Here is a 115,343-nt window from a genome sequence, read left to right on the forward strand (position 1 = left end):
TTGAATTTTTAGTTGATGATGATGGTTCTATTTATTTTATTGAAGTAAATCCGAGAATTCAAGTAGAACACACCGTTACGGAAGTAGTTACCAATATCGATTTGGTAAAAACGCAATTGTTTATTGCCGGAGGATATAAATTAGCCGATCAGCAAATAAAAATTCCAAATCAAGAAGCTATTAAAGTTACTGGTTATGCGTTGCAATGTAGAATTACTACCGAAGATCCACAGAACGATTTTAAACCAGATTATGGCGAAATTACAACCTATAGAAGTGCTTCAGGATTCGGAATTCGATTAGATGCAGGATCTGTTTATCAAGGTGCAATTGTGTCTCCATTTTTCGATTCTATGTTGGTAAAAGTAACTGCAAATAGTAGAACTTTAGACGGAGCGTGTAGAAAAGTACGCCGTGCTTTAGCAGAATTTAGAATTAGAGGAGTAAAAACAAACATGCCTTTTTTAGATAATATTTTAAAACACGAAACTTTTAGAAAAGGAGAAGTAACTGTTAATTTTATCAAAAAAAATCCAGATTTATTTATTTTTAAAGCCCCTAGAAACAGAGCTACCAAATTAGTAACCTATTTAGGCGATGTCATTGTGAACGGAAATGCGGATGTCAAAAAAATTCATCCTACAAAAACATTTGTAAAACCTGTTGTCCCAAGATTTGATACACATTCAGTACATCCAAAAGGCACAAAAGATTTACTAACAACATTAGGTCCAGATAAATTTTCTCAATGGTTAAAAGCTGAAAAGAAAATACATTATACAGACACCACCATGCGTGATGCGCATCAAAGTTTGTTAGCTACCAGAATGCGAACTTTTGATATGCTAAAAGTTGCTGAGGGATATTCTAAAAACAATCCTGATATTTTTAGCATGGAAGTTTGGGGAGGCGCAACCTTTGATGTTTGTTTGCGTTTTTTACAAGAAAATCCATGGGAACGCTTACAATTATTACGTAAAGCAATGCCAAACACGCTTTTACAAATGCTTCTTAGAGGCTCAAACGGTGTTGGTTACACAGCGTATCCTGATAATTTAATCGAACAATTTGTAGAACAATCTTGGGAAAATGGTGTCGATATTTTTAGAATTTTTGATTCTTTAAACTGGATGAAATCCATTGCTCCTTGTATTGAGCATGTCAGAAACAGAACGAATGGTTTAGCCGAAGGATCTATCTGTTATACTGGCGATATTTTAAATCCGAAGAACACCAAATACAACTTAAAATACTATACAAGTTTAGCAAAAGATATTGAAAATGCTGGAGCACATATTTTAGCCATTAAAGACATGGCTGGTTTGTTAAAACCCTATGCTGCTTTTGAGTTGGTTTCGGCATTAAAACAAGAAATTAACATTCCAATTCATTTACATACGCATGATACTTCGTCAATTCAGTCTGCCACCTATTTAAAAGCGATTGAAGCTGGCATTGATGTTGTTGATGTGGCTCTTGGTGGTTTATCTGGATTGACATCGCAACCCAATTTTAATTCGGTTGTAGAAATGATGAAATTTAATGAACGTGAAAACCCTTTGAATATTGATTCATTGAACGAATATTCAAACTATTGGGAAACGGTTCGAGAATTTTATTATCCGTTTGAATCGGGTTTAAAATCGGGTTCTGGAGAAGTCTTTAAACACGAAATTCCTGGCGGACAATATTCCAATTTAAAACCACAAGCACAAGCCTTAGGATTGGAAGACCGATTTCATGAAATTACCGCAATGTACGCTGATGTTAACATGCTTTTTGGCGATATTGTAAAAGTTACACCAAGCTCTAAGGTTGTTGGGGATATGGCGCAATATTTAGTGAGCAACAACTTAACGGTTCAAGATGTATTAGAAAAAGGAGATTCAATTTCCTTTCCACAATCTGTGGTAAGTTTCTTTAAAGGAGATTTAGGTCAGCCTGTTGGCGGCTTTCCAAAAGAACTTCAAAAGTTAATTTTAAAAAACGAAAAACCATATACGGATAGACCAAATGCGCACATGGCTCCTTTAGATATTGAAGCTGAATACAAAGAATTTAAAAAAATATTTGAGCAAGATTTAAGCAGACCAATTAATTTAACCGATTTTCTGTCGTACAAATTGTATCCAAAAGTTTTTACAGATTCGTATAACAAACATTTGAAGTATGACAACCTAATGAATTTACCAACCAAAAATTTCTTTTACGGAATGGAAATTGGTGAAGAAATTATTGTTGAATTAGACAAAGGAAAAACATTACTTATTACTTTAGATTCTGTTGGCGAACCAAATGAAGATGGTTTTGTTACGGTTTATTTTAAAGTAAACGGGCAAGGTAGGTCTGTACAAATAAAAGACGCATCTATTAAGGTTGATAAAGTAGAACATGTAAAAGCAGACAAATCAAATCCAAAAGAAATAGGCGCTCCATTACAAGGAATGTTGTCTACAATTTTAGTAAAAGAAGGAGAAGAAATTACTAAAAATCAACCTTTATTTATTATTGAAGCCATGAAAATGGAAACGACCATTACAGCAAATGAAGACACCACCATTCAACAAGTGATTTTAAAACCAGGAGTTATGGTGAATTCTGAAGATTTAATTATTCGATTATCATAAAAAGTAATTATTCGTCAATTAAAAATCCCGCAAAAGCGGGATTTTTTGTTTTATATTAGCTGAACAATTTTTAAATACTGAAACTGTTTAACTTTTTTAATATGTTAGGATTATTCGTAATAATACTAGTTTCGTGGTTGCTGTTGCATTTCATCGAAAAAAAGAATATTGCTGTTTTAGGAATCATTCCAAACCGCAAAAGAACCACTCAGTTTTTTATAGGTTTTGTATTTACAATTCTTCTTTGTTTATTAACTATTTATATTGAAACACTAATTTTATCTGTAAAATGGCAACTAAATTCGGGAATACATTATCAAACTATTTTAAACGCATTGGTGTATCATTTAAGATCTGCTTTAACAGAAGATTTGGTTTTTAGAGGCGCTATTCTTTATATTCTTATTCGAAAAATTGGCACACAAAAAGCGATTCTTATCTCAGCTTTATGCTTCGGGATTTATCATATTTTTTCGTACGGAATGTTAGGAAGCGGAATTATATCAATAGTATATGTTATCATTATAACAGGATTTACTGGTTATGTTTGGGCGTACACATTTGCAAAAACAAATTCTATATTAATGCCTTTAGGATTTCATTTGGGATGGAATCTTATGCTTACATTTTTCATGCAATCTCAACCTTATGGAGAACTTCTATTTACAGAAGTCTCAAGAATGGAATTATCTGAATGGAATGGATTGTACTTTTCGCTTTTCAAAGGCCTTTTTCCTTCTTTAGTCACATTTATTTTTGTAAAACAATATCTGCATTATAATGAAAGGCTTAAAATTAGAAAACTTTAATTAAATCGATTTAAAAAAGAATAATTAAGTCCTTTTCTACAACAAACAAAATACTAAAATCTCGCTTCTGTGGTGTTTTTTTGATTTTCAATATATCAAACAACCCCTAAAAGTCAAAAACTAAAAATAAAGTCGTTTTTAAGCAATTTAAGCCACTTTTTAGTAATTAACAAATGTTGATAATTTAGACACAATTTCTTCTATTCGCTTTTTATAAACTCAAAATTTGATTAAATTTGTTAGGTAAGGTTTCGTCTTTTCTGGGCGATTTTTTTATGACTTCTCGATACAATTTCGAAAAAAACCGAAATCACTCGAAGTGACAATAATGTTTAATTTAATTCAAAATAATGAGCGAAGAAAAAAAACACGATTATTCAGCCGATAGTATTCAGGCATTAGAAGGAATGGAACATGTTAGAATGCGTCCATCAATGTATATTGGAGATATTGGAGTTCGAGGATTGCATCATTTAGTATATGAAGTTGTAGACAACTCTATCGATGAAGCAATGGGCGGATATTGTGACACTATTGATGTAACCATCAACGAAGACAATTCTGTTACCACTAGAGATAATGGACGTGGAATTCCGGTTGGAATTCACAAAAAAGAAGGCGTTTCTGCACTACAAGTTGTAATGACAAAAATTGGTGCCGGTGGTAAATTTGACAAAGATTCTTATAAAGTTTCTGGAGGTTTACACGGAGTTGGTGTAAGTTGTGTAAATGCACTTTCTGAACATTTAAGAGCAACGGTTCATAAAGATGGAAAAGTTTGGGAACAAGAATATGAAAAAGGAAAAGCATTATATCCTGTTAAAACTATTGGAGAAACAGATTTTACAGGGACAATTGTTACTTTTTCACCAGACAAATCAATCTTTTTACAAACAACAGAATTCAATTACGAGACTTTATCAACTCGTATGCGAGAATTATCGTACTTAAATAAAGGAATTACAATTACACTTACTGATAAACGCAACACAGATGACGAAGGAAGCTTTATCTCAGAAGTTTTTCATAGTGAGATTGGTTTGCCTGAATTTATCAGATATTTAGACAGCACAAGAGAGCAATTAATTGGTGATGTTATTTCTATTGAAGGAGAAAAAAATGGCGTTCCTGTTGAAGTTGCCATGGTATATAACACTTCGTATTCAGAAAATTTACATTCGTATGTAAACAATATTAATACACACGAAGGAGGAACACATTTATCTGGTTTTAGACGTGGATTAACAGCTACGCTTAAAAAATACGCAGATGATTCTGGATTGTTAAAGAATTTAAAATTCGAAATTGCAGGTGATGATTTCCGTGAAGGATTAACGGCAATTATTTCAGTAAAAGTTCAAGAACCTCAATTTGAAGGTCAGACCAAAACAAAATTAGGAAACAGAGAAGTTACTGCTGCAGTATCTCAAGCTGTTTCTGAAATGCTTACTGATTATTTAGAAGAAAACCCGAATGATGCAAAAATCATTGTTCAAAAAGTAATTTTAGCAGCACAAGCACGTCACGCAGCGCGTAAAGCCAGAGAAATGGTGCAACGTAAAACGGTGATGAGTATTGGTGGTTTACCTGGTAAATTATCTGACTGCTCTGAAACAGATCCTGCTCAATGTGAAATTTTCTTAGTTGAGGGAGATTCGGCAGGTGGAACAGCAAAACAAGGAAGAGATAGAAATTTTCAAGCAATTTTACCTTTACGTGGAAAAATATTGAATGTTGAAAAAGCAATGCAACACAAAGTTTTTGAAAACGAAGAAATCAAAAACATGTTTACGGCTTTAGGCGTTTCTATCGGAACAGAAGAAGATCCAAGAGCATTGAATTTAACTAAAGTACGTTATCATAAAGTGGTTATTATGTGTGATGCCGATGTAGATGGTAGCCATATTGCAACATTAATTTTAACGTTTTTCTTTAGATATATGAGAGAAATGGTTGAGCAAGGATATATTTATATTGCAACGCCACCTTTATATTTAGTGAAGAAAGGACAAAAAAGAGAATATGCTTGGGATGACAATCAACGTGATTTAATCGCTCAACAAATGGGTGGTTCTGTTACTATTCAACGTTATAAAGGTTTGGGAGAAATGAATGCTGAACAATTATGGGACACCACTATGAATCCAGAGTTCAGAACCTTAAGACAAGTTGTAATAGATAATGCAACAGAAGCTGATAGAGTATTTTCTATGTTAATGGGAGATGAAGTTCCGCCACGTAGAGAGTTTATAGAAAAGAATGCAAAATATGCAAATATTGATGCCTAAAAGACTACGATATTTGTTGTATTTTTATCAAAAAATACACCTTCTTAGGTGTGTTTTTTATTTTCTTACTATATTAGCATTAATAAAATGAAACAACAAATTTTAACTAAACTTTTATATTATGAAAAAGTACATTTTAATTTTTATCAGCGTATTTGCACTAAGCAATACTGCTAAAGCACAAGATGGTTTTGAAGGATATCTTCTTGCGGGCGACAGTGATAGAGGTAAATTGATTGATGCATATATCAATCCAGCAATGAAAGGATTAATTCACTCTATGAATAATGGTTGGTACCATACAGCAAAAGTTCATAAAAAATTTGGTTTTGATATTTCAATTAGTTTAAATGCATCAATAGTTCCTACAAAAGACGAAATGTTTACCTTATCTGGTTTAACATCAATAAATACAGGTTCTATAACTGCTGCAACAGTTTCTGGATCCGAAAAAACAACCCCTATTACTACTGTCAACTATGTTTATAATGGCACAACATATTCAACAACATTTAATGCACCAGGCGGTGTCAAAGAAAAATTACCATCAAATGCTATACCAGCACCAGCTGTTCAATTAAGCATAGGATTGCCTTTTAAAATGGATGCAATGTTGCGTTATGTCCCAAAAGTTGGTTCTGATAATGTAAAAGGAGATTTACTTGGTTTAGGTATAAAAAAAGAAATAACAAGTTGGTTTGGCCCTTTAGATAAATTACCTTTACATGTTTCTTTATTAGCTGCATATACCACAATGAATGTGGACTATAATATTACCAATACTGGAAGTGTTAATGTAACAAATGGTGTTGCAGAATTTGAACTGAAATCTTATACTGTTCAAGCAATTGCCTCATTAAATTTCCCTTTTATCAATTTTTATGGAGGTTTAGGATACGGATCAGGAAGTTCAACTCTTAAAATGCTAGGGAATTATACATTATCTTATGGCCCTCTAACTAGAACGATTAAGGACCCTATTAATTCAAAATTTGATGCAAATGGTTTTAGATCAACAATAGGAACTAGACTAAGCTTAGGTTTTTTAAAGATTTTTGGAAGTTTTACTTTCCAAGAATACAATACAGCAAATCTTGGTTTTGCCATAAGTATTAGATAATATACTAAATAAACAAAAGTACAAAAGGCTGCGAAATTCGCAGCCTTTTTTGATTTACATCAAAGCTTATTTACAATTATTTATAGTACTTTTGTACAACAAAATTTATTCAACACAAAACAAAAATAAAATGAAAGTAACAGTTGTAGGCGCAGGTGCAGTTGGCGCAAGTTGTGCAGAGTACATCGCTATTAAAAATTTCGCATCAGAAGTTGTAATCTTAGACATTAAAGAAGGTTTTGCAGAAGGTAAGGCAATGGATTTAATGCAAACAGCTTCCTTAAACGGATTTGACACTAAAATTACAGGATCAACAAACGATTATTCTAAAACAGCAGATTCAAATATTTGTGTAATTACTTCTGGAATTCCTAGGAAACCAGGAATGACACGTGAAGAATTAATTGGAATTAATGCAGGAATTGTAAAAATGGTTTCTGCTAGCTTGATAGCACATTCTCCAAACACTATCATCATTGTGGTTTCTAATCCTATGGATACCATGACGTATTTAGTACATAAAACGACTGGTTTACCTAAAAATAGAATTATTGGAATGGGTGGCGCTTTAGATTCTGCTCGTTTTAAATATAGATTGGCAGAGGCATTAGAAGCACCAATTTCTGATGTTGACGGAATGGTAATTGGTGGTCATTCTGACAAAGGAATGGTTCCATTAACTCGTTTAGCAACTAGAAATTCTGTTCCTGTTTCAGAATTTATTTCTACAGAAAGATTACAACAAGTTTTAGAAGATACCAAAGTTGGTGGAGCAACATTAACTGGATTATTAGGAACTTCTGCTTGGTACGCTCCAGGTGCCGCAGTTTCTGGTTTGGTACAAGCAATTGCTTGTGATCAACAAAAAATATTTCCTTGTTCTACGTTGTTAGAAGGAGAATATGGATTGAACGATTTATGTATTGGGGTTCCTGTTGTTTTAGGTAAAAACGGAATCGAAAAAATCGTTGAAATTCATTTAAGTGATGCTGAAAAAGCACATTTAAAAGCATCTGCAGAAGGTGTTAAAAAAACAAACGGATTGTTAGAATTATAACTGATTAGCTTTTGGCAATTTGCCTTTAGCTATTAGTTTTGAAAAAAATCTAGCCATTTGGCTGGATTTTTTTATTCTATAAAATTCTCAGAATAAAACTTAATTTTTCCCTTTGGGGAAATGCCAGAAAGGCAAAGGGGATTTAAGACAACCCAGAAATAACACCATTATTATCAATCGTCATTCCTTCTGATGCTGGTTTTGCTGGTAAACCTGGCATACGCATCATTTTCCCTAAAATAGGAATGATAAATTGTGCTCCAGCAGCAATTTCAATTTCACGAACCGTAACAGAAAACCCTGTTGGTCTTCCTATTAACTTATCATCATCTGAAAAAGATTTTTGAGTTTTTGCCATACAAATCGCAAAATCATTAAATCCTAAACGATCTATTCTTCGTAAATTTAATTCTGCTTTTTTATCATAAATAACACCATCTGCTCCGTAAATTTCTTTTGCGATAATTGCTATTTTTTCTTTTACAGGACTTTTCCAATCATATAAAGGTTTAAACTGCGTTGCTTTATTTTCTACCACATCTACAACCGCAGTTGCTAACTCTTTGGTTCCTTCTCCTCCTTTTGCCCAACCTTCAGACAATACAGCCTGAACTCCTAAACTAACACACGTATCTTTTACAAACTGTACTTCTTCATCAGAATCTGAAACAAATGAATTGATTGCCACAACGGGTTCAATATTAAACTTGCGGATGTTTTCGATGTGCTTTTCTAGATTCTTAAACCCCTCTGTAACTCTTTCTATACTTGGCGTGTTATATTCGTCTGGTTTTGCACCTCCATGATGACGCAATGCTCTAATTGTTGCAACTAAAACCACACATTTCGGATTTAATCCTCCAAAAGCTGATTTGATATTTAAAAATTTTTCTGCGCCTAAATCTGCTCCAAAACCAGCTTCTGTTACTACGTAATTAGATAAACTTAATCCCATTTTTGTAGCTAAAAGCGTATTTGTTCCTTGTGCAATATTTGCAAATGGTCCACCATGAATAATTGCAGGGTTTTCTTCTAAGGTTTGTACTAAATTTGGTTTGATGGCATCTTTTAATAAAATTGCCATCGCATTTTCTGCTTTTAAATCGCGTGCAAAAACAGGTTTTTTATCAAAAGTAAAACCGATAAAAATATCTCCTAAACGTTTTTTAAGGTTTTCAAAGTCTGTTGCCATACACAAGATTGCCATCACTTCTGACGCTGGTGTAATGTTAAATCCGTCTTGTCTTGGAATTCCGTTTCCCGTTCCACCCAAACCAATTGTAATATCTCGTAAAGCTCTATCATTCATATCAATTACACGTTTCCATAAAATAGTACGCGGATCAATATTTAAGTTATTTACAGCACTTTGTAAATTGTTATCTATTAAAGCTGATAAAAGGTTGTTGGCTTTTTCAATGGCGTTAAAATCACCTGTAAAGTGCAAATTAATATCTTCCATTGGCACAACTTGCGAATATCCTCCACCGGCTGCTCCTCCTTTTATTCCAAAAACAGGTCCTAAAGAAGGCTCTCTTAAAACTACCGTTGCTTGTTTGCCTATTTTATTCAATCCCTCTGTCAATCCAATAGAAACAGTTGTTTTTCCTTCTCCTGCTGGCGTTGGAGTTAAGGCTGTAACAAGGACAAGATTATTTTGTTTTATTTTATCTTCATCTATTAAACTTAAAGGTAATTTGGCTTTGTACTTGCCGTACATTTCCATAGTATCTTCATCAATATTTAATTTTGCAGCAATTTCTTTAATATGCACTAAGGTTTTAGCCTGTGCTATTTCAATATCAGATTGATAAGCCATTTGAAATAATTTTATTTTTATTGATTAATTCTCTTATTTTTGGTGAGTAAATATATAAAAAATTAAAGGTTCTTATTTGTCATTTTTTTTAAAGCTTTGAAAAACAAGAATCTTATACTACAAATATGACAAAACAATTGGCTACTCTTTTTTGAAATACTATATTTGCACGTTTTTACAAAGAAAAGAAGTCGATTAAAATTAAATAGAAGATGCAAAACAAAGGACTTATCAGATTATTCGCTATCCTTTTTGGATTAGTAAGTTTATATCAATTATCATTTACCTATTTCGCAGGGAATGTTGAAGATGCCGCAAAGGTGTATGCGAAAGAAAAAGCTACCAATAATGATGGTAAAGCTATAGCTAAGTTTGAAAAAAAATACTTAGATAGTGTTGGTAACATTAAAATCATCAATCTAGGAGTTGCTGAATATAGCTATAACGATATTAGAGACAAAGAAATGAATCTTGGTCTTGATTTAAAAGGTGGAATTAATGCAGTTTTACAAGTATCTGTAAAAGATATTTTAATTGGATTGTCTAACGAATCTAAAAGTGTCGTTTTTAATCAAGCACTAACTGCTGCAGATGCTGCACAAAAAAGTAGTACAGATACGTATTTAAATTTATTCTTTTCAGAATTTGAAAAATTAAGTAATGGAACTGTTAAGTTAAGTGATCCTTCTATTTTCGGAACTAAAACATTAGCTGAAAAAGGAATTAACTTTAAAAAAACAAATGCGCAGGTTAAGCCAATCATCCAAACTGAAATAGACAATTCTATTGATACTGCTTTTGAAGTATTACGTAGTAGAATTGATAAATTTGGTGTAACACAACCAAGTATTCAACGTGTTGGAAACTCTGGTAGAATTCAAATTGAATTGCCTGGCGCAAAAGATATTGACCGTGTAAAGAGATTATTAGAAAGTACTGCCAAATTACAATTTTGGGAAGTGTTTACTAATAGAGAATTACAAAGTTTTTTCTTTACCGCTGACGCTAAAGTCGCTCAACTTTTAAAAGATGAAAATCCTACAGCAAACGATACCATCAAAAAAGATGATATCGATAACTTATTAGGGAAAAAAGATTCTACAGAAGTAAACAGTCAAAAAACATTATTTACTTATTTACAATTTCCTAATTATCAAATTAACGATCAACTTAGAAGTTCCATTGTAGCAGATGCTAAAGTAAAAGACACAGCCATGGTTAATAAACTACTAGCAATGAAAGGTGTTAGATCTTTACTACCTAGCAACTTAAGGTACGTTAAGTTTTTATGGGACTATAAAGCTTTCACTCCTACTCAACAAGCTGGACAACCTCAATTAGCTGCTGAGCAAAAATCAGAAAGAATAAACCTTTACGCAATCAAATCAAACAGAAAAGATAAAGCAACTATAGAAGGTGATGTAATTATAGATGCTGCTCAGGTTTTTGACCAATTAGGAAACAAACCAGAAGTTAGCATGGCTATGAATAGTAGTGGTTCTAAACAATGGGAAAAAATGACCACAGACAATGCTGGTAAATTTGTTGCAGTTGTTTTAGATGATTATGTATATACAGCTCCTTCTGTAAATCAACCAATTGTTGGTGGTAGAACTTCTATTTCTGGTGGGTCAATGACCATTACAGAAGCACAAGATATTGCAACGGTTTTAAAAGCGGGTAAATTACCTGCTGCAGCTAGAATAATTCAAGCGCAAGTTGTTGGTCCTTCTTTAGGGCAAGAATCAATTGATCGTAGTATCAATTCATTTGGATTGGCTATTGGATTGGTATTAATTTGGATGTTATTTTACTACGGTAAAGCTGGTGGATTTGCAAACATTGCATTGGCGGTAAACATTTTATTTATCTTCGGAATTTTAGCATCGTTTAGTGCAGTATTAACTTTACCAGGAATTGCAGGTATTATCTTAACAATTGGGATGTCTGTTGATGCAAATGTTATCATTTTTGAAAGGATTAAAGAAGGATTAAGAGGAGGAAAAGGATTAAAATTAGCGGTAGAAGATGGCTTTAGTGTAAAAGGAGCATTATCTGCAATTATTGATGCAAATATTACCACTTTATTAACAGGTATTATCTTATACGTTTTTGGTACTGGACCAATTAAAGGTTTTGCATTAACATTAATGATTGGTATTGCAACATCATTATTTACTGCAGTATTTATTACACGTATGTTAATTGATGGAGCTGTAAATAAAAATAGTAATTTAACATTTAACACTTCTATTTCTAAAGGTTGGTTCCAAAATATCAATATAGAATTCTTAAGAAAACGTAAAATTGCTTACGTTATTTCTGGAGCTATTATTATTGGAGGAATTGTTTCTATGGCAACTTTAGGATTAAAACAAGGAGTTGATTTTAAAGGTGGTCGTTCTTATGTTGTACATTTTGACAAACCAATGAACTCAACGAAGGTTGCTGAAGAATTAAAAGCTGTGTTTGGTTCTGCTCCAGAAGTAAAAACGTACGGTTCTTCAAATCAATTAAAAATAACAACTGCATACAAAATAGATGACGAAGGTTTAACAGCTGATGAAGAAGTTCAAGCTGCTTTATACAACGGATTAAAACCTTATTTAACAACAACTACTTACGAAAGCTTTAAACCAGGTTTCGAAAAAGCTGAAAATGCAAGTGGAATTATGAGCTACATGAAAGTAGATCCAACCATAGCAGATGATATTAAAGTAGATGCACTTTGGGCTGTATTTGGTTCTCTTTTAGTGGTGTTCTTATATATCTTATTGCGTTTCAGAAAAGTATCATTTAGTATTGGAGCTGTAGTTGCAGTTTTCCACGATGTATTAATTGTATTAGGTGTTTTCTCTATCTTGTACAAGTTTATGCCTTTTGATATGGAAATGGATCAATCATTTATAGCGGCCATATTAACCGTTGTTGGATATTCTTTAAATGATACTGTAATTATTTTTGATAGAGTTAGAGAATTTACAGGAATTCATACAAAATGGAAATATACTGAGATTGTAGACAAAGCATTAAGTTCTACCTTAGGAAGAACCATCAATACGTCATTAACAACATTACTAGTAATGTTAGCAATTTTCTTATTTGGAGGAGATTCTATTAAAGGATTTATGTTTGCATTAATTATTGGTGTTGTAGTTGGAACATACTCTTCATTATTTATTGCAACTCCTATAATGTTTGATACTTCTAAAAAAGTAGAAGAAAAAGAATAACACAAAAAGACTAAAATAAAAAAACCGTTTTGAACTTAATTCAAAACGGTTTTTTCATTCAATAACAAGAACGTATCTTTGCAAAATGAACACCATTAAATTGCACGATTTAAGTTTTAAATCATTTATTGATGAAGATGAAATCAAAAACATCGTTGACTCTTTAGCGGTACAAGTTGCGAAAGACTGCGAAGGAGAAACTCCGTTGTTTATTGGAATTTTAAATGGTTCATTCATGTTTGTTTCAGATTTTGCGAAAGCTTACAAAAAAGATTGCGAAATTTCTTTTGTAAAATTAGCTTCTTATGAAGGCACCTCATCAACAGAAAAAGTAAAACAACTCGTTGGACTTAATGAAAATATTGAAGGTAGAACTGTCGTTATTTTAGAAGATATTATTGACACAGGAAATACACTAGAAGAGATTTACGAGATTTTTAAAGACAAAAAAGTAAAACAATTAAAAATTGCTACCCTTTTCTTTAAACCAGATGTATTTAAAAAAGATTTACCAATAGATTATATTGGAAAAAGCATTCCAGATAAATTTATTGTCGGCTACGGCTTAGATTACAATGGATTGGGAAGGAACTATCCTGCCATTTATCAACTAACAACAACACAACAAGAATAAAAATTATGAAAAACATTGTATTATTTGGCCCTCCAGGAGCAGGAAAAGGTACACAAGCAACGTTGCTAAAAGAAAGATACCATCTAATTCACATTTCTACCGGAGATGTTTTTAGATACAATATTAAAAACCAAACGAAACTAGGGTTACTTGCTAAAAAATACATGGATGAAGGAGATTTAGTTCCAGATGAAGTAACTATTGAAATGCTAAAAGCAGAAGTACATAAAAATGCAGACGCAAACGGTTTTATTTTTGATGGTTTTCCAAGAACAGAATCTCAAGCAAAAGCTTTGGATGTTTTTTTAGCTGAAAAAGGAGAAAAAATAAATGGAATGGTCGCTTTAGAAGTTTCTGAAGATTTACTAGTTGAACGCTTATTAGAAAGAGGAAAAACAAGCGGAAGAACGGACGATACTGACGAAAATAAAATCAGAAATCGTTTTAACGAATACAACACAAAAACGGCAGTTTTAAAAGACTATTACCAAGCACAAGGAAACTATTATGGTGTAAATGGCGTTGGTAGTATTAGCGAAATTACAAATCGTTTGGCAACAGTTTTTGACAAACTTTAAACAACTGTTTATGCGTTAAATCGTTTATGTGTTTATCAAAAACACAAATAAACTATGAAACAAATCAACATATAAACAATAGAAATAATGACTGAGGGAAATTTTGTTGACTACATAAAAGTGTACGCAACTTCTGGTAAAGGAGGAAGCGGATCGATGCACTTACACAGAGAAAAATTTATTACCAAAGGTGGTCCAGATGGTGGAGATGGTGGTCGTGGTGGACATGTTATTTTGCGTGGAAATAAAAATATGTGGACATTATTTCACTTAAAGTTTAAAAAACACTTTAGAGCAGATCATGGTGGTTCTGGAAGTAAAAGTAGAAGTACCGGACACGACGGTAGCGATGTGTATGTAGATGTGCCTTTAGGGACAATTGTTAGAGATGCAGACACCAACGAAATCCTTTTTGAAATTACAGATAATATGCAAGAAGTTGTCTTATTACGCGGTGGAAAAGGCGGCTTAGGAAACTGGCATTTTAAATCTTCTACAAATCAAACACCAAGATATTCGCAACCAGGAATGGATGGAATTGAAGGCTGGTATTTGTTAGAATTAAAATTATTGGCTGATGTTGGTTTGGTTGGATTTCCGAATGCAGGAAAATCTACTTTATTATCCGTAATTACATCAGCAAAACCAAAAATTGCTGATTACGCGTTTACAACTCTAAAACCCAATTTAGGAATTGTAGAACATAGAAATCATCAAACTTTTGTCATGGCAGATATTCCTGGAATTATAGAAGGAGCTGCAGAAGGAAAAGGTTTAGGATTTCGATTTTTACGTCATATAGAACGGAATTCTACGTTGTTGTTTTTAATACCTGCGGATAGTGAAGACATCAATAAAGAATATAAAATTTTATTGAACGAACTAAAAACACACAATCCAGAATTGTTAGATAAAAACAGGCTGTTGGCAATTTCTAAGGATGATATGTTAGATGATGAATTAAGAGCAGAAATTACCAAAGATTTACCTGATGGCGTTCCGCATATATTTTTCTCTTCGTTAGCAAACACAGGTTTGACAGAATTGAAAGATCAACTTTGGAAAATGTTGAATTAACAACACAATTGTCTGTTCGAGCCGAGTCGAGAACTCTGCTTTAAAATTAAAAAATAGATTTCTCGCTTCGCTTCGAAATGACAACAACTTTATAAAAAATAGATTTTCGGAAACGGAAATCTATTTTTAGTTTACGTTAATTTGAATCGGAATTTGATATTGAGTAGCAACCGGAATTCCTCTTTTGGTTGCCGGAGAAAGCCTTGGTAAATCGCGCAAGCTTATTGTAATTAAACTATCAATTGTAGGAATTTCTTTTTTTAGAATTTCAGAAGAAGTGATTTTCTGAATAGAAACAGCACCTTTATTGTTGATTAAAACCACAACATGGATTATTTCATTTACTGGATTTTTAACTTCTAGTTGGTGTTTTGCCAAACTTTCAGAAATGTGTTTATGAATGGTGTTTCTAAAGCAGTCCGTTTTTTTTGCTTTATCGATAAAATTTTTACACGCTTCAAATGTTGGAAAAACATCGACAGAAGAAAAATCGATAATGGTATCTACTTCTTGTAATTGCGATTTCTTTTTAAAATTAAAATACTCGCAAGAAGTACCAACCAAAATAATGAAGAAAAGAGAAAGTACTCGAAAACGCATGTGATAAATTTACAAGGTAAAAGTACAATTTATAAACTGTTTTAAAAAACGAATCATTATTCCACTTTTTCTCCTTTTAAAAACAATCCTTTTTTTATTTCTTTCATTCTCTTTTTTACGAAAGCGGTAAAATCTTTATCCGTCTTTTTAAACCTCGAAATGTACTCTTCGTAATATTTATACGCTATCTTTTTATCTTTATAATAAGAATCGGAAGTCAAAGCTAATTGATATAAAACCTTATGTTGTCTGTTATTTTCTTTAATAGACATTTTAAACATTTCAATAGCCGCCTTTGGTTTTTTTATTTCTAAATACAATAGTGCTAAACTATAATACTCTTCGGCTCTAGGTTTTTTACCAATTGTTGTTGCCATTTTATAAGTAAAAATTGCATTGGCATATTTTTTTTCGGCTTTATAAATATGACCCAAATAAGTCAAAATTTTAAAATCTTTTTTATCAATATTTCTTGCGGACTTAAAATAAGTTCTGGCTAAATCTAACGAATCGATATTAAAATAAGATCTTCCTAACATCTTTTTATTATAAAGATTATTAGGGGTTATGAAGTCTAATTTTTTTAAACGAAGTATCGCTTTTTTATATTTTTTATCCCGAAAAAGTTCATTGATTTTTAGCCTATTTAAATTGATATGTAAACTATCTAATCGCAAACCTATATCGGTAAATAACCTTGACGAATCTCTTTTTCTTATCAACGAAAATGTTCTTGCTAATTGATACACCGATTTTAGATGTGTGCTATCGCTTTTATAAGCTTTTAAAAAATTATCTAACATTCCGTTTCCATCAGCCTTGTTCGCAGAAATTAGTCCAAGTTGATAATAATAATTAGGATTATTTTTATCTTTTTCAGAAAGTAATGTAAAAATTTGTACCGCTTTATCTAAATCGTTTGTAGCAAAATATAATTTACCTAATTGATAGGTGATAATTAAGTTTTCCGAATCTTTTTCTAAAAGTTTTTCATAAATCTGAATGGCATTTTTATATTTTTTTTCTTTACGATACGCATTCGCTAATGATAGTTGCACTTTAAAGCTTTCTTTAAAAACCAACGCTTTTTTATAGTACGCAATGGCATTTTTAAAATCATCAACAGAGGCATAAATATTTCCAATTTTATAATTAGAAGTATCTTGCAAAGTATCAATCGTTTTTAATTGCGTTAATGCTAACTCATATCTTCCTTTTTCTAACAAACTATCTGCACGAGAAAAAGTAGAAGTTTGCGCTCCTACTTTTATACTCACACATACTAAGAGTAGTATATATACCTTTTCCATTTGTGCTTTTTTATCCTACATTTAAAGAAATTGGCAAGGTATATTTAACTCCAACTGCTTTTCCTCGTTGCAAACCAGGTTTCATTTTTGGTAATGTTTTAACAACTCGTATTGCTTCTGCTGAAAGTTTTTGATGTGGAGATTTTATGACATTTATATCTACAATATTTCCATTTTCATCAATTCTAAACTGAGTCCAAATCTTTGCTCTTCCTTTAGGCAACCCTAAATCTTTAATGAAATCTGCATTAAAATTTTTAATAATAGTATGTCTAATTTTTTCATTTAAGCAATCCATTTTATCTTTTCTTGTTCCTTCTTCACAACCAGGAAAAACGGGAACATTTTCTATTATTGCAAGAGGAATATCAAACTTGTTTTCTGGATTTTGTGTTCTTGACAATGAATCCGTTTTTCTCAATAAATAATTCATCAAACCACTTTGAATTTCATTCCGTAATTCTAAATCTTTAATTGTTTGTTTTAGATGTTCAACTTCCTGGTCTTGAGGATTTATTGAATCTTCAATATTACACGAAGTATAAACCAACATACTCGCCAATAAAGGCAATAACAATAAATACTTTGCCTTTTTAATTTGTTTTGATTTGTTTTTTGTCATCATAATAATTCTTTTTTTAATGAGTGAATGTTTGTAAAATTGATTGACAAACGAAATGTTTTCAACCTGAAAGGTTTGGCTTAGTAAAGTGTTAAAATATTGATGTTTTTTGGTGTCCTTTATAATTTCTGCATCAGATATATATTCGTGTAACAAAGTAATTCTATGTTGATAAAAATAAATCAATGGATTAAACCACATCACAATTTTTAGCAGTTCAAAAAACAATAAATCTAACGTATGCTTTTGTTTTGCGTGAATTAATTCGTGATCAATAATTGATGCTTGTTTTTCTATCGGAATATTTTTCCCTAAAAAAATATAATTAAAAAACGAAAAGGCATTGTCTTGTTTTGGCAGTAAAACCAATTTATAGAAATGTTTTTGTATGGTTTCATTCTTTGTAATTAACTGAATAATTTTAAATAGTTTTATCAGAAATACGATTGTAAATAATAAAGTTCCAATCCAAAATAAAAGATTTAGATAATTGATAGATCCATCCCTATAAAAGGTCGTTTTCTCTATTACTTTTTGTGGTGATAACATTACTTCTGGGAGTAAAATCATAATTTCTTGCGGTACGGCTCTTTGAAAAGTAGGAATCTTTATCAAAGGCAACACAAAAGACAAAATGGGTGTTCCTAACAAATACCATCTGTTATACTTGTAAAACGTTTCTTTGCTTAAAAAGAAATCGTACACCGCTAAAAATAGTATTTGAAATAAAACGACTTGAATACTATAAGTTATCATAGTTTTAGTTTTTTATGTCAGGTCGAGCGGAGTCGAGACCTAAATGACCTCTCGACTCCGCTCGAGGAGACAATTAATTTTCTTTCTTATTAATCTCTTTTAAAATTGTTTCTAGTTCAGCAATATCCATATCGTTCTTTTTCACAAAAAAGGAAACCATACTTTTAAACGAACCATCAAAATAACCATCCACAACTTTATGCAAAGTTTGGTTGCTATACACATCTTTATCTACAATTGGATAATACACATACCCTCTTCCTTTCGCTTTGTGATGTACAAATTCTTTGGTTTCTAAAATTCTAATAATTGTAGAAACAGTATTATATGCGGGTTTTGGTTTTGGAAGTTGTTCTATAATTTCTTTTACAGACGCTTCTCCTAAACCCCATAAAACCTGCATAAACTGCTCTTCTGCTTTTGTTAATTGCTTTATCATATTCAACTAAGTTTTTAGTTTAAAAAAACAAATATAACTAAAAGATTAGTTTAAACTAATCTTTTAGTTATAAATTTATTAAAAACAAAAAAATAAGAAAGATTTTCTAATTTAATCTTTAGACAAACTGCAATTACTCAACCATAAAAGAAAGAGGAATTAAATATCTTATAGCAATAGGCTTGCCTCTTTGAGTTGCGGGCTTCATCTTAGGAATTATTGATACAACTCTTTCAATTTCTTTTACAATGTCTGGATGTGGAGCTTTAATTTTAATAGTTTCAGAATATCCAGATGTTTTTATTCTGAATGATATCAAAAACTGAAATTTACCTGCTGGCAAATCTAACTTCTGTATTAAAGAGGAATCAAAGTTGTTTACAATAAATTTTCTGATACTAAGATCTAGGCATTTCTTTCGTTCTTTAAAAGTTCCAATACACCCAGGATAGGTTGGCCCATTTTCTATTATTGTAAAAGGAACATCTTTTTTAGAGTTTTGAGTTGTATTAGATTCTTCTCCTTCAGATTGTGAAAAAGCTTGAGTAGAAAAAAGGAATGCAAAAAAAAGCAGTTTTAAAGACCTCATACTAACAGTTTTAAAGACGAAAGGTAGTAATTTACTTTCAAAATGAAAAAACCACCAGTAACAAACTTTTTGTATTTTCGTCTTACAATAAAAAATTAATGGACATTTTTTTACTTTTCTTAGGATTTATCTTTATTTTTTTAGGAATCATCGGTGCTTTTTTACCCATTTTACCCGGACCGTTAACGGGTTGGGTTGGTTTATTACTACTTCATTTTACATCAACCGTTCCAAAAGATTGGACTTTTTTAAGTATTACACTTTTTGTTGCTGCCTTGGTTTGGGTGCTCGATTATTTTATTCCAGCCATGGGAACAAAACGTTTTGGTGGAAGTAAATCTGGAGTATACGGAACCACAATTGGGTTGATCATTGGCCTGTTCTCTCCTATTCCGTTTGGTATTTTAATTGGTGCTTTTGTGGGTGCATTTATTGGCGAAATGATGAACAACAGTAAAGATACAGACCGGGCATTAAAAGCATCTTTTGGTTCTTTACTCGGATTTTTTGTATCCGCAAGTTTAAAATTTGGTGTTGGCTTGGTGTATTTCTGGTTTTTTATCAGCACTTTTTGGGAATATAAATCGGCTTTCTTTAGTTAGTTTTAGCTAAAGGCTAAAGGCTAAAGGCTAAAATAAAAAGATATAACTGAAAGCGGGAAACCTGCCTGCGGCAGGCAGGCAGCTTCAAAAAAAAAAGCAAAAAAAAAGCGTCCCATCTCAGGGAAGCTTTCCATTGGTTAACAAAACCACGACACTTTTATGAAAGTGCCAAAACAACACAACTAAATGCTACTTTTATAAAAAGCAGCCTGCAAATGTACACGCTTTTTTAAATATAACAATATATTTTTATAAAAATTTACAAAACTACTTTAATGCTGATTGCTTAATTATGTAATTGATTGTATCTTTGCGGCTTTATTATAATTATCCTTTTAAAGAAGCTAAACAATATGCAATTATCAGAACAAGAAGTTGTACGAAGAGAAAAACTATCCAAATTACGTGAGTTAGGAATCAATCCTTATCCTGCAGATTTATTTCCAGTAAATCACACTTCAAAACAGATTAAGGAAAACTTTACTGAAGAAAAACAAGTAATTATTGCTGGTAGATTAGTATCTATAAACATACAAGGAAAAGCTTCTTTTGCACAATTGCAAGATTCGGAAGGCAGAATTCAGGTGTATTTTAATAGAGATGTGATTTGTGAAGGTGATGACAAAACAAAATACAACGATGTCTTTAAAAAATTATTAGACTTAGGAGATTTTGTGGGGATTGAAGGAGAATTATTTACAACGAAAGTTGGCGAAAAAACAGTACGAGTTAAAGACTTTACTCTATTAAGCAAAGCGTTAAAACCATTGCCTTTACCAAAAGAAAAGGACGGGGTTGTGTATGATGCTTTTACAGATCCAGAAATGCGTTACCGACAACGTTATGCAGATTTGGCTGTAAATCCACATGTAAAAGAAGTTTTTGTAAAAAGAACAAAACTGTTCAACGCCATGCGCGATTTCTTTAATACCGCTGGGTATTTTGAAGTTGAAACTCCAATTTTACAACCAATTCCGGGTGGCGCAGCAGCAAGACCCTTTATAACACATCACAATTCTTTAGACATTCCGTTGTACATGAGAATTGCCAACGAATTGTATTTAAAAAGATTGATTGTTGGTGGATTTGACGGTGTGTATGAGTTTTCTAAAAACTTTAGAAACGAAGGAATGGACAGAACGCACAATCCAGAATTTACAGCCATGGAAATCTATGTTGCCTACAAAGATTACAATTGGATGATGGATTTCTGTGAACAATTATTAGAACATTGTGCAATCGCCGTAAACGGAACTACGGAAGCAACTTTCGGAGCACACAAAATAGATTTTAAGGCGCCATACGCAAGAGTAACCATGGCTGACTCTATCAAACATTTTACAAGGTTTGACATTACTGATAAAACAGAAGATGAAATTAGAACAGCTGCAAAAAGTATGGGAATTGAAGTGGATGCAACCATGGGGAAAGGGAAATTAATTGATGAAATTTTTGGTGAAAAATGTGAAGGAAATTACATTCAGCCAACTTTTATTACTGATTACCCGAAAGAAATGTCTCCGTTGTGTAAAGAACACAGAGACAATCCAGAATTAACCGAACGTTTTGAATTGATGGTTTGTGGTAAAGAAATTGCCAATGCATATTCTGAATTAAACGATCCGATAGATCAACGTGAGCGTTTTGAACATCAATTAAAATTAGCTGAAAAAGGAGACGATGAAGCTACAGAATTTATTGACGAAGACTTTTTACGTGCCTTAGAATACGGAATGCCACCAACTTCTGGAATGGGAATTGGAATGGACCGTTTGATTATGTTTTTAACGAACAATCAATCCATTCAAGAAGTATTATTCTTCCCTCAAATGAGACCAGAGCAGCGAATCGCTGCAGATGTTGCACTTACTGATGACGAGAAAGCGCTACTAGCTATCATCACAAAAACAGAAAAAATAGCTTTGAATGAATTGAAAACGCAATCTGGTTTATCAAATAAAAAATGGGACAAAACCATTAAAGGATTAACCAAGAAAGAGGTTGCAAAAGTTTCTAAAACAGACGAAGGTTTGTTTGTGGAAGTTGTGTAAATCTATTTTAGATAAAAATATTAAAAAAGGAATTACAGCAATGTAGTTCCTTTTTTTTATCTTTAATTTTTAAAAAAAACAATGAGCAATAAAAAAATTGAATTAAAAGAAGCCATTTCTATCGGAATTGGCGGAATGGTTGGTGGCGGAATTTTTGCTGTTCTTGGTTTAGCCGTATCATTAGCAAAAGGAGGAACTCCAATTGCTTTTTTAATTGCGGGAATTATTGCATTGCTAACATCTTATAGTTACGTAAAACTTTCTCAAACTTTTCCTGATAGAGGCGGAACCGTTAAATTTATAAACAAAGGTTTTGGCATGGGGGTTTTTAGCGGAACTACCAACAACTTACTTTGGATTAGTTATATTATTATGTTAGCCCTTTATGCTTCTGCTTTTGGTTCTTATGCTCCAAATTTATTAAAATTAACAAGCAACAAAACGATAGATGCTCATCTCTATGCTACTTCCATAATTCTCTTTGCTACTACAATAAATTACTACAGTATTAAAGTTGTTGGCCAAATTGAATCTTATGCGGTAATCATTAAATTAATAATCTTATTAGGATTTGTTGTTATTGGTATTTATGGCCTTTTTGGCAATCCAAATTTAGAACAGCTAGCTATTTCTAATTGGAAATCTCCTAGTAGTTTATTGGCATCCGGAATGGTAATCTTTGTTGCTTACGAGGGCTTTGAATTAATTGCGAATGCAGCTCCAGACATTATCAATCCGATAAAAAACATTCCAAAAGCCTATTACTATTCTGTAATTTTTGTCATTTTTTTATACATAACTATTGCCGCAATTACAGTTGGATCGCTTCCTTTTGCTAAAATTGCTGAAGCACAAGAATATGTTTTGGCAGAAGCTGCAAAACCACTTTTAGGAAAAATTGGTTTTACAACAATTACAATAGCCGCATTAATTTCGACTTTTTCGGCAATAAATGCATCCCTTTATGGAGGCAGCAGAGTGAGTTATGAAATTGCAGAAGATGATGAGTTGCCTCACGAATTAACAAGTAAACTTTGGAATCAGCCAATAGGTTTATTAATTACTGCCATATCAACAATCATTTTAGTAAATGTATTAAACCTAGAAAGTATTTCTATAACCGGAAGTATTGGATTTTTACTCATTTTTGCAATAGTAAACTATATCGGTTTTAAACTTTCAAAAAAAATAAATGGAAATAAAATCATTCCTCTTATTGGGTTTATTTCTTGTATTATTGCACTCATAACTCTAATCACACAACAGTACAAAACAAATTCCGTTGGAATTTTAATTTCAGTATTAATTTTGATTAGTTGTTTTATTTTTGAGTTGATATACAAAAAACAACGCTGATTCGTTACTAAATTATGATTCGTAAAATTTTTCTTCTAAGCATTTCTTTAATGACTTTACTTTCTTGTACTGAAAGTGAAATAAATTATATCAATCAGGCAGAAAATCAACAACGATACGACAGTCAGATTTTTGAAACAATTACCATTTCAAAAGATGTCCGTTATGGAGCAAATGTTACCTTAGGCGGAGCAACAACTGGTTTGTCTATGGATATTTATCAACCGGCAAACGATACAGAAATCAACAAACCATTGGTGGTTTTAGCGCACGGTGGAAGTTATCTTTCTGGCGATAAAAGCGATTTTACAGAGCTTGCTACATTTTTAGCAAAAGCTGGTTATGTTGTAGCCTCCATCAATTATAGATTGTTAGATATTACACCAACTCAATTAGCTTTTAAACAGGTTGCTATAAATTCTGTTGCAGATATGAAAGCTGCAGTTCGTTATTTCACAAAAGATGCAGCAACAAATAATGTCTATAGAATTGATGCGTCAAAAGTTTTTATTGGCGGCTATTCTGCCGGCGCAATTACCGCTTTGCATTATGCCTATGTGCATACAAATACAGAGTTAACGTCAATTGGCGGAAGCTCTTTTGTTGATTATGTAAACTCAAAAGGCGGATTAGAAGGAATGAGCGGAAACGAATCATTTCCTTCAGTAGTAAAAGCAGTTATCAATATTTCTGGAGCATTATTTAGCTCGAGTTTTATCAATTCGAACGAACCTAATTTGTACAGCACTCACGGAACAGATGACGCTGTTGTTCCTTATTTACAAGGCGATGTAAACCATACAGGAATTATCGCTGACGGTTCTGGGATTTTACATCCATATGCAACTTCAATTGGACTATCTAGTGAATTAAACACCATTCAGAATGGCAAACACGATGCTTTTTTAAGCTGCACTTCTTGTTTGGTAGAAATCAGGACTTTCTTGTATTCTCAACTTCAATAAATTACTTGATTTTATTTTATTTTTATTTATCTTTCGAATCGCTAACCAAATTACCGTTTTGAAAAAAAATCTATTCCTAATTTTTATAATTAGCTGCACAACCTTATTCGCTCAAAAAACAAAGCAAGTTTTTGTAAAATATATAAAAACTGATATTTCTAAAATATCAATAGATGGTTTATTAAATGAAGCTGCTTGGGCAAAAGCAAAGACAACATCCAATTACTGGCAGTATTTTCCAACAGATTCTTTACAGGCAGAAAATCAAACAGAAGTAAAAATGATGTTTGATGACAAAAATTTATATGTAGCAATTAAAGTACATGCAAAATCAAACGATTTTATCATTCCTTCTTTACGAAGAGATTTTAGAGCTTCTGGAAATGATAATGTAACTCTGATTTTTGATACATTTAATGATGGCTCTAATGCTTTTTTCTTTGGAACAAATCCGGCAGGAGTTAAAAGGGAAGCTTTACTTTCTGGCGGGGGAACAGATTTAAGAGGATTTAATTTAGCTTGGGATACCAAATGGGTTTGTAAAACACAAATTTTAAAAGATGCATATGTTGCAGAAATTGCAATTCCGCTAACAGCTTTTAAATTCAGAGAAGGAGAAACCAAATGGCGGTTCAATAGCTATCAATTTGATACACAGGATAATGAACAAAATACTTGGATGAATATTCCTCAAAATCAATATATATTTAGTTTGGCTTATATGGGGGAAATGATTTTTGAAAAGCCATTAGGAAAATCTAGAGCACCAATAGCAATTATTCCTTATATTAATACTTTTTCAGGAAAAGATTTTGAAAATAACAGCGCCTTTAATGATGTAAAAATTGGCGGAGATGCTAAATTTGCAATTGGGAATAGTATGAATTTAGACCTAACTATCAACCCAGATTTTTCTCAAGTAGAAGTTGATCAGCAAACAACAAATTTAACCCGTTTTGAAATTTCGTTACCAGAACGAAGACAATTTTTTATTGAAAACAGTGATTTATTTGGTGATTTTGGAGACTCAAGAGACGAAAATCCGTTTTTCTCTAGACGTATTGGAATCGCTAAAAATAAAAATAATGAATCTATTGAAAACGGAATTGTTGCTGGCGCAAGACTAAGCGGAAAATTAAATAGCAATTTGCGCTTAGGTATTTTAAGTGTTCAAACAGAAGAAGATATTGCTAATGAAATTCCTGCTACAAATAATTCGGTTGTTGCAATTCAACAAAAATTATTTAGTAGATCTAATCTAAGTTTTTTATTCATCAACAAACAAGCGACAAAGGATTATAGTTTTTTAGCACAAGAAGACAAATACAACAGAGTACTTGGTATTGATTACAATTTGGCGTCAGAAAATAATACGTGGAACGGAAGGTATTTTATTCATAAATCTTTTTCGCCAACAACAAGCGGCAAAGATATTTCTGCAGGAATTTCTACCCAATACAATTCAAGAAATTTTAAAATCAGATTAAGTGGTGTTTATATAGAAGATGATTTTAGATCAGATCTAGGTTTTATCAGAAGAACAGATATCTTTAAAATCAATCCTAAGTTTGAATATACTTTTTATCCTAAAAAAGGGAAAATTCAAAAACATACTTTATCTGTTACACCAATTTTTATTTGGAAACCAGAATTAGAATACGAAAATTCTGATTATACAATTATCAGCCAATGGAATATTATTTTTAACAATTCTACGAATCTTGAATTTTCAATGTTTAACCGATATACATTTTTATATAATAGTTTTGATCCTACAAGAACAAACTCAACAAAGTTACTTGCTAATGTTGGGTATTATTACACAAGTTTCGAAGCAAAATATAGATCAGATATAAGAAACCAATTCTCATTTGATATTTCTCCGTCCATTGGTCAGTTTTACAACGGAAATAAATATTCATTGGAAGGGAATTTAAATTGGCGAGCAGAGCCTTTTTTTCAAACAAAAATACAAGTAAACTACAATTACATTAGTTTACCAGACCCGTATGCAAATGCGTCTATTTGGTTAATTGGCCCTCGTTTTGATGTTACTTTTAATAAAAGTTTATTTTGGAATACACTAATCCAATACAGCAATCAAGAACAAAGTTTGGGCATTAACTCAAGACTACAATGGCGTTTTGCTCCGTTGTCAGATTTATTTATTGCCTATAATGATAATTACAATACAAATTCGCCTTTAAGTCCGCGTTTTAGATCTATTAATTTAAAATTATCTTTTTGGTTTAATTTATAATGCCTTTAACATTTCTTTAAGATTCTTATTTTTTATAAGTAGTAAATTCGAAAACTATTTTTTAATTACACTAACCTTAAAATATAAATTATGATACAAAAAGTAATTTCGAGATTATTAGTTGTTTTATTTGTTTTTGGTTTTTCTATAAATGCTGATGCTCAGCGCAAGAAGAAAAAAAACAAAAAAGATGCTAAAGAAACAGTAAAACCAGCTCCAAAACCTAAAAAAGGAGACATTCAACCTTATGCATCAGTTGTTACAAAAGATGTTATAACTGATGAAGGTTTGTTTAAAGTTCATAAAAAAGATGAAGCCTATTTATTTGAAATTCCAGATTCACTTTTAGGAAGAGAAATGTTAATGGTAACAAGAATTGCCAAAACAGCCAACGGACTTGGATTTGGCGGTGGAAAAACAAACACTCAAGTACTACGTTGGGAAAGAAAAGATAAGCAAATTTTATTACGAGTTGTTTCTTACGATGTTGTAGCAGATAAAGATTTACCTGTACATGAAGCAGTTGTAAACTCTAATTTTGAGCCAATATTATTCGCTTTCCCTATAAAAGCCCTTAACAAAGATGCTAAAACAACTGTAATTGATGCAACAACTTTATTTACTACAGATGTTGCAGCTATTGGATTACCTTCTTTTTACAGAAAAAGATTAAAAGTATCAAGATTAGATGCAAAACGTTCTTTTATTGATAAAATTAATAGTTACCCTCAAAACATAGAAATTAGAGATGTAAAAACATATGCTTCATCTGCTCCACCATCAAATCAAAGTGTTGGTTCTATTTCTTTAGAAATGAGTAATTCAATGATTTTACTACCTAAAGTACCAATGAAGCGCCGTTATTTTGATGAAAGAGTTGGATGGTTTGCACGTGGGCAAGTAGATTACGGTTTAGATGCTCAAAAAAGTAAAACAGTTAGGTATTTAGACAGATATCGTTTAGAAGTTAAAGATGAAGATATTGCTAAATTTAAAAGAGGTGAATTAGTAGAACCTAAAAAACAAATTGTGTATTATGTAGATAGAGCAACACCAGAAGAGTGGGTTCCTTACATTATTCAAGGTGTAAATGATTGGAATGTTGCTTTTGAAGCAGCAGGTTTTAAAAATGCAATTGTAGCAAAAAGAGCTCCAACAAAAGAAGAAGACCCAGAATATAGCCCAGAAGATATTCGTTATTCTGTAATTCGTTATTTAGCTTCTCCGATTCCAAATGCAAACGGACCTCACGTTAGTGATCCTCGTTCTGGAGAAATCTTAGAATCAGACATCAATTGGTACCACAATGTGATGTCGTTATTACACAACTGGTATTTTATTCAAACTGCAGCGATTAATCCTAATGCAAGAAAAAATAATTTTAAAACTGAAGTGATGGGAGAATTGATCAAGTTTGTATCTTCTCACGAATTAGGTCATACGCTTGGATTACCTCACAATATGGGAAGTAGTGTTGCGTATGCAGTAGATTCATTACGATCAGCTTCATTTACAAAAAAATACGGTACAGCTCCTTCAATTATGGATTATGCTCGTTTTAACTACGTAGCTCAACCAGGTGATGTTGGTGTTGCATTAATGCCAAATATTGGTGTATATGATAAATATGCAATCTCTTGGGGATATCGTCCAATTTTAGATAAATCAGAAAAAGGTGAAAAACCAGTTTTAGATAGTTGGATTTTAAAGCATGCTGGAGACCCAATGTATCGTTTTGGGCATCAACAAGCGGGGAACGTCATAGACCCAAGTTCTCAAACTGAAGATTTAGGAGATGACGCAATCAAAGCAAGTAACTACGGTATCAAAAACTTAAAAAGAATTTTACCAAGATTACAAGAATGGACAAATGAAAAGGGAGAAGATTATAGTGAGTTAAATACCATGTACGGTCAAGTATTAAGCCAATTTAATCGTTACATGGGACATGTAGCTTCTAATATCGGTGGGGTTTACGAACATTTTAAAACCTCTGACCAAAAAGGTGCTGTATATACTCCTGTAGATAAGGCGCATCAGAAAAATGCTTTAACGTTTATTAATGACCAATTATTTACTACTCCAAAATGGATGATTGATAAAGATATTTTCAGTAAAACTCAATTTTCTGGTCATGCAGACAGAATCATGGCTATGCAAACTAGTGCTTTAAGAAAAATTCTTAAACCAGGTAGATTGTCAAGAATGATTGAAAATCAGACTTTAAATGGAAACAAAGCCTATACAATTTTATCTATGATGGGTGATTTACGTAGAGGGGTTTGGTCTGAACTATATTCTAGAAAATCTATTGATGTTTACAGAAGAAACTTACAGAGAGCCTATATTGATCAACTTGGCAGTTTAATGAAAGCCAAAACACAACGTGGAGCAAATAGTGGATATTTTAAACAATCAAGTTTTAACGCAAATTTATCTGATGTGAAACCTATTGTAAGAGGAGAATTAAACAGAATTAAACGCGATGCTAAAAAAGCAATTGCTACTGCACCAAATACAATTACAAGATATCATTTACAAGATATCGTTAAGAGAATTGACGAAATATTAGATCCTAAATAATAGTTTACAATTTATAACTTAAAAGATCCTTGTCAGTTTGGCAAGGATTTTTTTGTTTCTTCGTTTTTTAATTTATTTTTTATGAAACTCTTCTAATTGATTTTTAATAACCTCATCAATTCTTTTTTGATCGATATTGTATTTTAAATCTAAACTTTGTTTCTCAGGAAATTGTTCAATCATAACCGTAGAAGATGGGAATGCAAAATCGATTCCTAAAGCTTTTGCTAATTTTACGATAGCAATATGTAGTTTATGCCTAGAAGATTGCTCTACGCCCCAAGCCAAGCTTTTAAAGTAAACATTGATTAAAATTAACAAAGACGAATCTCCAAAACCTGTAAATTCTACATTATAAGAATCTGGTTCTGAACGCGTTTCTGGATGTGCAATAATTATTTCTCTTACACCTTTTACAAAAGCTTCAATTAATTCTGGCGGCGTATCGTAACGGATACCAACATTGGTATTATATCTTCTATACAAACGCAGCCCTTTATTGTTGATGACAATTTCTGACAATTTACTATTCGGAATTTGAAAAATAGAAGTATCCGCAGCTCTAATTCTTGAGGATCTAAATCCAACTTCCTCAACCGAACCTTCTACTCCACCAGCTTCAATCCAATCTCCAATATAAAAAGGTTTGTCTAAGAAAATCATAAAAGTTCCTATCAAATTTTTCACCGTATCTTGAGAGGCCAAAGCAACAGCCAAACCACCAATTGATGCTCCAGCAATTACGGCAGTTGTATTAATTCCTAAGACAGTTAACATTTTTAAAATTCCAACAAAAATGACAATTCCTTTTAAAAGATTATTTAAAACTGGAATTAATTGATCATCCAATTTATTTTCTGTTTTTGCAGTAATCTCAGAGTAAACCTCCATTGTTACTGTTACTAATTTTAAGAATACATAAATCCAAAAAACAGTTTGTGTAATATTCAATCCAATAAACATCCATTTATTAATTGTCAATCCAAATTGTAAAGAGGGATATATTTTATCAACAAAACTCAATGCTATTAATAAACTTATTGGATGTGCTAACTTTTTTAACACTTTTGCAATTGCTAAGCTATCTTTACGCAGAAAATAATTGTGAATTTTATGAAGGGTAAAATAAATAATCCGCTTAAAAATTACATGCACCAAAAATGCAATTAGTAGCATTAATAGCAATCCTATAAATTTCCAAACTTCTATATCAAACACTTTTTTATGTCCAAAATTTGGCATTAAATTTTCAAGTTCTGAAACATACCAAGGAAAAATATCATTATAAATTTCGTCTAAATTTGACATTGTCTCTTGAGAATAATACCAATTATCGCCAATCTTTTCAACCGAAATTAAAGGCATCACATTAGGAAACAAAACATATTTATGTGAATTACCATATGCTAAAGAATCCTTATAATTAGCATCTGTGGGTATTTGTTTAAAATCTACAAACAATCCTTTTCCGTCTAAAATCTGCTTTAATCTAATGGCTGCAATTTTAGGCTTTTTGGTCGAATTTGGGAAAATAGTTTGAGCAGCTTTTTCTGGCTGATACGAATCTGATTGTAAAAAATACAGATGTGTGTATACGGTAGCATTCGGGTTCTTTAGATTTACTTTTATAGAGTCTTGTGCTGATACAATTGCTGTAAAGAGTAAAAAAACGAGTAGTAATTTTTTCATTTTTAAGGATAGCTTATTTGTTAATCGAATGTTAAAATAACACACAAAGTTAAACCTTTTGATTTTTTTAATGTCAAAGAAGCAACTAAATAACAATTAAAAAATTTAAATCATGAAAAAAATAGCATTCGCATTAGCATTTATATTAACTGCTTCAGCAGGATTTTCTCAACAAAGAAAAAGAATGGCAAAAGCTGATATGATGACGCCAGAACAACGTGCAACTTTGTCAGTAAAAAGAATGGCACTTCAGTTAGATTTAACAAAAGATCAAACTCAAAAAATTACTGCTTTGTACACAGAAATGGGAACACAAAGAAAAGTAAAAGGAGATCAAATGAGAAAAGAGGCTATGGCTTCTAGAGATAAGATAGCCAAAATAAAAAAGGAAAGTAAAGACAGAGCTGATTTTAAAGAAAAAGTGGGAAAAGCGATCAAATCTGGAGAATTAAAAAAAGAAGGTCTTAAAAGAAGAAGAGGAAAAAGAGTTGATTTTGACACAGCAAATAAAGCCTTAGATAACAGAATTGAGTTTCAGGCTAAAATGAAGAAAATCTTATCTCCAGAGCAATACGAAAAATTCACGAAATTACAAAAGCGTAAAGTTGGAAAACTTAAAAAGAAAATGGCTTCGAAAATGAAAAATAAAAAAACTAAAATGAGCAAACGCGGAAAAGGAAAGCGTTAGAAAATAAATGTATTTGTTTGATTGATTAATACAAAAAGCCCGATGTTATGTGATAGTTCATCGGGTTTTTTATCTCCTATTCTTTAAACCAACTCGCATATTCTACATAATTGTTCGCAATCCGATCTATTTCTCCAGAAATTAATTCCTTAGAAATGTCTTTTATTTTTTTAGCCGGAATTCCCGCATAAATAGTTCCGCTTTCTACTCTAGTGTTTTTAGAAACAACCGCACCAGCCGCAATAATTGAGTTACTTTCTATTACACAATCATCCATAATAATACTTCCCATTCCGATTAGCACATTATCATGAATTGTACATCCGTGCACAATTGCATTATGACCAATGGAAACATTATTACCAATTGTTGTGGGCGATTTTTGATAGGTTGCATGAATTATTGCGCCATCTTGCACGTTTACTTTATCTCCCATTTTTATAAAATGAACATCGCCACGAATAACAGCATTGTACCAAACACTGCAATTTCTCCCCATAGAAACTTCGCCAACAATGGTTGCATTTTCAGCCACAAAACAATCTTCAGGAATTTGTGGAAACTTGCCTTTTACGGCTTTAATAATTTTCATTAAATAAATTTAGTTAATTCTTAATTTCTGACCAACACTAATTGTATTGCCTGATAAATTATTGTTTTTCTTTAACTGTTGAACAGAAATATTATACCTTCTAGAAATAGAATATAACGTTTCTCCTTTTTGAACAGTATGTGTTATTCCCGAAGCTATTTTTACCGTTTTTGTAGTTCTTTTTACAGAAACACTTTTGGGTTTTCTTTTTTTTACTTCTTTTTTATACTTCTTTAAATCGCTTTTTTTAATCTTATCAAATTCATACAACTCATAAGTTTCAATAATTCTAATTAATTTTGAAGGATATTTTCTATCGGTTGCATAACCTGCTTTTTTTAATCCTCTAGCCCATTTTTTATAATCTGAAGTTCTATATTTAAATAGAAAAGCATAGCGTTTTCTTCCTGTTAAAAACTTCGAATGATCGTTGTACGAGTTTTCTACGTATTTGTATTTACGAAAGCAATCATCTTTCTTGTCATCATCATGATAGACTTTTTTTCCTTCCCAACCTTTATGACATTTTATTCCAAAATGATTGTTTGATTTTGATGCCAACGTACTTCTACCATTTCCTGATTCTAAAATTCCTTGCGCCAATGTAATACTTGCCGGAATTTTAAATTCGTGCATTTTTATAACTGCTAACGGCGCATATTTTTTAATATAGGTGAGTGTATATTTATTTAGATTTTTATGTTCTTTAAGAAGTTTTTTAACATGAGCATTCTGTTTTACAGAAGGCATTTTTTTTATCGAAGTAGTTTCTTTTGGTATATTTTTTTTTGATCTAACTACATTTTTTTTAGTACCACAGCCAACAATAAAGAAACTAAGAAATGCTATAATTATGTATGATTTAAGTTTCATTAAGTGGTAATTAATTCTAAATTTTTCTTGGCTAACTTATTGTTAACACCTTCAATTCCTTGTAAACCTCCAGTGTGAATGACCAAAATTTTACTATTTTCTGAAAAATAGCTCTTTTTCATTAAATCTACAATTCCAAAAAGCATTTTTCCTGTATAAATTGGATCTAATGGAATTTTTGTTTCTGAATAAAACCGATTGATAAAAGAAATTAGCGCCTCATTATATTTTGCATAACCGCCAAAATGATAGTCGTGTATTAAGTTCCAATTATTCGTTTTAGTAACAAAATTTTTAATTTCTTTTTGCAAAAAGTTGCCTTTCAATGCAGGAAATCCAAGTACTTTTTGATGACTTTTTACTGATTTTATCAATCCAGAAATAGTTCCTCCAGTTCCAACCGCCACACAAATATAATCGAAAATTTCATCTTCATTTGTTAAGATTTCTGTGCACCCTTTTATTGCCAATTCGTTTGTTCCTCCTTCAGGAATTACATAAAATTTACCAAATTTATTTTTTAAGGAATTGAGAAACGATTCTGATGTTTTTTCTCGATACAATTCTCTCGACACAAAATAAAATTGCATTCCGTGTTCGCGCGCTTGATGTAATGTTGAATTATTTGCTAACGTTTTTTGTAAATCGTTCGCCAATTCATCTCCGCGAATTACACCAATTGTTTTTAAACCAGCTAATTTACCGGCAACTGCAGTTGCTAAAATATGATTGGAAAAAGCGCCGCCAAAAGTTAACAGAGTATTTTGCTCTACCCTTTTAGCTTCTTGAATATTATATGTAAGTTTTCTGAATTTATTGCCCGAAACAAACGGATGAATTTTATCTTCTCGCTTGATAAAGAGCTGAAGATTCTTGTCTTTTAATTCAGGTAAAAGAATTTGTTGGTTAATTGATCCCGATATGTCAGGTCGAGCGGAGTCGAGACCTATATTTTTTGAATGCGTTTCATTTTTACATTCTGATAAAATTTGAAGTGTATCAAAATCTCTATTTGCTAAAGCTAATTTTTTACTTCTACTCCATTTTTTTATTTTTTTCTCAAAAAATATTGCCTGATTTACGTCATTAAATTCTTGATAAAAAATCAACTTTAATGGTCTTCTTTTGTAGGTAAAACAAGATTTATTTAGCCCTTGTTGATGTTCTGTATACCTTCTTGAAATAGCATTTGTAATTCCTGTGTACAAGAATTTATCAGCGCATTCCAAAATGTACACATAATATAACTTCATTATAATTTTGTTGTAGATGTCTGGTCGAGCGGAGTCGAGACCTAATCTTTTGTTTCACTTTACATTTTTAGACCTCTCGACTCCGCTCGAGGAGACAATCTCAAGATATGGTTTAATAAGATAACAAGTTACGAAATCGCTGTAACTTTCTCCTCAACTTGTTCCCAATCTTCTAATAAAACATCTAATTTGGCTTTTTTAGCTTCGTAATTTTTAAAGAAATTAGGACGCGCCGAAACCTCTTCATAATTTTGAGCTAAATCATAATCCGCTTGTTCTATTTGAGCTTCTATAGTTGCTATCTCAGATTCAATTTTAGACAATTTATTTTTTAATTTTTTTAGCTCTTTTTCTTCTTCTCTACTTAATTGTGAAGTTTCTTTTTTTGCCGTTTCTTTTATTTCTTTAACAATGGTTCTCTTTTCGGCTTCACGTAAATTTTCCATTTTGTGTTCCTCTAAGAAATAATCAATATCACCTAAATATTCTTTGATTACTTTGTCTTTAAAACCGTAAACTGTATCTGTTAATCCTTGTAAGAAATCTCTATCGTGCGAAACTAAAATTAATGTCCCACTAAAACTTTTTAATGCTTCTTTCAACACATTTTTTGAGGCAATATCTAAATGGTTTGTCGGCTCATCCATGATCAACACATTAAACGGAGACAACAATAACTTACACAAAGCCAAACGGTTACGTTCGCCTCCAGAAAGTACTTTTGCTTTTTTATCAACCGCATCGCCACCAAACAAAAACGAACCTAACATATCTCTAACTCGTGCTCTGTTAGAGTCTGTCGCGGCATCTTCCATAATTTGCAAAACTGTTTTCTCTGGTGGTAAATGTTCTGATTGATTTTGAGCAAAATATCCGATTTCTACATTGTGTCCCAATTTTAAATGTCCTTTAAACGGAATATCTCCAACCATCATTTTTGCCAAGGTCGATTTTCCTTGTCCATTTTGACCAACAAATGCGATTCTACTGTTGCGTTCAATCAATAAATCTACATTTTCTAACACATGCTTATCGCCGTAACTTTTGCTTAAATTTTCTGCTTCTATAATAATTTTTCCTGGTTCTTTTGATTTTGCAAAACGAATGTTCATCGTTGCATTATCATCTTGATCAACTTCAATACGTTCAACTTTATCAAGTTGCTTCATTAAGGATTGCGCCATAGAAGCCTTACTAGCTTTGGCTTTAAACTTATCTATTAGATGTTGCTTTTGTTTGATTTCTCTATCTTGATTTTTCTGAGCTTGTAATTGTTTCTCCTTGATTTCTCCTCTTAATAATAAGAATTGAGAATACGGTTTTTTGTAATCGTAAATCTGTCCCAAAGAAATTTCTATGGTCCGATTTGTAACATTATCTAAGAACATTTTATCATGCGAAACCAATACAATTGCGCCAGAATATCCTTTTAAGAAATTTTCTAACCAAATAATAGATTCGATATCTAAATGATTTGTTGGCTCATCTAACAATAAAATATCATTGTTTTGCAATAGTAGTTTTGCCAATTCAATTCGCATTCTCCATCCACCAGAAAAGGTATCAGTAAGTTTGTCAAAATCTTCTCTTTTAAAACCTAAACCTTGTAAAATCTTCTCCGTATCACCTTGATAATTATAACCACCAAGCAATTCGTAACGTTCTGTATTGTCTGTAAGATCATGAATTAACTGACTGTACTCTTCACTTTCATAATCGGTTCTTGTTGCCAATTGTTCATTAATTTCATCGAGCTTTAGCTCAATTCCTTTAATTTCTTCAAAGGCTTGATACGCTTCTTCTAAAATGGTTCTTCCTTCAACAAAATCGATATCTTGACGTAAAAAACCCATGTTTACATCTTTATCAAAAGCCATGGTTCCTCCACTGGTTTCAATATCTTTAGATAGCACTTTTAACAAAGTCGATTTTCCTGCTCCATTTTTTCCTATCAATCCAATTCTGTCTCCTTTATTTAATTTAAAAGTGATTCCAGAAAACAAATCTGTCCCCATAAAAGAGACTGTTAAATTATGTACGTTAAGCATCTATTTTTTTGTAATTTTGTGAGTGCAAATCTACTTAAAATATTTAGAGTAATCATGTTTAAGAAAGGCACAAAAATCTACAGTATTATCAACAATAAATGTCCAAGATGTCAAGAAGGAAACTTTTTTAAATATAAGTTAACTTATACACCAGGAAAAGTAACTGAACTGCACGAACATTGTTCAAATTGTAACTTAAAATACATGATTGAACCGTCGTTTTTTTACGGAGCGATGTATGTTGGCTATGGAATAACCGTTGCTATTTGCATTGCAGTATTTATTATTTCGTTTCTTATTTTTGGACTGGATTTATTAAAATCTTTTGCAGCAATACTTATTGCAATTGTTTTATTAATGCCCATAAATTTACGTTTATCTAGAATGCTTTGGATACAAATGTTTATTTCTTACGAAGAAAAAAAAGAGAGTGACATTTCTTAATAAAACCTTTTTATGTCAATTTCTTTGTCTAGCTTCTCGCCTTTTTCTAGGTGATTGAACAAGTTTCTAGCTACCGTTGGAGCAATCATTACTCCACGGGTTCCTAAACCGTTTAAAACAATTAATTGAGTGTGTTTTGGGTGAACACCAACCAAAGGTCTTCTCCCTGCAACTGTTGGTCTTATTCCTGCAGACTGTGAAACAATTGTATAATCAACATTGATTACTTTTTTTAGTTTCTCTACCAATTCTTCTTTTCCTTCTTCTGATGGATTTGATGTCTTATCTACCCAATTAAAAGTAGCACCAACTTTATAGTAGTTGTTTCCTAATGGTAACACAAAAAGTGTTGACTTTAATAAAAAGTTGATATTTAATTCTGGAGCATGAATGGTTAATAACTCTCCTTTCGCCTCATTTAAAGGCAAATGCTTAAAATATGGATTGTCTGTAATACCAAAGCCTTCACAAAAAACAACTCTTGATGCTTCAACATCTTTGTATTTTATAAATTCATTCTCAAAATTTATTTGTTGGTATTCAAAATTTTCGAACCGAATTAATTCTCTTTCTTTAAGGTTGTTTCTGTAAGATTCTACAAGCTTTTTTGTATCGATTCTACCTGTTTTATTTACATTTCCAAAACTAAAATCTGCAATAACACCTTTATAGGTTTGGCTATCTAATTTTGGATCTAAATAACCTATCAACTTTGGTTTATCTAAAGCATCAAACCAATTATTTTGATCTTCAATTGATTTAAAAGCTTTTTTAATTACTAATTTCTCATCAACAATTATGTTTAATCTTTTTTCAATTTTTTTGTAAAAAGGAAGCGCCACTTTTAATTGTTCTTGAGCATTCCAAACTGGAGTAAATCGTTTTAAAATCACAGGATTATAAACTCCGCCAGCCACTAAAGAAGACGTTTGAGAATCGTCCTCAAAAACGATAAATGTTTTTTTAGCGGCAATTAATTCTTCTATAAATGCCAAGCCAGCCAAGCCTAAACCAACAACAATATAATCTACTTTCATGCTGTAAAAATACGCTATTAAATGCAAAAAAGCGTTCTGAAAATTCAGAACGCTTTTTTTATTTCTATAAGAATAAATTTCTACCAATCATAACTTTTATTTGCATCTAGCTTAATAAAAATAAATAAAAGGAGTGTAAACCCCCAAAGAGAAGAACCTCCATAACTAAAAAAAGGCAACGGAATTCCGACTGTTGGTAATAATTGAGTAACCATTCCGATATTTATAACTACATGAAAAAATAGTATGGATGCTAAGCTGTAGCCATAAATTCTTCCAAATTTGTTTTTATGCGTTTCTGCTAAATAAAGAACCCGATAAAGGAGCAGCATAAATAAAATAATTACAGAAGCACTTCCTACAAATCCCCATTCTTCACCAACCGTGCTAAAAATATAATCGGTGTCTTGTTCTGGCACAAAATTCCCTTGAGTTCTATCTCCTTGTAAAAAACCTTTTCCGAATCCGCCGCCAGAGCTGATGGCTTGTATAGATTGATCGGTATTATATCCAATCTTTTTGGTGTCTTTAGATAAACCTAAAAGAATTTCGAATCGATCTCTTTGGTGTTGTTCAAAAACATTATTAAAAATAAATCCAGAGCTAAAAATATAGATTCCAAAAACGACATAGAGTCCTAGAATTTTATACCAATTAAATTTAAAATATCCTTTGTTTCTCTTTAGGAAGTAAAAAAGGATTATAGATAATACAATATAAACAGCAGAGATAATGGTTGATGGCCCAAAGAATAATGTTAGTAGAAATAAGATTATTGCAAGTGCGCCAATTGTTATATAATTTAATGTTAAGCCTTCTCTGTTTAGCACAAAAAAGAATGATAGATATACTAAAACTGACCCTAAATCTGGTTGTAAAGCAATTAGAAATGCAGGTAAAAAAATAATTATAAATGCTTTGATTTGATTTTTAATTAGTTTCAAATTGTATTGCCTATCACTTAATAATTTAGCAATAGCAAGTGCTGTAAATGCTTTGGCAAATTCTGATGGTTGAAAACTTGCACTACCAAAGCTATACCAAGACTGAGCGCCATTAATATTTTTACCAAAAATAAAAAGGCCAATTAAAGAAAGAATACCTATTAAATATAAAATACTCGCAAATTTTTCATAGAATTTTGAATTGAAAAAGAGAATGAGAATAATTAAAGGAATACATAATAGTATCCATAATAACTGTTTCCCATATCTGGTAGAAAGATCTAGAATTTCTGAATTGTTATCAGTTGTAGTAGCGGCGTAAATATTCATCCAGCCAAAACCAACTAATGCAATATAGAGAATTACTAAAATCCAATCTATACCATAAAAAATATTATTTTTTTCTGCTCTCAATCTTTAAATTCTGTTTCAGTTATTAAATCTTTTTGATGATAAACATCTTTTAAACTAAGGTGAATCATGCTTTTTTCTATCCACTTTCTATTCTTTCCGGTTATTTTTTTATGCAAGTATTTTTCTATCATTAAACTTGTAATTGGCGCGGCAATTGTAGATCCGTAGCCTCCATTTTCTACAAAAATTGCAATTGCAATTTTAGGATCATCTTTTGGCGCAAAAGCAATTAGAATAGAATGGTCTTTTAATTGTTTTCTTACTCCGTTTATAATTGCAAAATTTTCAGAAGTCCCAGTTTTTCCTACAATATCTATTCCGTTTACTTTACTTAATCTTCCTGTTCCTGTTTTAAAAACTTCGTGCATTCCTTCTATGATTGGGTCAAAATATTTAGAATCAATCGTTGTTCTTTTCTCGACTGTAAATTTGGGGTCTTTGACGTTTTCACCAACTGTTTTCTTTAATACATGTGGTGTAAAAAAATAGCCTTTATTGGCAATTGCAGCAGTAACATTTGCTAATTGAATAGGAGTCGTTAAAATTTCTCCTTGACCAATAGCGTTAGAGATATTTGTTGTTGGTCCCCAAGAATATTTATATCGAGAATCATAATATTTTCCGTCTGGGATCAAACCTCGATTACCAATCGGTAAATCATATCCTAAATAATTTCCTAATCCAAAACTTTTTACATGATTGCTCCAAGTATCCATTCCGATACTTGCAGATTCTGCATTGTCTATTATTTTTCTGTAGGCTGTAGAAAAATAACTGTTACAAGATTTTGCAATTGCTCTATGCAATTTGATTGGTCCTCCAAAAATATTACAATGACATTTTTGAAAATCACTTTTTTTATTTCCGTACTGATAGCCGCCATAGCAATAAACATAGGAGTTTTCATCTATAACGCCTTCTTGTAAACCAATTAAAGCATTGATTAGTTTAAAAGGTGATCCTGGAGCATACGTTGCTAGCAAAGCTCTGTCAAAAGTAGGTTTATCTGGATTTTCAGGGTCCATTAAAATAACTGAATTTTTAGATCTTTTTCTTCCAACCATCATGTTAGGATTGTACGTTGGAGCAGAGACTAAAGCTAAAATCTCTCCAGTTTTTGGTTCAATTGCAACAATTGCTCCACGCTTTCCAGACATTAACAATTCTCCATATTGTTGCAATTCACTATCAATAGTTAAAGTGATATCTTGTCCGTTTACGGCCAATGTATCAAATTCTCCATTTTTATATTTTCCTATAATTTTGTTTAATCTATTTCGGCGGAGAAATTTTTTCCCCTTAATTCCACGTAAAATGGAATCGTACGATTTTTCTACTCCGCTACTTCCAATTAATTCTCCTTGCTGAAAATTTGGATTGTTTTTTGCTTCTAGCTCATTTACCTCACTTATATAACCCAGCACATTTGCCGCTGAGTTAATTGGATAATTTCTAATGCTTCTTTTTTGAATATAAAACCCTTTAAATTTATGAAGTTTTTCTTGTAAAAAAGCAAAATCTTCTTTTGCCAATTGTTTTAAAAATACCGATGGAAGCCAAGGTGAGTAATTTTTAGCAGTCTTGTATTTTCGTTTAAAATAGTCAATATCAATCTTTAAAAGATTACAAAACTCTATGGTGTCTAACGGTTCAACTTCACTAGGAACGACCATTACATCATAAGAAAGTTGATTGGCTACTAAAAGTTTTTCGTTTCTATCAAAAATATAACCGCGTTCAGGATAATCATAAATTACTTTTACAGTAGCATTATGATTTGGATCTAAATCCGCTCCATTGATCACTTGTAATTGAAACAATCTTGCTATTAATATCAATCCTGCTAGAGTAATAAAAAAGTAAAGTAAAAAGCTACGCTTCATTTATTTTTTCTTTCTGATAATATAGGTTCCTAAAAAAAACAACACTGAAGTAAAAATACTTGAATACAATGTGTTGATTAGAACACCTGAAAAGTTTTGTGTGCTAAAGTTAGCTAAAGAAAATAAGATGAAGTGGTGAATTACTATTAAAATAATCACATAATTAAAAACTTTGCCAAAAGGTTCTTGGTATAAGTCAAACAATAAATAATCTTGCTCGGTTTTTTTTAAAATCACCCGAATAAAAAACAATCTTATATAGGCAATAAATAATAGTGAAAAAGCATTGATTCCGCCAGAATCTGAGAAAAAATCAATAGATAGTCCTAATAAAAAAGAAAGAAATAAAAATAAGTAACGCTCTTTTTTTAGCGGATAAAAAATAACAAAAGCAACATATAAATAGGGATTTATATATCCTAAAAATAATATATTATTTAGTAACAACACTTGTAATAACAAGAGCGAAAAAAACAAAAAAGTAATGTATACAACTTTATTCATCTGAAGAGTTGATTAGAGTATTAATTTCTTTTTTATCTAAAGCAGTAACAACATAAACGTATCCAATATTGCTCATGTCGTTAAACAATTTGATGTCTATTGAGTTGTTGTTACTTTGAGCATTTATTTTTTGAACAGTTCCAATTAAAATTCCTTCAGGAAAAATAGTTGATTTTCCGCCAGTAATTATTGTATCTCCAACTTTTACATTTGCTTGCCTTGGCAGATCTTCTAATTGTACAATATTATAATCTTGTCCGTTCCAAACAAGTGTTCCAAAATGAAAACTGTTTTTTAGCTTTGCATTAATTTTACTATTGCTGTTTAAAATGGATTGTACTCTTGCGTAATTTGCACTAACTTTATCTGTAATTCCAATAATTCCTTTACTATTTACAACAGCCATTTCTTTATAAACTCCTTGATCTTTTCCTTTATTAATAAGAAGAATATTATTTGGATTATGATAATTGTTTCTGTAGGTTTTTGCAGCAGTATATGTGTATTTTTGATGATATTTGGTAGAATCAATAACAGAAATAAAAACAGTAGAATCTGCTTTTGAAGTATATTTTTCTACTAAATTTTTTAAGTTGTTGTTTTCTAACATCAATTCATCATTCTGATTTTTTAAATTGAAATAGTTAGAAATCTGTGAAGTTTTTTCGTAAAAACCACCGGTAATTTCATTAGCAGAACTAATAAATTTACTCTTTTGAAAGTCGTTGTTGTTAATTGTAAAAAAAACAGCAATTAACTCTAGCAACAAAAAAAACAGAAAATATTTATACTTTCTAAAAAAATAAAATAATTGTTGCATAGAAAAGAGTCAAAGGTATTTTATTTCATTAATATACTTTTGTATTTTTCAATCTCTTTTAAAGCAATCCCTGTTCCTCTTACAACAGCTCTTAAAGGATCTTCGGCAACATACACTGGCAAATCTGTTTTTCTAGACAAACGCTTATCCAAACCACGTAGCATAGAACCACCACCGGCTAAATAAATTCCTGTATTGTAGATATCTGCAGCTAATTCTGGCGGAGTTTTAGACAAGGTTTCCATTACTGCATCTTCAATTCTTAAAATAGACTTGTCTAATGCTTTGGCAATTTCTCTGTAAGAAACTTGTACTTGCTTCGGTTTTCCGCTTAATAAGTCTCTCCCTTGAACCAACATGTCTTCTGGTGGAGAATCTAAATCTTCAGTTGCAGCTCCAATTGTTATTTTAACTTTTTCGGCAGTAGTTTCTCCAACGTATAAGTTGTGTTGGGTACGCATATAATACATGATATCATTTGTAAATAAATCACCAGCAACTTTTACAGATTGATCGCAAACAATACCAGCTAAAGCAATAACAGCAATTTCTGTTGTTCCGCCTCCTATATCAATAATCATGTTTCCTTTAGGCTCCATAATATCAATTCCAACACCAATTGCGGCTGCCATTGGTTCAAAAATTAAATAAATTTCTTTGGCGTTCATATGTCTTGCAGAATCTTGTACGGCGCGTCTTTCAACTTCTGTAATTCCAGAAGGAATACAAATTACCATACGTAATGCAGGTGGAAATAATCTCTTTTTGATGGATGGAATTTGCTTTACAAACTCTTTAATCATTTCTTCTGATGCTTGGAAATCTGCAATAACTCCGTCTTTTAACGGACGAATGGTTTTAATGTTTTCGTGCGTTTTTCCTTGCATTAAGTTTGCTTCTTTTCCAACAGCAATAATTTTACCGGTAATTCTGTTTCGGGCAACTATTGATGGACTATCTATTACCACTTTACCATTGTGAATGATAAGTGTATTCGCAGTACCTAAATCGATAGCGATATCTTCCGTCATAAAATCGAAAAAGCCCATAAAATTATCTTTTTTTATTTTTTAATGTATTCTTACAAATCTACTAAAATTCTGTGTTCAAATCGCAGAATATTTAATAGTTATTTATTAGTGCTTAAAATGTCTTGTTCCTGTTAAAACCATTGAAATATTATTGTTGTTGCAATAATCAATGCTTAATTGATCTTTTATTGATCCGCCAGGCTGTATGACACTTGTTATTCCTGCATTCCCAGCAATTTCTACACAATCTGGAAACGGAAAAAAAGCATCACTCGCCATTACAGAATCATTTAAATCAAAATTAAAATTCTTTGCTTTTTCAATGGCTTGATTTAATGCATCAACCCTGCTTGTTTGCCCTGTTCCGCCAGCTAATAATTGTTTATTTTTAACTAATATTATGGTGTTCGACTTTGTGTTCTTGCACAATTTTGAAGCAAATAATAAATCTTCTAACTGACTTTCGTTTGGTTTATTGTTGGTCGCATAAGATAAATCTTCTAAACGATCTGTAATAAAATCTTTATCTTGAACTAATGCGCCGTTTAAACAAGTTCTAATCGTTGTTTTTGGCAATTCAACTTCTTTCTGAATTAGAATAATTCTATTTTTCTTTCCTTTTAAGGTTGCTAAAGCGTCATCTGTGAAAGAAGGAGCGATGACAACTTCACAAAATAATTTATGAATTTCTTCAGCTGTATCTTTATCAATTTCTGTATTTGCGATTAAAATTCCGCCAAAAGCAGAAACAGGATCACCAGCCAACGCATCTACATACGCTTGTTTTATTGTTTCTCTTTGTGCAAAACCGCAAGCATTATTGTGTTTTAAAACAGCAAATGTGGGCGCTTCTCCTTTAAATTCTGCCATTAAATTTACAGCAGCATCCACATCTAATAAATTGTTATAGCTTAATTCTTTTCCGTGTAATTTATCAAACATTGCCTCTAAATCTCCAAAGAAAAAACCTTTTTGATGTGGATTTTCTCCATATCGTAAAACTTGACCATTCGTTTCGCTAATTTTTAAAACTGCTTCTTCGTGATTTGAATTGAAGTAATTAAAAATAGCAGTATCGTAATGCGATGAAATATTAAATGCTTTTGCCGCTAATTTTTTTCTGTCTGAAAGTTTTGTTGAACCATTATTCTCAGAAATTAATGATAAAAAACCTGTGTATTGCTCCATTGAAGAAACAATTACAGTGTCTTTAAAGTTTTTTGCAGCTGCTCTAATTAAAGAGATTCCACCGATATCAATTTTCTCAATAATAGCTTCTTCAGGTGCTCCCGAAGCAACAGTTTTTTCAAACGGATATAAATCTACAATTACCAAATCTAATTGTGGAATTTGATATGCTTCCATTTCTGCAACATCACCATCGTGGTTTTGTCTATTTAAAATTCCGCCAAAAACTTTTGGATGTAATGTTTTTACTCTGCCGCCTAAAATAGATGGATACGAAGTTACATCTTCTACAGGTATCACAGGAACCCCTAAGTCTTTAATAAATTTTTCGGTTCCACCAGTTGAGTAAATAGTTACGTTTTGCTCATTCAGTTTTTCAACCAAAGGTTGTAATCCGTCTTTGTGAAAAACAGAAATTAATGCAGATTTAATAGTTTTTTTGCTAGTCATGTTGTGTATTGTTAAGCTCACAAAGCTACTAAAACTCAGAGTTACTTACAATAAAATAAAATAAAATTTAGAGGAGACTAATCACTCGGCATTTTCTAAAAAATCTCGAAACCATGTTCTAAATTTTTCAAAAAATGTTTTGGGCTGTTCCTGAATAGCGCTAGAAGTATTTTCTTTAGAATAATGCGGCGTAAATGCTTGTTTTTTCATTAGTTGAGGGATTTAATGAGTTTACAAATAAAATTAAAATAGATTATCAAACTTACAAAAAATAAGCGATAAAGTCAAAAAAAATCTATTTTTTTAAAGAAATCACCTGTTTTCTAAATTAATTCAGCAACTTTTGTGCAAACAAATTCTAACAGCTCCTCATCTTTTTTTGTAAAAATATTTGCTGTGTGAGAATCAATATCTATTTGGCCAATGTTTTCTTCATTTACGAAAATCGGAATTACAATTTCAGATTTTACTTTCCATCCGCAAGAAATATAGTTGTCTTGTTCAGAAACATCTTGCACCACAAAATTTTCATTGCTAAGAGCAACCTGACCGCAAATACCTTTTCCGAAAGGAATGATAATATGGTCTGTTGGCTCTCCTGTAAATTGCCCTAATTTTAATTCTTCTTTGTCGCCATTTTTAAAATAAAAACCAACCCAATCATAATATGGTATTTCAGATTCTAAATAATCGCAGATTGCTTGTAGTTTATTTTCTTTAGTAGTTGAGCCATCAAGTATCAAAGAAATTTGTTGTTTTAAATGATCTAGTTGCATGTGGTTCTAATTGAAATTACTTAAATTTGTTAAGATTGATTATTAATACTGCAAAATAAATACATTTTAGTTTGAATAAGTATAAAAATAGTGTCCTTTTTTTAGTTAAATTTTTTATAACATACTTTTTACTTTTTACTATTTATGCTATGTATTTAAATTCTAGTCAAGTAAAAGGCAATGGTTTTCAATGTGCATCAATAACCACTAAAGTTGCAGATCAAACAGTTTCGTTTTTAAATTTTTTTGGTTACAACGTTACAAGCGAACAGCATAAAGAAGAAATGTCTGTAAAATTACTGGTAGATAATCGGTATACAGCCAGAGTTATTGAAGGCTGTAATTCTATTAGTATTATCATTTTATTTATTGCTTTTATTGTGGCTTTTTCGGGGCCATTAATTACAACGATACTTTATGCCATTGTTGGTAGTTTCCTTATTTATTTGATAAATATACTACGAATTGTTTTTTTAACAATGATGTTGTACAAGTATCCAAATCAACAAATGGTGTTGCATAATTTAGTTTTTCCAGCAATTATTTATGGAGCAACTTTTTTATTATGGGTAATCTGGGTTCAAAAATTTTCACATCATAAAAAATGAAAAAAGCATTGAAATACATATTGTTAATACTTCTAATCTCGTTGCTTTTTTTAATTAGAGCTTTTGATAGCAATCTGTTTTACGACCCGTTAATAAACTATTTTCAAAATGATTATTTATACTCAAGCATGCCAGAAGTAAATATTTGGATATTGGTTATAAATTTATTGTTTAGATATACTTTAAACTCTTTAATTACTTTAGGGATTATCTATGTAACCTTTCAAAAAAAAAGATATGTGAAGTTTGCAGGATTTTTTTTAATGTTAGCTTTTGTAATATTGTTAGTTACTTTTGTATTTTTATTAAAAGGAGAATTTAAACAGGGTTATTTATTGCCTTTTTACATTAGAAGGTTTTTAATTCATCCGTTATTTTTGCTCATCCTTTTTCCGGCATTTTATTATATGAAAATTAATAAAATAAACAGATTTTAGAAGTGTGAAAGTCAAATTGAGAAATTAATAATACTTGAATAAATATAAAAACCTCGAGAAATTCTCGAGGTTTTTTTAATTTGACTATGGCGTTTCACCATTACATCATTCCTGGCATTCCGCCACCCATTGGAGGCATTCCTCCACCAGGATTGTCTTCTTTAATGTCGATTAAAGCACATTCGGTTGTTAAAATCATTCCAGCTACAGAAGCAGCATTTTCTAAAGCAACACGCGTTACTTTTTTAGGATCGATAATTCCAGCTTTTAGCATATCAACATATGCATCAGATTTAGCATCATACCCAAAATCTTTTTTACCTTCTAATACTTTGTTGATTACTACAGAACCTTCTCCTCCAGCATTTTCTACAATGGTTCTTAAAGGTGCTTCAATAGCACGAGCAACAATTTGAATTCCGGTTACTTCATCTAAATTATCAGCAGTTAATTTTTCTAGTACTTTTTTAGCACGAACTAAAGCAACTCCACCACCAGCAACAATGCCTTCTTCAACCGCAGCTCTTGTTGCGTGTAAAGCATCATCAACTCTGTCTTTCTTTTCTTTCATTTCTACTTCAGAAGCAGCGCCAACATATAAAACTGCAACTCCGCCAGCTAATTTAGCCAAACGTTCTTGTAGTTTTTCTTTGTCGTAATCAGAAGTTGTCGTTTCTATTTGTGCTTTAATTTGATTCACTCTCGCTTTAATATCTAATGCATTTCCAGAGCCATTTACAATCGTTGTATTGTCTTTGTCAATTGTGATACCTTCCGCTGTTCCAAGTAAATCCAACGTTGCGTTTTCTAAAGAAAAACCTCTTTCTTCAGAAATTACTGTTCCGCCAGTTAAAATAGCGATGTCTTCTAACATTGCTTTTCTTCTGTCTCCAAAACCAGGAGCTTTTACAGCAGCAATTTTTAATCCACCTCTTAATTTATTTACTACTAAAGTTGCTAATGCTTGTCCGTCTACATCTTCAGCGATAATTAATAAAGGTCTTCCAGATTGAGAAACGGGTTCTAAAATTGGAAGAATTTCTTGTAAGTTAGAAATCTTTTTATCAAATAATAATACATACGGATTTTCTAAATCTGCAATCATTTTATCTGCATCTGTAACAAAGTATGGAGATAAATATCCACGGTCAAATTGCATTCCTTCAACAACATCCACATAGGTTTCCATTCCTTTTGCTTCTTCAACAGTAATTACACCCTCTTTACCAACTTTACCAAAAGCTGTGGCAATTAAATCCCCAATAACATCGTCGTTATTTGCAGAAATAGAAGCAACTTGCTTTATCTTTTCTGATGAATTTCCAACTTTCTGAGATTGTTTGTCAAGATCTTTAACAATAGCTGTTACCGCTTTGTCAATTCCGCGTTTCAAATCCATTGGATTTGCACCAGCAGCCACATTTTTCAAGCCTTCTTTTACTATTGCTTGTGCTAAAACTGTAGCAGTTGTTGTTCCATCACCAGCAATATCGTTAGTTCTAGAAGCAACTTCTTTTACCATTTGAGCACCCATGTTTTCTAATTCATTCTCAAGCTCAATTTCTTTTGCAACCGTAACTCCGTCTTTTGTAACTGTTGGAGCGCCAAATGCTTTAGAAATAATTACATTTCTTCCTTTTGGACCTAAGGTTACTTTTACTGCGTTTGCTAATGCATCAACTCCACGTTTTAAACCGTCACGTGCTTCAATATCAAATTTTATATCTTTTGCCATTTTTTTAAAATTGTTTATTAGTTTAATTGTTTATTCGTTTAAATGTTGTTACTGAATACTGCAACTGTAAACTGAACACTTATTATATAATTGCTAAAATATCGCTCTCTCTCATCATTAAATAATCAGAACCTTCTAACTTTAATTCGGTTCCTGCGTATTTTCCATATAAAACGGAATCTCCAACTTTTACAGTTAAAGGTTCGTCTTTAGTTCCGTTGCCAATTGCAACAACAGTTCCTTTTTGAGGTTTCTCTTTTGCGTTATCAGGAATAATAATACCTGAAGCTGTAGTTGTTTCTGCAGCAGCTGGTTCTACAAGAACTCTGTCTGCTAAAGGCTTAATGTTTAATCCCATTTTTATAAATTTTTGATTAATTAATAGTTTTTTTTATGTGATATAGAATAGTCAGAAATTATGCCAATCAATAAAAACTGCCAATTTTACTACTTCGTAGTTTTCTTAGTAAAATTGATAGATACAAAAAATGCCAACGTGTCATTTACGTTGGCATTTGTATAGTTTGTTTAAAAACTCTTATTTGTTAAGACTATCATTAGTTTTAACAGGAGTTGTATTTGTTTGTATTGGAGTTGTATTTACATTTTCTAATGTATTCTCTAACTGTGGATTGTTGTTGCTTGCTCTTGGAATTGCAAAATTTGCTAATAAAATTAAAGCAAACATAGAAATTGCCAATGTCCATGTAGATCTATCTAAAAAAGTGTTTGTGTTTTGTACACCACCCATAGATTGCGCTCCACCGCCACCAAATGAAGAAGATAATCCTCCACCTTTTGGGTTTTGTACCATAACGATTAATATTAATGTAATTGCAACAATTAATATCAAAATTAAAATGATTGTATACGTACTCATGATTTATTTTTTTGTAAAATTCTAATTCTTTTAATTTGGTCTGCAAAGAAACCACTTTTTTCTGGATATTTCAAACTTAATATTTCATAAGCTTTGATGGCATTTTCGTGCTTATTTTGCTCTAAATACACTTTTGCTAAGGTTTCAGTCATTAAGTAAGAGTCTTGTTTTTCTTCTAAAACAACTTCTTTTTTTTCTGCATCTTTAGAAACCTTTGAGATTTTTGGATTTTGTTTGATAAAATTATCAATAATCATATTTTTATCTATGGGTTCTTTTTGATCTAAATTTCGTTCAATCTTTTTTTGTGAAGCTAATTGCATCCATTCGTTAAAAGAGTGCGTTTCTGTTTTAGAAAAAGTCAGCGGTTTGCCAATTGATAATTCTTCTTTAGCTGCAATAACAGGTTTTTCTGAAACTATTTTCTCTGTAATTTGTTGATGTACTTCTTTAGATTCTAATTTTGGTGCTTCTGTAAATTTTGATGACGTGATAAAATCAAACAAAACAGCTCTGTCTGTTGTGTAAGCAGCTGTTGTTTTTAACTCAGCATTGTATTTAAAACTATCATTGTTTTTTAATCCTTTTAAATAAATGGCTCTTGCAGCTTGAAAAAATGGATATTCATCAACAATCGTTTTTACTACTTCTGTATTTTTAGTAGTAATTTTTTGTGGATTTTTTAAGATGTCGGTAAAGCTGTTTGTGTTCATAATACGTTTACCATTTTGCTACAGATGCGTTAAAAATATCTTGTGTTATTCTATCTATAATTTCTTTATAAGCCGTTTCTAAAGCGCTGCCAATTAATTGTGTATTTGCAGGATAATCATAATAAAAAGAAAAGGTTTTTTCGAAATTGTCCTTTTCTATAAACTTATTAAAATAACGAACATTTATTGTAATTGTTAGTCTGTTTTGCGCTGCTGTTTGTTGTGCAGTTGCACTCATTGGTGCAATTCTGTAGCCAGTAATTTCTCCTTCAAAACGGATGTCTCCATTTGAACTTACTAAACTTAAATTGGTTTGTCTTAAAAATAAATCCTGAAAATCTTGCGTAAATTTCTGACTTAAAGATGGTTCAACTAAAGGTGCATTATTTCTAAAAAAATCTATTTGCAATGTTTTTGCTTTACCAGTATCTCCTCCAGTAAAAGAATAAGCACCGCAAGCTGTTATTAGCGTTAAACTAACAAAAAAAGTGGCGATGTAAAATAGTTTTTTCATACGGATCTCAAATATAAACAAAAGTAAGTCTTACAAATCGTATTGTTTAATTTTTCTATATAATGTGCGTTCAGAAATGCCTAATTCTTTTGCGGCTAATTTCCGCTTGTTATTGTTTTTTTCTAATGATTTTTTAATCATTTCTACTTCTTTGTCTTGTAATGATAACGATTCGTCTTCTTCGATGGTTTCAATAAAATCGTATCGACCATCATTGTCAGTTGAAGTTGATTTTGAAATTTGAACCACTTCAACATTGCTAGTTCCATGTTGTTCTTTGTAAATTTTTTCTAACAATTTGTGATTTTCTTCTTGCAAATCATCAATGTCATCATTCTTTAAAATATCTAATGTCAATCTTTTTAAATCGTTGATGTCATTACGCATATCAAACAAAATTTTATACATAATATCTCGTTCGTTAGCAAAATCAGAATTTGAGCTACCAGAATTGCCAATCACTGCTGGTAAATTTCCTTGATTGTTTGGTAAATACTGAATCAATTTTTCGGCAGTAATCAATCTAGTTTCTTCAACAACAGAAACTTGTTCGGCAATGTTTCTTAATTGCCTAATATTTCCGGGATATCGATAATTTATGAGTAAATTTATTGCGTTTTCCTCTAGTCTAATTGTTGGCATTCCGTATTTCTGAGCAAAATCTGCAGCAAATTTCCGAAACAATAAATGTATGTCTTCTTTGCGCTCTCTTAAAGGAGGTAAGGAAATTTCTATGGTACTTAATCTGTAAAATAAGTCTTCTCTAAATTTCCCTTTCTGAATGGCATTTGCCATTTTTAAGTTTGTAGCAGCAACAATTCTAACATTTGTTTTTTGTACTTGTGATGAACCCACTTTTATAAACTCACCATTTTCTAAAACACGCAATAATCTAACTTGAGTTGTTAAAGGCAACTCTCCAACTTCATCTAAAAAAATAGTTCCGCCATCGGCAACTTCAAAGTACCCTTTTCTACTTGCGGATGCTCCTGTAAATGCACCTTTCTCATGTCCAAATAATTCACTATCAATGGTTCCTTCCGGAATTGCACCACAGTTTACAGCAATATATTTTGCGTGTTTTCTGTGTGATAATTGATGGATGATTTTTGGAATATTTTCTTTACCAACTCCGCTTTCTCCTGTTACAAGTACAGAAATATCTGTAGGTGCAACTCTAACCGCTTTTTCTAAAGCACGATTTAAATGCAAGTCGTTTCCAATAATTCCGAAACGTTGTTTTATTACTTGTAAGTTTTCCATTTTTTTTATAGTTTTTAAAGTTGTAGGTTTAAAAGTTTATAAAGTCGTTTTCTTTACTTTTAAACTTTTAAACCTTCTAACTTTTTTACTAATAATTTAATTATTATCAGAATAATCAACTGCTGTTCCAATTAAAGTTGCAGAAGTACAATCTTCTACTTTTACATCAACAAAATCGCCTACTTTATAATGTTGTTTCGGAAAAACAATAACCATGTTTTGAGTATTTCTTGCTTTCCAATGTAAATTAGATTTTTTAGATTCTCCTTCAATTAAAAACTCTTCCGTTTTTCCTAAATGCTGTTTGGTTCTGTATAAACTATGTGCTCTTTGTAATTCAATAACTTCGGCTAATCTTCTTTTTTTAATTGCAAACGGAACATCATCTTCCATCTTTTTTGCAGCCAAAGTTCCTGGTCTTTCAGAATACGCAAACATATAACCGTAATCATATTTTACATATTCCATCAAACTCAATGTGTCTTGATGATCTTCTTCTGTTTCTCCACAAAAACCAATAATCATATCTTGAGATAAAGACATTTCTGGAACAATTTTAAGAACATTGTCAACTAATTGCATGTATTCTTCTCTTGTATGTTGTCTGTTCATGGCTTTCAACATTTTTGAGCTTCCACTTTGCACAGGCAAGTGTAAATATTTACACACATTTTTGTGTTTCGCCATCACATGAATTACATCTAAGCTCATATCCTGCGGATTAGAAGTAGAAAAACGAAAACGTGTTTTTGGAAAACGAGTTGCCGCCATATCTAACAGTTGAGCAAAATCAACAGCAGTTGCTTGCGCCATTTCTGATGCTTTCTTAAAATCTTTTTTCAATCCACCGCCATACCATAAATAACTATCTACATTTTGTCCAAGCAAGGTAATTTCTTTGTAATTCTGATCTATCATAGATTGAATTTCTTCTAAAATACTTTGCGGATCACGACTCCTTTCTCTTCCTCTGGTAAACGGAACCACACAAAAAGTACACATATTGTCGCAACCACGAGTTATCGATACAAATGCAGAAACTCCGTTGTTATTTAAACGCACAGGAGACACATCTCCGTAGGTTTCATCTTTCGATAAAATGACGTTTACGGCATCTCTACCAGCGTCTATTTCTTCTAGTAAATTGGGTAAATCTCTGTATGCATCTGGACCAACAACTAAATCAACAATTTTTTCTTCTTCTAAAAATTTTTCTTTTAAGCGTTCTGCCATGCAACCTAAAACACCAACTTTCATCTTAGGATTTATCTTTTTTACAGCATTGTATTTCTCTAAGCGTTTTCTAACAGTCAATTCTGCTTTTTCACGAATTGAGCAAGTGTTTACTAAAACCAAATCTGCTTCTTCAAGATTTTGAGTGGTGTTAAAGCCTTGTTCTGCAAGTATTGAAGCGACAATTTCACTGTCGTTCATATTCATTTGACAACCATAACTTTCTATAAAAAGTTTTTTGGTGTTTTCAGATTTGTGTTCTTTTACAAGTGCTTTTCCTTGTAAATTTTCATCAATTATCTTTTCAACTTGTTCCATATCCATTTTCAAAAATATGAGGCAAATATACAACCAAATTCTAAAAATTGTGACACATTGGCAGAAAATTAACGTTCCTTTTTAGGGTAAAAAGAGTTAAAAAGCAACAGTAAAATTTGAAATAAAAAAAAACTACCTACTTTTGCAAACTGAATTCACCTTTATGTATAAGGTGTAATTATTTTAAGAGAGAAGATTTTATGGCAAAGAATTTAGTAATAGTTGAGTCACCTGCAAAAGCAAAAACAATCGAAAAATTTCTTGGAAAAGATTTTCAAGTAGAATCTAGTTTTGGACACATTGCAGATTTACCATCCAAAGAATTAGGAATTAATGTAGAAGGCGATTTTATGCCAGAATATATTGTTTCGGACGATAAAAAAGCGGTTGTAAAAAAGCTAAAAGCATTGGCTAAAAAAGCAGATACTGTTTGGTTAGCGAGTGATGAAGATAGAGAGGGAGAAGCAATTGCGTGGCATTTAAAAGAGCAATTAAAGTTAAAAGATGAAAACACAAAACGTATTGTTTTTCATGAAATTACAAAAAACGCCATCTTAAAAGCAGTTGAAAACCCGAGAGATATTAACTACGATATGGTAAATGCGCAACAAGCACGTAGAGTTTTAGATAGATTAGTTGGGTATGAATTATCTCCGATTCTGTGGAGAAAAGTAAAAGGCGGATTATCTGCTGGTAGAGTTCAGTCTGTTGCGGTTCGTTTAATTGTAGAAAGAGAACGTAGCATTCAAGAGTTTGAAACTACAGCGCATTATAAAGTTGTTGCACAGTTTTCTAATGAGGAAGGAAAAACTTTTAAAGCATCAATTCCTAAAAACTTTGAAACTAGAGAAAAAGCAGAGGCGTTTTTAAAATCGTCTGCAATGGCAGATTTTACAATTGCAGATTTACAAAAAAAACCAGCAAAAAAATCTCCAGCTGCTCCATTTACAACATCAACATTACAACAAGAAGCATCAAGAAAACTTGGGTATCCTGTTGCAAAAACAATGCAAGTTGCACAACGTTTGTACGAAGCGGGTTTAATTACGTATATGAGAACAGATAGTTTAAACTTATCTGAAGATGCAAGAAAAGCTGCAAAAGAAGAAATTACAAAAAGCTACGGAGTTGAGTATAGCAAACCGAGAGTTTTTAAGACAAAAGCAAAAGGCGCACAAGAAGCGCACGAGGCAATTAGACCGACAGAAATGGATCGAAGTTCTGTAAATGTTGAATATGATCAAGATCGTTTGTATGATTTAATTTGGAAAAGAACCATTGCTTCTCAAATGAGTGATGCTAAATTAGAACGCACAAATGTTAAAATAGAAAACTCTAAAAACAGTAAAATATTTACTGCAAACGGAGAAATGATTCGGTTTGATGGATTCTTAAAAGTGTATTTAGAGGGTAATGACAATGATGATGAAGAACAAGCAGGAATGTTGCCAAATTTAAAAGTTGGCGAAGCATTGTCTTACGAATTTATCACAGCAACACAACGTTTTACAAGTCCGCCATACCGATTTACAGAAGCTTCATTAGTAAAGCAATTAGAAGAATTAGGAATTGGAAGACCATCAACATATGCACCAACAATTTCTACAGTGCAGCGAAGAGGTTATGTAGAAAAAGGAGAAACAGAAGGAGTTGAAAGAGAATACGAACAGTTTGTTTTAAAAACAGGAACAGTTGTAAGCAATTCTTTATCTGAAAAAACAGGTTCTGATAAAGGAAAATTAATTCCGACTGATATTGGAAATATTGTAACGGATTTTTTAGTTGCCAATTTTGCTAATATTTTAGATTTTGGATTTACTGCTAAAGTAGAATCATCTTTTGATGATATTTCTGACGGAGCAGAAGATTGGATCGAAATGATTAAAGGATTTTACAATGAGTTTCATCCAACAGTAACTTTTGTTTCTGAAAATGCTGAAAGAGAAAGCGGAGAACGTATTTTAGGAAAACATCCAGAATCAGGAAAAACAGTTTTGGTTCGTTTAGGGAAATTTGGAGCGATGGCTCAGATTGGGGATAGAGATGATGATGAAAAGTTGTTTGCAAGTTTACAGAAAGATCAAAATTTAGGAACAATCACCTTAAAAGAAGCTTTAGATTTATTTTTATTGCCAAAGAATTTAGGGACGTATGAAGAGGAAGAAGTAATTGTTTCTAACGGTAGATTTGGTCCTTATATTAAATTCGGAGCGATGTATGTTTCGCTTGATAGAGGAGAAAATCCAATGGAAGTTGATTTAGATAGAGCCACTGAGTTAATTGTTGCAAAGCAAAAAGCGGATGCGCCAATTGCAGAATATGAAAATTTACCTGTTCAAAAAGGAGTGGGAAGATTTGGGCCATTTATCAAATGGAATTCAATGTTTATCAACGTAAATAAAAAATACGATTATGATAATTTAACACATGACAATATCGTTGAATTAATTGAAGATAAGAAGCGTAAGGAGATAGAAAAAGTAATTCATAATTGGGAAGAAGCTGGGATTAGAGTTGAGAAAGCACGTTGGGGAAGATTCAATATTATCAAAGGAAAAGTGAAAATTGAATTACCAAAAACCACCAAAGCAGACGAGTTAACTTTAGAAGAAGTAGAAAAGATTATTGAAGCTAAGGCACCAAAGAAAAAAACAACACGTAAAAAAACGACTAAAAAGAAATAGCAATTGGTTATATTGCATTCCCTTAAAGGATAATTAAGTAAATGAACTTCGATTTTTTAATCCCTATAAAAGATACGATCATTGCTCACTTAGTGCTTCAATCTGCACAGAGTTTGGGTAGGAACATGCAAGTGCATTCAATCCAAAATGGCATTCCAGAATTAGAAGGTGTTCAAATTGCAATTTTTGGTGTTCAAGAAGATAGAAATGCAGTTGACAATATAAATTGTGGAGAAAATCTTTATGAAATTCGCAAACATTTGTATCAATTATTTCCAGGGAATTGGCATACTAAGATTGCAGATTTAGGAAATATTATCAAAGGAAATTCTGTAGAAGACACTTATTTTGCTGTCAGTTCATTAACAACATATTTAATTAAAAATAAAATAATTCCGATTATTATTGGAGGAAGTCAAGACATTACATACGCTAATTATAGAGCGTACGATTCTCTTGAACAAACCGTAAATCTAGTTTCTGTAGATAATAAATTTGATATAGAATCTGTAGAAGAAGGGTTAAATTCTCGATCGTACTTGAGTAAAATTATATTAGACAAACCAAATAATTTATTCAATTTTAGTAACATTGGTTATCAAACTTATTACAATTCGCAAGAAGAATTAGATTTGTTAAATAGTTTATTTTTTGACACCTATCGTTTAGGAGAGGTTAAAGATGTAACCGTTGTAGAACCAATAATGAGAGATGCAGATATTGTAAGTATTGATATAGGTTCAGTTCGTCAAAGCGATGCACCAGCAAATAACAACGCTTCTCCAAATGGATTTTACGGAGAAGAAATTTGTGCTATTTCTAGGTATGCAGGAATTAGCGATAAAGTAACATCATTTGGGATTTATGAATACAATTCCAAGTTCGATAACAACAATCAAACAGCACATTTAATTGCGCAAATGATTTGGTATTTTATTGAAGGTGTGAATTTTAGAGCTAAAGATTATCCTTTTTGCACAAAAAAAACGTATCAGAAATTTATTGTTTTAATAGAAAATGACGATCCAATTAATTTTTATAAAAGTGATAAAAGCGGAAGATGGTGGATGGAGATAAATATTAGTACAAATAATAAATACAAAAGACATGCGTTAATACCATGTACATATCAAGATTACCTTGAGGCAATTGAACAAAAAATACCGGAAAGGTGGTACAAAGCTTTAAGAAAATTAATGTAAAAACAAATATCGATTACAATACTACATATAGAAATATAAAGTATTAAAACGATTGGTTTTTATAAAAAAAAATAATAGGTTTACGAACTTTTTGAGGAAAGATTATATACATATGAAGAGAGTAGCATTATTTGCACTGATAGTAACCACAATTTATAGTTGTGGATCTAATGATAGGGGAGAATTAACAGGTGTTAGTTCTAAAAAGAAATGGTTCTCGGAAAAACCTATGGGAATGACATTAATTCCTGGTGGCTCATTTACGATGGGAAAGCAAGATGAAGATGTTATGGGGGCATTAAGTGCTCCAAGTCGTACAGTAACTGTACGTCCATTTTATATGGATGAAACAGAAATAACCAATAATGAATATAAACAGTTTGTATATTGGGTTAGAGATTCTGTTGTAAGAACAAAATTAGCATATAAAGCTGCCGAAGTGACCTTGCTTTCTGACGGAAATGCAGATGGAACACCTTTGAGTGGCGGAATTCATGACTTCGCATTTGTGGCAATTGATACAACAAATGCAACTCCATATTACAAATATATGCTAGAAAATTATTATGATATTGGTGGAGGATTAGATTCGTTAAGACCTTTAAAAAAAGACATTGATATTATTTGGAATAAAAATGAATATCCTGACGTAAATTATGTAGAAGTAATGGACTCATTATATATTAAAAAAGGTGAAGCAATAGATGGTAACAGAAGTTTTAATCCAAAGTTTTTAAATTATAGATATTTTTGGTTTGACAAAGAAGCTGCTTTAAAAAGAGGTGGAAATAGGAAGAATTTTTTACGTACAGAAACGCTAAATATTTATCCAGATACTACTGTTTGGATAAAAGATTTTAATTACTCTTACAATGATCCAATGCATCAAGACTACTTTTATCATCAAGCGTATGGAGACTATCCTGTGGTTGGTGTTAATTGGTATCAAGCAAGTGCTTTTTGTAATTGGAGAACAAAATATAAAAATGATTACCTTAGAACTAGAAAAAATACAATAGCAGTTCCCAATTTTAGACTTCCAACAGAGGCAGAATGGGAGTATGCGGCGCGTGGAGGATTAAATTTCGCAAAATATCCTTGGGGAGGGCCAAGTATCACCAGTGATAGAGGCTGTTTTTTAGCAAATTTTAAACCCGTAAGAGGAGATTATGCTGTTGACGGAGCTCTATACACAATGGAAGGAAAATCGTTCAATGCCAATGATTATGGATTGTATAACATGGCAGGAAATGTGTCAGAATGGACAAATTCATCTTATAATATGTCATCGTATTATCTGGGTTCTACGATGAATCCTAATGTGGAAGATAGAAATAATAATAAAAAAATTATCCGTGGTGGTTCTTGGAAAGACGTAGCTTACTTTTTAGAAGTAAGTTCTAGAGATTACGAATATGCAGATACTGCAAGAAGTTATATCGGATTTAGAACCGTGCAAAACTACTTGGGTAAAATTTATGGAAGAAACAAATAAATTAATTATAACCCCCTGAAAATAAAATTATGGCACAATCAAGAAGAAGTAAGAAAATAATGAATATGGCTTATGGTCTAGGAGCGGCAATTGTTATTCTTGGAGCACTTTTTAAAATTTTACACTGGAAATTTGGAAATGAAATGCTAATGATTGGAATGATAACAGAAGCATTGGTATTTATAATATCTGCATTTGAACCTGTTGACGATGACTTAGATTGGAGTAAGGTGTATCCAGAATTAGGAGAGTTTGATGAAGAAGCTACAGGGGCGCATGGGTTGCTTTCTCAAAAATTAGACACTATATTAAGAGAAGCAGAGTTAGATAGTTCATTAATAAAAGGCTTAACGGATAGCTTTAAAAACTTTAAAGGAGCAACAGAAGGATTATCTGCTCTATCAGAATCTATAACAACAACAAATAGTTATAATGAGCAAATGTCTAAAGCTGCTGTTCAAATGGAATCTTTAACAAGTTTGTATCAAATACAAATGGAAAACACTACGAAGCAAACAGAATTAAACAATTCGTTAGCAGAAAATTCTGAGAAATTAAAAGAACAAATGGAATCGTTAGCCGACAATATGGCTTCTTTAAATGGAGTTTATGGTGGTATGTTATCTGCAATGTCAAGCAAATAATTAGTAATAATTTATAACTAAACTAATTAGATATGGCAGGAGGAAAAATGTCCCCAAGACAAAAAATGATAAACTTAATGTATCTTGTGTTTATTGCAATGATGGCATTAAGCATGGGAAAAGAAGTGCTAACAGCTTTTGGTTCAATCAACGAAAAACTAACCAAAAACAACCATTCTACAACCCAAAAGAATGAAATTGCATATCGTAGGTTAAATACAAAAGCAAAAGATCAACCAGAAAAATATCAGCCACTTAAGCAGAAGGCAGATAAAATTAAAGATGCTTCAAATAAACTTAATGTTTATATTGATAGTTTAAAAGCAAAAATGTTGTTTGATCAAGAAGATAAAAAGAATTATGAAGTTATGGATAGAGGAGATTTCTTAGATGAAAATTTCTTTAAAGGTGATAAATATTCTAAAACAGGAACTGAGTTTGTAAATGAAATAAATGAATATAGAACAAGTGTTGTTTCGGCATTAGGCACTGAGTATAAAAGCTTAGCAAATTCTATATCAAATTTATTTAGCACAGAAGACCAAACGGATAGAGAAGGGGTTACAAAAAAATGGTTGAACTATCATTTTGAAAGTTTTCCTTTAGTAGCTTCGTTAACTAAATTAACTCAAATGCAAGTTGATATTAAAAATAGCGAAAGTAATGTCTTAACCACCATGCTAAGTGGTCAACTTGAAAGCGAAGTTTCTTTAAGTAATTATAAAGGGATTGTTCAACTTGATAAAACAGCATATTATGTTGGAGAAAAAGTGACCGGGAAAGTTGTTTTAGGTCGTTATGATGCAAGTATGATTCCAGATAAAGTAACTTTAAACGGGCGTAATTATACAAATATTAATGCTGGTCAAGTAATTTTAGATTTAAGAGCCAATAAGTTAGGTGACAATGATATCAAAGGTAAAATTACTTTCAAAGAGAATAATAAAGAAGTAGATGTTGAGTTTAATAGTTCATATACTGTAATACCAGAACCTAATGAGGCAGTTATTTCTGCAGATGCAATGAATGTTGTATACAGAGGAGTTGATAACCCTGTTTCTGTTTCATTACCCGGTGTTAGTAATAATAATTTAAAAGTTACGGCAACAGGAGGAAATATTATACCAAATGGCTCAAGTTATATTATAAAAGCAGGGAAAGGAACTGAAATGACTATTAATGTTGGAGCAACACTTTCTAGTGGAAAAAAAATAAACTCATCTAAAAAGTTTAGAGTAAAAGATATTCCAGCTGCTCAAGCTTCGGTTAGAAATGAGTTTGGTTTGGTGAGAATGCCAAAAACTAGTGTAGCAAGAGCAGCAATTGGCGCTGGGTTACCTGATTTTGTTTTTGACTTACAACTAAAAGTAACTAGTTTTAAGGTGAAGGTTCCAGGGCAATTAACAGTATTAGTTAATGGTGCAGCCTTTAACGCAGCAGCAAAGAAAGTCTTAGCAAGAGCAAAAAGAGGAGATCAAATTACAATTTTTGATATAGAAGCTGTAATTAAAAACAACACTTCCTACAAATTAAAGAAAGTATTGCCTGTAATTATTGAAATTTCAAATTAAGATTAAATTAAGTAGTATGAATGGGAAACGTTTTTATATTGTTTTTTTAGCATTAATTACCTCAGGGATAATGAATGCACAAGCTAGTCTATTAAACTCAAAAACTGTTGATCAGATTGGGAGGAAAACAAAGGAACAATTGTTGACGGATAATGATACCCCCCTACCTTATGGCTATATAGATGATAGAGATATTTTATGGTCTAAGGTGGTTTGGGAGATAATTGATTTAAATCAAAAAATAAATCTCCCCTATTATTTTCCGATTGATACTGTTAATATTTCTAATGATCGTAGGTCGTTGTTTGACACCTTATATAAAGGAATTAGAACAGGGAAAATTAAGGAAGCTTATTCTGATTCTTTCTTTGGCTCTAAAATTACCCGACAAGAAATTGCAGGGAAGTTATTTAATGCTAGACAAAACGGAAATAACATAGATACATTTAAAATTAGCACACAAGATATCACTGCCTTTAAAATTAAAGGAATGTGGTATTTTGATAAAAGACAAGGAGAATTAAAATATAGATTATTAGCCATTGCTCCTTTAGGTCCAGATGTACAAACGTTGGGTGTTTCAGAAATTGAAGATGATAATTTATATGAATTGTTTTGGGTTTTTTATCCATCGGCAAGAGATCTTTTACATAAAGCTAAAGTATTTAATCCGAGGAATTCATCGCATCCAATCTCTTTTGATCATTTATTAAACGCTAGGCGTTTTGCATCGTTTATTGTAAGAACAGAAAATATTTATGACAATCGTAAAATATCTGACTACTTGAGAGGAAATTCTTTATTTCAATTATTAGAAGCAGACAAGATTAAAGAGGATATTAGAAATAGAGAAATGGATATGTGGAATTACTAATTCCAATTCACAGAGCCGTCCTAAAATAGGTTTACAGATTATACTAAAATTAAACCAGAACATTGCTTTCTTCTGGTTTTGTTAACCTGCATTGTTTTAACAGATCTGGATGTTTTTGAAGACAATGTTTTAAATATGTTAGTTGGTATAATTATTTTTAAGATTTATAAAAAATGTTCTCTTTTTCTACTTTTGAAACTATAGACAATTTAAAAACAAAGTTGTAATCACCTTGGGCGCACTTCTTTCTTGAGTTTTCTGAATACTTCATAAATAAGTCGTTTTTGTGTCAACTTATTTTAGAACGGGACATATAAAAATAAAAAAAGCGTTCTGAAAATTCAGAACGCTTTTTTACATTTTTTTTAATCTAAAAATTACAATCCAGCTACGTGCTTTGTTAATTTAGATTTTAAGTTACCCGCTTTGTTTTCATGGATAATATTACTCTTTGCTAACTTGTCTAACATCGCAATAACAGAAGGTAATAACGCTTCGGCTTCTTTCTTGTCTTCAACTGCACGCAAGTTTCTTACAGCATTTCTTGTCGTTTTATGCTGATACTTGTTTCTTAACCTCTTTGCTTCGTTACTTCTAATTCTTTTTAAAGCTGACTTATGATTTGCCATAATGTTTAATTTTAGTTTATTTTAAAACTTGTAGTCCGTACGGGAATCGAACCCGTGTTACCAGGATGAAAACCTGGCGTCCTAACCCCTAGACGAACGGACCATTACAATCTTATTGCTGATTGCGGGTGCAAATATACAACGTTTTTAAAACTCTGCAATAAAATTTTAATTTTTTTTATAGAATTTTAATATGCCTTTGCAAACAACACTTTTCTGCTTGATGTTTTCCCGGAAAACACGCAAATTCCTTCTTCAAATTTAGCATCATTTGGGATGCATCTAATTGTTGCTTTTGTAATTTCTTTAATTTTGTCTTCGGTTTCTTCTGTTCCGTCCCAATGCGCTAAAACAAAACCACCTTTTGTATCGATGACTTCTTTAAATTCATCAAAAGTTGTGACCTCTGTAGTATGCTTACTTCTATACTCAATAGCTCTATTAAAAAGGTTTTCTTGAATTTGATTTAGCAAATCTTCAATAAAATCGACAACTACATCTTGCGAAACAGTTTGTTTTTCTAATGTATCTCTACGAGCAACTTCTACGGTATTATTTTCTATATCTCTCGCGCCAAAAGCCATTCTTACAGGAACTCCTTTTAGCTCATATTCAGCAAATTTTGCTCCAGGTCTAAATGTATCTCTATCATCAAACTTAACAGAAATTCCTTTTTCTCTAAATGCTTTTACAAATTCTGATACTTTTTCTGAAATAGCCTCTAATTGTTCATCATTTTTATAAATTGGCACAATTATCACCTGAATTGGCGCTAATTTTGGAGGTAACACTAATCCAAAATCATCAGAATGCGTCATAATTAACCCCCCAATTAAACGGGTAGAAACTCCCCAAGAAGTTGCCCAAACATATTCTTGCTTTCCTTCTTTAGAAGTATATTTTACATCAAAAGCTTTGGCGAAATTTTGTCCTAAAAAATGACTTGTTCCTGCTTGCAATGCTTTTCCGTCTTGCATTAATGCTTCAATTGTAAACGTATCTTCTGCTCCCGCAAATCGTTCACTTTCTGATTTTAAACCCTTTACGACCGGCATCGCCATAAAATTTTCTGCAAATTCCGCATATACTTCTTGCATTTGTTTTGCTTCTGCAACTGCCTCTTTTTTAGTTGCATGAGCTGTATGACCTTCTTGCCACAAAAATTCTGCTGTTCTTAAAAACAAACGTGTTCTCATTTCCCAACGAACTACATTTGCCCATTGATTTATTAATAAAGGTAAATCTCTATAAGATTGAATCCAACCTTTATAGGTATTCCAAATAATTGCTTCAGAAGTTGGTCTTACCACCAATTCTTCTTCTAGTTTTGCTTCTGGATCTACACGAAGTTTACCAGGTCTATCTGGATCATTTTGCAATCGATAATGCGTAACCACAGCACATTCTTTGGCAAATCCTTCTGCATTTTTTTCTTCAGCTTCAAACAAACTTTTTGGCACAAACAAAGGGAAATACGCATTTTCATGTCCAGTTTCCTTAAACATTCTGTCTAACTCTGCTTGCATTTTTTCCCAAATAGCATATCCGTAAGGTTTTATCACCATACATCCTCTAACGGCAGAGTTTTCTGCTAAATCAGCTTTAACAACTAATTCGTTGTACCATTTAGAATAATCTTCTTTTCTTGTTGTTAACTTCTTACCCATATTTTAAAAGTTTGGCATAAAACTTGTTATCTTTAGTGTGGATTAAAATCCTGCACAAAACTAATGCAAAAAGATTAGTGTCCCAATCAAAGTTTAATTTTTTTGCAAAACAATATTAATCTGATAACTCATATTATGAAATCTCAATCATATCCTAAAAAAATAGCTTACTATCTTAGCTTTGCATTTATTGCAAATTTAATTTTAGTATCGTGTGGAACCTACCAAAGTGTTTATACTAATGATGGAATTTATGATGACGATACCGTAAGAGAAAATGTTGTTATTGTAAATCACACAAATAAACAACCAAAAACAGAGGGCAGTTATTTTAAAGAAGAAATTAATGCTTTTAATGACATCACAGAAGATACTGTTTTTACGGATGCAGATGATTATACTTCTTACGATAATTTAAATGATGATTACGACAATGATCCTTGGGGATACTCTACCAGCAATGATGATAATGTTACCATCAATATTAATGTAAGAAATAGGTTTAGAAATTATTGGGATTTTTATGATTATGACCCTTATTGGGGATATCAATGGGGATTTAGACATGGTTTCTATGGCGATTACACCTATTATCCTTTTCAATATGGATACTATAATAATTACAGATTTTATAATTTTTATTATTCTCCTTATTATTATAATCCGTATTACAGAAATACAAGATATGATAACAATAATAGAAATTATACTTACACAAAACGAAATTCTGTAAACACCTCAAGCAGAAGAAATACTTCTTTTTACAATAACACAAATTCAAGCAGAAGAGCTTCGTCAATAAATAAAAGAGTTAAATCTGTTTATAACAATACAAATTATAACACCAGAAGACGAAACAACTCTGTACAGAACAACAATAGTAGCTCAAGAAGAAATTCTACAAATACAACAAGAAGATCAAATACAAAACGAAATTCTTCTGTAAATAATAGATCCAATTCTTCTAATAAAAAAACATACAACTCAACTCGAAGAGGTTCTTCAAGCTCAAATAAATCATACAGATCAAATACCTCTTCTAATAGAGGTTCAACTGTAAGAAGTTCTAGCTCTAAAGGAAACAATACTTCTTCTAGAAGGAGAGGGAATTAACAATCAAGATTTAAATTTAAAAAAATGAAAAAAGTTACATTATTTGTACTCTTTTGTGCAATTTCTTTGCCTAATTTTTCGCAAAGTTTAGGTTACGAAGATTTGGCAATCTTATTTTCAAAAGACAACAATACAGGTTCTGCAAGATACAATGCAATGAGTGGCGCATTTGGTGCTTTAGGTGGAGATGTAAGTGCGGTAAAAATAAATCCTGCCAGTAGTGCTGTCTTTAAAAACAGTGTATTTACAGCATCATTAAATTCTAGATCTGCAGAAATAAACACTAAGTACTACGGAAATTCTACAACCATGCAAAAAGGTTATTTTAAGTTTTCTCAAGCTGGAGCCGTTTTTGTTTACAATAGCTATACAAATAGTGATTGGTCTAAGTTTGCATTTAGTTTTAATTATTCTATCAGAAATAATTACGATACAAATTTTATTGCAAACGGAAATAGCGGTTTTGCTACATTTACAGAATTCCCTTTAGATACTGGAAATCCTAAAAACCAATATGTAAACTCAGAATCCCAACAATTTAACACTGCTTATAAAGGTAAAATTACTGAATATAATTTTGCTCTTTCTGGTGTCTATCAAAACGATTTATATCTTGGAGCCTCTATAAACACCTATGATTTAAAGTTTTCTCAACAATCATTTTTAAAGGAACAAAACAACGATGGTTCGGGAAATGTGTTAAATGCAAAATTTTATCAAGAAAACAACACGGTAGGAACTGGGTTTTCTTTAAGCGCTGGAGCAATTTACAAAGCAACAAAAAGCTTACGTTTAGGGTTCTCTTATCAAACACCTATTTGGTTTACAGAAATAAATGAAGAAACGAATATTTTAAATAATGATGGTTTTTTAGGCGACACAGAGATTATAGCCTCTAATAACAATACTATTTACGATAATACAGCAGGCAACTATTTTCCTACTCAAGCGTTTTCATACAAATTAAAAACTCCGGCAAAAACAACAGCAAGTATTGCGTATATTTTTGGAAAAAACGGATTGATTAGTGCAGATTACACATTAAGTAATTATAAAAATTTGAAACTTTCTAACGCAGATTTCACTGTAGAAAATCAATTTTTTAATAACAATCTAAGAAACACATATACTTTAAATATTGGTACAGAATGGCGTTTTAAATCACTTAGTTTACGCGGCGGATATCATTATTCTCAAAGTCCAGATGCAAATGCAATTAAATCTGACAATATAAAAGGATATTCTTACGGAGCTGGTTATAGTTTTGGAAATGTAAAATTAGATTTCGCTTATCAAAACAAAACAAATACGCAATTGTATAATTTTTATCCTCAATACAATCAAGTAAACGCAGCAGATTTAAAAATTGATAATCGAATTTTAACAGCAACGTTAAGCATCAATTTATAAAATAATTAATACTAAAAACAAGTAAGACCTCATCGGAAATAAACCTTTGAGGTCTTTGCTATTCATTCATATTTTTACCTTAATTTTGTCAAACATTTGTTTGGTAAAACACAACCAAACAACGCAGATATTATTATGAGCAAAACAGCTATTTCTATACAAAATACAAACAACGATTCTATCATTAAATTCACAAGTACTTCTATTTTAATTAATGGCGGAAGTTATGAATTCACCAATATTGACGAAGCAAAAAACGCGCCGTTAGCTCAACAATTATTTTATTTGCCATTTGTTAAAAAGGTTTTTATTACTGCAAATTTTATTGCAATTCAAAAATATGATATTGTTGAATGGAACGATGTTCAAGAAGAAGTTAGAGAGCAAATTGAGGCATACTTAAATGACGGAAATAGCGTTGTAAGCGAACCTGAAACCACAAAAAAGAAAACGATTGAAGTGTATACTGAAGTAACACCTAATCCGTCTGTAATGAAGTTTGCAGCTACAAAATCATTGACAACAACAGATGTTGAATGCAAAAATATTGATGAAGCAAACGAAACATCTCCGTTAGCGCAAGCTTTATTTCGTTTTCCTTTTGTAAAAGAGGTTTTTATATCCGGAAATTATGTGTCTATTACAAAATTTGACATGGTAGAATGGGATGAAATTCATCCAGAATTAAGAGCTTTTATTCTTACTTATTTACAAGAAGATAAAATTATTATCAAGCAAATCCCTAAAGCAAAAAAAGAAAGCACAAAATCAGTAGAGTTAACTCCAGAAAACTTGGACGAAACTTCTGCAAAAATTGTTAGTATTTTAGACGAATATATAAAACCTGCTGTAGCTTCTGATGGAGGAAACATAGCGTTTAGATCTTACGACCAAGAAAGTAAAATTGTAAGTGTTGTTTTACAAGGCGCTTGTAGCGGTTGTCCATCATCAACAATGACGTTAAAAAACGGAATTGAAACGATGCTAAAAGAAATGTTACCCAATCAAATTAACGAAGTTGTTGCAATAAACGGATAATCCTTTTGTCCTTTGGACATTTCCCAAAGGGAAAAGTAAAATTAAAAGTTTAAAAAAAACCTAAAAATGAACTATTTACTGGCTTACAGCATATAGCTTGAAGCCTAAAGCAAATATAAAATGTCAGCAGAAAAAATAAATCCATACAAAGATTCAGAATTAGGAAAAAAAGAGCAAGTTGCTCAAATGTTTGATAATATTTCTGAAAACTACGATGGTTTAAATCGTGTTATTTCTTTCGGAATTGATGTGAAATGGCGCAAAAAAGTGGTTGCAATTGTTGGCGAAAATAATCCGAAGCAAATATTAGATATTGCAACTGGAACTGGAGATTTAGCAATTATGATGGCTTCTTTACATCCTGATAAAATTACAGGTTTAGATATTTCTGCTGGAATGTTAGACGTTGGGAAACAAAAAATTGCCAAAGCAAATTTATCAGACAAAATAGAAATGATTGTTGGCGATTCTGAAAATATGCCTTTTAAAGATGAAACTTTTGATGCAATTACCGTTTCTTTTGGCGTTCGTAATTTCGCAAATTTAGACAAAGGTTTAACAGAGATTAAACGTGTTTTAAAACCCAACGGAAAATTGGTGATTTTAGAAACTTCAAACCCAACAAAATTTCCGTACAAACAAGGATATCGCTTTCACACTTCAGTGATACTTCCAATAATTGGCAAATTGTTTTCTAAAGATAAAGTTGCGTATTCGTATTTATCAGAATCTGCAAATTCTTTTCCTTTTGGAGAAAAATTCAACAATATTTTACTAAAAAATGGGTTTACTACTGCAACAGATACACCCGTAACTTTTGGTGTAGCATCAATTTATACAGCTACAAAGTAACCTATGAAACCAATCCAATTACTTTCTTTAGGGCTCTTTTTTATCTTCTCAAATTCTTTATTTGCACAAAGAGATCGAGTAGATTATTTACCTAGTTTTGATAAAAAAAAATTACACTATGGGTTTTACCTTGGTATAAATCAGAACGATTTTAAGATCGATTACAAAACAAGTAATTACGCAAACGCAAATATAAGCGTAACCGCAACTAGTGGGTTTAATGTTGGTTTAATTGCCGATTTACGTTTGCACAAAAATATTAATTTACGTTTTGAGCCAGGTTTAATTAGCAATTCTAAAACCTTAGCTTTTACGCACATCAACACAGAACGAGATAGCATTCGACAAATTGGCTCTACCTATTTACACATTCCTTTTGTCTTTAAATTTAGTACAGACAGAATGGATAATGTGAGACCTTATTTGTTAGCTGGAATTTCTTATGATTATAATTTTTCTAGCAATCAAAGAAATGCAAATGACAATTCTGGTGGAGAATTTAGAATGAAAAAGCACAATTTTATGTACGAAGTTGGAATTGGAATCGATATTTATTTATATTTTTTTAAATTTTCTCCTTCAATTCGCGGTGTATTTGCTTTGAATAATGAATTGAAATATGATGACAGCGCAAATAGTCAGTGGACTTCTCCAGTCAACTTTTTAGGAACTCGTGGTGTTTTCTTGAATTTTGCTTTTGAGTAGAAATTAGTTGTAAAGGTTCAAAGTGGCAAAGGCTTAATTTTTTATGATTCAAAAACTGTTTACTGAAAACTGTTTATTGGACATTTCTCTTAAACTCACTTAATAAAATTGCAGTTGCGGTTGCAACATTTAAACTTTCTGTTTCTTGAATATTTCCAAATCTTGGAATTGAGATTTTAGCATCAACCAATTTCCTAATTGCATCAGAAATTCCGTTTGCTTCATTTCCCATCACCAAAACTGCTTCTTTTGGCAAATCGCTTTTATAGACATTTTCGCCTTCCATATCAGCAATAAAAATTGGCAGTTTCGTTTCTTTTAAGAAATCAATTAAATCCGTATAAATAATTTCTACACGCGTTAAAGAACCCATAGATGCTTGCACAACTTTTTGATTGTAACAATCTACCGTTGTTGTAGAACAAACGAGTTTTTGTACGCCAAACCAATCGCACAAACGAATTATTGTTCCTAAATTTCCAGGATCGTTTATCGCATCAAGCGCAACAATGATTCCAGTATTTTGAGTTGAAAGCGTTTCAGGAATTTCAAATAACCCTACAACTTTATTGGGTGTTTTAAGTTGACTTATCTTTTTTAGTTCCTTTTCAGAAACGATTATAGTATTTTCTGTTTCAGAAGAAACCTCAAAATCATCAGTTATAAAAAGCTGCGCAACTTTAAAAGTAGAATTGAGCAATTCATTTACAACTTTTACGCCTTCGGCAACAAATAATTTGTGTTTTTGGCGATACTTTTTTTGCTGTAAACTAGTTATAAGTTTAATGTGATTCTTTGATAAATTCATTAATTAATTTTAAATTAGAAAAACCATCTAAAAATAGTACTTTTGAACCAAGTTATAGTCTGTACAAAGCTAATGAAAAAAGTTTCTTATTCTCTTTTTATATTTTTAATACTTGCTTCTTGTAACTCTGTAAAAAGAGTTCCAGAAAAAGAGCACTTATTAAAAGCTACAACAATTTTAGTTGATGGCAAGAAAAACAAAGACAGTGAGTTGTTAGATTATGTACTGCAAAAACCAAATTCTAGAACTTTAGGGATCCCTATTTCTTTATATTTTTACAACCTTGGAAATCCAACTTCGCCTAGAACACCAAAAGCTTGGGCAATATTACATCCAAAAAAATATACTTTTTTTAAAAATTTATTTTCAGAAAAGCAAAGTATAGGTGTAGCAAAATCGTATATTAATTTTAATAATTGGTTTTTAAATAGTGGCGAATCACCTGTAGTTATTAATGATTTAAAAACCAGTAAAACGGTTACAAACTTAAATTCTTATTATATTACTCAAGGGTACTTTAAAAATAAAGTAAGGGCAACAAAAGATACGTTAAAAAAGAAAAAAGCAAAAATCACTTATATCATTAATAGAGGGAAACCTTTTTATTTAGATACAATTACAAGACAAATTCCGTCTTCCGTTTTAAAAGCAATTTATCAAAGAGACACCATTAACACTTTTTTAAAAACCGGAGATCAATACAACGATCAAAACTTTATAAAAGAAGCCGCAAGAATTACAGAACTTTTTAGAAATTCTGGAGTTTATAATTTTATTGATAATGCCATCCGATTTTATCCAGACAGCACAAGAACAGACCACAAAACAAATGTTTTTGTAACAATTGCAGATAAATATCTTACGGATGAAAATGGAAGAAATGCTTACAAACCTTTTCAAGTAAAAAAAATTGGAAAGATAAATGTGTTTACAGACTATTCTTTTAACACAGAAGGCGAACCCTATTTAGACTCTGTTTCTTACAACGGAATTCATTATTTTGCACATCAAAAAATAAAATACAATCCAAAATATTTATCGCAATCTATCTTTATAAAGCCAAATCAAACCTACAGCGATACGTTAAGAAATCTAACACGAAGTCATTTAAAATCACTTAAAAACTTTAAATCAATAAACATTAAATACTCAGAAATTAAAGATTCTAATTTATTAATTGCCGATATTAGATTAACTCCAAATGAAAAATATTCAATTGGTACAGACACCGAACTAACCCATTCTAATATTAGAAAATTAGGCGTTTCAGAAAAATTCTCAATTACCAACAGAAATACTTTTAAAGGCGCAGAAATCTTTAAGTTTTCATTTATTGGTTCTTTCTTTAACACCTCTACACAATTTAGTAATTCAACTGGTTTTTTTAATGCTTGGGAACTAGGTGTTGATGCTTCTTTAGAAATTCCACGGTTTTTTGCTCCTTTCGGATTAAATCGATTTGTACCAAAAGAAATGTCTCCAAGAACAATATTATCTGTCGGAACAGGAATTCAAAAAAATATTGGATTAGACAAACAAACCGTTACCGCCATTATTGATTATAAATGGGATTTTAACAAACGGAAATCTATCAACTTAGAATTATTTAATATTCAATATATCAGAAACTTAAACACAAGTGAATATTTTAATATTTACAGCTCTGAGTTTAAAAAACTAAAACCGGTAGCAACTACTTACGATCCAAATTTTGTATTGTCAAAACAAAACGCAGTTAGTTTTATGAATACAGTAAGTGCAGATTCAAACTTTCAAGCTAGCAATCCAACGGAGTATAATGCTAATGGAAATGTAAATAATCGATACAATATTATTACCTCTAACTTTATTGTACCAACAATTGCATATACATATACTTACAGTAATCAAACAACATACAAAGACAATAACTTCTCTTTTTTTAGAGTACGAGTTGCAAATTCTGGTAATTTTGTTTCATTATTAAGCAATCAAAAAAATAGTACTGGTGTAAAAACAATTTCAAATACACCCATTGCACAATATTTTAAAACAGATATAGAATACAAACAATTTTGGGATGTTTCTAGAAATTCTGTGTTAGGATTTCGCTCTTTTTTAGGAGTTGTTTTAGCTTATGGAAATTCTGACATTCCGTTTACAAAAAGTTATTTTGCTGGTGGATCAAATGACATTAGAGCTTGGAAAACTTATGAACTTGGACCAGGATCTACGGCGCCAGGATTAGAATACAATGTTGGTAATTTTAAATTCTTAACCAGTTTAGAATACAGATTCGATTTAATAAGCAGCTTAAAAGGAGCTTTATTTATTGATGCTGGTAATATTTGGGAGTTAACAGATTCTAAATTTGTAGATGCGAAAGCAAAATTAAATAGCCTCGAAGCTTTAAAACAAATAGCTATTGGTTCTGGTTTTGGAGCTAGATACGATTTTAATTTTCTAGTGTTACGTTTAGATGTTGGATTTAAAACCCACGAACCCTATTTAACTGGAGATAAATGGTTTAAAAACTTTAACTTTAACAATGCAGTATATAATATAGGGATCAACTATCCTTTTTAAGCTCTTTAATTCACTTTTATAAATTCTATACCGAATTGTAATAAATGATAAAAAACAGAATAAAATTCTTTAAAAATTGACTATTTTTGGTCTAACTATTTTTAGATTTTAAACAACACAACATGAGTCATTCAATAAAACCAGGAGTTGCAACAGGCAATGCTGTTCAAGAGATTTTTAAATTAGCAAAAGCTAAAAAATTCGCATTACCAGCGGTAAATGTTGTTGGTTCTAACACTGTAAATGCAGTTTTAGAAACAGCAATGGAATTGAATTCGCCTGTAATTATTCAATTTTCAAATGGTGGTGCTTTGTTTAATGCCGGAAAAGGATTGTCTAACGAAAATGAAAAAGCCGCTATTACTGGAGCTATTGCTGGAGCAAAACACATTCATTTAATGGCAGAATTGTATGGAGTTCCTGTAATTTTACATACAGATCATGCAGCAAAAAAATTATTACCTTGGATTGATGGCTTGCTAGATGCAAGCGAAAAACATTTTGCTGAAACAGGAAAACCTTTATATAGTTCTCATATGATCGATTTATCAGAAGAACCTATTGAAGAAAATATTGAAATCTGTAAAAAATATTTAGCTCGTATGAGCAAAATAGGAATGACTTTAGAAATTGAATTAGGAATTACTGGTGGTGAAGAAGACGGTGTAGATAATTCTGATGTTGATGTTTCTAAGTTGTACACACAACCAGAAGAAGTTGCTTATGCTTACGAAGAGCTGATGAAAGTAAGTCCAAGATTTACAATTGCAGCTGCATTTGGAAATGTTCATGGAGTTTACAAACCAGGGAATGTAAAACTAACACCAAAAATCTTAAGAAATTCTCAAGAATATATTTCAAAAAAATACAATGTAGATCACAATTCAATTGATTTTGTTTTTCATGGTGGATCTGGTTCTACCGTTGAAGAAATTAGAGAAGCAATTGGCTACGGAGTTATCAAAATGAATATTGATACCGATCTACAATTTGCTTTTACAGAAGGAGTTAGAGATTATATTCTTACAAAACAAGATTATTTACAAACACAAATTGGCAATCCAGAAGGAAAAGAATTGCCAAATAAAAAACATTACGATCCTAGAAAATGGCTTCGTGAAGGTGAAATCACTTTTAAAAATCGATTAAAAACAGCTTTTGAAGATTTAAACAATGTAAATACACTTGCATAATCTCAATTAGTTATCTTATTTTAGCCGATTATTATTTACATTTAAAATTTAAAACAACTATACAATGGCTTGGTTTAAAAGAATAGAAAAAGGAATACACACTGCTACAGAAGATAAAAAAGACATTCCAGTTGGATTGTGGTACAAAACTCCGAGTGGTAAAATTATAGATACTGAAGAATTAAAAAGAAACTTATATGTGAGCCCAGAAGATGGTTATCATGTAAGAATTGGAAGTAAAGAATACTTTGAATTATTTTTTGATGACAATAAGTTTAAAGAATTAGATGCAAAACTGACTTCTGTAGATTCTTTAAAATTTGAAGACACTAAAAAGTATCCAGATAGAATAAAAGCCGCACAGGAAAAAACCAAATTAAAAGATGCTGTTAGAACAGCTGTTGGAAAATCTTTAGGAAAAGATATCGTAATTGCAGCAATGGATTTTACTTTTATTGGAGGATCAATGGGTTCTGTAGTTGGAGAAAAAATTGCAAGAGCAATCAATCATTCAATTGAGCATAAAATTCCTTTTTTAATGATTTCAAAATCTGGTGGAGCTCGTATGCAAGAAGCTTCATTGTCTTTAATGCAATTGGTAAAAACATCAGCAAAATTGGCGCAATTGGCAGAAATTAAGGTTCCATATATTTCTTTATGTACAGATCCAACAACTGGTGGTACTACTGCTTCTTATGCAATGTTGGGCGATATAAATATTGCAGAACCAAATGCTTTAATTGGATTTGCTGGACCAAGAGTTGTAAAAGACACTACAGGAAAAGATTTACCAGAAGGATTTCAGCGTTCTGAGTTTTTATTAGAACATGGGTTTTTAGACGGGATTTACGAACGCAAAAACTTAAAAGAGCAAATCAATTTATATATTGATTTAATTCAGAACAACCCTATCAGAAGTTAAAAAAAGAACTAAAAATACTTTTCTGAATAACAATCTTTTAATCAGCAAATTACCATCACTTTAAGATTTTCAAAATCATTTAGTATTTAGCTTAAAAAATAAAAATAGTTGTATATTTGCAGCTTCAATGAAAAAATCATTGATATACATAAAAATCATTTAAAATAATATTGGCATGTATTTAACGAAAGAAGTAAAAGAGGAAATCTTTTCAAAACACGGTAAGTCTGTAACAGACACTGGAACATCAGAAGGACAAATTGCATTGTTCACCTTTAGAATTAACCACTTAACTGAGCACTTAAAAAAGAATCGTAAAGATTACAACACAGAGCGTTCATTAGTTAAATTGGTAGGTAAGCGTAGAAGCTTACTAGATTATCTAAAGAAAACTGAAATCAACAGATATCGTGCGATTATCGTAGAATTAGGAATTAGAAAATAAAACCTAACAAAAAAGAGGCTCTATAAACGTGCCTCTTTTTTATTATGATAAATTTCTTGTAGCTTGCTACAAAACAAAAATTTGTCTTTCCTACGAAAGCAGAAATCTAAGAATATTCAATTCTACTTAACAAATAGAATTTATATATAAAAATTCAAAATTAGTAACAGCAATTTTGATTTTCCATTGGAAGTAAAGCAACAACAAAACAACAACACAACAACAAACAAAGTATCAATTTAGAATTAAAATTTTATGATTCCAAAAGTATTTAACGAGGTAATAGACCTTGGAGATGGAAGAACCATCTCATTAGAAACCGGTAAATTAGCGAAACAAGCACACGGTTCAGTTGTTGTTCAAATGGGTAAAGCAATGTTGTTATGTACAGTTGTATCTAACTACAAACAAAGTCCTGTAGATTTTTTACCGTTAACGGTAGATTACAGAGAAAAATTTGCTGCTGCAGGAAGATATCCTGGAGGATTCTTTAAAAGAGAAGCAAGACCAAGTGATGGAGAAGTATTAACAATGCGTTTAGTAGACCGTGTTTTACGTCCATTATTTCCAAAAGATTACCATTCAGAGGTTCAAGTAATGATTCAGTTAATGTCTCATGACGAAGATGTAATGCCAGATGCATTAGCAGGTTTAGCAGCATCAGCAGCGATACAATTATCTGATTTCCCTTTTGAATGTCCTATTTCTGAAGCACGTGTTGGTAGAGTAAATGGAGAGTTTGTAATCAACCCAACAAGAGCACAATTAGCAGAATCTGACATCGATATGATGATTGGAGCTTCTGCAGATTCTGTAATGATGGTAGAAGGTGAAATGGATGAAATTTCTGAAGAAGAAATGGCAGACGCAATTAAGTTTGCACACGAAGCGATTAAAGTTCAATGTGCTGCTCAAGTTCGTTTAGCGGAAGCTTTCGGAAAAAAAGAAACTAGAGAATACGAAGGAGAAAGAGAAGATGAAGAATTAGCTTCAAAAATACATGCTTTTTGTTACGACAAATGTTATGCAATTGCCAAAAAAGGAACATCTAAAGTAGAGCGTACTGAGGCATTTTCTGAAGTAAAAGAAGAATTAAAAGCATCATTTACAGATGAAGAATTAGCAGAATACGGAGAATTGGTTGGTAAATATTTCAACAAAGCTCAAAAATCTGCAGTTCGTGAATTAACATTAGCAGAAGGTTTACGTTTAGACGGACGTAAAACAGATGAAATTAGACCAATTTGGTGTGAAGTAGATTACTTACCATCAGTTCATGGTTCATCAATCTTTACTCGTGGAGAAACGCAAGCTTTAGCAACCGTTACTTTAGGAACATCAAGAGATGCAAATAAAATAGACATGCCATCTTACGAAGGTGAGGAAAATTTCTATTTACATTATAACTTCCCTCCTTTTTGTACGGGTGAAGCTAGACCATTAAGAGGAACATCTCGTAGAGAAGTTGGTCATGGTAACTTAGCACAACGTGGATTAAAAGGAATGATTCCTGCAGATTGTCCTTACACAGTAAGAGTTGTTTCTGAAGTTTTAGAATCTAACGGCTCTTCTTCTATGGCAACAGTTTGTGCTGGCACAATGGCATTAATGGATGCAGGAGTTCAAATGACAAGACCAGTTTCTGGTATTGCAATGGGATTAATTTCTGACGGAGATCGTTATGCTGTTTTATCTGATATTTTAGGTGATGAAGATCATTTAGGTGATATGGATTTCAAAGTAACTGGAACTTCTGAAGGAATTACCGCTTGTCAAATGGATATTAAAGTAAAAGGATTAGGTTACGAAATTTTAGTGAATGCACTAAAACAAGCTCGTGATGGTCGTTTACATATTTTAGAGAAGTTAACGGATACTATTTCTGCTCCAAATGTAGAAGTAAAAGGGCATGCTCCTAAAATGATTAATAGAAGAATTCCTAATGAATTGATTGGTGCATTTATTGGACCAGGAGGAAAACATATTCAAGAATTGCAAAAAGAAACTGGAACAACAATTGTTATTACAGAAGATGCAGTTACTGAAGAAGGAATTATTGAAATCTTAGGAACAGACCCTGAAGGAATTGAAAAAGTAATTGCTCGTATTGAATCAATGATGTTCAAACCAGAAGTTGGAAGTGCTTACGAAGTGAAAGTAATTAAAATGTTAGATTTTGGTGCTGTTGTAGAATATGTAGAAGCTCCAGGAAACGAAGTTTTATTACACGTTAGCGAATTAGCTTGGGAACGTACAGAAAATGTTTCTGACGTAGTAAAAATGGGAGATGTATTTGATGTAAAATACTTCGGATTAGACCCAAGAACTCGTAAAGAAAAAGTTTCTCGTAAAGCATTGTTAGAAAAACCAGAAGGTTATGTAGCAAGACCACCAAGAGAAAACAATAGAGATAACAGAGGTAGTAGAGACAATCGCAGTAGAGATAATCGTAGAGACGATAGAAAACCAAGAGAAAAAAGAGATTAATCTTTTGTAAATTTCTTAATAAAATTAGAAGCGCATGAATTATTTCATGCGCTTCTTTTATGTATCTATTTCAAAGTGAGATTTGTTCTGAATGTTAATAAATGAATCAAACTTATTCCGTTTATTCTTTTAAGATTTATTTTCTTTGTACTTCACTTATGAAAATTCAACGAATTACATATTTATCATTAGGAAGTAACCAAGGCGATAAGCTAAAAAACCTACAAGAAGCAATTTATTTAATTGCTGAAAAAATTGGCCCTGTTTTAAAAATTTCACCCGTATACAAAACTCCTGCAGTAGGTTTTGATGGAGCAGATTTTTTAAATATTTGTGTAAAAGTATCGACCTATTTACCTCCCGAAAAAATCTTAAGCAATAGTCTTGAAATAGAAAAAAAACTAGGAAGAATTAGAGCTAGTTCTGATGGTTATTCAAATAGAACGATAGATTTAGACATCCTTTTGTTTGATGATGAAATTATTTTCTCTCATGAATTAATTGTTCCGCATCCAAGAATGCTAGACCGTAAATTTGTACTAGTCCCTTTAATAGAAATTGCATCCGAAGTACTTCATCCGGTAACTAAGGTCCATATTGGAAAATGTTTAGATCGTTGTTCAGACATCACCGAAATAAACAAAACACCAGAAACATTAATCCGCCCAATCCCGTTAACTGAAAAATACAATTACATCGCAATAGAAGGAAATATTGGAGCAGGAAAAACAAGCTTAGCTAAAATGATGTCTGATGAGTTTAACGCTAAAATTGTGTTAGAACGTTTTGCCGATAACCCTTTTTTACCAAAATTTTACGAAGATGAAGAACGTTACGCTTTTCCGCTAGAAATGAGTTTTTTAGCAGACCGTTATCAACAGTTAAGTGATGACTTAGCTCAATTTGACTTATTCAAAAGCTTAATTGTATCAGATTACTACATTTTTAAATCCTTAATTTTTGCGCAAGTAACGCTTCATAAAGAAGAATACTTGTTGTATAGAAAAATGTTTGATTTAATGTATAAAGAAATCACAAAACCAGATTTATATGTATATTTATTTCAAAATACTGATAGATTAATTAAAAACATCAAAAAAAGAGGAAGAGAATACGAACAAAATATTTCCTCAAACTACCTTAACAAAATACACGATGGATATAGTAACTTTATTAAGACTCAACAAAACTTAAATACCTTAACTATAGATGTTTCTGAATTAGATTTTGTCAACAATACAGAAGATTATCAATTAATTATTAAAAGAATTAACAATTATTAATTTTTTCGTAATTTTGCACACTAAATTATTTTCCCTATTTTTCAAATAAACGAATTACTTTATATGAGGAAAGTTACTGTATTGCTATTTATTTCACTTAGCTTAACATCTTTAATTGGTCAAAATAAACTTGGTGATAACAAACAAGAAAATAGCATAAAAAACATATTATTGAACAATAGCAATAGTTGGGCAGTTGGTGGTGGAGTTAGTAATTTTATTATGCATGGAGATTTACGATCTCTTGGAACAGGTAATCTTGGGAATTTTTGGAATTTTGGGGCGTATGCATATGTCGATAAAATGTTCAATCCTTTATTAGGTTTGGAATTTAAAGTAAATTACTCTAAAATTTCTGGTGGTGCACAATATTTTTCAAACATATATAATATTCTTTACGTAAATCAAACAAAAATTTCAAACAACCTATTTTTTAAAGGCACAGCTTATGGCTTCGAGTTAAATTTAATTCTAAGTTTTTCAAACTTATATGCAATCAATACCCGAAAATGGAATACTTCAGGTTATTTTGGTGTAGGCTATCATCAATACGATTCTGCTCTCTACGAAAAACTTCCTGATGGCTCAAATAATTTATTAGTTAATTTCGGAAGAAACCCTTCAAGAAATAGTGTTTTTGAAGCTAGTTCTGTTTATATCTCTACACAACTGGGTATAAAGTATAGAATAAACAAAAGGGTAGATCTTGAGTTTAGACCATCTTGGTATTTTAATTATGAAGATCATTTAGATGCTACAATATCTAACAAACAAAATTGGGAAACTTTTTTTGTAACTCATCTTGGAGTAACTATAAAACTTGGAAAGAAAAAAATATTTACTATTTGGGGGGGCGACTCTGAAAAACAAGAACCCTTTAAGGTAGTTGATTCTGATAAGGATGGGGTACTAGACAATTTAGATGTTGAGCCAAATACTCCATTAGGAGCTGCGGTTTATGGTAACGGAAGAGCCATTGACTCAGATCAAGATGGCATTCAAGATTATAAAGATAAATGCCCTTCTAAACCAGGACCAGTAAGTAACAATGGCTGCCCAGTAATACTTAAAAAAAAATCACCCCCTGTTATTAAACAGCAAATTGCCTTATTGGGCACAAGTATCTACTTTAAAACAAATAGCAGTCAGATCAAAGATATTTCACTTACAGTTTTAGACGAGATTATCGGGCTTATGAAAAACATACCTGATTCTAATTTTATTATTGAAGGACATACTGATAATAAAAGTTATCCCACTTACAATTTAAAACTCTCACAAGAGCGGGCTGAGGCTGTTAAAAACTATTGTATTGCTGCGGGTATTGACAGCAGTAGGTTAAAGGCTATTGGTTATGGTGAAACCAGACCTAAATACTCGAATAGCACAGCTGGTAGTCGACAATTAAATAGACGAGTAGATATTAAACCTTTATCAAAAATAGAATTCACCAAGTTTATAGAATCTAAAAACCTCACAAATACCGATACTACTATTGTTGTCAATAAAGTACAGGCTAATAACAGCACGAATAACAAAGTTAACGAAGTACAAGCATCCTATCACGTCGTAAAGAAAGGAGAAACCTTATATAGTATTGCCAAAAAAAATCATACGACAGTAAAACAGCTAATGCATACAAATGCATTGAAAAACACGATTCTTTTTATAGGTCAAAAACTTAGCATTGAAAAAAATAAAAACAACTTCCACATCGTTCAAAAAGACGAAACACTTTATTCTATTGCAGTAAAATATAAGCTAACAATAGACCATTTAAAACAGTTGAATCACTTAAAAGGAAATACAATCTACATCAATCAAGAACTTAAAATAGCAGCGGACAATTAAGCTAAGCGAACAATATTTTATTCCCTTAATATTTCTATGAGTCTGTTTATTTTAGCAGGCTCATTTTTTATATCCAGTATTAATCAACAAAAGTACCATTTAAGGCAACTGTAAATTGCACTGTTACAGAGTTAGTAACTGTAATAAGTTATTCTAAAAACATATATTTTGACACAGATAGCAACTCTATAAAAAGCGGCTTCTATTACACCATGTTAGATGATGTTGCAGAAATTATGTTAGACATAGTTTTTAATGTATTTGGTTATACAGATGATATCGGTACTGAAGAATACAATCTTAAACTTTCTGAAAGAAGAGCCAACAAAACAAGAAACCGCTTAATTGAAAAGAGTGTTGAGCCCAATAGAATTATTGCAAAAGGGTTTGGAAAAACAAATCCTTCATATGGTAATGACACCCCTGAAGGAAAACAATTAAATAGAAGAGTAGAAATAAAATCGGTTGGTTATTATGAAAACTAAACTTAGAAGAGTTTAAAAAGCAGTAAAAAAAGAGCGCTATTAATAATTAATAGCGCTCTTTTTTTAAACAATATATTTAATCTTCTAATCTACAAAAGTACCTTTAGCTGTTAAAGAAAATTCTAAATCAAAATTAAACAACTTATCTGAAATAGCATCACTATAATATGAAATAACAACTTGCTTTCTTTGTAATAGCTTAGAAGATATCGCTGATAAAATTTTCGGATTACTTATTTTAAACTCAAAACTACTTGTAAAAACATCTAAAGCATTAAGGCTTATGTCATTTTCTGAAATTTTAATTTCATCAACAAAAACTTCAATATTAGAAACTTTTGCAAAAGGATTAATTGTGAAGTTTTTTATTTTAAAATTCATTGTTTCAACATTAACATCAACTAAGTAATCAATGTTCTCTTCAAATACTTTAGAAGATTTTAAATTGATTATAGCATTAGAATTTACAGAAATAACATCTCCTTCTGTATTGTTAATTTGAACTGGTAAATCTTTTTTTAATTGATCTTTTGAATAAAAGACAATTTGCTTTGGGGCATCATTACTACAAGATATGAAGAGTAATATTACTAAAGTTAAACTACTGATTGTTTTAATTGCTCTCATTTTCAGGGGGAATTATGAGTTATAATTGATAAAGTTAATTAAAAAAATTAAAAACTAACTTATTTTAAATAATAATTATACAAACATATCTAACAATGCAAAGATATCCAATAGGTAGTTTTCTTAATTTCTCTAAATTAAGCATTAATGAGTTAAGTAATTGAAATTGTATTAATTCTATTTTTTTAACTCTAATTTCTCTGCAAAATAATCACAAAAATCCTTCATTGTTGCTCCCATTTTTTGATCATCAGTTGCACGTTCAAAAGTATTTGCCATAGAAACCAATGTCTGATGAAAGAATTGTTTCATTTCATCAACAGGCATATCTTTTGTCCATAAATCCATTCGAAGTGTATCTTTTTGTAAATGGTCCCAAACAGAAATCATTATAGCTTTCGACTCAGAATCATCTATTCCGCCATCTTCTGCTGTCCAAAAAATAGTTTCAGGCACTTTGTTTTCGTCTAGTCCTACTTTAAAATTTATTTCTGAAGTGTGTTTTATTGCCATTACTTTTTAGGTTTGTATTTAGAATTTTTATATACTTCTTCTGAAGGTGTTTTAAATAATTGCTGCAAAGATACATCATTATGTAGCATGTACGATTTTACAATTTGCCAACCAATCCAAGCTCCGATTCTCCCTGGAGACAGTGCGTCTTCTGATCTATAAAATTTTGAAAATGGTGCCAATTCTAAGAACCGTTTGTTCAATTTTGTATCGGTGCTAAACAGGTATTTATTTTCAATAAAATATTTCCAAACCTGTTCTTCATTTTCAATTGCCCAATTGTATTTTTCTTTTGAATATCCTATTTTCTGATACTCTTTTACATTTGGCAAATAGGTGTCTAGGAGATACAATTTCTTTCCTTCTGTTATCATTTTACTGATAAACGTTCTATCATTTGTATTGTTTTGCTTCGGAATGATTGCTTTAGCGACATCAATTACAATGTTAATTTTCTCAAAATTTTGTTTGATATAACTTGGGTAATCTGAATAGAATTTATGGTTTTTCCCCAAATAAACATCTAAAGAAATCAACAAATAATCTCCTGTATACAATACTTTATTTTGATAATCTATATTACTTAAAAGCGTAATCACTTTTGGTGCGTTAAAATCCGGATTGTAATACTTAATATGTTTAAATAATTGCATTAAATCATTTTTAAGAAAATCAATATCAGCATATATTTTTTGTGTTTCTGCAAACAATTGTTGCTCGTCTGTATTCTTAATTTTCTTTATCCAGATTGAATCTGGTTCATTCTTAGAAAAGAAAAATGGATATTTTGCTTTCGTTTTAAAAAGTGAATCTACTTTTGTGGTGTAAAAATCAATATCAAACCTATTTATTGAGAAATTCACTTCAATAGCACTCACATCAATTTGATTTTCTTGTTTGTTATCACATGAAAATAAGATTGTAAAAAGAGAAAAAATGAAAAAATATTTCCGCATTATATTTGTATATTAGAGTTCTAATTTAAGAACGACAAAAGTACTAAAATAGTTTATAAATGAATGCAGAAAAAGTATCTGAACATATTGTTAATTGGTTAAAAAATTATGCAATTGATGCAAAAGTAAACGGATTTGTTATAGGAATTTCGGGCGGAATAGATTCTGCAGTAACTTCCGTCCTTTGTGCAAAAACTGGCTTCAAAACTGTTTGTGTAGAAATGCCAATTCATCAAGCAGAAAGTCAAGTTAACAGAGCATTAGAGCATATTAATCATTTAAAAGATACTTTTAGCAATGTGTCTTCTGTGAAAATTGATTTAACAAGTACTTTCGAAGATTTTAAAAAGCAAACCCCAAGTATAGAGAATTCATCAACATTAGATTTGGCATTGGCAAATACACGAGCACGATTAAGAATGACCTCTTTGTATTATTTAGCTGGATTAGATGGATTATTAGTAGCAGGAACAGGAAATAAAGTGGAAGATTTTGGCGTTGGTTTCTACACAAAATATGGCGATGGCGGCGTAGATGTAAGTCCGATTGCAGATTTATTAAAATCGGAAGTGTACGAATTGGCTACCTGTTTGCGCATAACAAAATCTATACAAAACGCACAACCAACTGACGGTTTATTTGGCGATAGCAGAACAGATGAAGATCAAATCGGCGCTTCTTATGACGAACTAGAATGGGCAATGCATATGTTAGAAAATGGGAAATTTACTTTAGATTTCACAGGAAGAAAACTAGAAGTATTTAAAATATATACCCGATTAAATACCATTAATCAGCATAAAATGCTTCCAGTACCTATTTGTAAAATTAGTGATGATTTAAAGTAGATTTGCTGCTATCATAGTTCTTTTAATTCTACGATATGCTTTTTTCTTAGAACCATTTACAACAGAAAATGGCAAGAGTATAAAAAGTCTAATAATGTTTAAGATTTGCAGTATTTTTTTCATGTATTTTCTTTTTTTAGCGGATACTAATATACACAAAAAACAAAACAAAAAAACTACGTAGAAATACGTGTTTTAAAAAAAGAGGTTAAATAACTCTATTTAGCTTTTCAAATAACCGTTTTTTGAGCCCTGTATAATTAGAAATTAGCTCTAAATCTACCGTTTTAGAGTTTTCTTTTTGAGCATCTTTCATTATTTCATTAATCTTACGTTCTATCAGAATTCTTCTAAGATTTAAAATTGCATCTGTAACTAATTTTGGAAGGATATTTACCGTTTCTGTAACAAAAATATTTTTACGTTCCCATTCGCTCAACGTGTATTTTTCTTCATCCATCAAAATACTTGTTACTTCATTTGCGATTTCTTTATTTTCGTGATGAATTAAACTACTAATTTCAATTTTTTCGTTCTGACTGATTTGATTTATCAACTCATAATACACCAATTGAAAAACAGTATTGGTAAACTCAATTTCATCATCTTGAAGATTTAAATACAACTCTTTAAAAACCGGAGAAGTATATTTTTCGATCTCTTCAACCAATTTTCCGTGTTCATTTTCAGTTTCAATAATATTTGTAAAACTCACCTCTTCGTTTCCAAATAAAAGTAAAATTCTAATAATTTCTTTTTCGAGCAACTCTAACTGATTTACCTTCTGAGCTAAACCTCCTCCTTTAACTGCTGTCATTGCAGATTCTTGTTCCGCAAAATATTCTGGTGGTGGCTGATTTGGATCTACATTTCTTTGTTTACTTTTAGAATTGGCTTCTTTATTTAAAATTTGTGCCAACTCACTAAACAACACTCGTTCAGAAATGTCCATGATTCTAGAACATTCCTGCACATACACTTCTCGCTGAATTCCGTCTGGAATTTTAGAAATACTTGTTACAATATCTCTAATCAATCCTGCTTTTTTAACAGGATCATTCTTGGCTTCTTTCATCAATAAAGAAACCTTAAAATTGATAAAATCTTGAGCCTTATTTTCTAAATACTCTTTTAATTCAGCATCAGAATGCGATTTTGCAAAACTATCTGGATCTTCTCCTTCAGGAAAAGTCACCACTTTTACATTCATTCCTTGTTCTAAAATCAAATCGATCCCACGAATCGAAGCTCTTAAACCAGCTGCATCTCCATCAAAAAGGACTGTAATATTCTGTGTTAATCTTCTAACCAAACGTATTTGATCTGAAGTTAACGCTGTTCCTGAAGACGCCACAACGTTTTCTATTCCAGATTGATGAAACGAAATAACATCGGTATATCCTTCTACTAAAAAACAATTGTCTTGTTTGGCAATTTCCTTCTTCGCTTGATAAATTCCGTATAAAATTTTACTCTTGTGGTAAATATCACTTTCAGGTGAATTTAAATATTTCGCCGCTTTTTTATCCGCAATTAAAATTCGCCCACCAAAACCAAGAATTCTTCCCGACATGGAATGAATTGGAAATAAAACACGTCCTTTAAATCGATCAAACTGTTTGTTTTCTTTTACAATTGTTAATCCGGTTGATGCTAAATATTTGATGTCGTAGCCTTTTTTTAAAGCTGATTTTGTAAAATTATCCCATTCGTCTTTACAATATCCTAAATCAAATTTCTCAATAATATCATCTCTAAAACCACGCTCTTTAAAATACGAAAGTCCAATTGCTTTTCCTTGCTGCGTATGTAGCATTAAATCATGAAAATATTCTGCAGCGAATTTAGACACCAAAAACATACTTTCACGTTCGTTTAATTGTTGTTTTTGTTCGTCTGATTGCTCAGTTTCTTCAATTTCAATATTGTATTTGTTCGCCAAATATCTGATGGCTTCTGGATACGAATAATGTTCGTGTTCCATTAAAAAAGAAACAGAAGTTCCTCCTTTACCTGTACTAAAATCCTTCCAAATTTGTTTTACAGGAGACACCATAAAAGAAGGCGATTTCTCATCTGTAAACGGACTTAATCCTTTAAAGTTACTTCCTGCTTTTTTTAATTGTACAAACTCACCAATAACTTCTTCTACTCTTGCAGTTTCAAAAACACGATCGATGGTTTGTTTGGATATCATAAAACAAAAATATAAAAAAAGACCTCACAAAGTTATCTTTTATGAGGTCTTAATTAATTTTAACTATTCTTAAGAAGCAACACTCAATTTCTTTAATGCTGTCTTTGTTAATTTATTTTCAGCATATTCTTTCGTTACTTTAAATTCTTTTATATCAGAACTTGGTAACTCGAACATGGCGTCTGTAAAAATTGCTTCACACAACGAACGCAAACCTCTTGCGCCCAATTTGTATTCTACTGCTTTATCTACAATATACATCAATGCTTCTTCGTCTATTTCGAATGTAATATCATCCATAGAAAACAGCTTGGTATATTGCTTGATAATTGAATTTTTAGGTTCTGTTAAAATTGCTCTTAACGTTTTTGCATCTAACGGATTCATATAACTCAACACTGGTAAACGACCAATGATTTCTGGAATTAATCCAAAAGCCTTTAAATCTGAAGGAATGATGTATTGCAATAAATTATCTTCATCAATTTTATTTTCTGCAACAGAAGCAGAATATCCAACAGCTTGCATATTTAAACGTTTGCTAATCATTCTATCGATTCCAGAAAATGCGCCACCAGCAATAAATAAAATATCTTTGGTATTTACTTCAATAAATTTTTGATCTGGATGTTTTCTTCCTCCTTTTGGAGCAACATTCACAACCGAACCTTCTAATAATTTTAACAACGCTTGCTGAACGCCTTCACCAGAAACATCTCTAGTAATTGACGGATTGTCTCCTTTACGAGCAATTTTATCAATTTCATCAATAAAAACAATTCCTCTTTCTGCTTTTGTTACGTCGTAATCGGCAACTTGTAATAAGCGGCTTAAAATACTTTCTACATCTTCTCCAACATAACCAGCTTGTGTTAAAACAGTGGCATCTACAATTGAAAAAGGTACGTTTAGCATTTTGGCAATCGTTTTTGCAACCAATGTTTTTCCTGTTCCAGTTTCTCCAACTAAAATGATATTACTCTTTTCTATTTCTACATCGTCCTCTTCATTAGATTTTGATTGTAATAATCTTTTATAATGATTGTAAACGGCAACGGACATCGATTTTTTAGTTTCTGTTTGTCCAATTATATATTGATCTAAAAACTCTTTGATTTCTTTTGGCTTTTTCAGCATTAAATCTTTAGACAATCCGCTTGTTTGCTTTTCTGTAACTTCTTCTTCTAAAATACCCGTTGCTTGCTCAATACATTTATCACAAATGTGCGCATCAATCCCAGCAATTAACAAATTAGTTTCTGCTTTTTTACGTCCACAAAACGAACATTCTAAATTTTCTTCTTTCGACATTTTGTTAGCTTTTGGCTGTTAGCAATTAGCAAAAGGCTAAGGGCTATTGGCTTTTTCTTTATTTTTTTCTTGTTAAAATTTCATCAATCATACCATATTCTTTAGCTTCTGAAGCAATCATCCAATAATCTCTATCAGAATCTGCGTTTACTTTTTCTATGGTTTGTCCAGAATGATTTGCAATAATTTCATACAATTCATCTTTTAATTTCAAGATTTCTCTTGTTGTAATTTCAATATCTGATGCTTGTCCTTGTGCGCCACCTAAAGGTTGGTGAATCATAATTCTAGAGTGTGGTAATGCAGAACGTTTTCCTTTTTCTCCTGCACACATTAAAACTGCTCCCATAGAAGCTGCCATTCCTGTACAAATTGTTGCAACATCTGGTTTTATAAATTGCATGGTATCGTAAATCCCCAATCCAGCATACACTCCACCTCCAGGAGAATTGATGTAAATAGAAATATCTTTTGATGCATCTACACTTTCTAAGAATAATAATTGCGCTTGAATTACATTCGCAACCTGATCGTTAATTCCAGTTCCTAAAAAGATAATTCTATCCATCATTAAACGAGAAAAAACATCCATTTGAGTAATGTTCATTTGACGTTCTTCCATAATATATGGCGTTAAACTACTTGTTATTTTACCTAGATGTGTGCTACTTATTCCGTGGTGTTTTGTTGCGTATTTTTCGAACTCTTTTCCGTAATCCATTTCCTGATTATTTTTTAAATGTTTTGAACTGCAAAGATAAGAACTATAAAGTTAATATTTTGTTACAGTTGATGGCTAAAAAAACCTGAACTTTTGAATTCAGGTTTTTAGTTATTAATGTTTCTTTACTTTACAAAAACAGCAGAGTGAGATACAAAAACAGTTGAAAACTGTTACTTATAAACTTCTTTGATAAAGTCTTCGTAGGTAACTTCTTTTGTTTTAAATGTGATGTTTTCTTTATAGAAAGTCAACAATTTATGAGAAATTAATTGCTCTTGTAAACGCTTCGCTTCGTCTTGGTTTCCTAAGATTCTTGCTGCAATATCGTCCAATTCTTTTTCTTCTGGATTCATATTACCAAATTGTGCCATTTGCGTTCTGATAAATCCTTTTGCATAGTCAACCAATTCTGCATAATCTAATTTGATGTCATTATCTTTCATCACCTTTCCTTCGATCAATTGATAACGCAATCCTTTTTCTGATTTCGCAAATTCTTCAGCAGCTTCTTCAGCAGTCATTTCTTTTTCTCCTGCTGTAGCCAACCATTTTTGCAAAAATTCTTTAGGTAAGTCAAACTTTGTGTTTTCTACTAAATATTCAGTTACTGCATTTAATAATTGTTGATCTCCTTGTGCTAAGAACTGCTTTTCTGCATCTTCTTTAATTCTGTTTCTTACTTCTGTAACAGATTTTACATCACCATTTGGAAATAATTTATCAAACAATTCTTGATCTAATTCTGCTAATTCTGTAACTGTAATTTCTTCAATAGTAAAAGAAATTGCAATGTCTAAACCATGAATTTCATCGTGAGACAAACCTAAAGTTCCTTCTAATTTATGATCATCAGAAAACAAACCTTTTGTTTTTAATTCTAAAACATCTCCAACTTTAGCGCCCACAAACTTTTTTAAGCTTGATTTTCCTTTAAGGTCAGCTAAAGCGATGGTAGATTTTTTATTGATTTCTTTTTCTTCGTTTACAAAAGTTCCGGTTACGTTTGCATTTTCTGTCACTGCATCTACAGTATTCATTTTTCCGTAACGAGATTGTAAATTTTCTACTTCTTTATCAATTAAAGCATCATCTGCAACAATATTGTATTGAGTGATTTTCTTTTTTGCTGATAAATCTACTGTAAATTCTGGAGCTAATCCTAGCTCGAACTCAAAAGAAAAAGTTTCTGTATCCCAAGAAAAATTATCTTGAACTCTAGGCAATGGATTTCCTAAAATATCTAATTTTTCTTCGGTTAAAAATTTATTTAAAGATTCTTGTAGTAATTTGTTAACCTCATCTATCATGATAGATTTTCCGTATTGTTTTTTTACCATTCCCATTGGCACATGCCCTTTTCTAAATCCTGGAATGTCTGCTTTTTTACGGTAATCTTGTAATACTTCTGCTACTTTAGTTTGATAGTCTTCTGCAACAATATCAACTTTAACAACTGCATTTAATGCATCTACGTTTTCTTTGGTAATATTCATAATATAAAATTATAATCTTAAAAAATTGGCTGCAAAATTAGTGATTTTTACCAACTCTGCAAAGGTTTAAATACTTCTATTTCAGTTAAATTGATTATTCTTCTTTTTTGTCTTTGATCAATTTAAATAAAGCTGATCTAAACACAGAAAGTAAAATACTAAACAATAATGCAGAGAAAAAACTCGACACTAAAAATCCGCCAACCAAATGAGCTGCTAGTAAAATGATGATTGCATTTATCACAAACAAAAACAAGCCAAGCGTTACTATTGTTGCTGGCAATGTAAAAAAGATTAAAAGCGGACGAACAAACATATTTAATATGGCAATTGCAAACGCAACCCAAATTGCAGTTACATAATTTGCAACTTCTACTCCGGGTAAAATTGCAGCTAATACAAAAACAGCAATCGCTGTAAGTAATACTTTTAGAAGAAAATTCATTTTTAACTGTTTTAATTTAAATGAGTTGTACGAAAAGTACGCCAAAGTTATTTTACTGATAAAACGGCAGCTAATCTTAGTTTAAGTTGTAAAAAATGAAACATTCTGTCAGTTCTTTAACGATAAGGTTGTACTTTGCACAAAACAAATATCATGAAAAAAATAGTTAAGATTACACTTATTTGCTTTTTAGCTTTATCTATGACAGGTTGCGCAACTCTTCTTGGCGGCCCAGTTACTCAACATCAAAAAACAAAACCTTTACCAGGGCAACCACAAAGAGAAGTTCGAGTTTTGGCTTTAATTGCAGATATTGTGTTGTTTTTACCGGGAACAATTGTTGATTTTGCAACTGGAGCAATTTACAGACCAAGGCAATAATATTTTTGCTATTAAAGTTTCAAAAAACTTCCAACAGCATTTAAAAAATCTGTAGGATTTTCGGCATGCAACCAATGTCCTGCATTTTTTATGGTAACAATTTTATGATTCGGAAAATGCGCCTTAATTATAGGTTCCTCATCGGAAGTAATATACTCAGAATTTTCGCCTTTTAAGAATAAGGTTTCTCCTTCAAAAATAGTAAAAGAAGGCAAAGCTACTCCAACTTCATCATTATTTTCTGTTAAAGAAGGCAAGTTAAAACGGAAATCTAATTTTCCTTTTTCTTTCCAATAGATGTTTTGTGCTAAAAATTGACGAACTCCAACTTCTGGAATTTTCTCTGTAAGCTTTTCATCTACCAAAGCTCTAGAAGTTTGCTTTGTAAAATCAATAGAATTTAACGCGTCTAAAATCTCTTGATGATGTGGTTTGTACCCTCTTGGAGAGATATCTGCAACCATTAATTTATCAACCAATCCTGGATATTCTACTGCAAATAACATGACTGTTTTTCCGCCCATAGAATGCCCTAAAAGATGTACTTTTTCTAATTGATAATGCTGCATATAATTGTGCAAATCTTCCACCATTAATTCGTAATCAAATGCATCTGCATGAAAACTACGTCCATGATTTCTTTGATCTATTAAATGAACTTGAAACGAATCTGACAATTTGTTTCCAATTGTTTTCCAATTATCACCATTGCCAAAATAACCGTGTAAAATCAACAGCGGTTTTCCTTCTCCAAGAATTCTGGAATGTAAGATTAGATTGTTAGACATTTCTATTAGACTGTTAGATTGTTAGAGTTTTTAATTGTTAAAGAGGTCTCGACTCCGCTCGACCTGACATTATTCTTTCTACTTTAGCCCTTAACCTTTAGACTTTAATCTGTCCAAATACATATTTACCACATTTTCTAATCCTAAATACAATGATTTAGAAATTAGCGCGTGTCCAATAGAAACTTCTGCTAAATTTGGGATGTTTTCTTTAAAAAACTTTATGTTCTCTAAACTTAAATCATGTCCTGCATTGATTCCCATTCCTAGATTGTGCGCTAAAACTGCAGCATCAGTATATGGTTTTATGGCATTTTTATTTCCTAAATCAAACTGAGTAGCAAATTCTTCTGTATACAGTTCTATTCGGTCTGCTCCTGTTTTTGCCGCTGCTTCAATCAACTTTAAATCTGTATCAATAAAAATTGAAGTTCTAATTCCTGCCTTTTTAAATTCAGAAATCACTTCTTGTAAAAAAGATTGATTTTTAATGGTATCCCAACCAGCATTAGAGGTCAACGTATCAACACTATCTGGAACCAACGTTACTTGTGTTGGTTTAATTTTTAACACCATTTCCATAAATTTCGGAATCGGATTTCCTTCAATATTGAATTCTGTTTTTACAATTTCTTTTAAATCATACGCATCTTGATACCGAATATGACGTTCATCTGGTCGTGGATGAATGGTAATTCCTTCTGCACCATAAGATTCTATATCGCCAGTAACTTTTACAAGATTTGGAACATCTCCACCACGAGAATTACGCAACGTGGCAATTTTATTTACATTTACACTTAACTTTGTCATAATCTAAAACTAAACAACAAAAGTACAGATTTCATCAAAAAATATTAGCCTTTTTATCTTATATTCGTAACGTATGAATATTATAGAATACATATTAAATAATTTTAAGCCGCTAACAACACAAAGTACTGTTAGAGAAGCACTAAAGCTTTGCAAAACGTATCCAATTACGCACATTCCGGTTGTAGAAAATGCACGTTATGTTGGCTGCATTTCTCAAACTGATGTTTTAACGATAGATAATAAGGAAGAATTGCTAATTGAATCAATAGATATATTCGATCATTTTCAAACAGACAACAATGAATCTTTACTTGAACTATTAAAGATTTTTGCGGATAACGAAACCAATATTCTTCCTGCAGTTGCAAATCAAAAATACTTAGGCTATATTGATCTTAATGATGTTTTAGATACATTTTCTCAAACACCTTTTTTAAATACTGAAGGAGTTGTTTTGGTGATAGAAAAAAACTCTAAAGACTACTCAATGAGTGAAGTTTCTCAAATAATTGAGTCAAACAATGGAGTTGTTTTAGGATGTTACGAATCAAAAAGAACTAGTGATCAAGTGGAGGTTACACTTAAGGTCTCATCACAAGAAATCAATGAAATTATTCAAACTTTTAGACGTTATAATTACACCATTATAAGCGAACATAAAGACGATATTTATTTGGAAGAATTAAAAAACAGATCGGATTATCTACAAAAATTCTTAAATACCTAAGCAATGAAAAAAGTAGCAATTTACGGTCAATCTTACAACACAGCTTCAATTAAAGAAGTCTTGTTGTTGATTGCTATTTTACAAGAAAAAAACATTGTTCTCTTTTTTGAAAAAGAATTTTATGATCTTTTTCAGAAAGAGAATTTATTACCAAAAAAATATCCAACATTTTCTCATTTTAACGACTTAAACAACTCGTTTGATTTGTTTTTCACCATAGGTGGAGACGGAACTATTTTAAGATCTATAACGTATATCAGAAATTTAAATATCCCTGTTTTAGGAATTAACACAGGCAGGCTTGGGTTTTTAGCAACCATCCAAAAAGACGAAATAAAACAGGTAATAGAACAATTATTACTAAAAGAATATAAAATTCAAGAAAGAACACTTTTAAGTGTAAAAACAACTCCAAAAACTGATGCTCTTTCTGAAATTAATTTTGCTTTAAATGAAGTTACTGTCGCTAGAAAAAACACAACTTCTATGATTGGAGTTCAAACTTTTTTAGACGACGAGTATTTAACAAATTATTGGGCAGACGGATTGATTGTTTCTACTCCAACAGGTTCTACTGGATATTCTTTAAGCTGTAATGGCCCTGTCGTTTTACCAGATTCTAAAAGCTTAGTAATTACTCCAATTGCACCACACAACTTAAATGCGAGACCTCTAGTTATTTCAGAAAAAACAAAAATTAAACTGGAAGTTAGCGGAAGAGAAAATGAATTTTTAATGTCTTTAGATTCTCGTATCGCAACAATAAATGAGAATACTCAAATTTTTATCGAAAAGGCTCCATTTACAATCAAAACACTTGCACTCACCAATCAATCATTCTTAAAAACTTTAAGAAGTAAATTATTGTGGGGAGAAGACACAAGAAATGACTTTAAACATCCATAAAACACTACAATATTTATCTAAAATAATAGTTATTCAAAAAAGACAAGTTATTAACTTTATAAAGCAAATTGAATTAACTATATTTGCACGCTATTTTTTAAGATGAAGAAACAACTTTTAGCAATAGTATTTATTTGTGTTACAAGTATTTCATGGAGCCAAATAAATGAAATTGGAGTGTTTATCGGGGGAAGCAATTATATTGGAGATGTAGGAAGAACAACTTATATGTATCCGAACAACATTGCTGCTAGCCTTATTTATAAACACAATTTAAATCCAAGAATTGCTTTAAGAGGTACTTTAAGTTATTTACCAATTAGTGGTGATGATTCAAAATCGTCGAATGCAGTTAGGGTAAATAGGAATTTTAATTTTAAAAATTCAATTAAAGAAGTAGCAGTTGGGATTGAATATAATTTTTTTGAATATGATATGACTTCTGAAGACAAAATATACACACCGTATATTTTACTAGAAGTTGCTGCATTTGCTTATGATAGTGTTGAGTCTGAGATTACACCAGGACAATATAATTTAAAAACAAAAATTTCATATGCAATTCCATTTGGATTAGGATTTAAAGGGAAATTAGGAGACAATATTGGGTTTTCGTTAGAAACAAGAGTAAGATATACGTTTACAGATGATTTAGATTATACAACAAGTAACATACCATCATTAAATTTCGGAGGAAATTCTAACGACTGGTATATGTTTACTGGAATTTCTTTAGTGTATGCTTTTGGAAGACCCGCTTGTTATGCAGAGTTAAAATAATATATGGATAAAAAATTACACATTAATTTACAAAAAGTACCACAACATGTTGCTGTTATTATGGACGGCAATGGTCGCTGGGCTAAAAGTAAAGGAATGGAACGAATTTTTGGACATAGAAACGCCTTAACGTCGGTAAGAGAATCTATAGAAGCTGCTGCAGAAATTGGCGTAAAAGCTATTACATTGTACGCTTTCTCTACCGAAAATTGGAATCGCCCAAAAATGGAAGTAAATGCTTTAATGAAACTCTTAATTACATCATTAAAAAAAGAATTACCATCTTTTCAAGAAAACGGCGTTAAAGTAAATGCAATTGGAGATATTACTAGTTTGCCAAAAAAAGCGCAAAAAGTATTATCTGAAGTAATAAATGACACTAAAAACAATTCTAAAATAACATTAACTATGGCATTAAGTTATGGTTCTAGAGAGGAAATTGTTAATACTATCAAAAACATATCTAAAAAAGTTGTTAATAACGAACTTCAAATAGAAGAAATTGACGAAAAAGTTATTAATAATCATTTATATACATTTAATTTGCCCGATGTTGATTTAATGATTCGCACAAGTGGAGAACAACGCATCAGTAATTTTTTGCTTTGGCAAATGGCATATGCCGAATTATACTTTACAAGTATACTTTGGCCAGATTTTAGAAAAAGCGATTTTTTTGACGCAATAATTGAATATCAAAATAGAGAACGACGCTTTGGTAAAACAAGCGAACAAATTGAAACACCAAATGAGTAAATATACTATTGTAGTACTATTTTTATTAAGTTTTTTAACTGTAAATGTTAACGGACAAACCAATAATTCAACGGTTAAAGATACAATTCCCACAAAAGTACCTTATGTAAAAGGGCAAGAATATGTCTTAGGTGGAATTACAGTTACTGGTTTAAAAAAGTTTAGCGAAGAAACAGTAAAAATATTTACTGGTTTAAGAAATGGGCAACTTATTAAACTTCCTGGAGACAAACTTACCAGTGCTATTAAAAAATTATACGACAGTAAACAGTTTAGTGATGTTGATGTGTATTTAGCAAAGCTTGATGGAAATGTTGCTTACTTACAATTTAACGTAAAAGAATTACCACAGCTAAACTTAGTTACTTTTTCTGGAATTAAAAAAGCAAAAAGAAAAGAATTAAAAAAAGACACCGACCTTAAAAAAGGCGCAATGGTTACAGATAACCTAATTGTTACTTCTACCAATTATTTTAAAAAGAAATTTACAGACAAAGGGTTTTTAAAAACCAAAGTTTCTATAAATACTTCAAAAGATACTTCAGATATTAATGTTGTAAATATAGATGTTCATATAGACCGAGGAACTCGTATCAAAATTAAAGACATTTCTTTTAAAGGCAACAAAGAGTTTTCTGACAGTAAACTTAGAAAAGCAATGAGCAATACCAAAGAAAAAATGTTTGGTAGATTTTGGAAAACTTCTAAATATATAGAAGATAAATACAGAGAAGATTTAGAGAGTATTTTAGAGAAATATAGCAGACAGGGATTTAGAGACGCTCGAATTATAAGTGATAAATTAATCTGGAACGATGACAACACTATTAGTATAGAAATTGAAGTTGAAGAGGGTAAACAATACTATTTTAGTAACATTAATTATGTAGGAAATAAAAACTTTACAGTTGATCAATTATCAAGAATTCTTGGCATTGACAAAGGAGATGTTTATAATGGAACCGTTTTAAAAGAACGAATTAAAGGAGATAACACACCTAGTTCTCAAGATTTACAAACGTTGTATCATAACAATGGATATCTTTTTGCTTCTGTAGATGCAGTTGAAACAAAAGTTGTAAACGATTCTATTACTGTAGAAATTAGAATTCGAGAAGACGAACAAGCGACAATAAAAAGAGTTACCGTTATTGGAAACGAAAAAACAAACGACCACGTTATTTACAGAGAACTAAGAGTAAAACCAGGAGATTTATTTAGTCGTGCAGCTATTATCAGATCTATTAGAGAAATTGGTCAATTAGGGTTTTTTGATACTAATGTTACTCCTGATGTAAAACCAGATTGGCAAAATAAAACTGCAGATATTGATTTTACCGTTACAGAAAAAGGGGGAAGCCAAATAGAACTACAAGGTGGTTATGGTGGTGGAGCATTTATTGGAACACTTGGATTATCTTTTAATAATTTTGCTATCAGAAATTTATTTAAAAAAGAAGCATACAGACCTTTACCAACCGGAGATGGTCAAAAATTATCGCTCCGATTACAAGCAAGTAGAACCTATAGCACCTATAGCTTTTCATTTACAGAGCCTTGGTTAGGAGGTAAAAAACCACAATCGTTTTCGTTTTCAATTTACAACTCAAATCAATATCAATATGATTATACAACTGGAATTGTAGATAAGAATAAAAATTTAAGTATTGTAGGAGTTACTTTAGGCTTAGGAAAAAGATTACAATGGCCTGATGATTATTTTCAACTTTCACAATCTATAAGCTACCAGAATTTTAGTTTAAATAATTACGGATTTAGAGTTGGTACAAATTTTTTAAACAATGGTAATTTAAATAATTTATCCTACGAAATTAAATTAATTAGAAATTCAGCTGGGCCATCATTAATATTTCCTACTTATGGATCTGAATTTAGTATTGGTGCTAAATTAACCTTTCCATACTCTTTAGTAAATGGAAAAGATTATTCTAATATAAGTTTGGCTGAAAAGTACAAATGGATGGAATATTATAAATTAAGTTTTAAAGGAAAATGGTACACTGCTTTTACTGACAAACTTGTTTTAATGATGAACGCTGAAGGTGGATTTCTAGGGAATTACAGTAATAAAGTTGGTGCAACACCTTTTGAAAGATTTTTTGTTGGTGGAGATGGATTAGCAGCATATCAATTAGATGGTAGAGAAACTGTTGGATTAAGAGGATATCAAAACAGTCAATTATCTTCTATTGAGGGAGGAACCATATATAATAAATTCCAATTAGAGTTACGATATTCTATTACAGATAAACCCTCTGCTTCTATTTACACTTTAGGGTTTTTAGAAGCTGGAAATTCTTATGACAATTTTAGCAGTTATAATCCGTTTCAATTAAAAAGATCTGCCGGTATTGGAGTTCGTGTTTTTATGCCTGCATTTGGTTTGTTAGGAATTGATTTTGCTCATGGATATGATTCATTACCAATTTATAACAACAAACCAAATGCACCGATATCTGGTTGGCAAACACATTTTATTATTGGAAGACAATTCTAAAAATTAAGTACTCAAATAAAAACGTATTCAATTTTTTGTGTGGTTTTTCAAAACAAAAACTATTAAAGATGAAAAAAATATTCGTATTAATCGTTCTTTTGTTTACAATACAAAATAGCAGTGCACAAAAAGGTCAAAACCTTGCATATATAGATATGGAATACATTTTAGAAAATGTTCCTGAATATGTAACTGCACAAAACAATTTAAATGCTAAAATTGAGAAATGGAAAAGTAATTTATCTAAATTAGAAAGACACATAGAAGTACTAAAAACAGATTTAGCAAACGAAAAAGCAATCTTAACAAAAGATTTAATTGAAGAAAGAGAAGAAGACATCACCATTAAAAAAGAAGAATTTGCAAGATTAGAGTCTTTATATTTTGGACCACAAGGAGATTTATTCTTCTTAAGAAAGCAATTGGTAAAGCCAATACAAGATTTAGTTTACAATTCTGTTCAAAGTATTGCTAAAAGAAAAAAATATGACTTTGTTTTAGATAAATCTAGCGAATTAGTGATGCTATATTCAAATAAAAAATACGATATTAGCGAACTCGTTTTAGCAAGCATCGTTAAAGATCGAAAAATTAAAACTTCTAAAAATAATATTACTGCTAAGAAAACTGCAGTTCAAAAAAAATTAGAAGAGATAAAACAGGCTAGACTTAAGAAAATTGAAGCTCAGAAAAAAGCAATACAAGCTAAACGAGATGCAAAAATAAAAGAAAGAGATGCTAAGAGAAAATTACTTTTAGACAAAAAGAATGCTGCAAAAAAGAAAAATAAAAAGAATAATTAATTAAAGAATAAATTAAAATTAAAACAAGGAGAAATGAAACAATTTAAAAAGTTATTATTAATAGCTGTATTTATGTTAGGTGTAGGAGGAGTTGCCAATGCACAAAAAATCGGACATATAGACACGTCAAAACTGGTGCAAAATATGCCAGATACTAAAAAAGCAAACTCTGAGCTAGAAAAGATTCAAAAAACTTATAAAGATGACATTGAGGCTAATATAAAAGCATATCAAACGAAAGCACAACGATATGCCGCTGAAGAAAAAACACAAACTCCAGAAACTAATGCTAGAAGAAAAGCTGAATTACAAAGTGATGCAGCAAAGATTCAACAAGCACAAGAAATTGCGACTCAAGAGTTAAGAAAAAAAGAAGTTGAGTTGAAAAACCCAATTTACGAAAAAGCTCAAAAAGCAATTCAAGAAGTTGCCAATGCAAAGGGGTTAATATATGTGTTTAATTCTGCACCTGGAGGAGGATTAATTATCTTTGAAAAAGGTACAGATATTTACGATGCAGTAAAAGCTAAATTAGGGTTCTAAAAAACTACCTTAATTATAAATCAAAAAAAACCTACTTTACTAAGTAGGTTTTTTTATTTTTGTTAAGATATGAATGCAGCTTCTAAACAACCTATTGGCATCTTTGATTCTGGTATTGGCGGAACTTCTATTTGGAAAAAAATACACCAGTTTTTACCAAATGAAAACACCATCTATTTAGCAGATAGTAAAAATGCGCCTTATGGTCAAAAATCAGAAAATAAAATTCTTGAATTATCTATAAAAAATACAGAATTTTTATTAAACAAAAACTGTAAACTAATTGTTGTTGCTTGTAATACAGCCACAACAAATGCCATTGAATATTTAAGAGAACATTATGCTGTTCCTTTTATAGGAATTGAGCCTGCGATAAAACCTGCAGCTATAAATACCAAAACAAAGAATATTGGCATTTTAGCCACAAAAGGAACCTTAAATAGTCGTTTATTTACAACAACATCAAACACCATCAATCAAGAAGTTTTTATTAGAGAGCAAGTTGGTGAAGGATTGGTGGAGTTGATTGAAGATGGACAATTAGTTTCTACAAAAATGACTCATTTATTAACCAATCATTTACATAAATTACTAAAATACAATATTGATTACTTGGTTTTGGGCTGTACTCATTATCCATATTTAATCCCTCAAATCCAAAAAATAATAGGAACTGACATAACCATTATAGACTCTGGTTTGGCTGTTGCAAAACAAACCAAAAAAATTTTAGAAGAAAATAATTTATTAAATACTCAAAACTTAAAAACCAAGCATTTTTTCTTTACAAATAAAACGACAAAAGTGTTAGAGTTTGTTTTAGGACACAATCAAAACTGCATCATTGAAAAGCTAAACTTTTAGCTTAAAAAGAAGCGTTGATATTAGGGCAAGCAGCAGCTCTCTGTCTTTTACAAAAAACATTGATTCCTAAAGTAATTTGATGATAACCAGTATCAGAAAAAACGATATTTCCCAGCTGTTTTGTGTATGTGTAAGAAATCATCATTTGATTGTAGTTGATGCCTACAATCGGAGAAAGATAGGTTAAGTTTTCTATAGCCCCTTTATCAAAACTTCTTCTATAAGATAATCCTGCCCAAATCTGAGCGCTGTCAAGATTTTTATACGCTTTAATATTAAAATCTGCAATTGCTTCGCCTGTTCCTTCTCGCAATTGTAACATAAAAGAAGGCTCTAAGTTTACAACATTTCTATACTCAAAATAATAACCAGCACTAAAAATATAATTCCTTAAATCTAACGGTTCTAAACTATTATTTAAATTATTTTTAGCCGAAAGTAATAAGTTTTTTACTGTAAAGTAAGATGAAAAGCCAGCTCTGTGATACGCAACACTAAAATCTGCATTAAAATAACTTGTGCTTTCTATTAATTGCTGCACTGCTCTATCTCCAAAAAAAGTTCTTTGATCCGATTGATTTTGAACCACTGTTCCCGAAAGACCAAACGACAATTGTTCAAAAATACTTCCATCACCAACATCTAAATGATATGCATAAGTAGCTTGAATTCCTTTTTGAGAATGATAGCCATTTTTATCATTAAAAGCAACAAAACCCATTGCGGCTTTTTCTCCAAATTTATTGTGAAAACTAAATGTTTGTAATTCTGGAGCATTAGCAACACCTTGCCATTGTTTTCTTCCTGTAATTCTAACTTTACCGCAAGTTCCAATTCCTGCTGCCGAAGGATGAATTAAAAATATATTATCAGATAAATAATCAGAATAGATTGGTAAGGTTTCTTGACCTACGACAGATAAAGAACTAAAAATGAAAAAAAGAAAAATGATTGCTCTTTGCAAAGTATCTTATTTAATTGTTTTTAAGCTTTCAAATATAGTATATTCAGTTAACGATACCATTTTTTAACCAAAAATAATACTGACAAAGTTAATTCTAATTAAAAAAAGTGTCTTTAATTTTTATAATTCTTTATCTTTAGACACTAATCAACAACAAAACTGTTAATCATATGAAAATTAAAATTGCTTTTTTTGCTGTATTTTTTACTTTTCTTTTTATTGGATGCACTTCAAACGAGTCAAAAAAAACGAATCAATTAAATGCCGTTTCTACTGCAGATAACATTAAAATTGATGAAGCTCAATTGTTAAATAATATAAAAATATTAGCAAGCGATTCTTTAGAAGGAAGAAGTTTTTCTAAGCCAGGTAATTATAAAGCGCAGCAATTAATTGCCAATGAATTTAAAAGATTACAATTGGAAACAGCTTTAGATAGTGGTTATATTCAAAAATTTACAACTACTTATAAAGGCGTAAAAAGACAACGAATGTTTCCTATAAACGGAAAAGAAAAAAACGATGCAAACGTTCCTGACACAACTGTTGTTGGCGGAAATGTTGTAAGTATGATTAAAGGAAAATCTGACAAAATAATTGTTATTACAGGCCATCATGATCATTTAGGAATTAGAAACGGAAAAATATATAATGGCGCAGATGATGATGCTTCTGGTACTGCTGCAGTAATTGCAATTGCAAATTATTTTAAAGATAAAACACCAAATCATACCTTGGTTTTTGCAACTGTTGATGCTGAAGAAGCTGGAATGCATGGCTCGGCTTATTTGGTGAAAAACTTTCCTTTAGGAAAAGAAAATATCGTTTTAAATATTAATCTGGATATGATTGCGCACAACGACAAAAACGAATTGTATGCGTGTGGTCTGTATCATTATCCGCAGTTAAAAGAACCTTTAACGACGATAAAAACTTCGATTAATTTATTATCTGGACATGATAATCCGAACGATAAAACAATACAAAACTGGACAAACTCTTCAGATCATAGATCTTTTCATAAAGAGAAAATCCCTTTTATTTATTTTGGGGTAGAAGATCATAAAGATTATCACAAAGACACTGACACTTTTGAAAATATAAATCAACAGTTTTATGTAGAAGCTGTAAAATTAATTATTCAATCTATAGAAAATTACGACACGTATTTGAAAACAAACTAGTATTTATGAAAAAAGCTACTATTAATTTTTTATTATTATTTGCGGTTTTATTTTTTAGCTATAGTTATAGTCAAAATAGCACGTTAATAAACCATAATTCTCCATTTGAAAATTCTCTTCAAAATAAAAATACGGCTTCAAATCCAACAGTTACCATAACAGGTTCTCGCATAAACTACACCCCTTCTCCATTTACAGCTATATTTACATTTTCAGAAAATATTCAAAATTTTTCTTTAAGCGATGTTGTTGTTAGCAATGCAACTACAGGTGTTTTTAACAAAATTAATGAAAGCAAATACACCGCTTTAATTACACCAATTTCTGACGGAATTGTTACTGTTGATGTTCCTGCAAATTCTTTGCAAGATTTAGCTAATAATGACAATTTAGCTAGCAATACTTTTAGCATAATCTATGACACAACCAAACCAACTGTTGTTATTACTTCTGACACGCCGAACCCAACAAATGCTGCAAGTTTTGTTGCTACATTCACATTTTCTGAAGACGTAGCAGACTTTGATGAAACTTATTTTTCGTTGACAAATGCTAATTATAGTAATTTTGTTTATATAAATGACGCCCTTTTTAAAGTAACAATCACTCCTATTGCAGACGGAACAGTAAGTATAACTATTCCTGAAAATGAAATAGAAGACAATGCAGGAAATGGAATTGTTGCTGCTCAATTTTCAATAAATGTTGATAGGACAAAACCAACCACTACAATTACCTGTACAGTTTCTAATCAAACAAATGCTGCATTTACAACAACAATTACGTTTTCTGAAGATATTACTGGTTTTGACATCAATGATATTACGCTCGGCAATGCAACAGCCTCTAATTTTGTTGCTACAAGCGCAACACTATATTCAGCTTTAATTACACCAACTGCAGACGGAATTGTAACCGTTGATGTTTCAAATGATGTTGCAAATGATGCCGCAACAAACGGAAATATTGCTGCAACTCAATTTAGCATAACTTATGATGCGACAAAACCAACTACTCCATCAATTTTATCTGTAGATAGTTATACATGTGCTAGAGACAATACAACAACTGCAGATAACACATTGGTTTTTAACGGAGAATCAGAGCCAAATTCTCAGATAGAAGTTTTTGTAAATACCATTTCTGTTGGAGTTACAACGGCAATTGCAAACGGAACATGGAGTTTTGATTATACTTCTGTTACACTTCCAGACGCAACATATTCTATAACTGCAAAAGCGACCGATACTGCAAATAATGTAAGTGATCTTTCATCAATATTTACAATTAAAGTAAGTACCGTTGATACAGACGGAGATTTGATTCCAGATTTTTGTGATGATGACGATGATAATGATGGTGTTTTAGACGATGCTGATAATAGTTACTTACCTAATCCAGGGCAAGAAGATACCGATGGTGACGGTATTGCTGATGTTGAAGAAGATTGTGATAACGATGGAATTATCAACTATTACGATACCGATGTTGCTACGTGTCAGAATGCAATTGTTATGAAACAAAAATACGGTTTCTCTCCAAATGGAGATGGAATTAATGAAACTTGGGTCATCGAAGATATATTATTATACCCAAACAATATAGTGCATATTTACAATCGATCTGGAAAATTAGTGTATCAAATGAAAGGCTATAACAATTCTTTTAACGGGTTTTCTAATAAGGTAAATAGCAGTAAAAGATTACCTGTTGGTGCTTATTATTTTACAATAGAATTTAACACGCCAAATTCTAAACCTGCAAAAGGTTGGATATATATTAATTACTAAAAAAGTTGCAGAAGATTTAAAATTAGAAGAATGAAAAAAATTATATACATAGTACTCTTATGTTGTTTTGCTCAAATTAGTTTTGCCCAACAAGATGCAAATTTCACGTTATATAATTATAATATGAATATTATAAACCCTGCTTATGCTGGTAGTACTTCTTTTAAAGAAATAAGTTTAAATTACAGAAGTCAATGGGTTGGCATAAATGATGCTCCAAATACACAAGCTCTTTCGTATTCTTCTCCTTTAAAAAACAATTTAGGTATTGGTATTTCAATTGTTAGAGATCAAGTTTTTGTATTGCAAGAAACAGATATTGCATTAGATATTTCCTACAAAATAAAGGTATCAGAAACATACGACATTTACTTTGGTGTAAAAGCTGGAGGATCCATAATAAATATTGATTTAAATAAAGCTGGCGCAAATGGAAGCGATCCTTTGTTTAGTGAAAACCAAAGCTTTTTTAATCCTCTATTTGGTGCTGGAGTTTATTTAAAACACAACGATTTTTATTTGAGCATTTCTACTCCAAATTTTTTAAACGGAAAAAGATATGTGAAACAAGGAAATGCCCCAAAAGCAGCAGTAGATAATTTGCATATGTATTATGGGTTTGGATATCATTTTAAAGTGTCCGAAGAGTTTAAAATTACTCCAGGAATTATGTATCGAAATACAGAAGGTGCGCCGTCATCAGTAGATATTAATACTACATTACAATTTAAAACGATAGATGCAGGAATGAATTATAGAATAGATGAAATGTATTCTGTTTTTACCATGTTTACTATTATAGAAAATGTAAAATTTGGTGCCGCTTACGATTTTACCACTTCTAAAGTTAACCAAATAAACGACAACGGTTCTATGGAAGTATTCCTGAAATTTTATCTTTAATAAATATGCTTATCTTATTTGTAAACGATTAATATATTCCATATCAAAAAAAATATCCAAATAGAAGCTACTACTAAATGCAACAATAATATTAGTTTATCCTGTCTGAAAGAATAGTTATATAAAAAACATGATCCATAAATATTTCACAGAATTTAGAACCGAAAGCATGATTGTCGTTATTATTCTTTCAACAATTTTTATTGCAACCCTTTTTAACTGGCTGATGCATCGTTTGGTTAAAAAATCGCTTATTGAACATCACAAAGATTTAACAGGTTATCTTTTTATAAAGCACATTATTACAGCTTTAATATACATCATTGGATTAGCATTTGCATTGGTTCAAATTCCAGAATTTAAAATTGTCGGACATTCTCTTTTAGCTGGAGCAGGTGTGCTTTCATTAATTGCTGGGTTAGCTTCTCAACAAGCCTTAAGTAATGTTATGAGTGGTATTCTGATTGTAATTTTTAAGCCTTTTAGAATTAATGATAAAATTACCCTTAGAGGCACTTTTACTGGAGTTGTTGAAGACATAAATCTGCGTCAAGTTGTAATTCGTGATTTTGAGAACAATCGAATTATTATTCCAAATTCGGTAATTAGTAGTGATTTATTAGTAAATGCACATTTAGGTGACAACCGATGTTGTAAATTTATTGACATTGGTATTGGGTACAGCTCTAATACCGAACGTGCTCTTGAAATAATGAAAGAAGAGGTTTTAAGTCATCCATTACATATTGATAATCGCACACAAGAAGATATAGACAAAGGTGTTCCTCCTGTAATTGCAAGAGTAACTGCATTAGGTGATTCTGCTGTTAACTTAAGAGTTGCTGCATGGGCTAAAGATAGTTCAGATGCTTATGGGTTATATTGTGATCTGCTACAAAGTATCAAAAACCGTTTTGACAACGAAGGTATTGAAATTCCTTTTCCACAACGATCGGTAACATTAAACAATCCGAACATAAATATAAAATAGAAAGCATTCTAAAAAGAAAATTAAAATACTGTTTCATCCTCTGCAATGGTGGGTACAGTTAAATAAACACCAGTTAATGCTATTGTGAAATAGCTAATAAATTATAGTGTTGATAAATTACAAGCTCTTTTTACCCTGTTTAATATCATTAAAAATATAAAACTGGCACTATTTACACTTTCACAACTTCAAAAACCAACCAGATAAACGATAATGGTTCAATGGAAGTACTCTTAAAGTTTTTATTTTAATTGATTAGAACATTTTCTTGACAATTAATATCAATTAAATATAAAGAGCAGGATTAGTTAAAAAAACTATACTTATTATCAAAGCCTATGCCTTCCTTAGAACCTATTATTACATTTAAAATTAAAAGTCTAAAAAATTATATCATACATTAATTGCATTTTACTCAACATGAAGCCAACAATTTACTCTATAAATTGATCCTCCTTTTTTAGGGGAGCATTTCTATTAAAAACAACTTAATCCATAGCTTTTTATCCTTTACAAGAAATAGGTCTGTTTAAGGTAATACAAATTAAATAGTAGTCGCAATAGTTCTCTAGAAGAAATAATAAAAATTTAATTTCATCTCTATCACCAAAATAAAGTCTGTTTTCTTAAATAACACATAAATATAAATAGATGGTTAAATCATTTTAGCAGTCGTATCATCAATAAGAATTTCGCTTTCCAAAAACTCGAATAACATTGTACTCCTTTTAATTCCAGTTAACCTAACTTCATGGAGTGTATTTCCAAGTTTTGAATCCCATACTGTTTTAACTTTTACTCCATTATTTGTATAACCATACAAAGAACCCTTTCTTATTTTGTTTTCAAATAAAACAAACTTCTCTTTACCAAGTTGACTTTCATAAAAAGTATGGAGTTTTATTTTAGACAATCCTATAAGAGCATTTTTTCTTTTATTACAGACAGATTTTGGTACAGCATCTTTTTTTAATGTACCAAATGCTTTAGTTCCAACTTTAGCTGTATAAACGGTTGTTCTAATATAAGAGACATCTGCTTCTTGTAAAAACCGAACTGTTTCATTAAACAACGCATCAGTCTCACCAGGAAAACCAACAAGAATTTCCACAATTATGTACGCATCTGGCATTAACCTCTTTATATTGATAAATAATTCTTTATAAGGCTTTAAAGGAAATGGGCGATTCATCTTTTTTAACATTTCATCACTTGCACTATCCATTCTAATATTAAAATATGGAGAAATTCTTTTAGAGTTTTTTATAAATCTCAATGTTCTTTCACTAAACATTGGAGTCGTTATAGATAAAAAAGTAAATCTGCTAATATCTCCAATTTTATCAAGTTCATTAAGTAAATCATAAAAGCTGTGAAGATGTTTTAAACCCCCATTCTCTCCAGTACCATAATCTCCTATGTTGTCACCAATTAAAAAAACATCTTTTATTCCTTCTAATGCCATGCTCTCTGCATTTGCAAGTATATTTTTTAATGTATCACTTTTAGAAGATCCTTTTCTTGAAGGAATTGGACAATATGCACATTCGTGATCACATCCTTCTTGTATTTTTAATGAAACGGACGTTTTCTCTTTAGAAAATTTAGACAAATACCCATTAGCTCTTGCTTTTACGATAAACCAAGCTAAAAAAAGATAAAACATCAACGTTAAAAACATTTCCACAGCTTCATATCGAGGAATATACTCTGTAATATAAAAATGATGAGAAATAAGTACTATCATACCTATAGCTGAGTATTTAGAAACAGGTACAGAAAGTATATTTCTTTTGTACAATAACAAAACTGCTAAAAAATTTGTTACTACCGTTAATGAATAAGCATAATAAATCCACTTAGAAGATCCATTCAAAATTACTCTTGTGTATTTTGGTAAAAAATCTAGCAAAAAATCTATTTGAATAAATCTAGTGGCACCTAAAACGAAAAGGGATATGGAAAGAAAAAGAGCTATAAAAGTTACTACTTTAAATGTAATTTTGTTAAAAAAATAAGAATTCATGAAATTAGGAGGTTTATTTTGTAAATATATTAAAATAAAACACAAAAGCAAACCGAATTTTTTAATTATACTCAATTCGCTTTTTTTTTTAAATTTCAGTCATTGAAAGATTTTAAACAATTAATATTTACGCTTTTGAAAAAAAACAAAATTTCCTTTACCATTAATAGAAACTTTACTTTTAATGGTTCAATTGGCAGGTCGTTTAACAAGCCTCCATCAACAGAAAGCCTCTCTTTTATTTTAATAGGCTTAAAAAGTATTGGCACTAAATTGGTTAGAACAATTATTAAATAAACGTAATTAGTCCATGTAGGAGATTCATCTAGAATCTCTCTTGTGGTTTTTGGTAAAAAATTAAGAAAAAAAATCAATTTGAAAAAATCAACCGACTCCCCAAAAAAGGAAAAGTAAACTCAGACAAATTGCAAAAAAGCAGTAATTCTAAACGAACTCAGGTATTTAATTCTTAAATAAGAAAACATAATAACGGGGGATTAATAAGCACAAATATAATTAAAACGACTAAGCAAATTTCTTAAATGTATCTATTAAGAAAACTTCAAATTATAAATTTACATGGATTTAAAATGTAAACAACAAATTAAACATCTCTATATCATAATCATATCTTTAACTTTTAATAAAAATAGAAATTGGTTTTTTTAAAAAAATACTCCTTAAATTTAAAATAATAGCAATAAACAATACAATTAGTTAACGACCTTTCTATTGGCACCCGATTTTACTGTTAAAAATGAGACTGCTGCTATTATTATTACAAAAAAGATAATATTTATGCTTGCTACCGAGACTCCCAATCCACCGTCTTTTGCTGGTTGAATAAATAAATCTCCTAATGAAGCACCAATAGGTCTTGTAACAATAAACGCGATCCAAAAAGCCAAAACGGCATTTATAATTTTGGTATAATATAAAATACCTGCTAAAATAAAAATAGAACCAAAAATAATTAAAGAGTATAAATAACCAACTTTCAAATATTCTGATACAGTATCTCCAACACCTGTTCCTAAAGCAAATGTTGTTAATACAATTATCCAATAAAATTTTTCTCGTGTATCATTATTTACAGCGTGTATTGATAATGTATGCTCTTTCTTGTACCACAAGAAAAATAACAAAACCATTGCAATCGTAAAAATCACATCTAACGTTAATAATGAGACACTAAATTTTTCCACCAAGAAATCAGTAATTAGCGTGCCTTCTATACTCATCATTACAATTAATAACCAATAAGAAGGTGGGAAGTATTTTTTTTGTTTAAAATTCCAAACAACTACAATAATGGTTATTACCCCCATTAAAATAGCAGTTGTTGACAGCCCTAATTTTAGATTTACCGAAACATAATCTGCAGCAGTTTCTCCGACTGTTGTAGAAATAATTTTAATAACCCAAAATAACATACCTAAACTAGCAACTCTATTTATTAACTCTTTATTCATAATTTGATGTATTTAATTAATAATTAATTTAATTTGGAATTCTAAAAATACTACAATTTATGAATAAAACAGTACTCTTTTTAAACTACTCACACAGTATTCTTTTTAGCTTATTCTTTTAATTAACAGATAAATAAGTGTCAGATACTTCAATAGGGTACTAGCTGGTTCTATTACGAATTCTAACTTATTATTATTTTATCATTTAATAGCATTTCCCTAAAATACCTTTCTTAAGGGTATGGTTAACTGAGTATTTAATTTTTACTCGATATACTGAATTGAGGTAGGATGATTTGAGGGAATCATTTCAACATTCTTTCTTTTTATATTAGACAATAAAGGTATCGCTATTTTAAAACAATAGCTGTTCACAAAATAGTTAAAACATTACTTTTTACTTTGAATTGCGCTTTTTATATCTTTAATTTTTAGCAGTGTTGCTTCATATCCAATATCAAAAAGCTCTTGTGATTTCTTCAAATCAAACATACTATACTTATAGGATTGTTCTAATTCAATCGCAACATCGCATTGAGCAATTCTAGGCGCAATATTACCCCAAATACTCATTTGAGAAACACGTTCTGCTATTGCCATAATACCAATTATTTCTTTTCTAAAATCGTTTGGGCACACATTTACTCCAATAATTTTTAATTTTTTTTCTTTTAGTGGCTCAATTGGCAGGTCGTTTAACAAACCTCCATCAACATAAAGACTCTCTTTTATTTTAATAGGCTTAAAAAGAATAGGCACTGCACAAGATGCTAAAATAAGAGGTATTAACTCTCCTTTATCTAAAATCTCTCCTCTTCCGCTATTGATATTAGAAATAGAAACATGCAAAGGAATCTTTAAATCTTCTATATTTTTTTGGTGAATATGGTGTTTCAAGAAGTTTTGAAGACGCATCATATTTGTTAATTCTTTTTTAAGGAATCCTATTCTAAAAATCTTAAGAAACTCTTTTTCTTTACTTAATTTTAAAATCTCTAAAGGTGTATATCCAGCACAATACAATGCCGCTATTAAAGCTCCAGCACTTGCTCCTGAGAAACAGGAAGGATATATTCCATTTTCGTTTAACGCTTGTAAAACGCCAATATGAGCTGCTCCCCTAGCTCCACCTCCAGAAAGCACAACGCCAATATTATTCATTCTTCTTTGTATTAATTTGCTTCATTATATCTTCCATCATTTCTACTTGTACCTTTTGAATGTTTAATAATTCTTGTTGTTGATGGATAATAAGATGGTCTAGTTTTTCATGTAACGTTCTTATTTCTAACTCTGCTTTTAAGTTTATCATATAATCTTGCTGGGCACGATCTCTATCTTTTTCTTCTTGTCTGTTTTGACTCATCATAATTACAGGAGCTTGGAATGCTGCTAAACATGATAAAATTAAATTCAATAAAATAAAAGGGTAAGGATCATAGCCTTTGTTTGCAAGCAATACAATATTTGCGGTAATCCAAAGAAAAATGATGACTGAAAACAAAATAATAAATTTCCAGCTTCCACCAAAAGAGGCTACTTTATCTGCTAAACGCTGCCCAAAATTACTTTTAACATCATTGTTTTTAAGTAATAAATTATCAGAAATGAGCCCTTGCTTTTCAATACTTTGCAATACATCTTCCTCTAAATTTGAAAGTTCTCCTGCTTCTTTTATCAAATACGTTTCAAGATACTTTTGCCTATAATAATTTAATTCCGAAATAGAGATTGTACTGTTCTTTGTAAACTTGGGATATTCACTTTTAATAAGATTAAAAATTGAGAGCCTAATCGTTTTTCCTAAAATCATTTCAGATTTCGGGAATTCATTAGCGGATAAATTGCTTTTAAATGTTTCCATTGTTATACGTTTAATAAATCTAATTGAGTAGAAATTGAGATTGTACTAATTTAATGTTTTTTCATTTTAATTGAAGTGATTTTTCAGCCTTTTTAAGTTGCTTTTTAAAGAACTCTTCTGTAACCTCCTTATTCCAAAATGGAATTATTTCATTCAATCTACTCTTTACTTCTTCAGAATTGAGTATTTCTGGAAATGCTTTTTGCAATACATCTAACATAATTTTTACAGATGTTGATGCGCCCGGTGAAGCCCCCAGCAAACAAGTAATTTTACCATCCTTACTGCTTACTACTTCTGTTCCAAATTCTAATTTACCTCCTTCAAATTCGTCTTTTTTTATAGTTTGTACTCGTTGCCCAGCGATAAGTATTTCCCAATCTGCCTCTTTTGCATCTTTTATAAAAGTCCGTAAGGCATTCATTCTATCTTCAAAAGACATGCTTACTTGTTTTATCAAGTAGTTGGTTAGTGGTAAATTATGCCAAAAAACGCCCCACATTGCATGTAGATTATTCAGCTTAATAGACTTAATTAGATCTAAATTAGAACCTTCTTTTAAAAACTTTGGACTAAATCCTGCAAAAGGACCAAATAACAATTCTTTTTTTCCATCAATAAAACGTGTATCTAAATGAGGTACAGACATTGGCGGATCTCCAAGTCCTGCTTTGCTATATACTTTAGCATTGTGTTGGTTTATAATTTCTCTATTTTTACAGACCAACCACTCGCCACTTATAGGAAAACCTCCATAATTTTCCTTTTCTTCTATTTCAATTTTTTGCAACAACAAAAGGCTTCCACCTCCAGCACCAATAAAAACATGCTTTGCTTCTAAATGTTCTATTTGTGCTGTTTTAGTATCTTTTACTTTTACAGACCAATCTAAATTTGAATCTGGATCCACATCTAAAACTTCTTTATGGCATTGTACTTTAGTCTCAAATTCTTCACTTAAGATTTGATACAGTTGCTGGGTAAGCGCTCCATAATTTACTTCAGTACCACGTTCTATTCTAGAAGCAGCCATTTGTTCCTCTTTGGTTCTCTTGTGCATTATTAATGGAAACCACTGTTTCATTTGATCAACATCCTTCGTAAAATGTATGGTGTTAAACATAAAGTGTTGTTTCATGGCTTGATAACGTTTTTCAAGATATGCGACATTCTCTGACCCAACCACCCAACTGTGGTGCGGTACCTTGGTAATAAAAGAAGCTGGGTTTTTAATGAGTTTTTTTTCAACTAAATACGACCAGAACTGTTTAGACGTTTCAAACTGTGTGCAAATGTCAATTGCTTTTTCAATATGAACATTGCCTTTTTCATCTGCAGGAGTATAGTTTAATTCACACAAAGCAGAATGACCTGTACCTGCATTATTCCATGTTGCAGAACTTTCTTGAGCTACATCATCTAAACGTTCTAAAATCAAGACTTTTAATTCTGGCTTTAGAATTTTAGTTAACAAAGCAAGAGTGGCACTCATGATACCACCACCTACACATATTAAATCATACGCTTCTATATCTTTCGTTTTTTTCATTGTATCTATTTTTTTTCAAACTCCTCATCAATTAATTTTATTTCTCTTCCTACAACGGTTGTAAGTTGCGAAGCCTTTTTCATTGCAAGAATTTGTGTTGGGTATATGCTTCTATTTCCAGTGATAAAAAAAGAAATGACACACGCCAAAGCTGCATAAGGCGCTATTGCTTCTCCAAACAATTCAATTCCCATGATACAAGCAGCAATGGGAGCATTGGTGGCTCCTCCTAAAACAGCGACTAAACCTATGGCTGCGAAAAGAGCAGGGTCATTCCCTGTTAACTGCCCTATTAAAGCACCAACGGTAGCTCCAACAAAAAACACTGGTGTCACTACACCTCCGCTTCCTCCAAAATTTAAGGTAACGGCAGTAATAATAATTTTTAAAATAAATAAATACCATACAATTTTTACTCCTGAAAATATGCCTGCTACTGTACCTGAACCCAATCCTAACGCTTCTGTTCCAAAAAGGGTTCCTATTAGAATAATAAGAGTTCCTCCAATTACCCCTTTTAATAAAAAATGAATTTTAATTCGTTTTGCTAATTTCTCAGTTTGGTTCATTATTTCAATAAAAAGAAACGCACACAAACCAAAAACAACGCCTGCTAGTGCAATTTTAAGGATAAAAAACTCGGTTATTCCTGCAGAAAAATCAATATTATATTGAGGCCTTGTTACTCCCATTAAGTTTGTAATATAAAATGCTGTGATACCCGCCACAAATGATGGCAATAATACATCATATAAAATAACCCCCACAAAAAGTACCTCAATGCCAAAAATAGCTCCTGAAATTGGGGTTCCAAAAATGGCTGCAAACCCAGCACTAATTCCGCAGATAACTAATTTTTTACGATCTTCATCACTAAATTTTAACAGGTCTGCCAAAAGCGATGCCAACCCTCCGCCCATTTGCGCACTTGGTCCTTCTTTACCAACAGAACCTCCTGAAAACAAGGTTAATAATGTGGTTATCAATTTTACAGGAATTACAGCTAATTTTATTCTTCCTGCTCGTTTATGAACTGCTTCAATAACCTTTTCTGTTCCATGTCCATCAGCGTCTGGTGCTAAATATTTTATAAGCACAATATTAATTATAAAAAAGACAGGTGCAATCCAATAGTATTTTGAAAAACTTTCAGAGTAAGCTGTGCCCCAATTTAACATTTTGATAAAAAGTGATACGACCAAACCAGAACATAGTCCAATAATTGTAGCTAGAACAAACCATCTTAATACATCATAAAATATTATTTTTTCTTCTTTTAAACGTCTAATCATTTAATTTGTTTTTAATAATTTAGAAACAATTCTTTTCTTTTATAAAATACATTTTTTTTATAAAGTTTCGTTTTAATAAATTATTTGGCAAGAATATTATTTTCTACCCCTGAACCAAAGCTAAAAATTAATTTGATGTATTGCAATTTCTTTTTACTTTCTTCAATAAAAAACATCAGCGAGATACTTATAGCTCAATTGTTTTTCTTTGATAACCTAAAGGGGTTTATCACACAACAAGGCTAATCTTAATTGTATAGAAATTACAGTATAACTGAGTGTATTGTAAAAAAAAGAGTAACCGTTTCTGACTACTCTTGTTATGTAGCGGGAATTGGGTTCATTTCTTTGTCTTATAATGAAATGGGTCGTTGGATAGTTTTACAAGCAAAACCAAATTGCTTTATGGACTAAAGAGCTTTAGAGTAGGCTCTACACTTTTACCCACAATAAAACCAGTTTCAATGAAACTGGTTTTATTAGTAGCGGGAATTGGACTCGAACCAATAACCTTCGGGTTATGAGTTTGACAAAAAAACCCAAAAACCATGCTATTTTGTTTAATTTTATATAAAATCGTGTACGTTTTCGTGTACTCTAATTATTAATTAATTTTAGTAAATTTAATAAACAGTTTTTGATTAAAGAACATTTTAAACTTTATTATAATATTTAACGA

Annotated in this window: 100 protein-coding genes, 1 tRNA gene and 2 pseudogenes (2 of these 103 running past the window's edge); 52 read left to right on the forward strand and 51 right to left on the reverse strand. The window is 31.2% G+C overall.

What is annotated here, in order from left to right; all coding sequences use genetic code 11:
- The 5 genes from KCTC32516_RS01425 to mdh form a co-directional block, all read left to right on the forward strand.
- Positions 1–2,627 carry the 3' portion of a pyruvate carboxylase gene (locus KCTC32516_RS01425; protein ID WP_301401562.1) on the forward strand. Its footprint begins 826 nt before the window's first position, so only the last 2,627 of its 3,453 coding nucleotides appear in the window; its start codon lies beyond the left edge, outside the window; the stop codon is at positions 2,625–2,627.
- Between the two features lie 101 nt (positions 2,628–2,728).
- Positions 2,729–3,436, forward strand: coding sequence for a CPBP family intramembrane glutamic endopeptidase (locus KCTC32516_RS01430; RefSeq protein WP_301401563.1), 708 nt, complete (start codon positions 2,729–2,731; stop codon positions 3,434–3,436).
- 350 nt (positions 3,437–3,786) lie between these two features.
- A complete protein-coding gene (gene gyrB, locus KCTC32516_RS01435; RefSeq protein ID WP_301401564.1) occupies positions 3,787–5,724 on the forward strand; it encodes a DNA topoisomerase (ATP-hydrolyzing) subunit B in 1,938 nt (645 codons plus the stop codon).
- Between the two features lie 121 nt (positions 5,725–5,845).
- Positions 5,846–6,844 (forward strand): DUF6588 family protein, encoded by a 999-nt coding sequence (locus KCTC32516_RS01440; RefSeq protein ID WP_301401565.1) that lies wholly within the window; start codon positions 5,846–5,848, stop codon positions 6,842–6,844.
- Positions 6,845–6,974: 130 nt separating this feature from the next.
- Complete coding sequence (gene mdh / locus KCTC32516_RS01445) at positions 6,975–7,901, forward strand: malate dehydrogenase (protein ID WP_301401566.1); 927 nt, start codon at positions 6,975–6,977, stop codon at positions 7,899–7,901.
- Positions 7,902–8,043: 142 nt separating this feature from the next.
- Here mdh and KCTC32516_RS01450 read toward each other — a convergent pair whose 3' ends face one another.
- Positions 8,044–9,720, reverse strand: coding sequence for a formate--tetrahydrofolate ligase (locus tag KCTC32516_RS01450; protein WP_301401567.1), 1,677 nt, complete (start codon positions 9,718–9,720; stop codon positions 8,044–8,046).
- Between the two features lie 212 nt (positions 9,721–9,932).
- Here KCTC32516_RS01450 and secDF point away from each other — a divergent pair, with 212 nt between their 5' ends.
- From secDF to obgE, 3 genes and pseudogenes are all read left to right on the forward strand, one after another.
- Positions 9,933–12,953 carry a protein translocase subunit SecDF gene (gene secDF / locus KCTC32516_RS01455; protein WP_301401568.1) on the forward strand — a complete coding sequence of 1,007 codons (3,021 nt, stop codon included), beginning with the start codon at positions 9,933–9,935 and terminating at the stop codon, positions 12,951–12,953.
- A gap of 85 nt (positions 12,954–13,038) precedes the next feature.
- Positions 13,039–14,165 (forward strand): annotated as a pseudogene (locus KCTC32516_RS01460) (adenylate kinase).
- Positions 14,166–14,252: 87 nt separating this feature from the next.
- Positions 14,253–15,242, forward strand: a complete 990-nt coding sequence (obgE, locus tag KCTC32516_RS01465; RefSeq protein ID WP_301401569.1) for a GTPase ObgE — start codon at positions 14,253–14,255, stop codon at positions 15,240–15,242.
- Positions 15,243–15,368: 126 nt separating this feature from the next.
- On the opposite strand, the gene KCTC32516_RS01470 is transcribed toward obgE, so the two are convergent.
- The 5 genes from KCTC32516_RS01470 to KCTC32516_RS01490 form a co-directional block, all read right to left on the reverse strand.
- Entirely contained in the window at positions 15,369–15,842 is a 474-nt protein-coding gene (locus KCTC32516_RS01470; RefSeq protein WP_301401570.1) for a hypothetical protein, read from the reverse strand.
- 56 nt (positions 15,843–15,898) lie between these two features.
- On the reverse strand, positions 15,899–17,152 hold the full coding sequence (locus KCTC32516_RS01475; protein WP_301401571.1) for a tetratricopeptide repeat protein: 1,254 nt from the start codon (positions 17,150–17,152) through the stop codon (positions 15,899–15,901).
- 10 nt (positions 17,153–17,162) lie between these two features.
- Positions 17,163–18,530: a M56 family metallopeptidase gene (locus KCTC32516_RS01480; protein ID WP_301401572.1), complete on the reverse strand. Its 1,368-nt coding sequence runs from the start codon at positions 18,528–18,530 to the stop codon at positions 17,163–17,165.
- Between the two features lie 73 nt (positions 18,531–18,603).
- Positions 18,604–18,969 carry a BlaI/MecI/CopY family transcriptional regulator gene (locus KCTC32516_RS01485; protein ID WP_301401573.1) on the reverse strand — a complete coding sequence of 122 codons (366 nt, stop codon included), beginning with the start codon at positions 18,967–18,969 and terminating at the stop codon, positions 18,604–18,606.
- Positions 18,970–19,102: 133 nt separating this feature from the next.
- Positions 19,103–19,558, reverse strand: coding sequence for an energy transducer TonB (locus tag KCTC32516_RS01490; RefSeq protein WP_301401574.1), 456 nt, complete (start codon positions 19,556–19,558; stop codon positions 19,103–19,105).
- Between the two features lie 98 nt (positions 19,559–19,656).
- On the opposite strand from KCTC32516_RS01490, the gene KCTC32516_RS01495 reads away from it, so the two are divergent.
- From KCTC32516_RS01495 to KCTC32516_RS01520, 6 genes are all read left to right on the forward strand, one after another.
- Entirely contained in the window at positions 19,657–20,160 is a 504-nt protein-coding gene (locus KCTC32516_RS01495; protein WP_301401575.1) for a DUF456 domain-containing protein, read from the forward strand.
- 353 nt (positions 20,161–20,513) lie between these two features.
- On the forward strand, positions 20,514–22,211 hold the full coding sequence (gene lysS / locus KCTC32516_RS01500) for a lysine--tRNA ligase (RefSeq protein WP_301401576.1): 1,698 nt from the start codon (positions 20,514–20,516) through the stop codon (positions 22,209–22,211).
- A gap of 81 nt (positions 22,212–22,292) precedes the next feature.
- The gene (locus tag KCTC32516_RS01505) at positions 22,293–23,567 is read left to right on the forward strand and encodes an APC family permease (RefSeq protein WP_301401577.1); all 1,275 of its coding nucleotides are present in this window, start codon (positions 22,293–22,295) and stop codon (positions 23,565–23,567) included.
- 14 nt (positions 23,568–23,581) lie between these two features.
- Positions 23,582–24,532, forward strand: a complete 951-nt coding sequence (locus KCTC32516_RS01510; protein WP_301401578.1) for an alpha/beta hydrolase — start codon at positions 23,582–23,584, stop codon at positions 24,530–24,532.
- Positions 24,533–24,590: 58 nt separating this feature from the next.
- Positions 24,591–26,792 (forward strand): DUF5916 domain-containing protein, encoded by a 2,202-nt coding sequence (locus tag KCTC32516_RS01515; protein ID WP_301401579.1) that lies wholly within the window; start codon positions 24,591–24,593, stop codon positions 26,790–26,792.
- A 90-nt stretch (positions 26,793–26,882) separates the two neighbouring features.
- The gene (locus KCTC32516_RS01520) at positions 26,883–29,375 is read left to right on the forward strand and encodes a zinc-dependent metalloprotease (RefSeq protein ID WP_301401580.1); all 2,493 of its coding nucleotides are present in this window, start codon (positions 26,883–26,885) and stop codon (positions 29,373–29,375) included.
- Positions 29,376–29,447: 72 nt separating this feature from the next.
- Here KCTC32516_RS01520 and KCTC32516_RS01525 read toward each other — a convergent pair whose 3' ends face one another.
- On the reverse strand, positions 29,448–31,064 hold the full coding sequence (locus KCTC32516_RS01525) for a mechanosensitive ion channel family protein (RefSeq protein ID WP_301401581.1): 1,617 nt from the start codon (positions 31,062–31,064) through the stop codon (positions 29,448–29,450).
- A gap of 112 nt (positions 31,065–31,176) precedes the next feature.
- On the opposite strand from KCTC32516_RS01525, the gene KCTC32516_RS01530 reads away from it, so the two are divergent.
- Positions 31,177–31,752, forward strand: coding sequence for a hypothetical protein (locus tag KCTC32516_RS01530; protein ID WP_301401582.1), 576 nt, complete (start codon positions 31,177–31,179; stop codon positions 31,750–31,752).
- Between the two features lie 76 nt (positions 31,753–31,828).
- Here KCTC32516_RS01530 and KCTC32516_RS01535 read toward each other — a convergent pair whose 3' ends face one another.
- The 5 genes and pseudogenes from KCTC32516_RS01535 to KCTC32516_RS01555 all read right to left on the reverse strand — a co-directional run bounded on the left by KCTC32516_RS01535 (position 31,829) and on the right by KCTC32516_RS01555 (position 36,518).
- Entirely contained in the window at positions 31,829–32,344 is a 516-nt protein-coding gene (locus KCTC32516_RS01535) for a gamma carbonic anhydrase family protein (protein ID WP_301401583.1), read from the reverse strand.
- A gap of 9 nt (positions 32,345–32,353) precedes the next feature.
- On the reverse strand, positions 32,354–33,217 hold the full coding sequence (locus KCTC32516_RS01540; RefSeq protein ID WP_301401584.1) for a glucosaminidase domain-containing protein: 864 nt from the start codon (positions 33,215–33,217) through the stop codon (positions 32,354–32,356).
- Positions 33,217–34,128, reverse strand: coding sequence for a 1-aminocyclopropane-1-carboxylate deaminase/D-cysteine desulfhydrase (locus KCTC32516_RS01545; protein WP_301402711.1), 912 nt, complete (start codon positions 34,126–34,128; stop codon positions 33,217–33,219). The genes KCTC32516_RS01540 and KCTC32516_RS01545 overlap by 1 nt, the downstream gene beginning before the upstream one ends.
- Before the next feature lie 174 nt (positions 34,129–34,302).
- A pseudogene (locus tag KCTC32516_RS01550) lies at positions 34,303–34,470 on the reverse strand (GIY-YIG nuclease family protein); the annotation flags it as partial.
- A gap of 128 nt (positions 34,471–34,598) precedes the next feature.
- On the reverse strand, positions 34,599–36,518 hold the full coding sequence (locus KCTC32516_RS01555; protein ID WP_301401585.1) for an ABC-F family ATP-binding cassette domain-containing protein: 1,920 nt from the start codon (positions 36,516–36,518) through the stop codon (positions 34,599–34,601).
- A 54-nt stretch (positions 36,519–36,572) separates the two neighbouring features.
- Between KCTC32516_RS01555 and KCTC32516_RS01560 the strand changes: the two genes are divergently transcribed.
- On the forward strand, positions 36,573–36,962 hold the full coding sequence (locus KCTC32516_RS01560; protein ID WP_301401586.1) for a DUF983 domain-containing protein: 390 nt from the start codon (positions 36,573–36,575) through the stop codon (positions 36,960–36,962).
- Here the strand turns inward: KCTC32516_RS01560 and KCTC32516_RS01565 are convergent.
- The 9 genes from KCTC32516_RS01565 to KCTC32516_RS01605 form a co-directional block, all read right to left on the reverse strand.
- On the reverse strand, positions 36,959–37,999 hold the full coding sequence (locus KCTC32516_RS01565; protein WP_301401587.1) for an NAD(P)/FAD-dependent oxidoreductase: 1,041 nt from the start codon (positions 37,997–37,999) through the stop codon (positions 36,959–36,961). The two genes, KCTC32516_RS01560 and KCTC32516_RS01565, sit on opposite strands and share 4 nt — an antisense overlap.
- An 80-nt stretch (positions 38,000–38,079) precedes the next feature.
- The gene (gene rodA, locus KCTC32516_RS01570; RefSeq protein ID WP_301401588.1) at positions 38,080–39,357 is read right to left on the reverse strand and encodes a rod shape-determining protein RodA; all 1,278 of its coding nucleotides are present in this window, start codon (positions 39,355–39,357) and stop codon (positions 38,080–38,082) included.
- Positions 39,354–41,240, reverse strand: a complete 1,887-nt coding sequence (mrdA, locus tag KCTC32516_RS01575; protein ID WP_301401589.1) for a penicillin-binding protein 2 — start codon at positions 41,238–41,240, stop codon at positions 39,354–39,356. The genes rodA and mrdA overlap by 4 nt, the downstream gene beginning before the upstream one ends.
- Positions 41,241–41,744: a hypothetical protein gene (locus tag KCTC32516_RS01580; protein WP_301401590.1), complete on the reverse strand. Its 504-nt coding sequence runs from the start codon at positions 41,742–41,744 to the stop codon at positions 41,241–41,243.
- Positions 41,737–42,564, reverse strand: a complete 828-nt coding sequence (gene mreC, locus KCTC32516_RS01585) for a rod shape-determining protein MreC (RefSeq protein WP_301401591.1) — start codon at positions 42,562–42,564, stop codon at positions 41,737–41,739. The genes KCTC32516_RS01580 and mreC overlap by 8 nt, the downstream gene beginning before the upstream one ends.
- 20 nt (positions 42,565–42,584) lie before the next feature.
- Positions 42,585–43,613, reverse strand: a complete 1,029-nt coding sequence (locus tag KCTC32516_RS01590) for a rod shape-determining protein (RefSeq protein WP_301401592.1) — start codon at positions 43,611–43,613, stop codon at positions 42,585–42,587.
- An 87-nt stretch (positions 43,614–43,700) separates the two neighbouring features.
- The gene (purH, locus tag KCTC32516_RS01595; RefSeq protein ID WP_301401593.1) at positions 43,701–45,233 is read right to left on the reverse strand and encodes a bifunctional phosphoribosylaminoimidazolecarboxamide formyltransferase/IMP cyclohydrolase; all 1,533 of its coding nucleotides are present in this window, start codon (positions 45,231–45,233) and stop codon (positions 43,701–43,703) included.
- An 81-nt stretch (positions 45,234–45,314) separates the two neighbouring features.
- The gene (locus tag KCTC32516_RS01600; protein ID WP_301401594.1) at positions 45,315–45,443 is read right to left on the reverse strand and encodes a hypothetical protein; all 129 of its coding nucleotides are present in this window, start codon (positions 45,441–45,443) and stop codon (positions 45,315–45,317) included.
- 113 nt (positions 45,444–45,556) lie between these two features.
- Positions 45,557–46,009: a GAF domain-containing protein gene (locus KCTC32516_RS01605; protein WP_301401595.1), complete on the reverse strand. Its 453-nt coding sequence runs from the start codon at positions 46,007–46,009 to the stop codon at positions 45,557–45,559.
- Positions 46,010–46,080: 71 nt separating this feature from the next.
- Between KCTC32516_RS01605 and xrtF the strand changes: the two genes are divergently transcribed.
- Positions 46,081–46,617 (forward strand): exosortase family protein XrtF, encoded by a 537-nt coding sequence (gene xrtF, locus KCTC32516_RS01610; RefSeq protein WP_301401596.1) that lies wholly within the window; start codon positions 46,081–46,083, stop codon positions 46,615–46,617.
- Positions 46,614–47,054: an exosortase F system-associated membrane protein gene (locus tag KCTC32516_RS01615; protein WP_301401597.1), complete on the forward strand. Its 441-nt coding sequence runs from the start codon at positions 46,614–46,616 to the stop codon at positions 47,052–47,054. The genes xrtF and KCTC32516_RS01615 overlap by 4 nt, the downstream gene beginning before the upstream one ends.
- A gap of 100 nt (positions 47,055–47,154) precedes the next feature.
- Here KCTC32516_RS01615 and groL read toward each other — a convergent pair whose 3' ends face one another.
- From groL to miaB, 7 genes are all read right to left on the reverse strand, one after another.
- The gene (groL, locus tag KCTC32516_RS01620) at positions 47,155–48,789 is read right to left on the reverse strand and encodes a chaperonin GroEL (RefSeq protein WP_301401598.1); all 1,635 of its coding nucleotides are present in this window, start codon (positions 48,787–48,789) and stop codon (positions 47,155–47,157) included.
- A gap of 82 nt (positions 48,790–48,871) precedes the next feature.
- On the reverse strand, positions 48,872–49,147 hold the full coding sequence (locus tag KCTC32516_RS01625) for a co-chaperone GroES (protein ID WP_301401599.1): 276 nt from the start codon (positions 49,145–49,147) through the stop codon (positions 48,872–48,874).
- A 180-nt stretch (positions 49,148–49,327) separates the two neighbouring features.
- Positions 49,328–49,669: a preprotein translocase subunit SecG gene (secG, locus tag KCTC32516_RS01630; RefSeq protein WP_301401600.1), complete on the reverse strand. Its 342-nt coding sequence runs from the start codon at positions 49,667–49,669 to the stop codon at positions 49,328–49,330.
- Positions 49,666–50,382 carry a DUF8458 domain-containing protein gene (locus KCTC32516_RS01635; protein ID WP_301401601.1) on the reverse strand — a complete coding sequence of 239 codons (717 nt, stop codon included), beginning with the start codon at positions 50,380–50,382 and terminating at the stop codon, positions 49,666–49,668. Before KCTC32516_RS01635 ends, secG begins: the two co-directional genes overlap by 4 nt.
- 7 nt (positions 50,383–50,389) lie before the next feature.
- On the reverse strand, positions 50,390–50,896 hold the full coding sequence (locus tag KCTC32516_RS01640) for an LptE family protein (protein ID WP_301401602.1): 507 nt from the start codon (positions 50,894–50,896) through the stop codon (positions 50,390–50,392).
- A 30-nt stretch (positions 50,897–50,926) separates the two neighbouring features.
- Positions 50,927–52,159 (reverse strand): sigma-54 interaction domain-containing protein, encoded by a 1,233-nt coding sequence (locus tag KCTC32516_RS01645; RefSeq protein WP_301401603.1) that lies wholly within the window; start codon positions 52,157–52,159, stop codon positions 50,927–50,929.
- A gap of 96 nt (positions 52,160–52,255) precedes the next feature.
- Entirely contained in the window at positions 52,256–53,710 is a 1,455-nt protein-coding gene (gene miaB, locus KCTC32516_RS01650; RefSeq protein ID WP_301401604.1) for a tRNA (N6-isopentenyl adenosine(37)-C2)-methylthiotransferase MiaB, read from the reverse strand.
- Between the two features lie 200 nt (positions 53,711–53,910).
- Between miaB and topA the strand changes: the two genes are divergently transcribed.
- The 6 genes from topA to porN all read left to right on the forward strand — a co-directional run bounded on the left by topA (position 53,911) and on the right by porN (position 62,180).
- A complete protein-coding gene (gene topA, locus KCTC32516_RS01655) occupies positions 53,911–56,394 on the forward strand; it encodes a type I DNA topoisomerase (protein ID WP_301401605.1) in 2,484 nt (827 codons plus the stop codon).
- Between the two features lie 41 nt (positions 56,395–56,435).
- On the forward strand, positions 56,436–57,596 hold the full coding sequence (locus tag KCTC32516_RS01660) for a formimidoylglutamase (RefSeq protein ID WP_301401606.1): 1,161 nt from the start codon (positions 56,436–56,438) through the stop codon (positions 57,594–57,596).
- Positions 57,597–57,708: 112 nt separating this feature from the next.
- Positions 57,709–59,091 (forward strand): T9SS ring complex lipoprotein PorK/GldK, encoded by a 1,383-nt coding sequence (porK, locus tag KCTC32516_RS01665; protein WP_301401607.1) that lies wholly within the window; start codon positions 57,709–57,711, stop codon positions 59,089–59,091.
- A gap of 29 nt (positions 59,092–59,120) precedes the next feature.
- Positions 59,121–59,735 (forward strand): type IX secretion system motor protein PorL/GldL, encoded by a 615-nt coding sequence (gene porL / locus KCTC32516_RS01670; protein WP_301401608.1) that lies wholly within the window; start codon positions 59,121–59,123, stop codon positions 59,733–59,735.
- 32 nt (positions 59,736–59,767) lie between these two features.
- Entirely contained in the window at positions 59,768–61,306 is a 1,539-nt protein-coding gene (gene porM, locus KCTC32516_RS01675) for a type IX secretion system motor protein PorM/GldM (RefSeq protein ID WP_301401609.1), read from the forward strand.
- Between the two features lie 16 nt (positions 61,307–61,322).
- Positions 61,323–62,180 (forward strand): type IX secretion system ring subunit PorN/GldN, encoded by an 858-nt coding sequence (gene porN / locus KCTC32516_RS01680; RefSeq protein WP_301401610.1) that lies wholly within the window; start codon positions 61,323–61,325, stop codon positions 62,178–62,180.
- 377 nt (positions 62,181–62,557) lie between these two features.
- On the opposite strand, the gene rpsT is transcribed toward porN, so the two are convergent.
- The 3 genes from rpsT to proS all read right to left on the reverse strand — a co-directional run bounded on the left by rpsT (position 62,558) and on the right by proS (position 64,476).
- The gene (gene rpsT, locus KCTC32516_RS01685; RefSeq protein WP_301401611.1) at positions 62,558–62,809 is read right to left on the reverse strand and encodes a 30S ribosomal protein S20; all 252 of its coding nucleotides are present in this window, start codon (positions 62,807–62,809) and stop codon (positions 62,558–62,560) included.
- A 31-nt stretch (positions 62,810–62,840) separates the two neighbouring features.
- Positions 62,841–62,912, reverse strand: a tRNA-Glu gene (locus KCTC32516_RS01690).
- An 85-nt stretch (positions 62,913–62,997) separates the two neighbouring features.
- On the reverse strand, positions 62,998–64,476 hold the full coding sequence (gene proS / locus KCTC32516_RS01695; RefSeq protein ID WP_301401612.1) for a proline--tRNA ligase: 1,479 nt from the start codon (positions 64,474–64,476) through the stop codon (positions 62,998–63,000).
- 135 nt (positions 64,477–64,611) lie between these two features.
- Here proS and KCTC32516_RS01700 point away from each other — a divergent pair, with 135 nt between their 5' ends.
- The 5 genes from KCTC32516_RS01700 to porT all read left to right on the forward strand — a co-directional run bounded on the left by KCTC32516_RS01700 (position 64,612) and on the right by porT (position 69,594).
- Positions 64,612–65,589, forward strand: coding sequence for a hypothetical protein (locus KCTC32516_RS01700; RefSeq protein ID WP_301401613.1), 978 nt, complete (start codon positions 64,612–64,614; stop codon positions 65,587–65,589).
- Positions 65,590–65,613: 24 nt separating this feature from the next.
- The gene (locus KCTC32516_RS01705; RefSeq protein ID WP_301401614.1) at positions 65,614–66,999 is read left to right on the forward strand and encodes an OmpP1/FadL family transporter; all 1,386 of its coding nucleotides are present in this window, start codon (positions 65,614–65,616) and stop codon (positions 66,997–66,999) included.
- Between the two features lie 135 nt (positions 67,000–67,134).
- The gene (locus KCTC32516_RS01710) at positions 67,135–68,037 is read left to right on the forward strand and encodes a NifU family protein (RefSeq protein ID WP_301402712.1); all 903 of its coding nucleotides are present in this window, start codon (positions 67,135–67,137) and stop codon (positions 68,035–68,037) included.
- 120 nt (positions 68,038–68,157) lie between these two features.
- Positions 68,158–68,889 (forward strand): bifunctional demethylmenaquinone methyltransferase/2-methoxy-6-polyprenyl-1,4-benzoquinol methylase UbiE, encoded by a 732-nt coding sequence (gene ubiE, locus KCTC32516_RS01715; RefSeq protein ID WP_301401615.1) that lies wholly within the window; start codon positions 68,158–68,160, stop codon positions 68,887–68,889.
- Between the two features lie 3 nt (positions 68,890–68,892).
- The gene (gene porT / locus KCTC32516_RS01720) at positions 68,893–69,594 is read left to right on the forward strand and encodes a type IX secretion/gliding motility protein PorT/SprT (protein ID WP_301401616.1); all 702 of its coding nucleotides are present in this window, start codon (positions 68,893–68,895) and stop codon (positions 69,592–69,594) included.
- Between the two features lie 73 nt (positions 69,595–69,667).
- On the opposite strand, the gene KCTC32516_RS01725 is transcribed toward porT, so the two are convergent.
- Positions 69,668–70,402, reverse strand: a complete 735-nt coding sequence (locus KCTC32516_RS01725; RefSeq protein WP_301401617.1) for a TrmH family RNA methyltransferase — start codon at positions 70,400–70,402, stop codon at positions 69,668–69,670.
- Positions 70,403–70,474: 72 nt separating this feature from the next.
- Here KCTC32516_RS01725 and tamL point away from each other — a divergent pair, with 72 nt between their 5' ends.
- The 8 genes from tamL (at position 70,475) to KCTC32516_RS01765 (ending at position 81,633) form a co-directional block, all read left to right on the forward strand.
- A complete protein-coding gene (gene tamL, locus KCTC32516_RS01730) occupies positions 70,475–72,967 on the forward strand; it encodes a translocation and assembly module lipoprotein TamL (protein WP_301401618.1) in 2,493 nt (830 codons plus the stop codon).
- Between the two features lie 122 nt (positions 72,968–73,089).
- A complete protein-coding gene (gene fbaA, locus KCTC32516_RS01735) occupies positions 73,090–74,160 on the forward strand; it encodes a class II fructose-bisphosphate aldolase (RefSeq protein WP_301401619.1) in 1,071 nt (356 codons plus the stop codon).
- A 64-nt stretch (positions 74,161–74,224) separates the two neighbouring features.
- On the forward strand, positions 74,225–75,082 hold the full coding sequence (accD, locus tag KCTC32516_RS01740; RefSeq protein ID WP_301401620.1) for an acetyl-CoA carboxylase, carboxyltransferase subunit beta: 858 nt from the start codon (positions 74,225–74,227) through the stop codon (positions 75,080–75,082).
- 175 nt (positions 75,083–75,257) lie between these two features.
- Positions 75,258–75,527, forward strand: a complete 270-nt coding sequence (rpsO, locus tag KCTC32516_RS01745; RefSeq protein WP_301401621.1) for a 30S ribosomal protein S15 — start codon at positions 75,258–75,260, stop codon at positions 75,525–75,527.
- Between the two features lie 255 nt (positions 75,528–75,782).
- Positions 75,783–78,014 (forward strand): polyribonucleotide nucleotidyltransferase, encoded by a 2,232-nt coding sequence (locus KCTC32516_RS01750; RefSeq protein ID WP_301401622.1) that lies wholly within the window; start codon positions 75,783–75,785, stop codon positions 78,012–78,014.
- A 158-nt stretch (positions 78,015–78,172) separates the two neighbouring features.
- Positions 78,173–79,297: a 2-amino-4-hydroxy-6-hydroxymethyldihydropteridine diphosphokinase gene (folK, locus tag KCTC32516_RS01755; RefSeq protein ID WP_301401623.1), complete on the forward strand. Its 1,125-nt coding sequence runs from the start codon at positions 78,173–78,175 to the stop codon at positions 79,295–79,297.
- Positions 79,298–79,360: 63 nt separating this feature from the next.
- A complete protein-coding gene (locus tag KCTC32516_RS01760; RefSeq protein ID WP_301401624.1) occupies positions 79,361–81,148 on the forward strand; it encodes an OmpA family protein in 1,788 nt (595 codons plus the stop codon).
- 212 nt (positions 81,149–81,360) lie between these two features.
- Positions 81,361–81,633: an OmpA family protein gene (locus KCTC32516_RS01765; protein ID WP_301401625.1), complete on the forward strand. Its 273-nt coding sequence runs from the start codon at positions 81,361–81,363 to the stop codon at positions 81,631–81,633.
- Positions 81,634–81,717: 84 nt separating this feature from the next.
- On the opposite strand, the gene KCTC32516_RS01770 is transcribed toward KCTC32516_RS01765, so the two are convergent.
- The 3 genes from KCTC32516_RS01770 to gldB all read right to left on the reverse strand — a co-directional run bounded on the left by KCTC32516_RS01770 (position 81,718) and on the right by gldB (position 83,729).
- Entirely contained in the window at positions 81,718–82,260 is a 543-nt protein-coding gene (locus KCTC32516_RS01770) for a hypothetical protein (RefSeq protein WP_301401626.1), read from the reverse strand.
- 177 nt (positions 82,261–82,437) lie between these two features.
- Positions 82,438–82,773, reverse strand: a complete 336-nt coding sequence (gldC, locus tag KCTC32516_RS01775) for a gliding motility protein GldC (protein WP_301401627.1) — start codon at positions 82,771–82,773, stop codon at positions 82,438–82,440.
- A complete protein-coding gene (gldB, locus tag KCTC32516_RS01780; RefSeq protein WP_301401628.1) occupies positions 82,773–83,729 on the reverse strand; it encodes a gliding motility lipoprotein GldB in 957 nt (318 codons plus the stop codon). The genes gldC and gldB overlap by 1 nt, the downstream gene beginning before the upstream one ends.
- A gap of 59 nt (positions 83,730–83,788) precedes the next feature.
- Between gldB and nadE the strand changes: the two genes are divergently transcribed.
- Positions 83,789–84,577 (forward strand): NAD(+) synthase, encoded by a 789-nt coding sequence (nadE, locus tag KCTC32516_RS01785; protein ID WP_301401629.1) that lies wholly within the window; start codon positions 83,789–83,791, stop codon positions 84,575–84,577.
- On the opposite strand, the gene KCTC32516_RS01790 is transcribed toward nadE, so the two are convergent.
- From KCTC32516_RS01790 to KCTC32516_RS01815, 6 genes are all read right to left on the reverse strand, one after another.
- Positions 84,569–84,700 carry a hypothetical protein gene (locus tag KCTC32516_RS01790; protein WP_301401630.1) on the reverse strand — a complete coding sequence of 44 codons (132 nt, stop codon included), beginning with the start codon at positions 84,698–84,700 and terminating at the stop codon, positions 84,569–84,571. The two genes, nadE and KCTC32516_RS01790, sit on opposite strands and share 9 nt — an antisense overlap.
- 85 nt (positions 84,701–84,785) lie before the next feature.
- Positions 84,786–86,774, reverse strand: a complete 1,989-nt coding sequence (dnaG, locus tag KCTC32516_RS01795) for a DNA primase (RefSeq protein WP_301401631.1) — start codon at positions 86,772–86,774, stop codon at positions 84,786–84,788.
- A gap of 69 nt (positions 86,775–86,843) precedes the next feature.
- Positions 86,844–88,085 carry an ATP-dependent Clp protease ATP-binding subunit ClpX gene (gene clpX / locus KCTC32516_RS01800; RefSeq protein ID WP_301401632.1) on the reverse strand — a complete coding sequence of 414 codons (1,242 nt, stop codon included), beginning with the start codon at positions 88,083–88,085 and terminating at the stop codon, positions 86,844–86,846.
- A gap of 58 nt (positions 88,086–88,143) precedes the next feature.
- Positions 88,144–88,806, reverse strand: coding sequence for an ATP-dependent Clp endopeptidase proteolytic subunit ClpP (clpP, locus tag KCTC32516_RS01805; protein ID WP_301401633.1), 663 nt, complete (start codon positions 88,804–88,806; stop codon positions 88,144–88,146).
- A gap of 173 nt (positions 88,807–88,979) precedes the next feature.
- Entirely contained in the window at positions 88,980–90,302 is a 1,323-nt protein-coding gene (tig, locus tag KCTC32516_RS01810; protein WP_301401634.1) for a trigger factor, read from the reverse strand.
- Positions 90,303–90,396: 94 nt separating this feature from the next.
- On the reverse strand, positions 90,397–90,747 hold the full coding sequence (locus tag KCTC32516_RS01815) for a phage holin family protein (protein ID WP_301401635.1): 351 nt from the start codon (positions 90,745–90,747) through the stop codon (positions 90,397–90,399).
- Between the two features lie 153 nt (positions 90,748–90,900).
- Between KCTC32516_RS01815 and KCTC32516_RS01820 the strand changes: the two genes are divergently transcribed.
- Complete coding sequence (locus KCTC32516_RS01820) at positions 90,901–91,128, forward strand: hypothetical protein (RefSeq protein WP_301401636.1); 228 nt, start codon at positions 90,901–90,903, stop codon at positions 91,126–91,128.
- Between the two features lie 11 nt (positions 91,129–91,139).
- Here the strand turns inward: KCTC32516_RS01820 and KCTC32516_RS01825 are convergent, their stop codons facing one another.
- Positions 91,140–91,916 (reverse strand): alpha/beta fold hydrolase, encoded by a 777-nt coding sequence (locus tag KCTC32516_RS01825; RefSeq protein ID WP_301401637.1) that lies wholly within the window; start codon positions 91,914–91,916, stop codon positions 91,140–91,142.
- Positions 91,917–92,006: 90 nt separating this feature from the next.
- Complete coding sequence (locus KCTC32516_RS01830; protein WP_301401638.1) at positions 92,007–92,729, reverse strand: pyridoxine 5'-phosphate synthase; 723 nt, start codon at positions 92,727–92,729, stop codon at positions 92,007–92,009.
- Between the two features lie 73 nt (positions 92,730–92,802).
- On the opposite strand from KCTC32516_RS01830, the gene KCTC32516_RS01835 reads away from it, so the two are divergent.
- The 8 genes from KCTC32516_RS01835 (at position 92,803) to murI (ending at position 100,629) form a co-directional block, all read left to right on the forward strand.
- Complete coding sequence (locus KCTC32516_RS01835; RefSeq protein ID WP_301401639.1) at positions 92,803–93,459, forward strand: CBS domain-containing protein; 657 nt, start codon at positions 92,803–92,805, stop codon at positions 93,457–93,459.
- A 3-nt stretch (positions 93,460–93,462) separates the two neighbouring features.
- Positions 93,463–94,365 carry an NAD kinase gene (locus tag KCTC32516_RS01840; protein WP_301401640.1) on the forward strand — a complete coding sequence of 301 codons (903 nt, stop codon included), beginning with the start codon at positions 93,463–93,465 and terminating at the stop codon, positions 94,363–94,365.
- Between the two features lie 102 nt (positions 94,366–94,467).
- Positions 94,468–95,145: a type IX secretion system protein PorG gene (gene porG / locus KCTC32516_RS01845; RefSeq protein ID WP_301401641.1), complete on the forward strand. Its 678-nt coding sequence runs from the start codon at positions 94,468–94,470 to the stop codon at positions 95,143–95,145.
- A gap of 3 nt (positions 95,146–95,148) precedes the next feature.
- Positions 95,149–95,901 carry an undecaprenyl pyrophosphate synthase gene (gene uppS / locus KCTC32516_RS01850; protein WP_301401642.1) on the forward strand — a complete coding sequence of 251 codons (753 nt, stop codon included), beginning with the start codon at positions 95,149–95,151 and terminating at the stop codon, positions 95,899–95,901.
- Entirely contained in the window at positions 95,894–98,419 is a 2,526-nt protein-coding gene (bamA, locus tag KCTC32516_RS01855) for an outer membrane protein assembly factor BamA (RefSeq protein ID WP_301401643.1), read from the forward strand. The genes uppS and bamA overlap by 8 nt, the downstream gene beginning before the upstream one ends.
- Positions 98,420–98,487: 68 nt before the next feature.
- Positions 98,488–99,222 carry an OmpH/Skp family outer membrane protein gene (locus KCTC32516_RS01860; protein WP_301401644.1) on the forward strand — a complete coding sequence of 245 codons (735 nt, stop codon included), beginning with the start codon at positions 98,488–98,490 and terminating at the stop codon, positions 99,220–99,222.
- Between the two features lie 33 nt (positions 99,223–99,255).
- Positions 99,256–99,765 carry an OmpH/Skp family outer membrane protein gene (locus KCTC32516_RS01865; RefSeq protein WP_301401645.1) on the forward strand — a complete coding sequence of 170 codons (510 nt, stop codon included), beginning with the start codon at positions 99,256–99,258 and terminating at the stop codon, positions 99,763–99,765.
- Between the two features lie 69 nt (positions 99,766–99,834).
- Entirely contained in the window at positions 99,835–100,629 is a 795-nt protein-coding gene (murI, locus tag KCTC32516_RS01870; protein ID WP_301401646.1) for a glutamate racemase, read from the forward strand.
- Position 100,630: 1 nt separating this feature from the next.
- On the opposite strand, the gene KCTC32516_RS01875 is transcribed toward murI, so the two are convergent.
- Positions 100,631–101,593 carry a PorP/SprF family type IX secretion system membrane protein gene (locus KCTC32516_RS01875; RefSeq protein WP_301401647.1) on the reverse strand — a complete coding sequence of 321 codons (963 nt, stop codon included), beginning with the start codon at positions 101,591–101,593 and terminating at the stop codon, positions 100,631–100,633.
- Positions 101,594–101,763: 170 nt separating this feature from the next.
- Between KCTC32516_RS01875 and KCTC32516_RS01880 the strand changes: the two genes are divergently transcribed.
- The 4 genes from KCTC32516_RS01880 to KCTC32516_RS01895 all read left to right on the forward strand — a co-directional run bounded on the left by KCTC32516_RS01880 (position 101,764) and on the right by KCTC32516_RS01895 (position 106,461).
- Positions 101,764–102,777, forward strand: coding sequence for a M20/M25/M40 family metallo-hydrolase (locus tag KCTC32516_RS01880; protein ID WP_301401648.1), 1,014 nt, complete (start codon positions 101,764–101,766; stop codon positions 102,775–102,777).
- A 5-nt stretch (positions 102,778–102,782) separates the two neighbouring features.
- A complete protein-coding gene (locus tag KCTC32516_RS01885) occupies positions 102,783–104,567 on the forward strand; it encodes an Ig-like domain-containing protein (protein ID WP_301401649.1) in 1,785 nt (594 codons plus the stop codon).
- A 30-nt stretch (positions 104,568–104,597) separates the two neighbouring features.
- Complete coding sequence (locus tag KCTC32516_RS01890; protein ID WP_301401650.1) at positions 104,598–105,470, forward strand: PorP/SprF family type IX secretion system membrane protein; 873 nt, start codon at positions 104,598–104,600, stop codon at positions 105,468–105,470.
- A 130-nt stretch (positions 105,471–105,600) separates the two neighbouring features.
- On the forward strand, positions 105,601–106,461 hold the full coding sequence (locus KCTC32516_RS01895; protein ID WP_301401651.1) for a mechanosensitive ion channel family protein: 861 nt from the start codon (positions 105,601–105,603) through the stop codon (positions 106,459–106,461).
- Between the two features lie 655 nt (positions 106,462–107,116).
- Here the strand turns inward: KCTC32516_RS01895 and KCTC32516_RS01900 are convergent.
- Positions 107,117–108,562 (reverse strand): radical SAM protein, encoded by a 1,446-nt coding sequence (locus KCTC32516_RS01900; protein ID WP_301401652.1) that lies wholly within the window; start codon positions 108,560–108,562, stop codon positions 107,117–107,119.
- Positions 108,563–108,622: 60 nt separating this feature from the next.
- On the opposite strand from KCTC32516_RS01900, the gene KCTC32516_RS01905 reads away from it, so the two are divergent.
- Entirely contained in the window at positions 108,623–108,784 is a 162-nt protein-coding gene (locus KCTC32516_RS01905) for a hypothetical protein (protein WP_301401653.1), read from the forward strand.
- A gap of 416 nt (positions 108,785–109,200) precedes the next feature.
- Here the strand turns inward: KCTC32516_RS01905 and KCTC32516_RS01910 are convergent, their stop codons facing one another.
- From KCTC32516_RS01910 to KCTC32516_RS01935, 6 genes are all read right to left on the reverse strand, one after another.
- Positions 109,201–109,959: a COG4705 family protein gene (locus tag KCTC32516_RS01910; RefSeq protein WP_301401654.1), complete on the reverse strand. Its 759-nt coding sequence runs from the start codon at positions 109,957–109,959 to the stop codon at positions 109,201–109,203.
- Between the two features lie 390 nt (positions 109,960–110,349).
- Complete coding sequence (locus KCTC32516_RS01915) at positions 110,350–111,120, reverse strand: patatin-like phospholipase family protein (protein ID WP_301401655.1); 771 nt, start codon at positions 111,118–111,120, stop codon at positions 110,350–110,352.
- Positions 111,113–111,823, reverse strand: coding sequence for a DUF1003 domain-containing protein (locus tag KCTC32516_RS01920; protein ID WP_301401656.1), 711 nt, complete (start codon positions 111,821–111,823; stop codon positions 111,113–111,115). Before KCTC32516_RS01920 ends, KCTC32516_RS01915 begins: the two co-directional genes overlap by 8 nt.
- A gap of 61 nt (positions 111,824–111,884) precedes the next feature.
- Positions 111,885–113,372 carry a malate dehydrogenase (quinone) gene (gene mqo / locus KCTC32516_RS01925; protein WP_301401657.1) on the reverse strand — a complete coding sequence of 496 codons (1,488 nt, stop codon included), beginning with the start codon at positions 113,370–113,372 and terminating at the stop codon, positions 111,885–111,887.
- Between the two features lie 5 nt (positions 113,373–113,377).
- A complete protein-coding gene (locus tag KCTC32516_RS01930) occupies positions 113,378–114,664 on the reverse strand; it encodes a chloride channel protein (protein WP_301401658.1) in 1,287 nt (428 codons plus the stop codon).
- Between the two features lie 653 nt (positions 114,665–115,317).
- Positions 115,318–115,343, reverse strand: the final stretch of a protein-coding gene (locus KCTC32516_RS01935) for a TolC family protein (RefSeq protein ID WP_301401659.1). Its footprint extends 1,321 nt past the window's final position; the window shows 26 of its 1,347 coding nt (coding positions 1,322–1,347); its start codon lies off the right edge, out of view; it ends in the stop codon at positions 115,318–115,320.

Origin of the sequence: Polaribacter huanghezhanensis (assembly GCF_030444335.1) — a bacterium.
In the GTDB taxonomy this organism is placed as follows: Bacteria; Bacteroidota; Bacteroidia; order Flavobacteriales; family Flavobacteriaceae; genus Polaribacter; species Polaribacter huanghezhanensis.

Coding starts and splice junctions, on each gene's coding strand:
- ubiE (WP_301401615.1), top strand. CDS start 68,158: ATGTCAGCAGAAAAAATAAATCCATACAAAGATTCAGAATTAGGAAAA.
- porN (WP_301401610.1), top strand. CDS start 61,323: ATGAATGGGAAACGTTTTTATATTGTTTTTTTAGCATTAATTACCTCA.
- KCTC32516_RS01470 (WP_301401570.1), bottom strand. CDS start 15,842: ATGCGTTTTCGAGTACTTTCTCTTTTCTTCATTATTTTGGTTGGTACT.
- proS (WP_301401612.1), bottom strand. CDS start 64,476: ATGGGTAAGAAGTTAACAACAAGAAAAGAAGATTATTCTAAATGGTAC.
- KCTC32516_RS01705 (WP_301401614.1), top strand. CDS start 65,614: ATGAAAAAAGTTACATTATTTGTACTCTTTTGTGCAATTTCTTTGCCT.
- obgE (WP_301401569.1), top strand. CDS start 14,253: ATGACTGAGGGAAATTTTGTTGACTACATAAAAGTGTACGCAACTTCT.
- KCTC32516_RS01555 (WP_301401585.1), bottom strand. CDS start 36,518: ATGCTTAACGTACATAATTTAACAGTCTCTTTTATGGGGACAGATTTG.
- nadE (WP_301401629.1), top strand. CDS start 83,789: ATGAATGCAGAAAAAGTATCTGAACATATTGTTAATTGGTTAAAAAAT.
- KCTC32516_RS01910 (WP_301401654.1), bottom strand. CDS start 109,959: ATGAATAAAGAGTTAATAAATAGAGTTGCTAGTTTAGGTATGTTATTT.
- KCTC32516_RS01835 (WP_301401639.1), top strand. CDS start 92,803: ATGAATATTATAGAATACATATTAAATAATTTTAAGCCGCTAACAACA.
- KCTC32516_RS01890 (WP_301401650.1), top strand. CDS start 104,598: ATGAAAAAAATTATATACATAGTACTCTTATGTTGTTTTGCTCAAATT.
- KCTC32516_RS01510 (WP_301401578.1), top strand. CDS start 23,582: ATGATTCGTAAAATTTTTCTTCTAAGCATTTCTTTAATGACTTTACTT.
- mreC (WP_301401591.1), bottom strand. CDS start 42,564: ATGCAACAATTATTTTATTTTTTTAGAAAGTATAAATATTTTCTGTTT.
- KCTC32516_RS01880 (WP_301401648.1), top strand. CDS start 101,764: ATGAAAATTAAAATTGCTTTTTTTGCTGTATTTTTTACTTTTCTTTTT.
- mqo (WP_301401657.1), bottom strand. CDS start 113,372: ATGAAAAAAACGAAAGATATAGAAGCGTATGATTTAATATGTGTAGGT.
- accD (WP_301401620.1), top strand. CDS start 74,225: ATGGCTTGGTTTAAAAGAATAGAAAAAGGAATACACACTGCTACAGAA.
- KCTC32516_RS01915 (WP_301401655.1), bottom strand. CDS start 111,120: ATGAATAATATTGGCGTTGTGCTTTCTGGAGGTGGAGCTAGGGGAGCA.
- KCTC32516_RS01865 (WP_301401645.1), top strand. CDS start 99,256: ATGAAACAATTTAAAAAGTTATTATTAATAGCTGTATTTATGTTAGGT.
- KCTC32516_RS01540 (WP_301401584.1), bottom strand. CDS start 33,217: ATGAAACTTAAATCATACATAATTATAGCATTTCTTAGTTTCTTTATT.
- KCTC32516_RS01815 (WP_301401635.1), bottom strand. CDS start 90,747: ATGAATTTTCTTCTAAAAGTATTACTTACAGCGATTGCTGTTTTTGTA.
- porT (WP_301401616.1), top strand. CDS start 68,893: ATGAAACCAATCCAATTACTTTCTTTAGGGCTCTTTTTTATCTTCTCA.
- KCTC32516_RS01485 (WP_301401573.1), bottom strand. CDS start 18,969: ATGATAAAGCAATTAACAAAAGCAGAAGAGCAGTTTATGCAGGTTTTA.
- KCTC32516_RS01580 (WP_301401590.1), bottom strand. CDS start 41,744: ATGAATAAAGTTGTATACATTACTTTTTTGTTTTTTTCGCTCTTGTTA.
- rpsO (WP_301401621.1), top strand. CDS start 75,258: ATGTATTTAACGAAAGAAGTAAAAGAGGAAATCTTTTCAAAACACGGT.
- KCTC32516_RS01885 (WP_301401649.1), top strand. CDS start 102,783: ATGAAAAAAGCTACTATTAATTTTTTATTATTATTTGCGGTTTTATTT.
- KCTC32516_RS01440 (WP_301401565.1), top strand. CDS start 5,846: ATGAAAAAGTACATTTTAATTTTTATCAGCGTATTTGCACTAAGCAAT.
- groL (WP_301401598.1), bottom strand. CDS start 48,789: ATGGCAAAAGATATAAAATTTGATATTGAAGCACGTGACGGTTTAAAA.
- KCTC32516_RS01660 (WP_301401606.1), top strand. CDS start 56,436: ATGAACTTCGATTTTTTAATCCCTATAAAAGATACGATCATTGCTCAC.
- KCTC32516_RS01605 (WP_301401595.1), bottom strand. CDS start 46,009: ATGCAACTAGATCATTTAAAACAACAAATTTCTTTGATACTTGATGGC.
- KCTC32516_RS01625 (WP_301401599.1), bottom strand. CDS start 49,147: ATGGGATTAAACATTAAGCCTTTAGCAGACAGAGTTCTTGTAGAACCA.
- KCTC32516_RS01430 (WP_301401563.1), top strand. CDS start 2,729: ATGTTAGGATTATTCGTAATAATACTAGTTTCGTGGTTGCTGTTGCAT.
- gldC (WP_301401627.1), bottom strand. CDS start 82,773: ATGGCAATAAAACACACTTCAGAAATAAATTTTAAAGTAGGACTAGAC.
- KCTC32516_RS01725 (WP_301401617.1), bottom strand. CDS start 70,402: ATGAATTTATCAAAGAATCACATTAAACTTATAACTAGTTTACAGCAA.
- murI (WP_301401646.1), top strand. CDS start 99,835: ATGAATGCAGCTTCTAAACAACCTATTGGCATCTTTGATTCTGGTATT.
- KCTC32516_RS01710 (WP_301402712.1), top strand. CDS start 67,135: ATGAGCAAAACAGCTATTTCTATACAAAATACAAACAACGATTCTATC.
- KCTC32516_RS01525 (WP_301401581.1), bottom strand. CDS start 31,064: ATGAAAAAATTACTACTCGTTTTTTTACTCTTTACAGCAATTGTATCA.
- dnaG (WP_301401631.1), bottom strand. CDS start 86,774: ATGATATCCAAACAAACCATCGATCGTGTTTTTGAAACTGCAAGAGTA.
- KCTC32516_RS01790 (WP_301401630.1), bottom strand. CDS start 84,700: ATGAAAAAAATACTGCAAATCTTAAACATTATTAGACTTTTTATACTC.
- KCTC32516_RS01700 (WP_301401613.1), top strand. CDS start 64,612: ATGAAATCTCAATCATATCCTAAAAAAATAGCTTACTATCTTAGCTTT.
- porL (WP_301401608.1), top strand. CDS start 59,121: ATGGCACAATCAAGAAGAAGTAAGAAAATAATGAATATGGCTTATGGT.
- tig (WP_301401634.1), bottom strand. CDS start 90,302: ATGAATATTACCAAAGAAAACGTAGATGCATTAAATGCAGTTGTTAAA.
- KCTC32516_RS01590 (WP_301401592.1), bottom strand. CDS start 43,613: ATGGGCTTTTTCGATTTTATGACGGAAGATATCGCTATCGATTTAGGT.
- KCTC32516_RS01895 (WP_301401651.1), top strand. CDS start 105,601: ATGATCCATAAATATTTCACAGAATTTAGAACCGAAAGCATGATTGTC.
- KCTC32516_RS01840 (WP_301401640.1), top strand. CDS start 93,463: ATGAAAAAAGTAGCAATTTACGGTCAATCTTACAACACAGCTTCAATT.
- folK (WP_301401623.1), top strand. CDS start 78,173: ATGAAAATTCAACGAATTACATATTTATCATTAGGAAGTAACCAAGGC.
- tamL (WP_301401618.1), top strand. CDS start 70,475: ATGAAAAAAGTTTCTTATTCTCTTTTTATATTTTTAATACTTGCTTCT.
- KCTC32516_RS01820 (WP_301401636.1), top strand. CDS start 90,901: ATGAAAAAAATAGTTAAGATTACACTTATTTGCTTTTTAGCTTTATCT.
- gyrB (WP_301401564.1), top strand. CDS start 3,787: ATGAGCGAAGAAAAAAAACACGATTATTCAGCCGATAGTATTCAGGCA.
- KCTC32516_RS01770 (WP_301401626.1), bottom strand. CDS start 82,260: ATGAGAGCAATTAAAACAATCAGTAGTTTAACTTTAGTAATATTACTC.
- clpP (WP_301401633.1), bottom strand. CDS start 88,806: ATGGATTACGGAAAAGAGTTCGAAAAATACGCAACAAAACACCACGGA.
- KCTC32516_RS01535 (WP_301401583.1), bottom strand. CDS start 32,344: ATGAAAATTATTAAAGCCGTAAAAGGCAAGTTTCCACAAATTCCTGAA.
- KCTC32516_RS01825 (WP_301401637.1), bottom strand. CDS start 91,916: ATGTCTAACAATCTAATCTTACATTCCAGAATTCTTGGAGAAGGAAAA.
- uppS (WP_301401642.1), top strand. CDS start 95,149: ATGGATAAAAAATTACACATTAATTTACAAAAAGTACCACAACATGTT.
- clpX (WP_301401632.1), bottom strand. CDS start 88,085: ATGTCGAAAGAAGAAAATTTAGAATGTTCGTTTTGTGGACGTAAAAAA.
- KCTC32516_RS01920 (WP_301401656.1), bottom strand. CDS start 111,823: ATGGAAACATTTAAAAGCAATTTATCCGCTAATGAATTCCCGAAATCT.
- KCTC32516_RS01615 (WP_301401597.1), top strand. CDS start 46,614: ATGAAAAAAGCATTGAAATACATATTGTTAATACTTCTAATCTCGTTG.
- KCTC32516_RS01760 (WP_301401624.1), top strand. CDS start 79,361: ATGAGGAAAGTTACTGTATTGCTATTTATTTCACTTAGCTTAACATCT.
- KCTC32516_RS01505 (WP_301401577.1), top strand. CDS start 22,293: ATGAGCAATAAAAAAATTGAATTAAAAGAAGCCATTTCTATCGGAATT.
- secG (WP_301401600.1), bottom strand. CDS start 49,669: ATGAGTACGTATACAATCATTTTAATTTTGATATTAATTGTTGCAATT.
- KCTC32516_RS01560 (WP_301401586.1), top strand. CDS start 36,573: ATGTTTAAGAAAGGCACAAAAATCTACAGTATTATCAACAATAAATGT.
- mdh (WP_301401566.1), top strand. CDS start 6,975: ATGAAAGTAACAGTTGTAGGCGCAGGTGCAGTTGGCGCAAGTTGTGCA.
- lysS (WP_301401576.1), top strand. CDS start 20,514: ATGCAATTATCAGAACAAGAAGTTGTACGAAGAGAAAAACTATCCAAA.
- miaB (WP_301401604.1), bottom strand. CDS start 53,710: ATGGAACAAGTTGAAAAGATAATTGATGAAAATTTACAAGGAAAAGCA.
- KCTC32516_RS01475 (WP_301401571.1), bottom strand. CDS start 17,152: ATGGAAAAGGTATATATACTACTCTTAGTATGTGTGAGTATAAAAGTA.
- porK (WP_301401607.1), top strand. CDS start 57,709: ATGAAGAGAGTAGCATTATTTGCACTGATAGTAACCACAATTTATAGT.
- KCTC32516_RS01635 (WP_301401601.1), bottom strand. CDS start 50,382: ATGAACACAAACAGCTTTACCGACATCTTAAAAAATCCACAAAAAATT.
- porM (WP_301401609.1), top strand. CDS start 59,768: ATGGCAGGAGGAAAAATGTCCCCAAGACAAAAAATGATAAACTTAATG.
- secDF (WP_301401568.1), top strand. CDS start 9,933: ATGCAAAACAAAGGACTTATCAGATTATTCGCTATCCTTTTTGGATTA.
- KCTC32516_RS01860 (WP_301401644.1), top strand. CDS start 98,488: ATGAAAAAAATATTCGTATTAATCGTTCTTTTGTTTACAATACAAAAT.
- KCTC32516_RS01495 (WP_301401575.1), top strand. CDS start 19,657: ATGGACATTTTTTTACTTTTCTTAGGATTTATCTTTATTTTTTTAGGA.
- KCTC32516_RS01765 (WP_301401625.1), top strand. CDS start 81,361: ATGTTAGATGATGTTGCAGAAATTATGTTAGACATAGTTTTTAATGTA.
- fbaA (WP_301401619.1), top strand. CDS start 73,090: ATGAGTCATTCAATAAAACCAGGAGTTGCAACAGGCAATGCTGTTCAA.
- KCTC32516_RS01645 (WP_301401603.1), bottom strand. CDS start 52,159: ATGGAAAACTTACAAGTAATAAAACAACGTTTCGGAATTATTGGAAAC.
- KCTC32516_RS01520 (WP_301401580.1), top strand. CDS start 26,883: ATGATACAAAAAGTAATTTCGAGATTATTAGTTGTTTTATTTGTTTTT.
- KCTC32516_RS01450 (WP_301401567.1), bottom strand. CDS start 9,720: ATGGCTTATCAATCTGATATTGAAATAGCACAGGCTAAAACCTTAGTG.
- bamA (WP_301401643.1), top strand. CDS start 95,894: ATGAGTAAATATACTATTGTAGTACTATTTTTATTAAGTTTTTTAACT.
- KCTC32516_RS01530 (WP_301401582.1), top strand. CDS start 31,177: ATGAAAAAAATAGCATTCGCATTAGCATTTATATTAACTGCTTCAGCA.
- gldB (WP_301401628.1), bottom strand. CDS start 83,729: ATGCGGAAATATTTTTTCATTTTTTCTCTTTTTACAATCTTATTTTCA.
- KCTC32516_RS01480 (WP_301401572.1), bottom strand. CDS start 18,530: ATGATAACTTATAGTATTCAAGTCGTTTTATTTCAAATACTATTTTTA.
- topA (WP_301401605.1), top strand. CDS start 53,911: ATGGCAAAGAATTTAGTAATAGTTGAGTCACCTGCAAAAGCAAAAACA.
- KCTC32516_RS01640 (WP_301401602.1), bottom strand. CDS start 50,896: ATGAAAAAACTATTTTACATCGCCACTTTTTTTGTTAGTTTAACGCTA.
- KCTC32516_RS01565 (WP_301401587.1), bottom strand. CDS start 37,999: ATGAAAGTAGATTATATTGTTGTTGGTTTAGGCTTGGCTGGCTTGGCA.
- KCTC32516_RS01830 (WP_301401638.1), bottom strand. CDS start 92,729: ATGACAAAGTTAAGTGTAAATGTAAATAAAATTGCCACGTTGCGTAAT.
- purH (WP_301401593.1), bottom strand. CDS start 45,233: ATGACTAGCAAAAAAACTATTAAATCTGCATTAATTTCTGTTTTTCAC.
- KCTC32516_RS01600 (WP_301401594.1), bottom strand. CDS start 45,443: ATGAAAAAACAAGCATTTACGCCGCATTATTCTAAAGAAAATACTTCT.
- mrdA (WP_301401589.1), bottom strand. CDS start 41,240: ATGAAGCGTAGCTTTTTACTTTACTTTTTTATTACTCTAGCAGGATTG.
- rpsT (WP_301401611.1), bottom strand. CDS start 62,809: ATGGCAAATCATAAGTCAGCTTTAAAAAGAATTAGAAGTAACGAAGCA.
- KCTC32516_RS01750 (WP_301401622.1), top strand. CDS start 75,783: ATGATTCCAAAAGTATTTAACGAGGTAATAGACCTTGGAGATGGAAGA.
- KCTC32516_RS01490 (WP_301401574.1), bottom strand. CDS start 19,558: ATGAGGTCTTTAAAACTGCTTTTTTTTGCATTCCTTTTTTCTACTCAA.
- porG (WP_301401641.1), top strand. CDS start 94,468: ATGAAGAAACAACTTTTAGCAATAGTATTTATTTGTGTTACAAGTATT.
- KCTC32516_RS01930 (WP_301401658.1), bottom strand. CDS start 114,664: ATGATTAGACGTTTAAAAGAAGAAAAAATAATATTTTATGATGTATTA.